Genomic DNA, 115,343 nt, shown 5'->3' on the forward strand with positions numbered 1-115,343 from the left:
ACGCCGGCGGTCAGCCGCACGTCGCGCGGCACCGACCAGTGGCTCATGGACGCCGGGTGCTCGATCAGCGAGCGGACGCCGCCCAGGCTCACCGCCGCCGTGAACAGCTCGGTCCGGCGCATCAACGCCTCCACGTCGCCCGGGTACTCGAACGCGACGATCGAGCCGGGGGCCGACATCTGCCGCGCGGCCACCGCGAACCCCGGGTGCTCCGGCAGACCCGGGTAGTGCACCGCGCCCACCGCGGGCGACGCGGTGAGCACGTCGACCACCGCCCGCGCGTTCGACACCTGCCGCGCGACCCGCAGCGACAACGTCTTCAGCCCCCGGTGCACCAGGTAGCAGTCGAACGCGCCCGGCACGCTGCCGAACGCGGTGCGGTGGCCGACGAGCCGCCGGCGCAACTCCGGGTCGTCCAGCACGAGCGCGCCACCCAGCACGTCGGAGTGACCCGCGATGAACTTCGTGGTGCTGTGCAAGGTGATGTCGGCGCCCTCGGCCAGCGGCTGCTGGAGCGCGGGACCGGTGAACGTGCCGTCCACGACCACCACCGCGCCGTGCCGGTGGGCCGCCTCGGCGACGGCCGCGATGTCCGCGATCTTCATCACCGGGTTGGTCGGCGTCTCCAGCCAGACCAGGTCCACCGGGTCGGTGAGCGCCCCGGCGGCGGCGACCGGGTCGGCCAGGTCCGTCCGGTCGACCCGGACACCTCGGGCGCGGAACAGGTCGAACAACGCGTGCGTGCCGCTGTAGACGTCGTCGGACGCGACGACCCGCCCGCCGGAGGGGACCAACGACAACACCGCCGCGCCGGCCGCCTGCCCGGAGGAGAACGCCACCGCGAAGCTCGCGTCCTCCAACGCCGCCAGGCAGGCCTCCAGGTTCTCCCGCGTCGGGTTCTCGCCGCGGCCGTAGTAGTACCGGGTCGGGTCCTGGGCGAACCGGTCGTAGGTCACCGAGAGGTGGATCGGCGGCACCAGGTCGCCCGTGGCGCCGTGGGTGCGCAGACCCTCGTGCACCAGCTTCGTGTCGAACCGCATCGCCCGCGGCCGGCCGTTCGCGTCACGCCGTTCCACAGCACCGCCTTTCGTCGCCTCTAGCCCTGGGTCGTGCCGTCGCGGCCCCAGCGGGCCAGGACCGTGAGGGGGCCGTCGAGGCCGCGGCCCAGCGGGGTCAGCCGGTACTCCCCGTCCCACTCGACCACCCCGTTGGCGCGCAACCAGTTGAGCCGGTCGCACAGCAGGGCGCGGTCCATGCCGGGGATGCCGTCCAGCAGCGCGTCCTCGTCCGCCGGCGCCACGAGCAGCTCGCGGATCAGCAGCATCGACCACAGGTCGCCCACCACGTCGAGCCCGGCGGCCAGCGCGCAGAACTGGCGGTCGTCATCGGTCACGGGCACCGGCTCCTCGTCGTGCTGATCTGGTTCGTGCGGGCGGGGTCGTTCGGGGCCGGGTCGTGCGGGGCGGGGCCGTGCGGGGCGGGGCCGTGCGGGATCGGGTCACGTCAGCACCTCCGCCGCGTACGGCCTCAGCGCACCGGCCAGCTCGTCCGGGACGCGCACGGGCCGGAGGCCGTCCTCCGTGCGGCGCAGGCACGACACGCTCTGGTCGCCCCGGGCCACCAGCCGCCCGGCCCGGCGGAACTCGTAGTCCATCTCGACCCGGTTGCCGTGCGTGCCGCGCAACGTCATGCCGATCTCGATCTCGTCCAGCGCGAAGGACTCCGCGAAGTACTCCATCGAGCACGACACCGTCACCAGCACCAGTTCGCCGCGGCGCAGTTCGGCCAGCACGCCGGGCGCGTGGTCGGCGAGGAACGACTCGCGGCAGTGGCCCTGCCAGTGCAGGTAGTGGGCGAAGTAGACGTTGCCCACCACGTTGGTCTCGTCGAACGTGACCCGGTGTCGGAAGATGTACTCGCGCACGTCAGACCCCTCCCACGGCGATCGCGACGACGGGATCGCCCAGGCCGGCGACCCGCGGTCGGGCCACCACCAGCGCGGCGCCCGCGCCGGAGAGCACGAGCAGGCCGTCGTCGGTGACCTCGTCCAGTTCCAGCGGCGCCGACGGGTCCCCGCCGAGTCCGGCCAGCGCGGCGCGACCGGCGGCCACCCGGCCCGCGGTCACCTCCACGGCTTCGTCCAGCTTGCCCGCGGCGCACGTGACGACCTCGTCGTCGGCCTTGGTCGCCGGTGCGAGCCCCGGCGTGCCCCACGCGACGCCGACAGGCCGGTCGGCACGGGCGAGCAGGACGTGGTCGTCCAGGGTGGCGGTGGTCCACCCCTCGCCGGGCGGCACGGGCCGGCCCGTTCCCGCGACGACCAGCTCCACGTGCTGCGCCACGTCGAGTTCGATCAGCCGACGGCTGAGCAGTGGTCCGACGAGCGGCACGGGCAGCGGCTCGTCCCACCGGTTGGGGGCGATCGCACGGAGGCGCAGGGCGTCCCAGCGGGCCACCGGCGCGCCCGTCGAGTCCGAGACGTCCACGTCGAACACGTACTCGTCGGCGGTGTGGGCGCGTTCCACCGCGTGCACCCGCAGCACGCCGCTCGGGGCGCGCCACACGGTGAACCGGTCCCCGCCCACCGGTAGCGCGCGTCGGTGCGGCACGCAGGCCAGCAGCACGTGCAGCGCCGCGTCGTGCGCTCCCGGGTCGCCGAGCAGCAGTCGTTGGTGGTGGAACTCGGAGAACCACGTGGTGTCCGGCTCGGCGCGGACGCGGGCCAGCACCTCGAACGCGGACAGCCGGTCGTAGCGGAGCAGTCGGCGGAACCGGCCCCGGTGGAACAGCAGCGGTCCGTAGAACGGGTGCGGGTCGTGCGGCCCGGTGTCGTCGACCGGAGGGAAGCGCTGGTCCCCCGCTTCCCCGTCCCCCGCTTCCGCACCCCCCGCTTCCGCGTCACGCGCTGTGGCGGTGAACCGGTCGGTCCCGAAGCCGTCCGACTCGTCGCGCAGCGCCACCCGCACGCCGTCGCCGCCGTCGTCGTGCAGCGCGAGCACGCGCACCACGCGGGAGCCGCGTTCCCCCACGGTCACCGGGCTGCGCAGGTCGACGTCCTCGAACGCCCACCCGCGCCGGCCGCCCGTCACCGCGTCGGCGGCCTGCGCCATCGCCTCCAGGCCGACCACGGCGGGCAGCACGGGCACGCCCTCGACGCGGTGCTCGTCCAGGTACGGGTCGTCGCCGAGGGACAGCGACGCCTCCACCACGGCCTCCACCCCGGCGATCCGGACCGGCAGGTCCTCGGTGAAGCGCAGCGGCTCCGGCGGCGGACCGGCGGCGGCGAGCGTCGGACCGGCCGGGAAGCGCCCGGTGAGCAGGACGGTGACCGGGGCGTCCCGATCGGCCAGCACGCGCATCAGGGCGAGCGGGCCGTCCTGCGCGGTGATCGGCGTGATGCCGGTCGCGGCGAGGCCGCCCACGACACCCATCCGCTCACCCATGCCGATCCCGGACCACAGCGACCACTCCACCAGGTGGAAGCGGCAGTCAGGCCGGTCCACGGCGGCGCGCTCCACCGCGTCGCGCAGCCAGTCGTTGGCGACGCAGTACTCGGCTTCGCCGAGCAGACCGCGGCGGCCGATGATCGAGCCGAACGCGATGACGAGCCGCAGGGCCGGTGCGGAGTCGAGCAACGTCCGCAGGCCGACGACCTTGGGCGCCAACGCCTGCTCCAAGGTCGTCGGTGTCACCGCGCCCATGCGCTGCGGGGTGTTGACGCCCGCGCCGTGCAGGAGCCCGCGCACGCGGCCGAGGACGCCGGCGGCGGTGACGGCGCGTGCCACGTCCGCCGGGTCGGTGACGTCGGCCTGCACGTAGTGCGCGCGGATGCCCTCGGGGAACGAGGCGAGCGCGGCCGTGACGCGTGGCGCGTTCGGTTCCGAACGGCCGAGCACGACCAGCGTGCAGCCGGTGCGCCGGGCCAGGGCCGCGCCGCACGCGCCGGTGATGCCGTCCGCGCCCCCGGTGACCAGGCAGACGTCGTCCGGGCCGAGCGGGAAGTCGCCGAGAGGGAGGTCGCAGTCGGGGCCGCGGTGGTGCGCGTGGGTGGTGACGTGCTCCGCCCCGTCCTCGGTGACGCGCAGCTCCCGGTACCCGGCGCCTGCGACGAGGCGGGCGTCGAGCGCGTCGCCTTCCACGTCCACGACGGTGACCGCGCAGCCGTCCAGCTCGACGGCGGCGCTGCGGCCCACGGCGGCTGCGGCGGGGTGGCCGCGGTGCGCGACCACGAGCCGGGACGGCCCGGTGGCGGCGACGAGTGCCAGCACCCGGGCCACTTCGCCGGGGTCGTCGCCGTCCAGCCAGACCGCGAGGCCGTGCCCCGGCAGGGCGACGTCGTGCAGCCAGTGGCCGGGCGGGGCGTCCACGGTCCAGTCGCCGGGTGGTGTCGCGACGCCGATGGGCTCGAAGGGCGTCCACCTGTGCTCGAAGGCCCGCACCCACGGCGCGAGCCCGGCGGGTGGTGCGCCGGACGTCTCCTCGGTCGTGGACGGCTGCGACGCCAGCACATCGGCGATGTCGGCGACCGTGCTGTCCACCACGGACAGTGCGGTGCTCGGCGGTGTGCGGCCGAGCAGTCCCGCCATCGCGGCGACGTGCTGGACCACCTGGAGCGAGTTCAGGTGCAGGTCGCCGAGCAGCGTGCTGTCGGGCCGGATGCTGCCGAGCGGCAACTCCAGCACCTGGCTCAGGTGCGCCCGCACGACCTCCAACGGCTCCCCGCTCGCGGGTTCGAGCACCACGGGCTCGGCTCGGTGGCGCACGACCGGTTCGGCCGGCACCTCGACCGCGACCGCCGACATGCCGGGGAGAACGGTCTCGCACGGGTTGGCGAGCAGGTCGATCCCGGCGTCCAGGTCGAGCGGGCGGTGCACCCGACCGGCGAACCACGCGTCCAGGTCGCCGGCGGCGCACGCGGCGAGCGCGGCCGTGGCCATCGCGTGGCGGTGCGGGTGCGTGCCGTCCAACGCGATCACTGGCAGGTCCGGCACGGCGGTGCGGGCGATGTCGGCGAGCGTGGTGCCCGGCCCTGCCTCCACCAGCAGTTCGCAGCGCTCGGCGAGGCGGCGCACGGCCTCGGTGAACCGCACCGGCCGGGTCATCTGGTCGACCAGCAGCGCGGCCAGGTCGGTGGTGGAGGTCAGCGGCCGGCCCGTCACGGTGGAGAACACGGGTCGTGCGAGCTGCGCGAACGGCACCCCGGCCAGTTCCCGGCGCAACGGCTCGACCACGTCGTCCATCGCGGTGCTGTGGAAGCCGTGGGACACGGGCAGCACGGCGGCGGCGATGCCCCGAGCACGCGCACGGGCCACCAGGCGCTCGACGTCCTCGACGGGACCTGCCACCGTGGTCTGCTCGGGGCCGTTGAACCCGGAGACCTCGACGGCCGACCCCTCGGTCAGCGCCTCGACCTCGCCGGGAGCCGCGCCGACGCCCGCCATCGCGGTGCCTCCACGTCCGTGCTCGGCCATCAACCGGCCTCGGACGACGGCGAGACGAAGTCCGGTGGCCGGGTCGAGCGCGCCCGCCCACACCAGGGCGCCGATCTCGCCCAGGCTGTGCCCCACGGCGGCGACCGGCAGGACACCGCACGCGTCGAGCCACGCGAGCCCGGCGAGCGACTGGCGGAGGATCGCGGGCTGGGCGACCGCCGTGTCCCGCGCGCCGTCCACGAGCGTGACGCCGGACGGGGTGGGCACGTCCAGGTCCACCGCCCACGGGCCGAGTTCGGCGCACACGGGCGCGGCCTGGCCGGGCAGGAGCAGGCCGACGCGCGGCGCGGGACCGGACGCGAGCACGACGCCCGCCGACTCGTCCAGCACGAGGCGGCCGTCCCAGCCGGGCAGGTGGTCGCACGCCGCGGTGGCGGCACGGTGCAGCCGGTCGGGTGTGCCGGCGACCAGCGCGCAGCGGACCGCGCCGGGAGCGTGCCGCCCGGCGTGCGCGGTGGCGGCGAGGTCGTGCAGTTCGGCCGCGCTCAGCCGGGGCGCGAGGGCGGCGACCGTGTCCAGGCGTTCCCGCAGGCGGTCGGCGTCGGCGGCGTCGAGGAGCAGGATCTCGTCACGGTGGGGGCGGCGGCTCAGCGCGACGACGCGCGGCGGCAGCGCCTCGACGGGCCGGGCGGGCAGGCCGCGCAGCACCACGTGGGCGTTGACCCCGCCGAAACCCATCGAGGACACCGACGCCAGCGGTGTGGTCGTCCGCCACGGCTCCGGTTCGGCCAGCACCCGCAACGGCGTGCCGGAACGGCGCAGCAACGCGTGCGGCGACTCCACCCCAGTCGTGGGCGGCAGCACCCGGTGGTGCGCGGCGAGCGTGGCTTTGATCAGTCCCGCCACGCCCGCCGCGGCCTTGGTGTGGCCGATGTTGGCCTTCACCGACCCGAGGGCCGCGCGGTGCGCGCCGTCACCCCGGATCTCCGACAACGCGGTCAGCTCCACCTCGTCGCCGACCTTCGTGCCCGTGCCGTGGCCTTCGACCAGCTCGACGTCGTGCGGCTCGATGCCCGCCATCCGGTAGGCGCGGGCCATCGCCAGCGCCTGACCGCGCGACCGGGGTCGGGTGAGCCCGCCCGCGCCGTCCGTGGACGTGCCCCAGCCGGCGAGCACCGCGTAGACGCGCAGGCCGGCGCGTTCGGCGTCCTCGGCGCGCATCAGGGCGACGACGCCGCAGCCCTCACCGGGCAGGAACCCGGTCGGCGACTCGTCGTAGACCCGCATCCGGTCCACCGCGAGGGCGCCCGTGCGGGCGAACCCCACCAGCTCGAACGGGTCCAGGCTGAGGTCGACGCCGCCGGCGAGCGCGAAGTCGAGGTCGCCGTCGAGCAGCGCCCGGCCGGCCGTCATCACGGACAGCAGGCTGGAGGCGCACGCGCCGTCCACGGTGTACCCGGAGCCGTGGAAGTCGAAGTGGTTGCAGATCCGGCCCGCGATGGTGTTCGACAGCGCGCCCGCGAGCGACTCGTCACCGGGGACGGGGAACGGTTCCCGCACCAGGTCGCCGAGCAGGCTGATCGCGTGCTCGGCGCGTCCGGCGTCGACGCCCGCGCCCGCCAGAGCCGCTGCCGCCGCACGCCGGACGAACGGCCACCGCAGGCGCAGTTGGGCGGCGCGGGAGAACTCGCCGGTCATCGTGTTGCCCAGCACCACGCCGACGCGGTCGAGGTCGAGTCCGCGCCCGTCCGGGCAGCCGGCGTCGACCAGGGCGTCGGCCGCGGTCTCCAGGGCGAGCCAGTGCACGTGGTCGACCGCCCGGTGCAGCGGCCCCGGCACGCCGAACCGCTTCCGGTCGAACCGCCAGTCGCGCAGCAGCCCGGCGTGCGTCGAGTAGGTCCGGTCGGGGTCGTCGGCCGGGCCGAGGTACGCCCGCGACAGCCGCTGCTCGGGGAACCTGCGGAAGCCCCGGCGGCGGCCGAGCACGGTCTCCCACAACCGGGTCGGCGAGTCGGCGTCGGGGTAGCGGCACGCCATGCCGACGATCGCGACCCCGGCGGACGGGCTCACGACCGCACCGCGGCGGGCGCCGCCGACGTCCGGGCCGGCCGCTTCGACGCGACGACCAGCACCACGGCCCGCAGGACGCACGTGGCGACCAGGGCGAAGAACAGCCCGAACGAGATCCCGGCGACGACGAGCGCCGCGTAGACCAGCGCCGCGGTCACGCCGAACACCACCTGGTTGCGCGTGACGAACGGCGTGCTGCCCGGATCGGTGATCATGTAGTTGGTGAACAGGATGAACGCCAGGCCCGTCATCGGTGCCAGCGCGCCGAGCAGCGAGTGGTCCAGCAGCAGCCAGCGCAGCACCGCCTGGAGCACGAACGCGCCGAGCCAGGCGAGGATCAGCGGCAGCTTGCCGGTGAGCTTGGCGTTCAGCATGGTGCCCGCCATCAGCACGCCCAGCGGCAGCAGCCAGTCCAGGGCGCCGGTGGTGAAGCTGGTGAAGTGGTAGGGCGGCGCGATGCCGACCCACGGGAACAGCAGGAGCGCCACGACGATGCCCGTGTTGGACGGGTTGAACACGTGCCGGACCTTGCCGTTGACGCTCAGCCGCACCAGGTACTTGCTGGCGTTGCCGACGGTCACGGCGAAGACGTAGGGCCACAGGGATTCGTTGCCCCACAACAGCATCCCGCACGCCAGGCCGGTGATGTGGGCGGGCAGCAGGAACACGACGAGGGCCTTGGCCCCGCCTGCGCACGCCGGTGTGCGCCCGGTGACCCACGCGTCGAGCAGCTCGAACAGCAGCGCGGTCGCGTAGCTGACGAGGACGACGGCGATCGGTGTGATCGGCGCCTGCTCGAAGCCGAGGACGGTGTGCCCGAGGACGTTGAACACGGTGATGGACGTGGCGAACCGGGCGAGCGCCTTGACCCGCCGCTGCTCCGGCGTCAGGACCGGCCGAGCGGGCGGGGCGGGCGGCGTGGTCGACCGCGCGTCGGTGGCCGGTGCGCCGACGAGGTGCACGTCTGGTGGTGTCGAGGTCGTCGTCATCGAACTTCCGCCGTTCCGTCGATGTCGAGCAGGATGGTCGAGCGGCCGGGCCTCACCTCGACCTCCGCCTCGTGTCTCCCGGCGGAGTCGCGCCAGGACACCGTGGCGGGGACGGGGTCGCCACCGGGCAGGGCGAAGTGCAGCTCCGGGGCCGACACCCCGGTGTGCCCGTTGGCGGGGAAGAGCTGCGCCCGCTGCGGTCGGTCCGGGTGGTGCAGCCGCACCTGTGCCCCGATGGCGGGCGTGGTCGCGCCCTCCCGTCCGGCCGGCGCGGGCCGCACGAGGCGCAACCCGGCCGACGGCCCGGTGGCCGAGGTGTTGCGCAGCAGCACGGAGTCCTGCCACTGGTTGGCCACGACGGCGTCCAGCTTGCCGTCGCCGTCCACGTCGCCGAACGCCAGCGCGCGGGTGTTGTCGTCGGACGTGACGCCGGTCCTGCCGGCGACGTCGGTGTAGCGGCCGTCCGGGCCGCGCGCGTAGAACCGGTTGGGCTCGTGGCCGGACAGGTCGTCGCCGGGCCGGAAGTGCGGCCAGAACGCCGGGTCGTGCAGCACGTCGTCGTTGGCCATGGCGAGTTCCTGGAGCAGCGGCCACCGGTTCACGTCGCCCGTGATGAACCCGTTGGCTTGCATGAGCTCGTCCGTGCCGTCGTTGTCGAAATCGCCCGCGCGGACGTCCCAGGCCCAGCCCGACCGGGCCAGGCCGAGCTGCTCGCTGCGGTCCCGGTACGGCAGCCCGCCCGCCTCCAGGTCCGCGGGCGACCCGGTGGGGGTGAACGCGAAGTTGCTCTCGTGCAGCGCGTACGGGGTGGTGATGTTGCTGACCACGATCGTCGGCAGCGGCGCGTCACCGTCGTAGGTGAAGGTCACGCCCATGCCCTTGAACGAGTCGTAACCGAGCGCCATCGACTTGGGCGTGATCAGGTCGCGGTCGCCGCGGACCTCGGTGAACTCGACCCGGCCGGGCGTCGACTCGTTGAGCATCAGCTGGTCCGGGCCGAAGTCGTTGGCCTGGTACAGCTCCGGCCTGCCGTCGCCGGTGAGGTCCTGCAAGCCGGTGGCCAGCGTCCACGACCCCGCCGCCTCACGGCTGAGCGCAGTGCTCGCGTCGGTCATCCGCGGCAGCTCGTCGGGGCGGCCGGTGGGGGTGGTGAGCAGCAGCCGGTTGGCACCGCCGTTGCGGGCGAACGACATGGAGCGCTGCATCTCCATCCGGGTCTCGTCGTCGGCGGTCGGGTCGAGCACCCGCGCGCCGTCCGGGAAGTAGTTGCCCACCAGCAGGTCCAGGTTGCCGTCACCGTCCACGTCGCCGACGTTCAGCGTCTCGCTGTTCCACACCTCCATCGGTGTGACCAGCTCGACCGCGCGGTGGCCGGACGCGGTGGGGACGCCGGGACCGGCGGTGTTGAGGAACACCAGGGGCGAGCGCCCCCAGTAGTGCACGACGTGGTCGGTGTCGCCGTCGACGTCGATGTCCACCGGCACGCAGCCCATCGGCGCCATGGTCGCGTCGTACGGCAGGTCGGCGGGTACCAGCCGGACCGGCGCGTAACCGTCCTCTTCGGACGGTCTGGCCGGGCGCAGCGTCACCGAGTCGTCCCGCGGGTCGACCAGGCAGAGGTCGGCGGCGCGGCCGAGACCGCGCACGTCGGACAGGCCCGCCGCGGCTCCGACGGCGGAGATCCAGGCCCGGATGTCCCGCAGGCCCGGTGCGACGGCGCGTTCGGTCCGAGCGTCCGCCGGCTCCGAGTTCACCGGCTCCGGGGTGAACCGGTAGCGGGCGGCGAGCGCACCGGCCTCCTGCTCGCTGAGCGCCGGCCGGACCACCATCAGGCCCGTCGCCGTGCAGAGCCCCAGGATGACCGCGGTGACGAGCAGCTTCCGTGCTGATGTCTGCATCAGGTTTCGCACTCCCGGTCGAAAATCAGCGCCGTGCGGGGTACGTCGACATTTGCGGTCAACATTGACCGGCGGAGCGAGGACTGAATTCGTAAGTCGTGCGCGCTGGTCCGACACCATCGGATTCACGCACTGCAACCCCCATGATCGGCAGTATCGCGCAAAGGTGGGAACCATGTCCGCAAGGGTTCCCAACCCCGCTCGAACTGTGTCTACCAGCAACTATATGGCGGTTCAACCCGTCCAACCAGTTTCACACGTTTGCCGTAGGCAATCATCGACAACGATCTCCGAGGTGAAATTCAAGCGCACGCGGAATACGACGTCGACCGCGTCGCATTTCTCACGAATGCACGTGACCAGTAGATTGCTGAATTCGGTCGACACGTCGGCCGGCGCACGGGTCAACGCGAGGGCCGGTGACCGCCGGAATGCGGAGTCGGGCCGCCGCGCGTCGTGATCGGCGCGTGGTGCCCCGGTTCGCCGCGCGGGGCGGCGGTCACTCCCCCACCCCCCAACGCGCGACGTGCACGTCGTGCGCCGCGACCATGCGGCTGCGTTCGTCATCGTCCACGAGGCTCGCCAGCAGCGACGTGCGCGCGGTGGCCACCAGGTCCGCGAGGCGGAAGCCGAGACCGGTCGCCGCGGTCCGGTACTCGCCGAGCGTGGACGAGCCGAACAGCAGCGGGTCGTCGGAACCGAGCACCAGCGGCACACCCGCGGTGCGCAGGTCGCGCGCCGGGTGGTCGGCGAGGTCGGCCACCACGCCGGTGCGGAGGTTGCTCGTGGGGCAGATTTCGAGCACGGTGCCGCGCTCCACCAGTTCCGAGACCAGTCCCGGTTCGTCGGCCGCGCGGAAACCGTGCCCCAGGCGAACCGGGTCGAACACCAGCGCGTCGCGGACGCCCTCGGCGCCGACCGCCTCACCGGCGTGCGGCACGAACGGCACACCGCGTTCGCGTGCCCACCGGATCGCCTCGGCGAACAGCGAGGCGTTCCGCCCCGGCTCGAAACCACCGAGCCCCAGCGCCACCACGCCCCGGTCACGGCCGCGCACGCACCACTCCGCCGTCACCGAGCAGTCCTCTGTGGACAGGTCGCGGACGTGGTCCAGGACGAAGCGCACCACGACACCGCTGTCGCGCCTCGCCTCCTCCGCACCTGCCCACAGCCCGTCCACCACCTCGTCCAGCGGGATGCCGCGATCGCGGTGGTGGGTGATCGCGGAGCACGTGACCTCCGCGCGCACCACGCCCTGCGGCGCCAGGTCGGCGGCCAGTTCGACCACCGCACGGGCGAAGTCCTCGGGACCGCGGAACACGTCGGTGCAGGTCGTGTAGAGGTCGGCGAAGTGCCGGAAGTCGCGGAACCGGAAGCGCTCGGCCAGCCACCGCTCGTCCAGGCCGGCGAACTCGCTCCCGTTGCGGCGGGCGAGGTCCAGCAACGTCGCCGGGCGCAACGCACCCTCCAGGTGGACGTGCAGCTCGGCCTTGGGCAGTCCCGCGACGAACGCCTCCAGGTCGGGCGTCCACCTGTCTTCGACGTCGGTCCACGTCACGACCCCATCGTCCACGAGCGTGCGTCCTGTCCGCCACCCCGCATCACTACAGCTTCCTCAACCCCAATGTGCCCCAGAGCACAGCGCGCGTCAACGGACGTGCACCTGTCCGCAGATCCCCCTTCCGCCTTCCACTCCGTTTGCACAAGCTTCATTTTTAAGTAGTATCGAGGAGGTCTTCGAGCTCAGACCGCAGGGAGGGGGCACGGGTGGACGACGCGTTCCTCGCCCTTCCCCTGCGCCGGCTCGCCGACGCCGCACTGGACCGCGCACGGCGGCTCGGTGCCCACCACGCCGCCGTGCAGGTCGTGCGCACCCGCAGCGGCCACCTGACGCTCCGGAACGCGCGGACCGCCACTTCGTCCGACACCACCAGGACCGGGTTGTCCGTGCGGGTGTTCACATCACGGGGCCGGGGCTTCGCGTCCACCGTCGACCTCACCGCGGAAGCGGCCGTCGACGCGGCGGACCGCGCGTGGGAAGTCGCGCGGTCCGGGCTCTCCGACTCCTCGTTCACCGAGGAACCGGTGCACCACGACGCGGTGTGGGTGTCGGCGTACGACGTGAACCCGTTCGACGTGCCCGAATTCGACCGCGCGGCGCTGCTCGCGGACTGGAGCACCACGCTGCTCGCCGCCGCGCCGGTGTCCTCGGTGCTCGCCCTGTGCGTCGCCACTCAGGAGAACCGCTTCTACGCCGACCTCGCCGGCACCACGACGACGCAGCAGCGCGTCCGCGTGCACCCCCAGGTGGTGGTGACCGGAACGCACCCGCGCACCGGCGCGATGCGGACCTTGCGCTCCGTCGGCCCACCGACCGCACGAGGGTGGGAGTACCTGGGCGGCGCCGGCTGGGACTGGGCGGGGGAGGTGGCGGGCATGCCGGGTCGGCTCGCCGCCAAACTCGGCGCGCGGCCCGTGGAGCCCGGCGTCTACGACCTCGTGATCGACTCGTCCAACCTGTGGCTCACGATCCACGAGTCGGTCGGGCACGCCACCGAGCTGGACCGCGCGCTCGGGCACGAGATCAGCTACGCGGGCACCACGTTCGCCACGCCCGACCTGCTGGGCTCGCTGCGCTACGGCTCGGAGCTGATGACCGTGACCGCCGACCGGACCGCGCCGCACGGCATGGCGACCACCGGCTTCGACGACGAGGGCGTCGCCGCGCAGTCGTGGCCGCTGGTGGAGCGGGGCCTGCTGACCGGCTTCCAGTCCGACCGGTCCACCGCCTCGGTGCTGGGCGCGACCAGGTCCACGGGCTGCTCCTACGCCGAGTCCGCCGCGCACGTGCCGCTGCCGCGGATGCCGAACGTCTCGCTCGCGCCGTCCGGTACCCCGTGCTCGACCGACGACCTGATCGGCCGCGTCGAGGACGGCATCTACCTCGCCGGGTCGGACAGCTGGTCGATCGACGCCACCCGGTCGGACTTCCAGTTCACCGCCCAGCGCTGCCACCGCATCCGCGCGGGCCGGCTCGCCGAGCCGCTCGCCGGGGTCGCCTACCACTCGTCCACGACCGAGTTCTGGTCCTCCCTGGCCGGGCTCGGCGACCAGAGCACGGTGACGGCGTTCGGCGCGGACCTCTGCGGCAAGGGTCGGCCCACGCAGGCCTCGGCGGCGAGCCACAGCTGTCCTTCGGCGCTGTTCACCCGCGTGCCGGTGCACTACGTGGGCGACGCGACGTGATCGCGGCCCACGAACTGGTGGAACGGGCGCTCGCCGCCGCACGGCCGGGCGACCAGGTCGTGGTGATCGTGGACGACACGGCGCACGCGCACCTGCGCTGGGCCGGCGAGGTGACGACGAGCGCCGGGCACGTGCTGAACCGGCAGGCGCACATCGCGGTGATCACGTCAGGGCTCACGGCGGGTGTGGTCTCGGCGGGTGGCGCGCTCGACGGGACGGCCGTGCGCGACCTGGTGGACGCCGCATCGACGGCCGCGCGGCGGTCCGGTGCCGAGGCCGAGCCCCTCCCGGCGGTCGACCTACCCCCGGCGCCGGACTGGCACGAGCCTGCCGTCACCGCGCCACCCGGTGCGCTCGGCGGTGTGGCGGCCGACCTCGCACGGGCCGACCGCTTCGACCTGCACTGCTACGCCGAGCAGGAGGTCCGCACGACGCTGCTCGGGACGTCTGCGGGCGTGCGGCTGCGGCACGTGCAGCCTTCCGGCGTGGTGGAGCTGACAGCGCGCGCTGCGACCTCATCCGCGTGGGTCGGGGTGGACGTTCCCGACCTCGCGGACCTGCGTCTGGACCCCGTGCTGGACGACCTGGAGCAGCGCCTCGGCTGGGGCCGCGGGCGCATCGACGTGCCGCCCGGCCGGTACGAGGTGCTGCTCCCGCCGTCCTGCACGGCCGACCTGGTCAAGCACCTGTACCGGTCCGCCGGCGGACGGGACGCGGCGGACTGCCGGACCGCGCTCTCCGCGCCGGACGGCGGCACCCGGCTCGGTGATCGGCTCGCCGCCCTGCCGCTGACGTTGCGCAGCGACCCGGCGCACGAGGGCCTGGAGTGCGACCCGTTCGTGGTCACGCGGGCGTCGGGCGCGGACACGTCCGTGGCGGACAACGGCCTCGCCCTGGGCCCGACGAGCTGGATCACCGACGGCGTCCTGACCGCACTCGTGCACACCAGGGCCTCCGCGCGGTACACCGGTCACCCCGTCACACCTCGCATCGGCAACCTCGTGCTGGAAGGCGCACCCGGTGGGCCGACGCTGCCGGAGATGATCGCCTCCACCCGGCACGGCCTGCTGCTGACCTCGCTGTGGTACCTGCGTGAGGTGGACGCGCGGGCGTTGCGGCTGACCGGGCTGACCAGGGACGGCGTGTACGTGGTGCGCGACGGCGAGGTGATCGGCGCGACCGGCGACTTCCGCTTCAACGAGAGCCCGCTGCACCTGCTGGACCGGATCGCGGAGGTCGGGCCGACGTCGGTCACCCTGCCCCGCGAGCCGGACGACGAGCGGATCCGCACGGCGATGCCCCCGGTGCGGGTCGCCGACTTCACCGCGGTCGCTGCGCGGATGTGACCGGCTAATCGCGCGCCGGGCGTCGGAACAGGGGGTCCGCGTACACCGACGCGACCAGGTACCCCGTCACCATGAACGCCGCCGGCCACATGTGGGTTGGCGACAGCCGGTTCCACCCGAACAGGTACACCCCGACGAAGATCGCCTCCACGAGAACGCGAACCCCTCCAGCACGAACGGGAAGCCGAACACCTCGCCGAAGCGGTCCACCAGACCGGGCCACGGGATGCCCAGCTCCAACGACAGCGACGTGCCCGACACGGCCCCGGCGGCGAACGACGCGCCCATGGCCTTGGCCCACGTGTGCGCCGGCTCGGTGAACACCACGATCGCCGGGAACGCGACGCCGAAGCACGCGAAGACGATGTGCCGGCCCAGCGACAGCGCCATCTGCGTCCGCGCGGGAGCAGGTCGTCCACCGCACCGGCGGCCACGAGATCCAGTGCGGCCACACGACCTCCCATGTGGGCAGAGCAGACTGCCGCCCACCGCGTACCCCGGAGACCCAGCGGGGAACGGGATTCCCCCGGCCTGGACGCAGCGCCGGCGTGGCCCGCGGATCGCCCCGCTCAGGGCGGCGACGGCCGGTCGAGGCGGCGGCTGGACGTCGGATTAGAACTGGACGGCGTCGGGTATGCGGCGAGTGGGCAGCGGCCGACCCTCGGCCGGCCGGGGGTGGTGCGGATGGCATCGGAGTTGTCGCCGGGCGACGAGTTGGCCGCCGTGTTCGTCCGCGTCTCCGGACTGCTGCTGTCACGCGAGACGGTGGACACCGCGTTGAGGCTGATCACGTCGTCGGCGAAGGAGAGCCTCCCGGGCTCTGCCGGTGCCGGCATCACCTTGATGGGCCCGGACGGCGACCGGGTGACGGCGGCGGCGACCGACGCCGTGGTGGAGCGCGCCGACGCCCTCCAGTACGAACTGGGGCAGGGACCGTGCCTGACGGCGTGGGAGCAGCGGACGGTGGTGCTCATCGACGACCTGGAGCGGGAGGACCGGTGGCCGGAGTGGATCCGCGCGGTGGCCGGGGCGGGCTTGCGGTCGACGCTCAGCGCGCCCCTGACCGCGGGCGCGGAGACGTTGGGCGCGTTGAAGGTCTACGGCTCCCGCCCCGGGATCCACGGTGAACGGGAGGAACACCTCTTGACCATGTTCGCCACGCAGGCGGCCATCCTGCTGACCAACCTGCGCACCTCGGAGGACGCGCGGCGGATCAGCGACGACCTCACGGACGCCCTGCGCGGGCGGGACGCGGTCGCGTTCGCCAAGGGCATCCTGATGGGCCGTGACGGCGCCGACGAAAGGGCCGCGTTCCTGATGCTGGCCGACATGGCGCAACGCCGCCGCCGGACCCTGCGCGATGTGGCGGAGGACCTGGTCCGGTCGACGATCCGCCGTCCCCGCTGACCGCCATGACCGACCACCGCGCCGACCACCGCGCCGACCGGCAGCAGGACAGCATCGCATCCGCCCTGCGACACGCCGGGCTGACCATCGAGGAGCTGTGGCTCCGCTACTTCGCCCTGGGCGGCAACGCCGGGTTGGTCGAGATCGACGCGTACGTGCACGGGCTGGGCGAGCTGCCCCCGCTGCAACCGGACGTCCTGGCCCACGCGGTCAACGAGCGGCTGGACGAGTTGACCCCGCCGCACCGCGCCGAGTACAGCCGGCAGACGCGCGAGACCAGTCCGCGCGGCCGATCGCTGTCCGCGCTGGTCGCCCTGCTCGAAGGAGCGGAACTGGCCCCGCCCGACCGGCTGAAGCTGCTGGTCGACGGCGCCGCCCAGGCCTTGGACGTGCGCATCACGATGTACCTGGTCGACTACGAGGAACGCCACCTGCACCGATGGTCGGCCGGCAGCACCCACGACGGCGAGCACGACGGCGAGCACGACGGGGCGCGGCTGGGCGTGGACAGCACGCTGCCCGGACGGGCGTTCCGGCAGGTGCGCATCCTGCCCTCGCGGACCGACGGCCGGCACCGGCTGTGGGTGCCGCTGCTGGACGGCGTGGAGCGGTTGGGCGTGCTGGACGTCCAGGTGGACGACCCGAGCGACCTGCACGACCCGGGCCTGCGCGCCCAGTGCCGGTGGCTGTCCATGCTGCTGGGACACCTGGTCACCCTCCTCACCCAGTACGGGGACGCGGTGGACCTGGTGCGCCTGCCCACCCTGCGGACGGTCAGCGGAGAGCTGATCTGGTCGTTGCTGCCGCCGCTGACCGCCGGGGTGGACAGCTTCGTGGTGACCGGCGTGGTCGAGCCGCGGCACGGCGTGAACGGCGACGTCTTCGACTACTCGCTCTCGGAGACCACCGCCACCCTGCTCGTGCTGGACGCGGTCGGGCACAACCTGCGCAGCGGTCTGATCGCCGCCACCGCCCTGGCCGCCCACCGGCAGGCCCGCCACGCCGGCCAAGACCTCCGCGGGCAGGCCCGCACCATCGACGAGACGATCAGCACGCAGTTCGGCCGCAGCACGTTCGTCACCGCCGTCCTGGCCGAGGTGGACCTGGCCACCGGACGGCTGCGCTACCTCAACGCCGGGCACCCCGAGCCGCTGATCCTGCGCGGCGGCCGGGTGGTGAAGCCGCTGACCGCCGGGCACACGCCACCTCTCGGCCTCGGCCTCGGTCTCGGCGAACGGGCCGTCGCCGAGGAACTCCTCCAGCCGGACGACTGGCTCGTCCTCTACAGCGACGGCATCACCGAGGCCCGGAACGCGCGAGGCGAGTTCTTCGGCGAGACCCGACTGGCTGACTTCCTGCACCGCGAAGCAGCCGCCGGCAATCCTCCGCCCGAGACGGCCCGGCGGCTGATGCAGGCCATCCTCACCCACCAGGGCGGCGTGTTCCAGGACGACGCCAGCGTCGTGCTGGCCCGCTGGACCAACCCGCGAGTGGTGCTCCCCTGACGATCAGGTGGTCCCCACGGGCGAACCGGCGAACCGGCGACACGTCGAGCGGATAAGCTGCACCGGGCTCGCGGAACGGCGGAAGCCCTTCGCACCGGCGCCCCGGTCGAGCTGAGCAGGAGACCCCGCTCCCATGTTCGTCACCACCGTCGTACTGGCCGTCGCACTCGCGCTGGTCCACCTGGCGGCCGGCATCCCCGAGGCCGTCGGCCAGGCCAAGGCGGTCGAGCAGGGCGAGCACGTCGGCGTCGAACCCGGCCCGCACGAGGTCGTCGGCGCGGTCGTCGCCCACGTCCGGGTCAAGGACACCACGCCGGCGATCGCGGTCCCGGCGCTCACCACCGCGTACGCGGTGTTCCGCGTCCGCACCGCCTGACATGGCAGGCCACCCCGTTTCCGTGGTGACCGGCGCCGGCTCGGGAGTGGGGCGCGCGGTCGCCCGAGGGTTCCTCGAAGCCGGTCACCGCGTGGCGCTCGCCGGACGGCGGGCCGACGCGCTGACCGGGACCGCCGTCGGCGCGCCGGCCGGGTCGGTGCTCGTGGTGCCCACCGACGTCACGGTCGAGGCGTCCGTGGACGCGCTGTTCGACGCGGTGCGCGAGCGGTGGGGCCGGGTCGACGTGCTGTTCAACAACGCCGGGACGAACGTGCCCGCCACGCCGCTGGAGGACTTCACCGTCGAGCAGTGGAGGAAGGTCGTGGACACGAACCTGACCGGCTCGTTCCTGTGCGCCCGCGCCGCTTTCCGCCTGATGCGCGAGCAGGCGCCGCAGGGCGGCCGGATCATCAACAACGGCTCGGTGTCCGCCCGGGCGCCGCGACCCGACGCGATCGCGTACAACGCGAGCAAGCACGCGATCACCGGGTTGACGAAGTCGATCTCGCTGGAGGGCCGCCGGCACCGCATCGCCTGCGGGCAGATCGACATCGGCAACGCGGCGACGCCGATGACCGACCGGATGAGCCGGGGCGTGCTCCAGGCGGACGGGTCGACCGCCGCCGAGCCCACGATGGACGTCGCCCACGTCGTCGACGCGGTCCGCTACATGGCCGGGCTGCCGCTGGAAGCCAACGTGCAGTTCATGACGGTCATGGCGACCACGATGCCGCTCGTCGGCCGAGGCTGACCCCGGCTCACCGCGACAAGGCGGCGGCCAGTCCCCTGATCAGCTCCGGCCCGACCCGGCAACAGCCGCCGACGAGCCGTGCGCCGCCGTCCACCCACCCCGCCACCCGCAGCGGGTCGAACGCCGGGGCGCCGATCCAGCCGCGCGCCACGGCGTCCCACCGCTCACCGCTGTTCGGGTACACCACGACCGGTTTGCCGGTGACCCGCCGGGCGATCGCCACCGCGTCGTCCACGTCGGCCGGGTCACAGCAGTTGACGCCGACCGCCACCACCTCGTCCACGCCCCGCACCGCCTCGAACGCCTCGGCCAGCGGCTGACCGGCGCACGTCCGCGTGCCGCGTGCGCTGTAGGAGAACCAGACCGGCACGCCGGACCCGGCGACCACCCCGAGCACCGCCTCCGCCTCCTCGACGTCCGGGATGGTCTCCACCGCCAGCACGTCGGGGCCCGCCTCGGCCAGCACCTCGATCCTGGGGCGGTGGAACGACTCCAGCTCCTGCCGGGTCAACCCGTACCGGCCTCGGTACTCCGAGCCGTCCGCGAGCATCGCGCCGTACGGGCCGACCGACGCCGCCACCCACCGCGGTCCGTCCACTTCGGACGCCGCCTGCCGGGCGACGGTCACGCTGTCCCGCAGCAGGGCGGCCGTCTCGGCCCGGGTGAGCCCGCGATCCGCGAATCCCTCGAACGTGGCCTGGTAGCTGGAGGTGATCACGACCTCGGCCCCGGCCCGGTAGTGGGCGAGGTGGGCGGACCTGATCGCGTCCTGGCCGGTCAGCAGCAGCCGGGCGGACCAGAGCGCGTCGGACAGGTCGTGCCCCGCCTGTTCCAGCGCGGTCGACAGGCCGCCGTCGAGCACGACCACCCGACTGGCCAGCGCGTCGGACAGGGTCATGCGACCGACCGCGCCGCGGCGACGAACTCGCGCATCAGCCCGTGGTCCTTCACACCCCGGCTCGCCTCGATACCGCTCGACACGTCGACGCCCCACGGACGCGCTCGGGCGACGGCCTCGGCGACGTCGTCCACCCCGAGCCCGCCGGCGAGCAGCCAGTCTCCCTCCGGGCGGGCGCCTTCCAGCGCGGTCAGGTCCCACCGGTGCCCGGAGCCCGCCACGGGCGAGTCGAGCAGCAGCATCCGCTCGCCGAAGGCCCCGACGCGCACATCGGTGTCCGCCTTGAGCGCGACCGCCCGGACCAGGGGCACGCCCACGGCCGCCACCTCGTCGAACGCGGCCCGCGGGTAGTCGCCGTGCAACTGGACGGCGCCGATCCCGGAGGCCTCGGCGAGCCGGCGGACGTCCGCCGCCGCGACCCCGCTGAACACGCCGATGGAGAGGACGCCCGGCGGCACCTCCCGCACCAGCCGCCGCGCCGTGTCGACGTCGACCTGCCGGACGCTGGCGCTGAGCACGAACCCGACCGCGTCGGCTCCCGCGTCCACGGCGGCGGCGACGTCGGCCTCGGTCCGCAGCCCGCACAACTTCACGTACATGCGCCGAACAGTAGCGTCATGGCGCTGCGAGCAGCCCTTCGTGCCGCACGGTCCAGCGGTCGGCGGGGAAGCCCGGGCACGGCGGCGAGCCGTCCCAGCCGGCGGCCACGAGCGCGGCGGCGGCGAGCAGGCCACCGTTGCCGGGCAGGTACGCGGGCAACCAGTGGGACTGCCGGTTGTGCCCGTTGGGCAGGTAGTGGTTCTTCGGCGTGTCCAGCAGCAACGCGTCCACGGCCGCGTGGCGTTCACCGAGGCGGGTGGCGGTCATGGCCATCGCCGGGTAGTCCCAGCCCCACGTGCTCGGCCAGTCCCACTCGGCGAGGACGTCGTGGAGGGTCGCACGCATGGTCGCGTGGTCGATGAAACCGGTGTCGGGGACGACCCCGAGCGCGTACAGCACGGACGGGTGGTCGTCGCGGACCGTCCACGGCGGCGTGCCGATCGCCGCGTAGCGACCGTGCCGCACGGCAGGCCGGACCAGGCCGTTCGCCACGTCCGCCCACAGCGGCTCCTCGGCCAGGCCCATCAGTGTCCGCCGGCGTTGCGCGACCCGCAACGCCGGGTTGCAGGTTGGTGCACACCCGGCCGGACAGCGCCTACGTGCGGCGGATCGCGCCGGTGCCGGCCAAGAAGGCGCGGCTCGGCGTGGACGCGTGGCGGGGACGCGTGGCGGGGACGCGTGGCGGGGACGCGTGGCGGGGACGCGTGGCGGGGACGACAGCGGCATCCGGCACGTCCTCGGGCCGCCGACCTCCTGCTCCGGCGTCCGCGGTAGTCAGGCGTCCGCGGCAATCCGGTGTGGCCGAGGTGATCGCCCCGTCGGGCGCGGCGTCGTGGGGACGCCGCGCCCGACGACAGGGGTTCTCGTCGGCGGCTACGTCAGCGACGGGCCGGCAGGTCGAAGCGCCAGCCGTCCGCGCGCAGCCTCGGGATGACCTGCTCGACCGCGTCCACCGTCTGGCCGCGGTCGTGGGGGCCGTCGTGCATCAGCACCACGGCGCCTTCCGTGACGCCTTCCATCACCCGCCGGACGAGCTCGTCGGTGCCCGGCGGCTCCCAGTCGGAGATGACCAGGCGCCAGCCGATCGACGTCATCCCGAGCTCGGCGGCCACCTGGGGCGTCTGGCCCCAGCTGCCGTACGGGGCGCGGAAGTAGCGGATCGGCACGCCCGGCACGGCGCGGCGGATCGCGGCGTTGGTCTCCTCCAGGTCGGCCTTGATCTGCTCCGGCGTCCACGTGCCCATGTTGTCGTGGTGCATCGTGTGGTTGCACAGCTTGTGGCCGCCCGCGACGATCGCGCGCACCAGCTCCGGGTGGGCTTCCACGAAGTCGCCCCAGAGGCAGAACACGGCCTTCACGTGGTGCTTGCGCAACACCTTCAACAGACGCGGCGTGTCGACCGGGTTCGGGCCGTCGTCGAACGTCAACGCGAGGGTGCGGCCACCGTGGCGGGTCGAGTCGACCACCACGGCCCCGCCCTCGTCCGGCTGACCGGCCTGGGCCGGCGCGGCGGCCAGCCCGAGCACCAGGCCCGTCGTCAGGACCACGGTTCTCCACTTCATCGTGAAACCCCTTTCGTCGGACGCCCTGAGGGCGCGGCCAACTATCAGGTCGTGGTTCGGCCGGGTGCCAGCAGTTTCGCGGATGTTTCGAGTCTTGACTGGCGTGTCTCGACTGGTGCGCGCCGACTGGCGCGGCGGCCACGTGCGGGAGTCAGGAGCGGGAGCCGGGAGCGGAGGTCGGACACGGGGGTCAGACGCGGGGGAAGTGCGCGGCGACTTCGGCCAGCGCGTCGAGCGTCGCGGCGTCGACGTGGCCGGTCGCGGTCTCCGCTTCGGCGATGGTGATGGATCTGCCCTTGGTCACGGCCCCGTAGTTCAGGCCGGTGAACGTGATGTCGGCCAGGCCGAGCAACGACGCGCCGAGCGGGCGGATGTCACCGCTGCCCTGCACGTCCTCGATCCGCTCGAACTCCCCCACGTCACGGGCGTTGCGAAAACCGACCCAGACCACCGACACGACCGCGCTGTTGGCGACGTCGTCCGCGACCGCGATCACCATCCGGTCCAGCGAGGTGCAGGGCGTGTGGGTGAAGAACTCCGCGACCTCGCCGTGCGACACCGACAGGCACTCCAGCTGCGTCCGCAGCTTCTCGTCGAGCCGCCGCATCCCCATCCGCTGCCACGCGCCGTCACGGTCGCCCCGCTTCGCCGCCTTCTGCCCCTCCACCTTGCGCGCGGCCACGCTGGACGACCCCGGCGAACCGCCCGGAGCCGACCCGAACAACCCGGCCCCGCCGGCCGCTCCGCCGGACCCGGCCAGGCCGAGCACGACGACCACCGCCGCGACGGCCGCGCCACCTCCGCCCTTCTTGCCGTTGTTCAGCGGTATGCGACGGCCGTTCTTGGTGATGAACCCGGTGGCCACGTCCTACTCCCCCTGATCGGTCTGGATCCCCGACCCGAAAGCTAATGACCAGCACCGACAATTCCGGTCTCTTCACCGGCGGCGTCGCCCGATCGTGCGACCAAGGGACGTCTCGCGTCCAGCACGGCGATCACCACCAGCATGACGGTGGCGATGCCGAGGAGAACCGCCCACGTCCGGGTCTGCGCCGCCTCCGGCAGGGCGGTGGTGGTCGAATCGTCGAGTATGAAGACCTGCACCAGCCCGCGGATCGAGGACACGAAACCGATCAGCAGCGGCCCCAGCACGACAGGGAGCGCACGGTGGTGCGAGGCGAAGGGGGCCACAGCAGTGGCGGTGGCGGTCGCGGCGGCGACGACCAGTGCGATCAGGGGTTCGGCGGGCATGATCAACGGCTCGTTGGTCACCATCTCCATGTACGTCCCGGTCACCTTTCCCATCGTCGCCATCACGAAGCCGAGCCCGGCGCAGGCCAGTGCGGCCAGGACGGCTCGGTGCCGGCTGCGGCCCACCGCCACCCCGACGACGAGTCCGGCGAAGGCCCACGGCCACGCCGTCGTCATCTGGCCGGCGGTGAAGTAGTGGCCCAGGATCAGCGGCGCGGCGACGGCGTACAGGACAAGGCCCGCGGTCGCGGCGCGCAGCACCATGCCCGAGCCCGACAACACCGCCAGTCCACAGGCGCAGAGCAGGGTCAGCACCCCCGCACCGCTGTTCGGCAGGCCCACCACCGGCAGCGCGCCGTACAGCAGGAAACCGGTCACGTTCAACACCGCCGGGAGCAGTGCCGCCACCGTGCCGACGATCGCGGTGCGCACGGTGAGCAAAGGGTGCTCGGGTCGGGCTATCCGGCCGGTGCGCACGGCGTACACAGCCAGGACACCGCCGAGCAGGCCGAGCGCGGCGAAGCTGTAGTTCATCAGGGCGGGACGGTCGGGCCGGTCGAGCCAGTGCAGTCCGAGCAGCACCGTGCCGAACAGCATCGTCCCGACCGCCACGCCCGACAGAGCGGCGCCGTGCCCCTCCCAACCGGCAGAGGCCAACGCGGAGGCGGCGCACAGCACGCCGAGGACGATCAACGCGGTCCCGGCCGCACCCGCAGCCGAGACCACGTAGTACACGCTCGGCCGGTCGCTCAGGAAGTGGTTCTCGGACCTGACCACCTCGGGCACTTTGCCCAACGCGCCCGCGACCAGGAGCCAAGGCCAGTGCCACGACCACCGCCGGACGACCCAGAGGCCGACGATCGTCGCGACCAGGGTGAGCCCCAACTCCGGGACGCTGTACCTCGACAAGGTGATCGAGGTGCGGTACGTCCCCGTCAGGTAAGGGCCGTGGGAGCCGATGTTGAACAGGGCCACCACCGCCAACGCGGTCACGCCCCAGACCCAGCCGAGCTGACGGCGTGCCGCCACGTTGTCCATGGTCGGCAACCTATCGGGGCTACCGGTCGGGTGATCCCGGAATGCGGCAAAGAACCGGGGCCCCGCCGTGCGAGCGGAGCCCCGGTCCATTGTGGAGCGATCAGTGCGGTTCGATCGGGTGGCGCGATCAGCTGGTCGGGAAGTTGTCCGGGGTGTTGATCCGGCTCTTGATGAACGCGCCCGACTCCGTCAGAACGCCGCTACCGGTGTAGGTGCTGCCGTTGCACGTGCCCGCCCGGAGCGCCGCGCTGCTCTCGCTGTGGTCCGAGAACGTCCAGTTCGCGTAGCTGATCTTCAGCCGGTCCAGCAGGTCCATCCAGGCCGTGCTGCTGGCCCGGTCGAACGCGCCGGCGCCGGTGGCGCTCACCGTGCCGAACTCGCTGACGAACAACGGCAGGCGGGACGCGGCCCGGCTCACCGTCGCCCGGTAGTTGTCGTGGTGCGAGGCGGCGTAGAAGTGGAACGTGTACATGATGTTCGTCGCGTTGACCGGGTTGTTGATGACCTCGGTCTCGTTCGAGCCCTCGGAGACGCCCAGCGACGACCACGCACGCGTGCCGACGAGGATGACGGCGTCGGGGTCGGCCGCGCGGATCACCGGGATGACCTGCTCGGCGTAGCTCTTGATCGACGCCCAGCTCACGCCGTTGGGCTCGTTCGCGATCTCGTAGATCACGTTGTTCTTCGCCGAGTTGCGCGTCGCGACCGAGCGGAAGAAGGTCTTGGCCCGCTCCAGGTTGTAGTTCGGGTCGCCCGGCGTGAGGGTGTGGAAGTCGATGACCGCGTACATCCCGCGCGCCTCGGCCATGTCGACCAGGCTGTTCACCTGGTTGGTGAAGCCGCTCGGGTTGGTCTCGTAACCCTGTTCCTGCACGTACATCGCGATCCGGAACAGGTCGGCGTTCCAGTCCGTGGCCAGCGCGTCGAGGGACGCGTTGTTGTAGCACTTGGCGAACCACTGGATGCCGTGGGTGCTCATGCCGCGCAGCTGGATCGGCCGGTTGTACTGGTTGCACAGGTTGACGCCGCAGACGCGGAGCTGACCGTTGATCGCGACCGGGGTGCGACCGACCGGCGGGTTCGAGGTCGTCGTGGTCGTGGTGGTGGACGTGGTCGTGGTGGACGTGGTCGACGTCGTCGAGATCGACCCGGTGCAGGCGACGCCGTTCAGCGTGAACGACGTGGGCGCCGGGTTGCTGCCGGACCACGAGGCGACGAAGCCGAGGTCCGTCGACGCGCCGGTGCCGAGCGTCCGGTTCCAGTCGACGTTGGTGGCGGTGGCCGTGGAGCCGGACTGGGTCCAGGTGGCGTTCCAGCCCTGGGTGACCCGCTGCCCGGCGGTGAACGCCACGCCGAGCGACCAGCCGCTGACCGTGTCACCGAGGTTCGTGATCTTCACGGACCCCTGGAACCCGCCCTGCCACTGGCTGGCGACGGCGTAGTCGACCCGACAACCCTGGGCGGCGGCCATGGCGTGCGGCAGGACTGTCGCCGCACCACCCAGGACCACCGCGCAAGCCGCAATAGCGGCGGTGGAGCGCTTCACTGAGCCCCTCCTCATCTGGACAAACGTCTGGGAGCGCTCCCAGACACGGCGGGACGGTACACCCGGAAACGTGCTCAAGTACAGGGTGCCGACTCGCGGTGGACCGGCGTGGCTTCCCCCGCCGGACGGCCACACCTGCGCTCCGAGCCCCGGACGGATCCCGGGACCACGTCCATGGACTGGAACCCGGCTAACGCCCGTTCTCAGGGCCGGGCCGGGGAATCCCGGTGGCGACCACGCCGCGTCAGCGGCACCCCGGTGCGGATCCCAGGGTGCCGAAGTGCCTGGCGCGAGGGCTGGGAGCACCCCCGCGCCAGGCGTTCGATCAGCCTGCCGAGCAGGTCGGCGACATACCCGCGCCGGATCCCGTGCCCTGGAAGCCGAACTCGGTCGACATGCCGGCCGGGACGTTGCCGTTGTAGCTCACGTTCTTGAACTGGATGGCGCCGCTGTTACCGCTGCGGTCGGCGCTCCACCCGTTGGTCACCGTGGCGCCGGACGGCAGGGTCATGCCGACCGTCCACCCGTTGAGCGCCGACGATCCGGCGGTGACCTTCACCGTGGCGACGAAGCCGCCGTTCCAGGAGTTCAGCGACACCGAAGCGGTGCAGCCACCCGTACCGGGGTTCGAGGTCGTGGTGGTGGTCGTCGTCGTGGTCGTCGTCGAGGTGGACGTCGAGGTGGACGTGGGAGTCGACGTGCTGCCGCTGTTGAGGGCGTTGAGGGTGGAGGTGTAGGCGGGCTTCTTGTTGCCCGAGCTGTCGAACAGCAGCGGCGTGCCCGAGGCGCGCCACGAGTCGCTGTCCCGGATGCCCCACACCGTGATGCCGGTGCAACGCGCCACCGCGAGGCAGGCCTTCACGACACGCTCGTAGTTCTGCGCCTGCGCGCTGCCCGAGCCCTCGATGTCCAACTCGGTGATCTGCACGTCCACACCCAGGTTGGCGAAGTTCTGCAACGTGGTCTGGTAGTTGGCCGGCACCGGGCTCTGGCTGTTGAAGTGCGACTGCAACCCCACGCAGTCGATCGGCACACCACGCTGCTTGAAGTCCTGCACCAACCGGTACACCGCCTGCGTCTTCGCGTGCGTCCAGTCGTCGGTGTTGTAGTCGTTGTAGCAGAGCTTCGCACCCGGATCCGCCGCCCGCGCCGCCCGGAACGCCGCCTCGATCCAGTCGTTGCCGGTGCGCTGGAGGTTCGAGTCACGCCGAGCGCCCGACGAGCCGTCCTGGAACGCCTCGTTCACCACGTCCCACGAATGGATCTTGCCCCGGTAGTACGTCGCCACCTGCGTCACGTGGTTCAGCATCGCGTTGCGCAACGCCGTGCCCGACATGTTCTGCATCCAGCCCGGCTGCTGCGAGTGCCACGCCAACGTGTGCCCGCGCACCTGCATCCCCTGCGCACGCGCGTGGTTCACGATCCGATCCGCGTTCGTGTACGTGAACTGACCCTGCGACGGCTCCAACGCGTCGATCTTCATCTCGTTCTCGGCCGTGACCATCTTGAACTCACGGTTGAGGATGCCCACGTAGGTGGAGTCACCCAGCTTGTTCGCCGCGACCGCCGTCCCGAAGTAACGACCGGTCTCGGCCGCCGAGGCCCCGAGTGTGGTCCCGGCGCTGGCGGTCGACGCCAAGAGCACCGCGGCCCCCGCCGTGGCGGTCACCAACGTCGACACGAGCGCTACCCGTGACACTGACCTCGATGTCAGCTTCATGTTTCGCACCTTCTGAGAGCACCTGCGGTTGAGCGGCAGGTGGGGTGGGTGAATGGGCGATCCGGGCCACCGGGCGGGGCGGTCCGGACCGACGCACATCGCGGAGGAGGTCCGGTGCCACGGATTCCTTCCCCGCCAACGGTTGCCGGCCGGTTGGGCAGGTGAGGTCGTTCGGATCGGCCGACGACCACGTAGGGGTCTGAAACTTTTAGAAGTATTGACCGAAACAGATAGGTCTGGCAAGCACCGATCCAGCCTCATCTTGCGGACTCACGTAGGCCTGAGTGCCGCCAGTGCGCTTCTCGCCGGCCTGTCGACCAGGTCTGGATCGATCGACCCGGACGTCACGGTCGGAGCGAAACCCCTGCTGAGTGGCCTGACGTGCGACTTTCAGCCCAACCGCGCGACGCGGGCAGAACCACCCGAGGGGCACCGCACAAAGTTCGAAACAATTCGAAAGTAACTTCGCAACTCTTCTGCCGAATTACCGCACGGAGGTGCGGCTCAGGACCCGATCGCCCAGTCGGAGTAGGTCTTCCGGGTCAATTCGGCGGTGTCGAAGTACTGCTCCGCAGGACCAAACGGGTGCGGACGAGGCTCGTGCCGGGTTCCACGGGTTCACTGCGCACCTGGCGCAGGACGCGCTCGACGCACCGGCGACCGACCTCGGTGAAGTCCTGGTGCACGGTGGTCAGCGGCGGGACGAAGGAGCCGGAGTCGGGGATGTCGTCGAAGCCGACGACGCTGACGTCCACCGGCACGACCTTGCCCTTCTCGTGGAACGCGCGCAGCAGCCCCAACGCCATCTGGTCGTTGGCCGCGAACACGGCCGTGCAGTCGGGTTCGTCGGCCAGCACCAGACCGGCGCGGTACCCGGACTCGGCGGACCAGTCGCCGCGCGAGAGCGGCGGGACGGGTCGGCCGGACGTTTCGAGTTCCGTCCGCCAGGCCGACGCACGGCGCTCGGACGCGAACGACTCCGCCGGCCCCGCCACGTGCCAGACCGTGTGGTGGCCCAGGTCGAGCAGGTGTCGGACGGCCTGGCGGGCGCCGTCCACCTGGTCGGTGTCCACGACGGTGTAGCGGTCGTCGGCGTCGGAGTCCACGACGACGACCGGCACGCCGGCCGGGAGGTTGACCGTGGCGGCGTCCAGCAGGTGGATCTCCATGATCACGATCACCGCGTCCACCGCCAGCTCACCGAGCCGGGTGAACGCGCCGAGCACGCCGTCCCGGGTGGGCACGGCGACCGGGATCAGCGTGATCGCGTAGCCCTCTTCGGCGGCCTGGTCGACGATCGCTTCGAGGGTCCGGCTGTTGCCGACGGACGACAGCGTGAACAGGATGACGCCGATCGTCCGGAACTGGCCGTACTTCAACGCGCGAGCCGCGCTGTTGGGGCGGTAGCCCAGCTCCCGCATGGCCGCCAGCACCTGTTCCCGGGTCGAGCCGACCACGCTGGGGTGGCCGTTGGACACCCGCGAGACGGTCTGCGCCGACACGCCGGCACGGCGGGCCACGTCCGCCATCGACACCCGACGAGCGGGTCGTCCGGGCGGGTCCGTCGGCCCCTCGGCCGCCGATCTGGTCAGGCTCACGCTCGACTGCTCCTCTCGCGCGCCGAGCCTTGACGCCACGGCACCGCGCTGCCACTATAGCGCGCGATGTTTACGCAAACGTCCCTCGCGACGCCGGTGACCGGGCGCTGACCTCGGTTCTTGCCGACCGGACCGCCGCCTCTTTCCGGTGCACAGGCGGCCGGTGTCGTCGTCGAAGCGGATCTCCGCGGGCACGGTGAGGACGTGACGGCGGAGTGGCCGGGCAGTTCGCCCAGCCACAGCACCGGGTCATAGCTGTCAACGTCCGGGGCGGCTCGGCCTTCAGCTGCCGCTCCCGGTGAAGCGCCCGGCCGGGAGCTTCACCGAGAGCGGTGGCAGCGGTCAGAGGGCGCGTTCGAGGTGGTCGGACAGGAGCTTGACGAAGCGGGACGGGTCGGGGAGGTCGCCGCCCTCGGCGAGCAGGGCCATGCCGTGCAGCAATTCGGCCGATTCGGCCAACGCGGTGTGGTCGTCGGATTCCGCGAACGCCTTGTGCAGCCGGCTGACCAGTGCGTGGCCGGGGTTGAGCTCCAGGATGCGCTTCACCGGCGGCAGTTCCTGGCCCATCGCCCGGTACATCTTCTCCAGGGTCGGGGTCAGGTCGTGGGCGTCGCCGACGACGCACGCGGGCGAGGTGGTGAGGCGTGAGGACAGGCGCACCTCCTTGACCTGGTCGGCGAGCGTGGTCGTCATCCACGTCAGGAAGTCGGCGAAGTCCTTCTGCCGCTCCTCCGCCTGCGCCTTCTCCTCCTCCGTCTCCAGGTCGACCTGTCCCTTGGCGATCGACTGGAACGCCTTGCCCTTGTACCCGGGCACCGCGTCGACCCACATCTCGTCGATCGGGTCGGTGAGGATCAGCACCTCGAAGCCCTTGGCGCGCAGCGCTTCCAGGTGCGGCGAGTTCTCCACGGTGGCCCGCGAGTCACCCGTCATGTAGTAGACGTGCTGCTGGTCGTCCTTCATCCGCTCGACGTACTGCGCCAGCGTGGTCGGCCGCTCGGCGTCGTGGGTCGAGGCGAACGACGCGATGTCGAGGATGGCGTCCTGGTTCTCGGTGTCGCTGAGCAGGCCTTCCTTGACCGCCGCGCCGAACTCCCGCCAGAACGTCTCGTACGACTCGGGCTTGTCCGCCATCAGGGACTTGACGGTCGACAGCACCTTCTTCACCAGCCGCCGGCGCACGCTCTGGATCTGCCGGTCGTGCTGGAGGATCTCCCGCGACACGTTCAGCGACAGGTCGTGCGCGTCCACGACGCCCTTCACGAACCGGAGGTACTCCGGCATCAGCTCTTCGCAGTTCTCCATGATGAAGACCCGCTTGACGTAGAGCTGCACGCCGCGCTTGCGCTCCCGCATGAAGAGGTCGAGCGGCGCCTGGGACGGGATGAACAGCAGCGCCTGGTACTCGAACACCCCCTCGCCGTGCATGCGGATGGTTTCCAGCGGCTTGTTCCAGTCGTGGCTGACGTGCCGGTAGAACTCGGCGTACTCGTCCTCCGTGACGTCCGCGGCCGGACGCGCCCACAGCGCCTTGCGGGAGTTGATCGTGGTGGGCTCGGCGCCGTCCTCGGTCGCCATCCGGATCGGCCACGTGATGAAGTCCGCGTACCGCTTGACGACTTCCTTGATCTTCGCGGTGGACGTGTAGTCGGGGAGGTGGTCCTCGGTGTCCACGGGCTTGAGGTGCAGCGTCACCGAGGTGCCCTGCGGCACGTCGGCGACGTTCTCGATCGTGTAGGTGCCCTCACCGCCGGACTCCCACCGCACGCCCTCCGCCGAGCGCGGGTGCTTCGTCACGAGCGTGACCTTGTCGGCGACCATGAACGACGAGTAGAAGCCGATGCCGAACTGCCCGATCAGGTCCTGCGACGCGGCGGCGTCCTTCGTCTCGCGCAGCTTGTCCAGGAACTCGGCCGTGCCGGACTTGGCGATCGTGCCGATCAGCCCGACCACGTCCTCGCGCGTCATGCCGATGCCGTTGTCCCGGACGGTGAGCGTGCGCGCCTCCCGGTCGACCTCGATGGCGACGTGGAGGTCCGAGGTGTCCGCGACCAGGTCCTTGTCGCGGAACGTCTCCAGCCTCAGCTTGTCCAACGCGTCCGAGGCGTTGGACACCAGTTCGCGCAGGAACGTGTCCTTGTTCGAGTAGACCGAGTGGATCATCAGTCGGAGCAGCTGGCGCGCCTCCGACTGGAACTCGAGCGTTTCCACGTTCGTCCTTTCTGTGCTGCCGTCGTCGACCCGTGATCGTATCCATTCTCCGGCCGACGTGGCACCGGGTCGAAAACCGGTCGTCCGGGCGTGGTCCTGATCTCTAGGGTTCCCCCGAGCCGAGGGGGCGGGAGGGGTCATGCGCACGTCGTACCCGCGCACCCCGCACCTCCCGTGGTCCCCCGGGGTGTCGGCGGACGACGTGCGGATCGCCGACCTGTGGCTCCCTGCGCTGAACCTCCGACATGGCGGTGCCCCGGCCACCTGTGGCCGGGGCACCGCTGCGATCGGGGCACCGCTGTGATCGGACCGCCGGTGCGATCAGCGCACGACGTGGTTCAGGAACGCCGTGAACGCGGCGGCGGAGACGGCCAAGTGCCCACCACCCGGATTCTTCGAGTCCCGCAGCCCGACCCGGTCCCGCGCTGCGGCAGGTCGGGCGACTTCGACACAGTTGTCATCCGGCATCGAACGGGACGACTTCCGCCAGGTCGACGTGACCAGCACAGCTTCCATCCTCTACTCCTTCAAGATCGACTCAACGAGTCGCCGGCTGTCCTCGACGGACAGCGCGATCTTCACCGTCTCGCCGAAGACGTACTTCCACCTGCGCACGTCGGCAGGGCTGTCGCTCAACGTCGCGTCCGCGTGCTCCTGCCGAAACATCGGCGGGTCGTCGACTCCGAACTCCAACAGGGAATACGGCGACGAGTGTCCCACGTACAGTCCGGCGCTGAACGGCACGATCTGGAAGGTGATGTTCGGGGCAGTGCTCACCTCCAGCAGGTGCAGCAGCTGTGCGGACTGGACGTCCCACCCGCCAACCCGGTACCGGACGGCCTCTTCGCCGCAGATGGCGTGGAAGTGGACCTGCGGGTTGTCCAACAAGCGCTGCCGTCGCATCCGCAGTTCCACGGCCCGGTCGAAGTTCTCCGGTCGGGTCTTGGCACCGGGCAGGTCGATGGCAGCCCGTGCCCAGTCGGCGGTCTGGAGCAAGCCCGGCACCCAGCCACTCGAACATGTCTGGATCTCGGAAGCGGACGACTCGTAGCCGATCAGCTTCTGCAACGCCGGTGACGCGATGTCGTCGTACTCGTGCCACCACTCCTTTCGCTTAGCGCGTTCGCGCAACGCCATCAGCGTGGAAACCTCGGCTTCCGTCGCCTCCAGTTTCTGCGCCGCGACCAACAAATGGTCGGCAGACGGCACGGCCACACCGGTCTCGACCTGGCTCCACGTTGGCTGACTCAGGCCTGCGGCCTTGGCGACGTCGGTGACGCGCAGTGTGTCGATCCGGCCCCGCAATTCACGCAGTTTCAGGCCAAGACGCCTTGCTGCAAGCGTTGCGCTGACGCCTTCAAGCTCGTCCACGAATTACCTCCATGGCTACAGACCGTATTCCAATAGTCCGCCTATCGGTGTACTGGACCTTCTTTCAGCGTTCCGTCAATATTGGCGGAGTGTTGAAGCGATGGAAAGGCGTGAGCAGGTGAGCACCCGACCGGGTGTCGAATCAGATCCGGCGGACTGGTGGGCGACCCACGAGACGGGCAACGGCGGCCGACCCAGGCCGACGACGCGCGTGGCGATGGGCGACGGACGAACCGGCACGGTCCAGCCGTACGAGGGCTGCTGGAAGGCGTCGACGTTCCCGGTCCTGATCGACTTCACCGGGCAGACGCTCATGATGCGGACCGCCGACGTGGCCGTGATGACCCCCGGCGGCCACACGACGCCGAGAACGCGTGACAGGTCAGCAGGATGAACCGAGAGAGGAACCGACCAGTGAACCGGATCGGCGATCAGATCGTGACGAGTGTGGGCATGCGACTGCACGACGAGGTGTCGATCACCTTGCGGGGGAGCCTGGAGACGACGGCGTTCCTGACGATCGGCGACAGCATCGAGATCGTCCTGGGCGAGACCCACGTGCGCGCCCTGCGGAGCCAGGCCGAGGCGGCGCTGGGCGACATGGCGATGGTCGACGCGGCGGAGAACGTGCTGAACGACGCCTACCACGCCGGGGCGCAGGCGCGGACGGCCGCAGCACTGGCGCGGCAGCACGCCGAGGCCGCCGAGCGAGCCGGGGCCACGGAGCAGGCCGACCTGGCGAACCGGGCCGCCAGGCGCGCGGCCGAAGCGGCGGAACGAGCACAAGCGGCCACCCACGCGGCTTACGCGGCGATGACCGTGGCCGACGACGCGGCGGAGGAGGCCAGGGCGGCGGCGTTCCGGGCGGCTGGTGCGGCGGGTGCGACACCGCCGGACGCGCCGGCGCTGCTCCCGGCGTGACGGGCCGCACCCGGGATCGCACCCCGGCCGGCAGCACTCCCCCGCCGTGCCCGGCGTGAACGCGACCCAGGCGAAGGACGCCGCGCGAAACCGGCGTTCGTGATGCGCACCGCGCCCTACGTCGAGAACCCGGCCACCGCCAACCTCGGTGCCCTGGCCGATCAGGCCCGCCACCTCGTGCTGGCCCACGGTGACAAGGTGGAGCACTGGCTGATCGGCAAAGAGTGGTGGCTACACCAGGGCGGCGGCAGCGACCGGGCGGTGAACTCCGGCGGTACGCGACCGTGGCGCGGGCCATCACCAACCGCATGAAGGCCGCGAACCCGGGATCAAGGTGTGCGTGCTCGCCAGAGGGCGCGGCTCATGCGATCGCCCTACTACGATCCACCGCATGCCGGAACCTCGCGCGCTGGCGGACCTGCCCTTCGCCTCCTACCTGGAGGACCACGACGAGGAGCACCTCGAACCCCACGGCGACTACAACGTCGTCCGGTTCACCGACCGGGAGTTCCCGGACCAGACGGCGGGCAACGCGAGGTTCAGCGAGTCGGCGCTGTCCACCGTCCGCTTCACCGAAGGATCACTGCGGCGGGCCCGGTTCAACGACGTGTGGCTGCACGGGGTCCAGGTCATCGGCACCGACCTGGCCGAGACCGGGTGGCTCGACGCCGAGATCGTGAACAGCGCGTTCGCCGGGGTGGCGATGTTCGAGTCCTCGCTGAGCCGGGTGGCGTTCTTCGGCTGCAAGCTGGTCTCGATCAACCTCCGCGGCGCGACGCTGCGCGATGTCACGTTCGTGAACAGCATCCTGCGCGACGTCGACTTCACCGGAGCGGACCTGACGAACGTCTCGTTCCCCGGATCCACGCTCGAAGACAACCGGTTCGACCAGGCCAAGCTCAAGGAAGTCGACCTGCGCGAAGCCGCCGAACTGGGCATCCGCAACGGTTTCGACTCGCTCAGGGGCGCGACGATCACCTTCACGCAGGCGCTGGACCTCGCCCCGGTGCTCGCCCACACGCTCGGCATCACGGTGAAGGACTGACCTTCGGCGCGGCACGCATCTCGAAGTGCAGGTACGGCGACCCGTCCGGCAGGTCGTAGAAGACCACGGGCGTCCACGGGTCGTGCTCGTTGCGCCGTGCCGCGAAAAGCCCTTCCTCCACCGGCACCAGGTCCATGTCGAGCGGCGTGCTGACCGCCGCCAGCTCACCGTCGTTCACACCGCGCAGGTGCAGCACCCCGTCCCGCTCGGTCACCGCCACCGTGAAGCCCTCACGCGGGTAGCAGCCGACGTACCGGGCGATGTCCACCGCGGGCGGCTCGGCGGGCGGCGCGAAACGCGGCACCGCGACCCCGGCGCACTCGGTCAGCAACTCGGTGAACAAGCGGGAGTAGACCTTGCCGGAGACGCCGCCGTTCGCGAGCAGCGCCACCGCCACCCCGGCGTCCGGCACCACCCGCAGGACCGCCTTCTGGCCGATCGTCGCGCCGTCGTGGCCGATGACGCGACCGCCCGGCCAGTCGTAGAGGATCCAGCCGAGACCCCAGTCCGCCGGGAGAGCGCGCTTGAACGGCGGTGACACCTGCGGTTCCCGCATCGCGATGACCTGTTCGCGGGGCAGGACCACGGTGCCGTCCGGCGCACGGCCGCCGTCCATGTGCATCCGGGCGAACCGGACGACGTCGGCGGCGGTCGCCGTGATGGTCCCGGCCGGGCCGGCGGACCGGGCCAGGCTCCACACGGGCGCGGGCACCGGGTCTTCACCGGGTTCACCGAGGTGGCCCAGCGCCGCGCGGAACCTCAGCGCCTCCTCGGGCAGCGTCATCGTGCTGTGCGCGCCCAACGGGGTGAGGACGCGTTCCCTCAGCGCCACGTCCCAGAGCTGACCGGTGAGCACCTCCACGATCCGGCCCAGGATGGTGAAACCGCTGTTGCAGTAGGACATCGTGGCACCCGGCGGGTGGTTCTGGCCGAGCCCCGCGCACGCCGCCACGTACACGGCCAAGCAGTCGTCGCCGCGCCCGGTGTCGTGGAAGAAGTCGCCGTCGATGCCGCTGGTGTGCGAGAGCAGCTGCCGGGTCGTGACGGTTTTGGTGGCCACCGGGTCGGCGACCGCGAAACCCGGCAGCACCGTGACGACCGGCGCGTCCAGGTCGAGACTGCCCTCGGCGACCAGCTGCATGATCAGGGTCGCGGTGTACAGCTTGGTGATCGAGCCGATCTGGAACAGCGAGTCCGTGGTCGCCTCGACACCCGTGCCGACGTGCAGCACGCCGGTCGCGCACTCGTGGATCTCGCCGTCGACCAGGACCGCCAGCGAGGCCCCGGGGACCCGGTGCTCCGCGCACAGCTCCGCCAGCCGGCTCTCCCAGTGTCCGATGTCCATCGCCTGCTCCCCCCGGATGGCACCAAAACGTCGTCGTACCAACACGTTAACCGACTTCGTGATCTACGGGAGGGCGCTTTCCTCCGACCAGGTGTAGTCGGGCGGACGGTAGTCGCGGCAGCGCGCGAGCAGCCGGTCCAGGTCGTGGTCCACCAGCAGCATCTGCCGGTACGGCGGCTTGAGGAACCCCTCCTCCACCATGTGGTCGATCATCTTCAGCAGGTGCGCGAAATAGCCGTCGGCGTCCAGCAGTCCGACCGGCTTGGCGTGCAGGCCCAGCTGCGCCCACGTCCAGACCTCGAACATCTCCTCCAACGTGCCCGCGCCGCCGGGGAGCGTGATGAACGCGTCGGCCAATCTCGCCATCAACGCCTTGCGCTCGTGCATCGACTCGACCACGTGCAGCTCGGTGAGGCCTTCGTGCGCCACCTCCCACTCGACCAGGCTGCGCGGGATCACGCCGATCACCGACCCGCCCGCCGCCAGCGCGCCGTCGGCCAACGCGCCCATCGTCCCGACCCGACCGCCCCCGTAGACCACGTCGATGCCGCGTTCGGCCAACGTGCGGCCGACCAGCCCGGCGAACTCGACGTGCCGCACCCGGCCGCCGGATGAACCGCAGAACACGCACACCTTCATGCGCCCACGGTAGGATGGCTGCGGCCGGACGGCCGAGATCACCCGAAGGTGGAGCCAAGTCCGGGCATGAATGGAATCCCCGGATTTGTTGCCGAAAAAGATGTGGTGTGGCGCTCGGCCCCCCGTGCTCACCGTAGCGGGATGGCAGAACGACGGCGGCGGTAGGACGACGGCTGCGGAGGTAGGACGACGGCTGCGGAGCAGCGGGGAAGCCGGCCGGGAACGGTCACCGGCCCAGGCCCGCGCCTCCGTTGACGCCGATGACCTGGCCGGTGATGTGACCCGCTTCCGGCGAGGTCAGGAACGTCACCGTCGCCGCCACGTCGGAGGGCCTGCCGGTGCGGCCGTTGGCGGGCCGGCCGACCAGCTTCTTGCGCCGCTCCTCGGACAGCGTGCCGCCGAAGAACTCGGTCTCCTCGGTGACGCCCGGAGACACCACGTTGACCGTGATGCCGCGACCGCCCAACCCGAACGCCAGGTCCGCGGTCCACGCCTCGATCGCCGCCTTGGCCGCCCCGTAGCTGCCCGAACCACGCCGGGCCGCGATGGAGCCGATCGTGACGACCCGCGCGTCGTCGGCCAGCCGCGGTTCCAGGGCGGTGGTCACCAGCACGGCGCTGAGCACGTTCGACTCGAAGTTGGCCAGCCACAGGTCGCGCACGTCCGCCAACCCGTCCGGCGCGGGACGGCGGCGGGCCGTGTTGCCGCCGGCGTTGTTCACCAGCACGTCCACCCGGTCCGGCAACTCCGCCAGCGCCGCCTGCACCTGCGCCGGGTCGGCCGCGTCGAACACCACCGCCCGTGCGCCGATCTCCGCCGCGGCGGCGGCGAGCACGTCCGCCCGCCGACCGGTCACCACGACGTCCAGACCGTGCTTCACCAACCCGGCCGCCACCGCCTTGCCGATACCCGTGCCGCCACCGGTCACAACCGCTGTTCTCGTCATGCCATGGTCTTATCAGCGCGATTCGACCGGGGCGATCCACTCGTCGGCCCAATAATTCCCGTGATTGTTCACATTTGTGATCACGGCGGCGGTGCGGGAGGACCGTGCGCGGCCGGGTGAAAGGTCGTACCACGTCCGAATGTTCCTTTTCAGTCGAAGGTGGAATTGACGCGCTCACCGCGCGATTGCCGCACTAGCGTCCGGACGGGAAGTGCGTTCCCATGCTCCGGAGGTGTTCGTCGTGCAGGTCCACCCATGGCTGGTTCTCGCGCTCGTAGGCGGTCTTCTGGGCGCCGACCAGGTCCGCTCCGCCGACGCGACGGTGGAGGTCGTGTCGAAGCGGGCGCTCATGTCCGCCCCCGCGGTGCCGGCGGTCGGCGGCGGGTTCGTCACCGGCGGCGATCTCTTCACCCCGGACGGCGCCACCCGCGTCGGCGAAGGCTTTTCGCACTGCGGCGTGGTGGCGGTCTCGGTCGACGTGCCGCCGGCGGTGATCGCGCACTGCACGTCGACGTTCCGGCTGCCGGACGGGGAGATCCACCTCTCCAGCATGCGCAGGTACAAGTCCATCGCGATGGGCTTCACCGACACCCCCATGGCGATCGTGGGCGGCACCGGCGCGTACGCCGCCGCCCGGGGTGAGGCCAAGGCGACGCGGTCGAACTCGGCGGACGTGGGCTACAGGTTCGTCTTCACCCTGGTCGACTAGCGGATCTCCAGTTCACCGGACAGCGGGACGAGCGGTGAGCGGCGGTTGTCCACGACCGCCAGCGACGGTCGCGGGCCGCCCCGCCACTGCCCGCCCGCCAACGGGATCGTCGTCACGCCGGGCGCGGGCCCGCGGGTCCAGTCGAGCACGCCGGCCATCGTCGCCAACCGCGTGGTCGACAGCACCTCGGCCACCGACGCGGTCGTCCCGGCCGCCTCGACCGCGTGCGCCGCGACCTCGAACAACGCGTGCGCGAGCCCGAGCGGTTGCAGCCAGGGCGATCCGGTCGCCTCCTCGTACGCCCGCGCGAGGTCCCGTGGCGTGCGGCCGTTCCCGCCGACGTGCTCGTGCTCCGGCGTCCACGACACGATCGTCGCCACCCTGTCCAAGCCGTGCCGGGCCACGCCGAACGGGTAGGTCAGCCACCGCGAGCAGGTCACCAGCCGGGGCTGCCGGGCGCGCACCACGGCGGCCAGGTCGGCGGCGGTCGCGGCGCTGGTCACCACCTCCACGTCGCCGACGTCGGGCACCACGCCGCTCGACTCCCGGTACGGCAGGTCGACCAGCCGGTGCCCGCGCGCGACTGCGACAGGCCGGAACCACCGCCGCAGCGCGCTCCCCTGCGGCCCGTCGTTCCACACGCAGCCGACCGTCCGCGCCGGACCGACGTGCTCCCACAGGTCGGCGAACACGGACGCGATGTCGTCCAGCCCCCAGCAGAAGTGGAACGCCCAGCCCGGACCCGACCGGCCCGAGCTCGACTGGCCCGAATCAGGCCGGCCCGGATCCGGCCGTCCGGATCGGGACCGGGCGGCGGCGAACACCTGCCACGGCAACGTCGTCGACACGCACGGCACCTCGTGCTCCGCGCAGGCGTCCACCACCGCCGGCAACGTCGTCGTGCCGCCCAACGTCACCACCACCCGCACACCGGCCTCGACCAGCGACCGGGTCGCGGCACGGGCGCCCTCCGGCGTCGACCCGCTGTCCCGCAGGACCACGTCGGCAGGCCAGGGCAGGGCACGGGCGACGAACTCCAGCGGCGCGCCGAGCGGCGCCAGCCTTCCGGTCGTCGCGAGGACGACTCCGATCCCGGGACGCGGCACGGCCGCAACGTACCGACGCGCCCCGTCCACGATCGGGCGATCCCAAGGCCGAAACCGGTCGCATTTCGCCGTGCGCCGAACAATCAGGTCCACGTGGCTGATCATCGAACACATTCGATTCACCGCGTCGAATAGCCGGCCGGATTTCCGTCGAACACATCGACGCGATACCCGGAGTCGGCATCGCCGAACGCCGTTGCCAGTCGATTCCCGTCGAAACCCTTGCGTCACCCATCTGTTACCGCCAACATCATGGCGAGGCAGCGCTGGAACACGCCGTTGCGCCCGGTCGGACGGTCGTGGCGTGCGGGTGCGCCGGGCGGCGACCGGCGCGGCTGGATTCCCACTGCGGTCGGTTCCGCCCTCGGCGCGCGTTCGGTTCCCACCCTTCCCGCTGCCGCATGCGATTACGAGGAGCGTCATGGCCGATATGCGCGGCAAGCTGAGAAGAATTCGTTGGCGGGTTGGCCTGCTGGCGACCGGAATGGTGTCGCTGCTCGCGAGCGTGGGGCTGGTCGCGGTGACCGACGCCCAGGCGGCGGCGGGCTGCAAGGTGGCCTACTCGGTCCCCAGCCAGTGGCAGGGCGGCTTCAGCGGCAACGTGAACATCACCAACCTGGGTGACCCGGTCAACGGGTGGCGGCTCACGTGGACCTTCCCGGCCGGCCAGCAGGTGACCCAGGCGTGGAACGCGTCGGTCACCGCGTCGGGCGCGCAGGTCACCGCGACGAACGTCAGCTACAACCCGACCATCGGCACCAACAGCACGGTGTCGTTCGGCTTCAACGGCTCGTGGACGGGTTCGAACCCGGCTCCGACCTCGTTCGCGCTCAACGGCGTCACGTGCACCGGTGGCACGACCACCACCACCAGCACCACGACCACGACGACCACCACGACGACGACCGGCAACCCGCCGGTCGGCGACGCGATGGCCCAGGTCGCCGCGATGCAGCCCGGCTGGAACCTCGGCAACTCGCTGGACGCCGTCGGCAGCGACGAGACCGCGTGGGGCAACCCCCGGATCACCGAGGCGCTGCTCGACAACGTCCGCGCGCAGGGCTTCAAGAGCATCCGCATCCCGGTGACGTGGAGCGCGCACCAGGGACCGGCCCCCGGCTACACCGTCGACGCGGCGTACCTGAACCGGGTGAAGGAAGTGGTCGGCTGGGCGCTGGCGGACGGCTTCTACGTGATGATCAACGTCCACCACGACTCGTGGCAGTGGATCAACACCATGCCGACCGACCGCACGACCGTGCTGGCCCGCTACAACTCCCTGTGGACGCAGCTGGCGACCGCGTTCCGCGACTCGTCGACCAAGCTGATCATGGAGAGCGTCAACGAGCCGCAGTTCAGCAACAGCTCCGGCGACGCGCAGAACGCGCAGCTGCTGCACGAGCTGAACACGTCGTTCCACAGCATCGTGCGGCGGTCCGGCGGCAACAACGCGAGCCGGCTGCTGGTCCTGCCGACCCTGCACACGTCGTCCGAGCAGGCCCGGGTGGACGAGCTGGTCGCCACCTTCAACTCGCTCAACGACCCGAACCTCATCGCGACCGTGCACTTCTACGGCTACTGGCCGTTCAGCGTGAACGTCGCGGGCGGCACGCGTTTCGACGCCACCGTGCAGAAGGACCTGACCGACTCGTTCGACCGCGTGCACGCCGCGTTCGTCGCGCGGGGCATCCCGGTCATCATCGGCGAGTACGGCCTGCTGGGCTTCGACCGGCACACCGGCACCATCCAGCAGGGCGAGAAGCTGAAGTTCTTCGAGTTCTTCGGCCACTACGCCCGCAGCAAGCAGCTCACCACCCAGTTGTGGGACAACGGCCAGCACTTCGGCCGCACGTCGTTCCAGTGGAGCGACCCGGAGCTGTTCGCGCAGATCAAGTCGAGCTGGACGACGCGGTCGGGCACGGCGTCGTCGGACCAGGTGTTCAGCGCCCGCTCGTCGGCGATCACGAACAAGTCGCTGACGCTCAACCTGAACGGCACCTCGTTCGTGGGTCTGCGCCACGGGACCACCGACCTGGTGCGCGGCACGGACTACACGGTCTCGGGCGACCAGCTGACGATCACGGCCGCCGCGATCACCCGGTTGAGCGGCTCGCGGGCGTACGGGACGAACGCGACGCTGTCGGCCCGGTTCTCGGCGGGCGTGCCGTGGCGGATCAACCTCGTCACGTACGACACGCCGGTGCTGCAGAACGCGACCGGGACGACGGCGGCGTTCTCGATCCCGACGTCGTTCCGCGGTGACCAGTTGGCCACGATGGAGGCGAAGTACGCGGACGGCAGCAACGCCGGGCCGCACAACTGGACGTCCTACAAGGAGTTCGACCAGGCGTTCGCGCCGGACTACACCGCCAACGCGACCGTCCTGAAGCCGGCGTTCTTCGCCGACGTGACGGACGGGGCGAAGGTGACGCTCACGTTCCACTACTGGAGCGGCGCGAAGGTGACCTACTACGTGACCAAGTCCGGCACGTCGGTCACCGGCGGCCTGACCTGATCCGAACCGCACCGATCTGAACTGCCCTGCCGGAAGCCGGCGGCCCGGAGCGCACTGCTCCGGGCCGCCGGCCTTTTCGTCGCGGGAAACCCGGCGAGACCGCATTTATCGGGTCGACGGCCATTCGGCGATTCGGGTGAACCTGACCGGAAGTGCGCCGGTGGACAACTTCGGGACACAAAGCTGACATGAATTCGAGCACTCCGGTGGCGGTTACCACCGCCGCTATGCTGCGTGCACTATTCCAATCGCCCTATTCGCCGTAGGCCGAAGGATCACCCATGCGCACACGGCTCCACTCCGCATTGACTCTGCCGCTCACCACGTTGCTGCTGCTGAGCTGCACCGGAAGCCCGCCGGAGCACGAACCCGAGCAGCCCGGGAGCGCCGGTTTCGTGGTGTCGTACGCGGGCGCGGCCGGGCGGCTGGACGGGCTGGACCCGGTCGAGTCCGCCGCGCAGGTGCGGGACTGGGCGCGCACCGCGCTGGCCGCCCACCTGGAACTGGACAGCGCGAAGCTGCGTGACGCGGCCTACGACACGCTGCCGGTGCGCGACGGTGGGTTCGCCGACCTGTCCCGGCAGGCGACCGGCCCGGGGCGGGCGCTGTTCGACGGCGAGACGCTGCACCTCCTCGTGCCCACCGACGACGAGCACCGCGCCCGGACCATCGCGCACCTGCTCGACCAGCACCGCACCGACTCGGGCGGTGATCCGCGGCAGGTGCGCGTCCACCCGTACGCGGTGCGCGCCGACACGAACACGATCGACATCACGGCCGAGGAACCGGCGTCCGCCGCCGACGTGCGCGAAGCGAACGGGTACGTGTCGATGCGCGTGGACGGCGACAAGGCGGCGCTGACGGAGTTCCTGGCCAAGACGGAGGCGCTGTCCACGCTGGAGAGCCGGGACGGCGGGATCTGGGCGGGCGGCTGGGACTGGCCGGGCGACGGGGCCGGCCTGACGTTGGAGGAGGTGTCGACGCTCCAGCGCGGGTACGCGCGCGGCTCACCGACGCCCGGTTTCTCGCTCGACCCCGGCCCGGAGGAGACCGCCGCGGACCTGCGCGCGGTGCTGCCGGACATCAGCGGCGAGATCATCGACCGGGTGCTGGTCGACGACTGGAGCGGCTCGCCGTTCGCGTCGGCCGACGAGCTCACCGGGTACGTCCAGGACTTCCTGTACTTCGACGCGGTGCCGCCGGCGGACCTGGCGCGGTTCGGCCTGACCGACGACCGGGTCCAGCTGTGGGGCCTGCTCGCCGCCTTGTCCGGCCGGTCGGTGTACAGCCAGGCCCGGTACGACGGCGGGCTGGCCGGCACCACCATCGGCGTCACCCTCTTCTACACCGACTACGTCGCCAAGCACTGGGCGAGCGGCGTGGGCACGGGCGTGCCGGCGAACGCCGTGGCGGGTTTCGTACCCGACCCGGACGCCCGGACGCCGTGGAGCCAGTGCACCACCGGCACGCTCAGCGAGAGCGGCCGGCTGTGGCTGGGGCAGAACGACTCCGCGTTCGCGTTCGACGACAGGTCCATCAGCATCGGCGCCCAGTCCACCCGCCTGTTCTCGCGGTCGGACGGTGACGACGGCGGCGAGGTGGAACCGAGCTACGCGTTCGGCCGCGGCCTGAAGTGGTGGGACCAGAACTACCAGGCGGTGGCCGACTACGAGCCGCAGTACCAGCGGCTGGACCAGATCATGCGGTGGAGCGGCGCGCTGGAGTGGCTGGTCGCCAAGACGTCCTCCCGGCTGCCGCAGTCGGCCGACTCGGAGATCCGGTCCGACATCGGCTTCGCCGAGTGGTACGCGGGGAACGCGGAGCTGCGCGAGCGCGGACCGATCCGGTTCGTCACGCCGCCTTCGGCCACCGAGGAGGCGATCGCGCCCGAGCCGTCGCGGACGTTCGACAGCTGCGGCTACCGGACGATCTACGGCGGTGTGTCGCTCGGCGACGTGATCGCCCGGAAGGGCTCGGAGGCGAAGCGGGCCGACCTGCCGGGGCCGGTGAACCGGGCGGGCGCGGGCGGTGACTCGACCTTCGACCCCGTCACCGGCAGCGGTTCGATCAAGCAGAAGGCGCTGGACGCGGACGGCAAGGTCGTCGACCACCTGGAGCACCGGTTCTCCGCGGAGAACGGCGTCACCACCGTGGAGGCGGTGGGCGGCCCGCGCGAGGTGGTGTCGCTGGGCGGCCTGAAGGTGCTGGTGGACGGCAGCCGCACGGTGACGACACGGATCGACGCGCAGGACGGGAAGGTCTCGCAGCGGTCCGAGCACCTGGGGCACGAGGTGGGCGAGCTGACCGCGGTGAAGGCCGCGGACGTGGTCACGGTCCACTGGCGGCGCGGGGTGCTGGACCGGGTCCGGACCGTGCTCGAATCCGTCCAGCAGCGGTTGACCGCGTCACCGTCCGAGGCGCTGCCGCCGGTGAAGGACGGTGTGCTGCACACGCTCCAGCACCCGTCGGGCCGGGTGGAGCACCGGGTGGACCCCGACTGGTCGGTGTCGATCAGCGGTGACCAGCCGCCGCCGGGTGGCGTGACGTTCAGGCTCGGCGCGCCCAGGCCGGGTGGCGGGGAGCCGCGGTTCCTGTACGGCAAGGTGGAGCGGACGAGCGACCCCGTCGCGGACAGCTGGCTGGACATCACGCCGGCCACCGCCGACCAGGCGGCGACCGCGGTCTTCGCCGAGCGCCCGGCCGCTGACGCGGGGACCGTCACGGTGACCACCAGGTCCGGTCGGACCTCGACCCTGCACGTGGTGGACGGCCACGTCCGCCACCCCGCCGACGACCCGGTGCTCGGCACGGTGGAGGGCATGGCGCTGACCGCCGAGTTCCCGCGCGTGCTGCACGCCAGGAACGAGGCCGTGGCGGCGAACGACGGCCTGTACCGGCCGGTCGCGCTGGGTGACGCCGTGGCGCTGGTCGGCGCGACCGAAATCCGGTTGCTGGGCGTCGGTGACGCGTGGAGCTTCCGGGTGCGCGGTGCGCTCCACGGTGACGGCGCCCGGACGATCCTGGTGCGGCTGGACGGCGACCGGCTCCTGCTGGTCGACCGGGGTCCGCTCGACGTCGGTCAGCGCAAGGACCTGACGTACGGCGAGGTCCTCGACCAGCAGAAGAGCGACCCCTACCTGCACGAGCACTTCCGCGAGTCGATGTCGGCGGAGGACGGGCGGATCGTCACCGCGTCGATCCCGCGGGACACGAAGGTCCGGGTGAGGGAGGCCGTCGTCGTGGGCAAGCCGGTGCTCGACGCCTCCACCCGGCCGGACGCCCGCACGCACGCCGGCGCCGAGTGGTTCCGGGTCGGCCCGCCGCGCGGCGCGACCAGGGTCGACGTCGGCACCAACGCCACCGTGACGGGGTCGCCCGCGCCGACCGCCACGACCGCCGCCGACGGCAGCACCCCGGCGGGTGCGGCGGCGACCGTCCTGCTGGTCTGCCCGGACACCGACGACGAGCCGGCCGGGTGCGATGGCGCGTGACTTCGAGGTCGCCCCGGACAGCCCGGTCGGCCGTGCCCTCGGCGCGGCACGGCGGGCGGTCGAACGGGCCGACGTCCGACGGGCCGACGCCGCCTACGAGACCGTCTTCGAGTTGGCGGGCGGCGGACCGCTCGGCGAGTCGGTCGCGATCGACCACGTGGACGCGCTGCTGGCGTCGGGCGCGGTGACGCGGGCGGCGGAGCGGTGCGAGGAGTACGCCGGGTCGCTGGGTCCGGATCACGTCGAGTTGCTGGTGCTGCGCGCCGAGATCAGCAGCGCGGCCGGTGACCAGGCACGGGCCGGTGACGACGTGAAGGCGGTCCGTGCCGCGCTCGACCGCGGCGCCGTGCTCGGGCCCGAGGAGCACGCGCGGTTGCTGCGGCTGGACGGCCTCGTGGCCGCCGACCGGGGCGAACTCCTGCTCGCGGAGCGGGAGCTCGGGCGGGCGAGGGACGCGTTCGTGGCGCTGGACCACGAGAAGGGCGTGGCCCGCGTCGACGGCGACCTGCTCATGCTCGCCGTGCGGCACGGTGTGGAGTCGGCGGTGTCGGACGTGGTCGCCGGGCCGCCGCCGCGGACCACGGCCGACTACTTGTTGCGCGCCTTGGCCTTCCGCCGTGAGCTGCGGTACGAGGAGGCCTACCGGACGTTGCTGGAGTGCCTGGAGCGGACCGCCGTGGACCCGGCGCTGCGGCTGCCCGTGCTGGAGGACCTCACCGCGCTGCTGTGGTTGATCCGGCGGCCGGAGTTGGCCGAGCGGCTGCGGCCGATGCTGCTCGACGCCGCCGGGCACGCGCCCGACCCGGTCGCGGCACGGCGGGAGGTGGACCGGCTGTCGCCCGGCGGCGTGGCCGATCCCGGCCGGTCGCCCCGGTTCGAGCGGCGGGTCGAGTACGCCCGCCGGCTGCTCGTCGCCGGTCGGCCGGCGGAGTCGGAGCAACTGGTCCTCGAACTCCGCGACCTGGCGTCCGGTGACCGTGACGCGGCGGCGTGGCACCTGACCGCCGGTGAGCTGGAATGGGTCCGGTACGGCGAGTCCGGTGACGCCTCGTCCCTGAGCGAGGCGGCCGGCCACTTCGCCGCGGCGGCCGGGCGGGCGACGTCCACAGCGCTCGCGGAGACGCGGGTGCTGGCGCTGCGGCTGCTCGGCCGGGTGTTGTTCGAGCTGGAGGACGAAGAGCGGGCCGATGCGTGCTGGGTCGAGGCGTACGGGTTGGAAGAGCGGGTGGCCGCGCGGCAGGACAGCGACACCGTGCGGGTGCGGATGCTGCTGTCCGCCTCGAACGAGCACGACGAGCGCATCCGTGCGGCCCACGACGCGGTGACCGTGCGGGGGCAGCAGGCGGTGGCCGGGATCGTCGTGGCGATGGAGCAGGCGCGCGGGGCGACCATCCTCGACGGCCTCGTGCCCGGTGGGGTGCGTTCGCTCCGCGACCTGCCCCGGATCAGCGACCTGGACGCCGCGTGGCGGTGGGTGGGCGAGGTGACCCGCGACCTGCCGAAGTCACAGGTGGTGTGGATGCTGCACGCCACGCCGCACCGGCTGCACCACGTCGTGCTGGGTCGCGGCACGCTGCGCCACTGGACCGCGCCGGTCGGCCGGGAACGCCTCGTCACGGCGGTGACCGGCCTGAAGGCGTTGTGGGGCGAGGACGACCTCGGCATCGGCAGCGGCGGGTTCGAGCGGTGCCTGGCCGAGATCGCCGGCTTGCTCGGCCTCGACCCCCTCCCGCGCGAACTCCCGGCGCACGTCGACCGGATCGCCGTCGTGGCGGGTGGTGCGCTGTCCGACGTGCCGTTCACCGCCCTGGTCCCGCCCGGCGCGGAGCACCGGCTCGGTGAGCGGTTCGCGTTGTCCGACCTGCCGTGCCTGTCGGCGAGGAGTCCGCTGCGACGCCGGTCACGGGCGCGGCGCGGCGACCGGATGCTGCTGGTCAGCGGACCGGACCCGCTGCTCGTCACCGCCGCGGACCGGCCGCGCCGCACGGTGTTGAACGGTGATCGGGCTACCGCGGCCGGACTGCGCGCGGCGCTCGACCGCCGCCGGCACCACCAGATCCGCATCGACAGCCACGGCGTGCACGACCACGACGACTCGACCTGGTCGTGGCTGCAACTCGCGCCGGACGGGCCGGAAGGCCGGCTCCGGTCCGACGACCTGCGGCAGCTCGACCTGAGCGGCTGCGGGACGTTCGTGATGGGCGCCTGCGAGTCCGGCATGGCCAACCGGGTCGGCAAGGACGAGCCGGTCGGCCTGGTGCGTGCCGCGTTGCAGGCGGGCGCGGCGTCGGTCGTCGCGGCCAGGTGGGTGGCGGACGACGACGTGGCCGCCGCCGTGCTCGACCGGTTCGAGCACTACACCCGCTACCTGCCGCGTGACGTCGCGTTGAAGCGGGCCCAGGACGACATCGTGCGCGGTGACGTCCTGGTCTCGTACGACCAGGACCACCCGGCCCTCTGGGCCTGCTGGGCCGTCTACGGCGACCCGGGGTGGCAGACGGCGGCCGGTCCCGTCCGCCGGCTGATCCGCCGGACCATCGACAACTGGAGGCGACGTGCCGCACACCGCTGACCGCCCGCACGTGTTCCTGTCGTTCTCGGGGAACGACCGCGACTCGGCCCGGCTGCTCGCCAAGGAGTTGGGGGCGCGCGGTTTCGAGGCCTTCGTGGACGAGCTGAGCATCGCGCCGGGCGCGGACCTGCTGCTCGCGATCAACCGCGGCATCGACGAGTCGGACTACTTCGTGCTGCTGTGGTCGCGGCACACGCTCGACCGGAAGTGGGTGGCCGCCGAGTGGACCGCCGCGTTGGCCCGCGACCTGGACCAGCGGCGGTGCTTCCTGTTCGTGGTCCGACTGGACGACACCCCGTTGCCGACGCTCCTCGCTCCGCGCAAGTACCTTGACGCGCACGGCGACCTGGTGCCGGTGGCGGACGCGCTGACCGGGGTGTGGCGGCGCGATTCCGACGTGGGGACACCCGTGCTGCCGCCGCCCGGCGTGTCCGCCGCGAACGGCCCGACGATCACGGTCTACGTGCGGAACCGGGCGTTGGAGGTGGCGCACGCGGTGCAGGTCCCCGTCGGGACCACCGGGAGGAGCCTGAAGAACCTGGTGCGGTTGGCGCTCGCGCTGCCCGAGCAGGAGACGAAGTTCGACGGTGCGGTGGGGATCAGGTTCGGCTACGAGCTGCTGCGGGGCGGAACCCCGATCCCGGACGACATGGCGGCGCTGACGGACCTCGCGGACGGCGACACCGTCGACCTGGAGGTGCGGGTGGAGTCGTTCGGGCCGGACGGCACGTTCGCCCAGTCCCGGTTCCGGACGGACCGGACGCGCGGCCGGCGACCGGAGGCGCGACCCAGGGCGGCGTTCGACCACCTCATCCCCCGGCGTCGCCCCAGGTGACGCCGTAGGACAGGTTCGGCTTCAGGTCGGTGAACGCCAGGTGCACCTCACCGGCCCCGTTCGCGGTGACGCGTTCGCGGCTCGACTCCGGGTCGGCCAGCTCGATCGGCAGCGTGTCCTGGAGCCGCCAGATCGCGCCGGGCACCCTGCCGGGACCGAACCGGACGTGCAGGCGGAACGACGCGCAGGGGAAGCGCGGGGTGCACACGTAGTACGGCGCGATGCCGCGTTCGGGCGAGAGCCGGATGCGGAACGAGTACTCGTGCTCCTCGTCGCGCCCCAGCGGTTCCGGCAGGCGCAGCGCGAACCCGATCCGGTTGGTCGACTTCCGGGCCCGGTCGGTGAGCACCCCGCCGTACAGGACGTCCAGGCCCACGTCGTCCAGCGGGCCGCGCCCGGGGTCCGGAGGTTCCAGCGTCACGGACAGCTCGACCTCGGCCAGCCCGTCCTGCTCGGCGACGATCCGCCGGGTCTCGATCACCTCCGGCACCGGCAGGTCGAGCACGACGGCGGCGCTCAGGTCGAGCGTGCGCCAGGGCAGGTCGGTGACGGGCCGGAGGGCGTCCGGGTCGAGCGCGCGTTGGGCGATCCGGAGCAGGGCGTCGTCGATGCGGCGGCGGGCGGTGCGGTCGTCGCGCTCGATCAGCCGCGCCACCGAGCGGACCCGTTCCTGGTAGAGGCGGGCGTCGCCGTCGAGTCCGAACGCCTGGGACACCGCCGTCCTCAAGTCCTCCGGGAGGTCCTTGGCGTGGCCGGTGAGCCAGTCCCGGAGCTGCCGGCGGACGCGCGCCGGGCCGTCGTCGTCGCCGATGCCGACGAGCCGGCGCAGCGGCGGCGTGACCCGGGTGTCGACGTCGGCGCTCTCGATCCCGCGGCCCTTGCGCAGCGACTTCAGTTCGCCGACGAGTTCGGCGACGCCGATCTCCACCCCGCACCTCCCCTGCGTGCCGATGGGCACAGCGTGCCACGTCCGGCGCGGTGCGGGGCGGGCACCGGCGCCGGTGTTCCGGGGTTTCCGATTGTTTCCCCCGGCTGGAAACCACTGTCCGCGCCGAGGTGGGATCGGCATCCTTCCGGGTGTCGGGTATGTCGCTCCCGACACCCGAGAAGTGGAGGTGAGCCCGTCATGCACACTCACGCGATCCTCATGCTGATCCGCGGTTTCCCGTTCGGCTGAGCGAGCACCCGGCGATGCCCGCGCCAGGCCATAATGCGGCGGTGACCTCTCGGGCGACGGAGTTCGGCAGGGAGCTGCGGCGGCGACGTGAGGCGGCCGGGTTGTCGCTGACGGCGTTCACGGCGCGGGTCCACTACAGCAAGAGCCACCTGAGCAAGGTGGAGAACGGCCACGCCACGGCGAACCGGGAGTTCGCGGTGGCGTGCGACTCCGTGCTCCACGCGGGCGGAGCGCTGGCGGCCCTGGTCGCCGTGCCGGAGCCGGTCGGGTTCTCCGGGCTGCCGGCGGTGACGTCGCACTTCACCGGGCGGGACGCGGAACTGCGCCGGATCACCGCGGTGCTGGTCGGCGGATCCGCGTCGGTGTGCGTGCTCGACGGCATGGCGGGCGTGGGCAAGACGACGCTCGCGCTGCGCGCCGCGTGGACCGCCGAGGCGCACTTCCCGGACGGCTGCCTGTTCCTGGACCTGCGCGGCTTCACCCTCGGCGACACCGGGCCGACCGGTGACGACGTGCTCGACCGGCTGCTGCGCATGCTCGGCGTCCCGGCCGAGGACGCGCCGCGCGACGAGGACGGCCGGGCCAACTTCTACCGCGACAGACTGCGGGGCAAGCGGATGCTGTTGGTGTTCGACAACGTCCGCAGCGCCCGGCAGGTCATGCCCCTGCTACCGGCCGAACCGAGGTGCCGAGTGCTGATCACCAGCAGGAACCGCCTGAACGCGTTGGACGACGCGGTGCACGTGTCGGTGGGCATGCTGTCCACCGCGCAGGCCGTGGAGCTGTTCCGCGCGGTGGCGGGTGAACGGGCGCTGCCCGTCGACGACCGGGCGGTGGAGCGCATCGTGGAGCACTGCGGACGGCTGCCGCTGGCCGTCCGGATCGCCGCCGCCCGGTTCCGCGGCAGTCCGATGTGGACGTCGACGGACTTCGTCGCGCGGCTGGCGGACGAGACGGTGCGGCTGGGCACGCTGGACGACGGCGAGCGCAGCGTCACGGCCGCGTTCACGCTGTCGTACCGGGGCCTCCCGGCGGACCAGCGGCGGATGTTCGGCCTGCTGGCCCTGCACCCCGGGCGTGAGGTGGGTGCGCGCAGTGCCGCCGCGCTGGCCGGGGTGGGTGTCGCGGAGGCGGAGCGGCTGCTGGCGCGGTTGTACGACGCGTACCTGGTCACGCAGCGGCCCGGCGGCTACACGGGGTTCCACGACCTGATGCGGGCGTTCGCGCTGGAACACGTCCTGCCCGCGATCCCCGTCGCCGACCGGGACGCCGCCGTGCGCCGGCTGTCCGACCTGGCGCTGGCCACCACGGCGGCGGTGGACGGACTGCTGGTGCCGCAGCGCTACCGGCCCGCGCTGGAGCCGGACGACCCGCCGCCGGTGGTCGAGGGGTTCACCGACGCGGAGTCGGCGCTGGCGTGGCTGGACGTGGAGTGGCCGAACCTGGTCGCGCTGTGCGGCATGGTGTCCGAGCGGGGCTGGCACCGGAAGTGCTGGCAGTTGGCGTTCCTGCTGCGGGACTTCTTCTTCCGCGCCAAGCTGTGGGACGCGTGGATCCACACCCACCGGCTCGCGGCGGCGGCGGCACGGGCGGCGGGTGACACGACCGCGCTGGCCATGACGTTGAACAACCTCGGCATGGCGCACGTGGACCGGGGTGACCTGGAGGCGGCGTCGGCGCACTACGAGGAGGCGTTGGCGCTGTTCCGGGCTTCCTCGGACGAGCACGGCACCACCAGCGCCCTGTCGAACCTCGCCTGGGTGAACCTGTACCTCGGTGACCACCGGAAGGCGTTGCGGGACATGGAGACCGCGCTGGAGTCGTACCGCCGCGCGGGCTCGCGCCGCAACGCCGCCATCACGTTGCGCGGGATGGCGTTGACGGAGACCGAGCTGGGCGCGTTCGAGGATGCCGTGCGCCACGGCGTCGAGGCGCACGACGAGTTCGTCGCCCTGGGGCTGGACCTGGACCTGGCGATGGCCCTGAACTGCCTGGCCTGGACCCACTTCCGCGCCGGGCGGCCCGAGGAAGCCGTGGCCTGGTACGACCGCGCCGCCGAGCAGGCCGCCCGCTGCGGCAGCAGCCACGAGGTCGCGCGCGCCGAGACGGGTCTCGCCAACGCAGCGGCCAGTGCCGGCGACCACGACACTGCCCACCGCCTCTGGACCTCCGCCGCCACCACTCCCCTGGACCCGGTCGTGGTGGGCGAGGAGCGGGTGCGGCGGTCGCTGGTCGAGGGCTGACCCGGCTACTCCGCGCCGATGGCGGCCAGCGCGTCGCGGCACGATCTCGACAACTCCTCGTCGGCGCGGACCTGGTCGCTACTCCACATGTCGTCCCTCACCCCGTGCCGCCGGGGACGCGCCAGTTCGTCCCGCAGCAGCGCCACGGCCACGTGCAGGCGTCGCCAACCGCTGTCGTCCGGGGCGGAGAGCAACGCGCAGCGCGGGGACGTGCGCAGCAGCGGTTTCCCCCAGCCCGGCGATCGCCTCCACGGCCCTGGTGTCGTCCAGGTGGCGCGCCAGGACCGGCAGCACGAGGTCCGAGTGCGCCGAGCGCTTGCATGGCGGACGTGTCCGGCAGCAGATCACGCAGCCGCGCCCGGATGAGGGGCACGAAGTCGGCCGCCAGGGATCCGAGCATGCGGACGACGTGCCCGATGTCCTGCGGCGGTTCGGCGCGTTCGAGCGCCCACCGGACCGGCTCCACCGCCCTCGGGTCGCGCAGCGCGGCCAAGGCGTGCGGGGTCGGCCCGGTGCCGGGCAGGCCATTCGGCCACAGCGTGAGCCACGCCGGCAGCCCGGTGTCCGTGCGCGGCCACCTCGTGGAGGTGCTGCAACGCGGACGCGGCGGCTGCCGGGACGTGCGGTTCCGCGGCGTGGAGTTGTGCCCCGACCAACCGGACCGGCTGCTCGTGGTCGCCCCGCCACCCCTGGATCAGGACGCTCGTGAGCGTGACGGCGTCACGTCGCTGCTTCCAGTCGGGTGACTCCAGCATGGGGACCAGCAGCCGTGGGGCGCACGTCGGCCGGCCGCCCGCGTCTCCGCCTGTTCGCGCAGGGCTCCCAACAAGGTCGGGGTGGAGAACCCGGCGGGTTCCGGGGCCGGGGCGCCGACGGTGCAGACCTCGGCGACCAGCTCCGACGCGACGCCGACCACGTCGCCCGGCAGGGCGTCCGGGGCGAAGCGCGCCAGCTCGGTGAGCGCGGTGATCCGCGGCGTCGGGTCGGTGTGGTCGGCGATCACCTCCGCCGGGCGGACCGCGAGCGACGGGAGTTCCGCCCGCGCGCCGAACGTCCCGAGCGCCGTCACGATGGCGGTCCGCGCCTGAGCGTCGGTTTCGCTCCGCAGCCGGTCGACCACGACGTCCACGACGTGGGCGGTCTCGGCCCGGCACACCGTCAGCGCCTCGCACGCGGCCCTCCGCACCGCCGGGTCCCGGTCGTCCAGCGCGGTCAGGAACAGCGGGAACGCCTCGGCCACCGCGTCGGTCGCCTGCCGTTCGAGGGTTCCCGGAGCGAGATCCCCTCCGGATCGCCGATGCTCGCCGGCAGCTCCACCACGTCGACCCGACCCGGCAGCCCGACCCGACCGGAGATCCGGACCAGGAACGGGATCGCGGCCAGCGTGCTGTCGTAGATGGACCCCTGGTGGTGCACGGCGGCGTACACGCCGTCCAAAGGCGTGTTCCAGCGCGCTCCAGTCGATGTCGTCCAACCCGGCGAAAGATCCACCGGATGAGGCTACCGACGCCGTTGCCACGCGGCGCTGTCCGGCAGGCCCGGTGGAATTCCGACCACGGGGCCGGGGCCGTCGGGCTACGACCGGGCGGGGGTGAGCGCGACGGGCAGCGTGAGGTGGCCGTTGGTGATGAACGACTGGACGGGGCGCAGCGCGTCGGCGGGCACGGCAAGCGCCATGTCGGGGAAGCGGTCGAACAAGGCCCGCAGCGCCGCCTCGGCTTCGATCCGTGCCAGGGGCGCGCCGAGGCAGTAGTGGACGCCGTGGCCGAAGGCGATGTGCGACTTGTCCGCGCGGGTGATGTCGAACTCGTCCGCGGTGGAGCCGTGGTGGGCCGGGTCCCGTCCGGCCGCCGCGTAGTTCACGATGATCGCGTCACCCTGGCGGATGGTCACGCCGTCCACGGTGATGTCCTCGACGGCGTAGCGCAGCGGCAGGTTCGCCACCGGCGCCTGCCACCTCAGCGTCTCGTCGATCACGTCGGCCCACGTGCGCTCGCCCGTGACGACCATGCGGCGTTGGTCGGGGTGGGTGAGCAGCGCGGTGACGGCGTGGTCGAGGAGGTTGACCGTGGTCTCGAACCCGGCGGCGATCACCAGGAGCAGCGTGTTGACCAGCTCGTCCTCGGTGAGCGTCGCGCCGTCCTCCTCGCGGGCGGCGATCAGTCCGCTGGTGAGGTCGTCGCCCGGTTCGGCGCGCTTGGCGGCGACGAGCCCGTTCAGGATCTCGTAGACCCGGTGCTGGTTCTCCGTCGACTGCTCGGGGGTCATCGTCGTGTCGACGATGCCGTCCACGCTCTTGCGCAGGCCGGCGCGGGCGTCGTCGGGGATGCCGAACAGGAGGCAGATGACCTCGATCGGCAGCGGGTACGCGAACTCGGCGCGCAGGTCGACCAGGTTGGGGCCGGCGGCGAGCCCGTCCACCAGGTCGGCCACGATCCGGTCGACCCGAGGCCGCAGCGCCGCGACCCGGCGGGCGGTGAAAGCCTTGGACACCAACGACCTCAGCCTGCGGTGCTCGGGACCGTAGGCGTTGAACATGTCGTTGACCCCGACCCAGATGTTCAGCGGCCAGTCTTCCGGGATGTCGCCGGCGATCCAGGCGCCCCAGTGTCGGCGCGGGTCCTTGGAGACGCGGGGGTCGGAGAGCAGGTGGCGGACCAGGTCCATGCGGCCCACCGACCACGCCGCGACGCCGCCCGGCAGCTCGACCGGTGTCACGGATCCGCGCGCGCGCAACCGCGTCGCCTCAGCGTGGATGTCACTACCGGTCGGGTCGAGCACGTGGGGGCCGGACGTCATGCGGCCATCGTGGCGGTGCTCGTGTCGCAAGTACAGGGTCGGTCGGCGGCCTACTTCGGTGTGACGCCCCCGGACTGATGACCACTTCCGCGTTCGTCGGCCAGGTGAGCGCGGACGAAGCCGACCCACCTGCTGTTCGCGGTCGCGTTGATCGCGGCCGCGGGTGCGGGTGCGCCGAACCTCGACCGTGGCGTGGACCGCCCGGTGTGCCTGGGCTCCGTCAGCTGCCGGCAGTCGGCTGAGCTGCTCGTGGGGTTGGTTCCGGGTCGGCGGCGTTCGCGTTGGGGTCGGCGTTCGCATCGGCGTCGGCGTTCGTGTCGGCGTTCGTGGGATCCGGGTCCGGGGAGATGACGGGTGGGCGGAGGTCGTGGCGGCGGAAGACGGCCAGACCGGCCACCAGGGCTGCCGCCAGCGCGAACGCGGCGGCTACGGTCAGGGCGCGTTGTGGGCCGACGGCGTCCACCACGGCACCGGCGGCGACCATGCCGATCGTGCCCGCGCCCACCGTCACCGCGCCGACCGTCGGGAACACCCGTCCCCGGACCGAGTCCGGTGTCCTGGCCCGCACCAAGGCGTTGAGCGTGACGTTCTGCACCGCGCTGCACGCGCCGGCCACCACCCACGCGACCGCGTTGACCAGGACGTGCGGGATCAAGGCGGGGGCGACGAGGGCCAAGGCCATCACCAGGTTCGCGGTGGCGAAGGCGGCGACCAGCGCCCGCGCGGTGGTGACCTGGCGGCTCGCGGTCGCCCCCAGCAGCAGCCCGGCGGTCCAGCAGGCGAGCATCACGCTGTACGTGAAGTCGTTGCCCCCTAGCGGACCCCGGACCAGGAAGACCTCGTTGACCAGGGCGATGGCCACCGCCACGCCACCGACGACCTGCGCCACCACCCGGCCCACCAGCAACTGGTCACTGCGCAGGAGCACCGAGCCGCTCCACTGGGCGCCCGGCCCCGCGGCGCCCTCGTCACGCCCGGGACCGCGGTCCACCCGGAGCCGCAGCACGAGCACCAGGTGCACGAACGCCGCCACCGCGTTCAGCAGCACCGCCACCTCGATGCCCGGCCCCGCCGCGATCACGCCACCCAGCACGATGCCCACCACGGACCCGGCGTTCCGCGCGGACGACAGCCAGCGCCCCTCGTGGTCCTCGCCGGTCGTCAGCGCGACCAACCCGGACGCGCAGGTCCGGACGACGCCACCCGACAAGCCGAGCAGCACCACCAGCCCGTAGAGCACCGGCAGCCGCGCGTACCCGAACAGCAGTCCGATCAGCAGCAGCACCTGCCCGCACACGGTCACCGCGAGCAGCATCCGGTTGGGGAACCGGTCGACCGCCCGCCCGGCCAGCGTCGCGCCGAGCACCGCGCCGAGAGCGGCGGCCACGAACAGCGCGGCCACCGCGAACGGCCCCGAGCCCGCCAGCACGATCGTGAGCCCGACCAGCGTCAACTGCGTGCCGAGGCTCGACACCCCGGAACCGGCCACCAACACCGCCAGGTCCCGATTCGCCCGCAGACCGCCCAGCACTGCGACCATTCCGCTCCCCTGCTGCGTCACCGGTCGGACCCGGGTCGGATGCCGTCACCGACCCGTCGATCACCTCGCGGTGCCGATCATGCCGCTGTCGGGACCGCGCGGGAAGTCCGCCCCTGGTGACGGGCGTGTCGGGATTCGCGCCGTCCACGGGTCGGGGTTCGCGCCGTCTCGGGCCGGGGGTTCGCGGTCGGTCGGGTTCAGTCGCGCGAGCGCACCACGACCAACGGGCACGGCGACTGGTAGACGAGGGCCTGGCTGGTGGAGCCGAGGAGCATCCCGGCGAACCCACCGCGGCCACGGCTGCCGACGACCAGGAGCTGCGCGTTCCGCGACGCCTCGATCAGCGCCCGCACCGTCCGTTCCCGCACGACGACCCGCTCCACCGCCAGGTCCGGGTACTGCTGCTGCCACCCGGCCAGGCGTTGGGCCAGCAACCCCCGCTGCTGCTCCTCGACCTCGTCCCGGTCCAGCCTCAACCGGGTGGCGTACGGGTTGTCCACCAGGAGGTCCGTCCACGCGATCAGGGCGGTGAGCGTGGCGCCGCGCAGCGAGGCCTCCTCGAACGCGAACCCGATCGCCTCCTCACTGGCCGGCGAACCGTCCACGCCGACCACGACCGGCCCGTTGCCGGGCACCGTGTCGCGGACGACGACCACCGGGCACCTGCCGTGCGTGGTGACCGCCACGGCCACGGAGCCGACCAGCAGCCCGGACACCGCGCCCAGCCCCCGCGACCCGAGCACCACGAGCTGGGCGTGCCGCGACTCGGCGATCATCGCGGCGGCGGGCCGCTCCACCACGACCGACGTCTCCACCTCCGGCACGACGTCCCGCACGCTCCGCGCCGCTTCCTCGACGCGCTCCCTCCCCTGCTGTTCGAACGCCTCCCGCACCTCGTGGCCGGTCACCACCATCTCGGGATAACCCCGGGTCGGCAGCACGTAGGCGTGCACGAGCTTGAGCGGCGCCTGGCGGCGGACGGCTTCCTCCGCCGCCCACCGGACGGCCGTCAACGCCGACTCCGACCCGTCCACTCCGACCACGATCGGGGCACTCATCACAGGTTCCTTCCCGGATCCGATCCACCGGCACGGCCGCACCGGCACACGTCATCATTACCCACCCGCCGACCTCCCGATGCCGGGGAAACGACCGCACGCCGGAAGACCCCGTCGGTGTCGTGGCATGCCAATACGATCGTCGGTGGGGAGCCCACCGACGATCCGCCGGCCTGGGTCCGGCGAGGGCACCGCGCCCACCGTCGCGCCGCAACCTCAGCTGTCGCCGCCCTCTCCTCCGTCCCTTCCGGCTCTGCCGTTGCCGCACGAGCCCGAGTCACCGCCACGACGACCACGGCGAGCGTGCCCGAAGGCGGTGACCCAAGGATCACGCCGACGCTCAAGCGGCTGGAGGACGGCGGCGACCGGATCGAGCTGTTCCGGACGGACCCGAGCGACGGCAACGCGCAGTTCGTGGCGGTGGCGGCGGGTTCGACGTCACACGTGGTGGAGGGCAAGGAGCCGACTGCCGGCCAGTACTGCTTCCAGGTGCCGGCGATCCGGTCGGCCGACCCGGCGACGCAGCGCGGCGCGTCCGCCCGCACATGCGCCGAGCGAAACGGCTAGCCGGCTGACAGGGCTGGTGGCTGACAGGGCTGGTGGCTGACAGGGCTGGTGGCTGACAGGGCTGGTGGCTGACAGGGCTGGTGGCTGACTCCTACCGCCCACAACGGCCGTGGATCGACCACGCGGGACACCCTGCGGTACCGGGGAATCCACCGCCGCAGCCCGCCGCGATGTCCGGCGCGGTCCGATCGCTCGGCGGGGTCCGACCGGCCCACAGCAGCCCGTCGAGCACGTGCGCCCACGCCCCGACCGCGCTGGTCGTCGTTCAGCCAGGTGAGGCCGTCGAACACGTCCACAGCGGTGCGCGCGATGCCGTCGTCCAACGCGACGCCGGCCAACAGCAACAGCCCTGACGCGGCCACCCCCGACACTGCCCGACTCCCGTCGACCCGCACCGACGACGCGACGCGCGATCGCCCCGGCTTCGATCCCACGGGGCGGATGCCGATGGGGCGTCACGACGTTTCCGAGCACGCTCGCGACCCCTGTTCCGCTCGGCCCGCGGCCCGCTGCACCGGGTGCGTCCACATCGGACACGGCCGCCCGTGGGACGTCCGGACGTCACGCTGTCCGGCCTCCGCTCAGCAGCCGGCTCGGCCCGCAGTCGGTCCGGCCGGAAGGCGGCTCGGTCAGAAGTCGGCGAACTCCTCGCGCACCTTCGCGCACTCCACCGTCAGCCCCGCGTCCAGCGCCCGGCTGATCTCGGCCAAGGACTCCAGCTGCTCGGGCGTCAGCACGTCGAACAGGTGCTCCCGCACCGCCGTCACGTGACCGGCCGCCGCCTGCTCCAGCACCCCGAACCCGGTGTCGGTCAGCGCCGCGATCGAGCCGCGCCGGTCCGACGGGCACGCCCGCCGCTCGACCCAGCCCTCCTTCTCCAGCCTGGCCACCGCGTGGGACAGCCGGGACCGGGAGGAGTGGCACACCGACGCCAGCTCGCTCATCCGCAGCGCCCGACCGGGCGCCTCGGACAGCGCGACCAGCATCTCGTAGTAGGCCATCGGCATCCCGGAGTCGCGCTGCAACTGCCGGTCCAAGTGGTCGGTGAACTTGGTCACGGCGGTCATGAAGGCACGCCACACCTGCTGCTCCTCGGCGCTCAGCCACCGAACGTCGCTCATGTCCCACATCATACCGAGCGTTGTTGAACGCTCAACCATCCTTGTCTATATTCGGTTGAGAGTTCAACCAAGCAGCGTTCAAGCCACTCCGAAAGGACCTCCCGATGACCACGCAGACCCTGCAGATCCCCGGCTACCTCGCGGGCACCTGGGCCATCGACCCGGTGCACTCCGACATCTCCTTCGTGGTCCGCCACCTGGGCGTGTCCAAGGTCCGCGGCCACTTCGGCAGCTTCGAGGGCACCATCGTGACCGCCGAGAACCCGCTGGAGTCGACGGTCCACGCCAAGATCGACGCCGGCTCGGTAGAGACCCGCAACGGCCAGCGCGACACCCACGTCAAGGGTGAGGACTTCCTGGACGTCGAGAAGTACCCCGAGCTGACCTTCACCTCCACCGGCGTGCGCGCCAAGGACGAGGGCTTCGTCGTCGACGGCGAGCTGTCGGTGCACGGCGTGACCAAGGCCGTCGAGCTGGAGCTGGAGATCAACGGCTTCGGCGACGGCCTCGACGGCGCGAAGGTCGCGGGCTTCTCCGCCTCCACCGAGATCAACCGCCGCGAGTTCGGCGTGACCGGTGGCGCGGCCGGCGCGGTCGTCGGCGACAAGATCACGATCCTGCTGGAGATCGAGGCCGTGAAGCAGGTCTGAACCACCTCGCGCCGGCCGCGTCCGGCCGCGATCCACGGAGGGGCCCGCCGGAGTGTCGGCGGGCCCTTCGTGCTGCTCGGCCCCTACCCTGCGTAGGAAGATTCACTCGTCCGGGCTAACCAACCCGAAATTCCATTACGGGGCGCATTTCGGTACCTTTCCGGTTCGCCGCCGCAACCGCATGTGAACCGCGCACCGTCTCCAGCCGTAGTACTTCCGTGATCCAAGAGTTCTCTTTCGGTGAACACTGAAGGCTCAGAACTCGAAGCGGACACGGTCCGCTCACGGTCGGTAGACCACGTGGGTGACATCGGACGCACCCATGGCACCATCTGGCGTACACGCGCCGGACGCAGGCGAGGAGGATCGGTGTGAACGCCCAGACCGAACAGGTCGACGACCTTCGACTCGTCGCGCTGCCCACGGCGGTGACCGTCGCCGACATGTTCGTGCGCTTCTCGCTGGGCGAATGGCGGCTGCGGGCCATGCAGGACGAGGCCGCGCAGACGATCCGCCGACTGGTCGGCGCCGCGGTCGACGTGGCCGACCGGACCGCGCCCGGATTCCTCCTGGTGCGCCTCCGGCTGACCGGCGCGTACCTGGTGGTCGAGGTCGAGGGCAACCGCGTCGCGCTGCCGCCGGAGCTGGCCGGCTCCCGCGCGGGCCTGGTCGACCTCACCGCGGGTGGTCGCCTGGCGTGGTGCGAACTGGCCCTGCCGAGCGGCATGAGCGCCTCTTCGGTGCCCCTGCCGCGCCGTGAACCGCGCCGCTCCCCGGCCGCCGAGGCGCTGGGCGACGAGCCGAACGTGGACCCGGAAGTCATCCAGCGCATCCTCTACGGCCTCGGCGGCGGCGCGCACCGCAGCGACTAGTAGTCCGCCGTCGCCGCGCGGGCGGCTACTTCAGGGCGGCGAGCTGGATGAGGTTGCCGCAGGTGTCGTCGAACACGGCGGTGACCGCCGGTCCGAGGTCGGTCGCGTCCTGGGTGAACTCGACGCCCAGCCCCTTGAGCCGCTCGACCTCGGCGTGCACGTCGTCCACGGCGAACTGGGTGAACGGGATGCCGTCCTCGACCAGGGCCTCCTTGAACGGGCGCGCCGCCGGGTGGCTGTCCGGCTCCAGCAGCAGCTCGACGCCGTCGGGGTCGGCGGGCGAGGTGACGGTGAGCCAGCGGTACTCGCCGGCGGGCACGTCGGTCTTCTTGGTGAACCCCAGCTTCTCGGTGTAGAAGGCCAGCGCCTTGGCCTGGTCGTCCACGTACACGCTGGTGATGTTGATCCTGATCATGGGTTCGGTGCCTCTCGGTCGATGGGCCACCGCTCGACGATCGAGCGCAGCGGGCTCGTGTCGATGTGGTGGAACTTGTACCGGCCCTGCCGCCGGGTGTGCACCAAGCCCGCCTGTTCGAGCACCGCGAGGTGCTGCGAGATGGCTTGGCGCGAGGAGGCCAGGCCGTGCTTCATGCTGAGCCTGCCGCAGATCTCGAACAGCGTCTGACCGTCCTTTTCGGTCAGCTCGTCCAAGATGGTGCGTCGCGTCGCGTCGCCGATCGCCTTGAACAGGTCGGGGTCGACGTCCACGCGACCAGTTATAGGCAAGTCACCACTTGCCTGTCAAGCGGACCGGGTCGCAGCGCGCCGGGCCGGCGCCCGTGTCCGGGAGCGCCGGCCCGGCTTGAGCACCCAGGATCACCTGCGGGCGAGCGCCAGCAGGGCGAGTGCCAGCACGCCCATCCCGCACCACGACGCGAACGGCAGGCGTTCGCCCAGGACGACTACGCCCAGCACGGCCGCGACCGCCGGTTCGGCGAGGGTCAAGGTGGTCGCCGCCGCCGCGCTCGTACGCCGGAGCCCACGGCCGAACAGCAGGTACGCCACGAAAGTGGTGAACACCGCCAGGTGCGCGGTCACGGCGAGGCCCGACGGGCTCGCCACCCAGCCGACGCCGAGCAGCAGCAGCACCGGCAGCGTGAGCACCGACGCGCCGCCGAACACCGCGCCCACCACCGCCCCGGACGGGTGCCCGAGACCGATCAGGTGCGCGCAGATCACCGAGTACACGGCGTAGGACAGGCCTGCGACGAGCGCCAGCCCGACCCCGACGAGGTCGACGTGGGACTCGCCGCCGCCCAGCACGAGCGCCGCGCACCCGATGACGGCGGCCGATGTGACGAAAGGCCGGGCGCGCAGGCCCAGCGCGATCGGCGCGGTGGCCAGCGCCACGGTGGTGGCCACCGCCACACCCGTGCGCTCGACCGCCGGGTAGAACGCGAGCGCGTACCCGGCCACGGTCACCGCGCCGAGCGCCAGCAGCCGCCGGTCGGCGGTCCGCAGCACGGCACGGGCGCCGCGCCCGGTCACGAGGAGCAGGAAGCCTCCGAGCACGAGGCCCGCCGCGCCGACGGCCGAGGCCGGCGCCGAGTCGGGGGCCAGCGAGCTGGCGGTGCCGGTGGTGCCCCACAGGACGCACGCGGCCAGGATCGGCAGCGGCCCGTGGGTGAGTCGAGCACGGAGTTGTACGGCAAGGGTCGACACGAGGTCTCCGTTCGCGGGAGGAGAAAGGGACGCGAACGGGCGCACTGCGGCGTCAGGCAGGCGTGCGGAAGTGCACCGGTGACAGCTCAGCGGTGCATCGACGTGTGTGCTTCAGCGAGTGCGCCCGGTCAGGCGCACGGCGGCGGAAGGACAACGTGCCAGTGGGTGTTCACGACCGGCATCCTAGCCGGTCGGCATCCCGGTATCGTGGGGATCATGGACATCGGCGTCGCGGATGACCTGCTGCGGCGGTCCCTGGTGGTGTACAAGTTCGCGGTCGACGAGCTGATGACGAAACTGCGGATCCTCAGCGAGGAGTTCGACCTCGTCCACCGGCACGACCCGATCGAGCACGTCACGCAGCGGGTGAAGCGGCCCGACGCGATCCTGGACAAGCTCAGGCGCAAGGGGCTGCCGGCGGACCTGGCGCTGGCCGCCGAGCACCTGGACGACGTGGCGGGCGTGCGCGTCGTCTGCCCGTTCGTGTCCGATGTGTACCGGGTGCGGGACATGCTGGCGCGGCAGAGCGACGTGGAGATCCTGAAGACCAAGGACTACATCGTCGCGCCGAAGCCCAACGGGTACCGCAGCCTTCACCTGATCGTGCGCATCCCGGTGTTCCTGTCGGACCGGGTGGAGCACGTGAAGGTCGAGGTGCAGCTGCGCACCATCGCGATGGACTTCTGGGCCACGCTGGAGCACAAGCTGTACTACAAGTACGACGACCAGGTGCCCGCCGGCTTCGTGGAGGAGCTGACCGCCACCGCCGCCATCGCGGCCGAGCTGGACGCCCGGATGGAGGCCCTCCACACCGAGGTCCAGCTGGATTGAGTCCCACGGGGACGCCGCTACCGGTGCACGATCACCATAGCGGACCGGGACTGTCCGCAATGGGTGTCAGAGTGGGCCCGGGGACGCCACCACGAACGGAGCAGATCGATGAGCCGCGACATCCAGGTCACCTTCGACGCCCACGACCCGCGGGCGCTGTCGTCGTTCTGGCGCGACGCGCTGGGCTACGTCCACCCCGGCCCGCCTGGGGTGGAGCTGCCCGAGGGCGCCGACCCGCTGGCCGCGTGGGACGACTTCCTCGCCCGGGTCGGCGTGCCGGAGGACCAGCGCAACGCGCGGTCGGCCATCGAGGACCCGGACGGGCGCGGCCCGCGGCTGTTCTTCCAGCAGGTGCCGGAGGACAAGGTCGCCAAGAACCGCGTGCACCTCGACGTCCGCGCCGCTCCGGGCCTGCGGGGCGAGGAGCGGATGGCCGCCCTGGAGGCCGAGTGCGACCGGCTCGTCGCGCTCGGGGCGACGCGGGTGCGCCGCGACGAGCCCGCGCCCCCGATGAGCGCCGGGTACATCGTGATGACCGACCCCGAGGGCAACGAGTTCTGCCTGGACTGAAGCGCCCCACACGCGGGATCGACCACGGGATCGCTCACAACTGGGTCGCGGGCCGGTAGGGCGCCCCCGTGATCCAGCCGCCGATCCGCTCCGGCGCCTCGTCGGTCGGCACCAGCTCGACCCGGTCGCCCGGTCGGATCTCCCCCGGCCTGATCACCCAGCAGCAGGCACAGCTCGTTGCCGAACTCGGTGCGGATGCGGCGGAACACGTCCAGCGGCGAGCCGTCGCCGAGGTCAACAGCGCGGTCACGTGGCCCCAACTCGACCTGCGCGACGGCGAGCTGCACCGCGTCCTCACGACCGGCGCGCCCGCCGCGGCCTCAGCGCTGGCCGGCACCGCCGCCGAGGCCGTCGACCTGCTCACCGGAGCCGGCCGGAGCCTGCTGCGCGCCTGTTACGCGCTGAACTGCGTCGTGTACTTCATGAAGGACCACCCAGACGTGAGTGGTGTTCACCGGGGGCGGTAACCGGGCTCGGGCCGCCCGGCACTACCGGCGAACCTCCGCTACGGCCGAGTAACCTCAAACGACCCAGGTCCGAGGAGGTTACGCAGCTTCACCCGAAATTGCGGGGATCCAGCTGAACGGAGCAGGCCGCACATTTCGGGATTCGCCGCGTGAAGCCCGTGTAGAGTCAGCAGTACGACCACACAGCTGTTGCCACGCGACTGCGAATAACCCTCAGGTACTGCCTGGCATTTACGAGACCACACGGTCCAAACCGGCCGTTCGAGTGAAACGTCGAGGCCTTCCTCATACTTGGGGTTACGGTTCACGGAATTGGGTATTACCCAATTCCGTGAATGCTCCGTTCGGCGGTAGCGACAGTCTCCCGGTGACAGTCAACGTTGTGGCCGCAGCCGCCGTTGTGCTCCCGTGGCTTCATTCTCAAGAGGATCAATCATGGACACCGACCGGATCGTCACCCGATTAACGGCGCTGACGCGTGACCACCTCGTGCCCGGCGCGCAGCTCGCCGTGCACCGCGCCGGGCACACGTGGACGCACGAGGTGGGCCTGCCCGCCGACGCCGCCGTGCCCATCGGCTCGATCACCAAGACCTTCACCGCGACCGTGGCCATGGCGCTCGTCTCCGACGGCGACCTCGACCTGGACGCGCCGCTGTCCGAGCACCTGCCCGCGGTGGCCGACGAACTCACCCTGCGCCACCTGCTCAGCCACACCGGCGGCCTGCCGTCGGACCCGGACGACGTCCGGGCCACCTCCCTGGCCCGCCACGTGCGCCAGGCCCTGCGCGAACTGCACCCGCTGCACCGGCCCGGCGCCGGCTTCTCCTACTCGAACATCGGGTACTGCCTGGTCGGCCACCTGATCGAGGTGGCCACCGGGATGTCCTGGTCGGAAGCGGTGGAAGCGGTCCTGCTCCGCCCGCTCGGCGTGCGCGCCAGGTTCACCACCGGCACCGGGTCGGACATCGTCACCGGCCACGCCGTCAACCCGACCAGCGGCCGGGTCGTCCCGGTGACGCAGTCCCTGGCCCCGGTCGACGCACCGGCCGGCGCCCTGGCCGCCAGCGCGACGGACCTCGTCACGTTCGGCCGCATGCTCGCCGGCGCCGCACCACACCTGATCGACCCGGACGGGCTCTCGCTGATGCGGACACCCGTGCGGCACGCCGAACCGTTCGGGATGGCCGACGGGTGGGGCCTCGGCCTCGCCCTGTTCCACCGCGACGGCGTCCGCTGGGTGGGCCACGACGGCACCGCGGACGGCACGTCCTGCCACCTCCGGGTCAACCCGGCGGACGGCACATCGGTGGCGCTGACCACGAACGGCAGTACCGGTTTCGCATTATGGCGCGAACTGGTTCCGGAATTGGTCGCGGCGGGACTGCCGGTGGCGGATTACGATGGAATGAGTGGCCTGCATCACCGCATCGCGCCGCCGCCGGACTGCGCGGGCAGTTTTCGCAACGGTGACGTCGAATACGCGGTGCGTGCGGTGGACCGGGAACGCCTGGCGCTCACCGTGGACGGCGAGCCGTTCGCGGACCTCTCGTTGTTCGACGGGCTGGTGTTCGCGATGCGTGATTCCGACACCGGCGACACCAACCAGACCGGGCGTTTCCTGCGCGACCCGGGCGACGGCGGCATCCGGTGGATCCAGATCGGCGGGCGGCTCGCCCGCAGGCAAGTCCAGACAATGTCTTGATCGAGGTTTGAACCCCGCGCGCAATGGGTAAGGCGCGCCCTTCGGCCAGAAAGGCACCTCACGCGATGACGCACGCCCGCACCCTGCCGGAATTGATCGCCGCGCAGGCGCTGCGCACACCCGAAGCGCCCGCGGTCATCTCCGCCGACGAGGTGGTGACCTACCGGGAACTCGACCGGCGCGCGAACCGGCTCGCGCACCTGTTGCGCGCCAGGGGAGCACGACGGGAACGGGTGGTGGCCCTGGCCTTGCGGCGCTCGGTGGACAACGTGGTGGCCAGGCTCGCGGTGCTGAAGAGCGGTGCCGCCTACCTGCCGGTCGACCCGGACTACCCGGCCGACCGGATCGCGTTCATGGTCGAGGACGCCCAACCCCTGCTCGTCATCGACGGCCCGCTCGACCGCATCGGTTCGACCGACCTCCCGGACCTGGCCGACCACCCCGCCACCGCACCCGACGTGGCGATCCGGCCGGAAGACCCGGCGTACGTGATCTACACCTCGGGCTCGACCGGCCGCCCCAAGGGCGTGATCGTGCCGCACAGAGGGTTACCCGCGTTCGCCAGAGCCGAGATGGCGCACTTCGACGTGCGCCCCGGCGACCGGGTGCTCCAGTTCTCCTCCCCCAGCTTCGACGCCTCCGTGCTGGAGCTGTGCATGGCCCTGCCCGCCGGCGCGGCGCTCGTGGTGCCGCCCCCCGGGCCGCTGCTCGGCGACCAGCTCTCCCGGGTGATCTCCGACTTCGGCGTCACGCACGCCCTCATCCCACCAATCGCGCTGGCCACCGTGCCGGACGTCGCCCCGCCGGCGTTCCGCACGCTCGTCGTCGGCGGTGACGCCTGCCCGCCCGACCTGGTGGCGAAGTGGGCCCCCGGCCGCCGCATGATCAACGCCTACGGCCCGACCGAGTCCACCGTGGTCACGTCGTGGAGCGAACCGCTGGAACCCGGCGGCACGCCGCCGATCGGCCGGCCAGTCCCGGGCACCGAGGTCCGGGTGCTGGACGACGAGCTGCGCCCGGTCGCCGAGGGTGAGCTGTACGTCACGGGCGCCGGTCTGGCGCGGGGTTACCTGCGCCGCCCGGGCATGACGGCGCAGCGGTTCGTGGCCGACCCGTTCGGCACGCCCGGCGCGCGCATGTACCGCACCGGTGACGTGGTCCGCACCCGTGACGACGGTCAGCTGGAGTTCGTCGGGCGGGCCGACCACCAGGTGAAGATCCGCGGCTTCCGGGTCGAGCCCGGCGAGATCGAAGCGCTGCTGCGCGGGCACCCCGGCGTCGAGCACGCCGTGGTCGTGGCGCGGGACGAGCCGAAGCGGCTGGTGGCCTACGTGGTCGGCGAGACGGCGGGGCTGCGCGAGCACCTGGCCGCGCGGCTGCCGGACTACCTGGTGCCTTCGGCGTTCGTCGCGCTGGAGGCGTTCCCGTTGACACCCAACGGGAAGCTGGACCGGGCCGCGCTGCCCGCGCCGGTCGTCGGCACGGCCGCCGAGGGCTACGTCGAGCCGCGCACGCCCGCCGAACGCCGGGTCGCCGACGTGTGGTCGGACGTGCTGGGCGTGCCGCGGGTGGGTGCGCTGGACGACTTCTTCGCCCTGGGCGGCGACTCGATCCTGGCCGTGCGGGCGTTGTCCCGGCTCGGCGGGCTGCCGGTGCGCGCGATGTTCGACCACCGCACGGTCGCCGCGCTCGCCGAAACCCTGCCGGACGGGAAAGCCCTGCCGGACGGGAAGCCGAAGGCGATCACCCGCGTGCCGGTCGGGATGCCGCTGCCGCTGTCGTCGGCGCAGCGCCGGCTGTTCTCGCTGGACAGCAGCCCCGAGCAGAACACCGCGGTCGGGCTGCGGCTGACCGGGCCGTTGGACGTGCCCCGGCTGGCGAAGGCGCTGGACGCGGTGGCCGCCCGGCACGACGCGCTGCGCACCACGTTCGACGTGCTGGGCGACGAGCCGGTGCAGGTCGTCGCTCCGCACGGCACGATCCCGCTGCGCATCCTCCCCGGCGACGACCCGGCGCTGTTCGGCTTGGACGAGCCGTTCGACCTGCGGCGCGGGCCGCTGACCCGCGCCGTGCTCTGCCCGACGGGGCCGGACGAGCACCTGCTGGTCCTCGTGCAGCACCACATCGTCACCGACGGCTGGTCCGTGCAGGTGCTGCTGGCGGAACTGGCCGAGCTGTACGCGGGCGGGCAGCCGGTGGGGCCCGAGGTGCAGTACCCCGACTTCGCGGTGTGGGACCGGAGCAGAACCGGCGGCGATCCGACCTACTGGCGTGACCGGCTGGACGGCGTCGAGGCGCTGGACCTGCCCACCGACCGCCCCCGGCCACCTCTTCGCACGACCTCCGGCGCGGTGCTGCGGCGGACCCTCCCCGCGGATCTGGTGCGGACGCTGGCGAACATCGGCCGCGCGCACGACGCCAGCCTGTTCATGACCCTCACCGCCGCCGTGCAGGTGCTGCTGTCCGCACGCAGCCGTCAGCGGGACATCGCGGTCGGCACGGTCAGCTCCGGCCGTGACCGCACGGACCTGGAACGCACGGTCGGGTTCTTCGTGCGCACGCTGGTGCTGCGCTCGTGGGTCGACCCGGACCTGCCGTTCACAGGCTTCCTGGACCAGGTGCGGGACACCACCCTCGAAGCGTTCACGCACGACGACGTGCCGTTCGACCGGGTGGTGGAGGCGATCCGCCCCGACCCGGACCCGAGCCGCACCCCCCTCGTCCAGGCCGTGGTCGCGCTGCACCAGCCGCTGCTGCGCGACTCGTCGTTCGGGGACCTGACGGCGGCCGAGCACGACCTGCCGCGTCCGGTGGCCCGGTTCGACCTGGTGGTGGAGTTCTGGCCGCGCGGTGACGACCTGGCGTTGACCGTCGAGTACAACACCGACCTGTTCGACGCCACGACGATCGAGGCGCTGGGCGACGACCTGGACGCGTTGCTGCGCCTGGTGGTGGACGACCCGGACCGCCCGCTGCACGGCATGGCCGACCTGTCCTTCTCGCCCGACGACGACTCGGTCCGCATCCGCGGCGTCCGGGTCGACCTCGGCGAGGTGGAGGAAGCCCTCAAGCGCCACGACGAGGTGACCGACGCGGCCGTGGTCGCGGTGGACCGTCGCCTGGTCGCCTACGTGACGCCCGCCGTCAGCCCGGCCGCCCTGCGCGCGTTCCTGGGCCAGGTGCTGCCCGCGCACGCCGTGCCGACGACGTTCGTCGGCCTGGACCACCTCGATCGCGACGCGCTCCCCGCACCGCCCGACGACCGCGCCGAAGTCCGCTACACGGCACCGCGAACGCCCGTCGAAGCCGTGCTGGCGGACGTGTTCGCCGAAGTGCTCGGCGCGGCCAGGGTCGGCGTCCGGGACAACTTCTTCACCCTCGGCGGCGACTCGATCCTGGGCATCCAGGTCGTCACCCGCGCCCGCCGCGCGGGCCTGGTGCTGACGTCGCGGGACATCTTCGCGCACCAGACCATCGCCGCGATCGCACCGCACGTCACCCGCGACCTGCCGCCGACCGCCGAGCAGGGCATGGTCACCGGCGAAGCGCCGCTCACCCCCATCCAGCGCTGGTTCCTGGAGAGCCACACCGTCCGCCCCGAGCACTTCGACCAGTCGGTGGTCGTGGACCTCGCCGAGGCGGACGGCGTTGAAGCGGACAGCGCTGGACTGGACGGGGCTGGACCGGATGGGGCTGAACTGGACCTGGCCGCCCTCCGCACCGCGCTCATCGCGCTGGTCGACCACCACGACGCGCTGCGCACCCGCTTCGAGGGCGACCACCAGGTGATCGGGCGCGGGCACCACGCGGACCCGCTGGCGGTCGACCGCTTCGACCTCACCACGGGACCGCTGCTGCGGGCGGAAGTCCTCGACGGGCGGTCGGTGCGGCTGACCGCCCACCACCTCGTCGTCGACGGCGTCTCCTGGCGCGTGCTCGTGGAGGACCTGGTCACCGCCTACCGGCAGGCCCGCACCGGCCGTACCGTCCACATCGGACCGAAGACCACGTCGTTCCGGGACTGGGCGATCCGGCTCGCCGAGCACGCCCCGGACGGGTTCACCGACGAGCTGGACCACTGGACGACCGTGGCCGCCACCCCGACCACCATCCCGCTCGACCGGCAGGGCCCGAACACCGTCGCCTCGCAGCGGGAGGTGACCGTGCGGCTCACCGCCGACGAGACCGCCGCGCTGCTCCGCGACGTGCCCGGCGTGTACCGGACGCAGGTCAACGACGTGCTGCTGACCGCCCTCGGCCACGTGCTGGCGGACTGGACCGGCCGCTCGCGCGTGCTGGTGGACCTGGAGGGCCACGGCCGCGAGGAGCTGTTCCCCGACGTGGACCTGTCCCGCACGGTCGGCTGGTTCACCACCGTGTTCCCGGTGGCCCTCGACGTGCACGGCGGTGACTGGGGTACGGCGCTGAAGTCGGTGAAGGAGCAGCTGCGCGCGGTACCCCGGCGCGGCATCGGGTACGGCGCCCTCCGGCACCTCGCCCGCACCGCGCCCGCATGCGACCCGCGGATCAGCTTCAACTACCTGGGCCGGTTCGCCGAGGACCAGCGGGACCTCGCGCTGTCCGCCGACCCGGACTCGCCGCGGCCCCATCTGCTCGACGTGGTGGGCCAGGTGCGCGGCGACCGGCTGGCGTTCACCTTCCACTACAGCGAGAACGCGCACGACCCGGCCACGATCACCCGGTTGGCGGACGGGTTCGCCGCAGCGCTGCGCGGGATCGTGGCGCACTGCGCCGAGCCCGACGCGGGTGGCCGCACGCCGTCCGACTTCCCGCTGGCGGACCTGACCCAGGCGGAGGTGGACCGGATCACCGGCGCCGACGCCTACCCGCTCACCCCGATGCAGGCGGGCATGGTGTTCCACGGCCTGGGCGACCAGGGCGTGTACTTCCAGCAGACCACGTTCGTCGTGGACGGCGTCACCGACTCCGCCGAGTTCGCCCGCGCGTGGCAGCGGGTGGTGGACCGGACGCCCGTGCTGCGCAGCTCGGTGCTGTGGGAAGGCGTGCGCGAGCCGTTGCAGGTCGTGCACGACCACGCCACCGTGCCGTTCACGTTCCTGGACTGGAGCGGTCTGGACGAGCGAGCCCGCGCCGACCGGCTGACCGCGCTGCTGGCCGAGGACCGGGCGGACGGCATCGACCTGGGCGTGCCGCCGCTGATGCGGGTCGCGATCGCCCGCCTCTCCCCCACCAGCGTGCAGGTGCTGTGGACGTTCCACCACGTGCTGCTGGACGGCTGGAGCGTCTTCCACGTGCTGTCCGACGTGCTCAGCGGTGACCCCCCGGAGCGCCGGCCGTTCCGCGACTACGTCGCCTGGCTGACCCGGCAGGACGACCGCGACGAGGCCGAGGCGTACTGGCGCGGGCTGCTCGGCGCGGTCGACGCGCCGACCCCCCTGCCCGCCGACCGCCCCGCGCCGCACGGCAAGTCGTCCGAACGCCTCCCCATGACGCTCACCGAGGCCGAGTCCGGGCGGCTGTACGAGTTCGCCCGCCGGCACCGGCTCACGCCGAGCGCGATCGTGCAGGGCGCGTGGGCGTTGCTGCTGGCCCGTTCCAGCGGCAAGCGCGACGTGTGCTTCGGCGCGACCGTGTCCGGCCGCCCGGCCGACCTGCCGGGCGTGGACTCGATCACCGGCATCTTCATCAACACCCTGCCCGTCCGGGTCGAGGTCGACGGCGCGGCGCCGGTCGCGGACTGGCTGCGCGCGTTGCAGGCCGCCCAGGCGGAGTCGCGGCGGTTCGAGCACGTGCCGCTGACCGACATCCAGGCGTGGAGCGGGGTCGAGCGCGGCACCAACCTGTTCGACAGCGTCGTCGTGTTCGAGAACTACCCGGTCGAGTCGGCCGAGGGCATGGGCCTGCGCGAGCTGTCCGCGATCGAGACCACCAGCTTCCCGCTCAGCGTCACCGCGTACCCGGCGGAACGGCTCGGCGTGCTGCTCGGCTACGAGCCGGCGATGTTCGACCGGGCCACCGTCGAGCGGCTGGGCGAACGGCTGCACCGGCTGCTGGTCGGCCTGGTCGCCGACCCGGACCGGCCGGTGGACGACGTGCCGTGGCTGTCCGACGCGGAGGTCCGCCGGGTGGTCGTCGACTGGAACGACACGGCGGTCGGCGAGCCGGCCACCACGCTCCCCGAGCTGTTCGCCGCGCAGGTGGCGCGCACACCGGGCGCGGTGGCGGTGACGGGTAGCGGGACGAGCCTGACCTACCGGGAGCTGGACGAGACGGCCAACCGGTTGGCCCACCACCTGATCGGGACCGGCGTCGGGCCGGAGTCGGTGGTGGCGTTGCAGCTTCCCCGGTCGGTGGACCTCGTGATCGCGGTGTTGGGGGTGCTGAAGGCAGGGGCGGCCTACCTGCCGGTCGACGCCTCGTACCCGGCGGACCGCATCGCGTACATGATCGCCGATTCCGGGGCAGCGCTCGTCCTGGACGCCCTCCCGGACCTGTCCGGCCTGCCCGCCGACGCACCGGACGTCCCGCTGCGGCACGAGAACGCCGCCTACGTGATCTACACCTCCGGCTCGACCGGCCGCCCCAAGGGCGTGATCGTGACCCACACCGGTCTGGCCACCTTCTCCACCGCCGAGATCGCACACTTCGCCGTGTCACCCGACGACCGCGTCCTCCAGTTCTCCTCACCCAGCTTCGACGCCTCGGTGCTGGAACTGTGCATGACCCTGCCCGCCGGAGCCACCCTCGTCGTGCCACCACCCGGCCCACTGCTCGGCGAACAGCTCGCCCGGTTCGTCACCGACTTCGCCATCACCCACGCCCTGATCCCCCCGGCCGCGCTCGGCACCCTCCCCCACACCGAACTCCCGACCCTGCGAACCCTCGTCGTCGGCGGCGACGCCACCTCGGCCGAACTCGTGCGCCGGTGGGCACCCGACCGACGAATGATCAACGCCTACGGCCCCACGGAATCCACCGTCGTCACCACGTGGAGCGACCCGCTCGAACCCGACGGCACACCCCCGATCGGACGACCCATCCCCGGCACCTCGATCCGCGTACTGGACGACGCGCTCAAGCCCGTCCCGCCCGGCGTCACCGGAGAGCTGTACATCGCGGGCCTCGGCCTGGCACGGGGCTACCTGAACCGACCGGGCCTGACCGCACAGCGGTTCCTGGCCGACCCGTTCGGCGCGCCCGGCGAACGGATGTACCGCACCGGCGACCTGGCCCGCTGGGACGACACCGGCACCCTGCACTACCTGGGCCGCGTCGACCAGCAGGTGAAGATCCGCGGGTTCCGGGTCGAGCTGGGCGAGGTGGAATCGGTCCTCGCGGCGCATCCTGGCGTCGCCCAGGTCGTTGTAGTGCCGAACGAGCACCGCTTGGTGGCGTACTTCGTGCCGGACAAGCCGACTACGGCATCGGAGCTGCGCGACCACACGGCCATGGTCCTGCCCGACCACATGGTCCCAGCGGCGTTCGTCGCACTGGAAAGCATGCCGTTGACCGTCAGCGGCAAGCTCGACCGCGTCGCGCTTCCCGCGCCCGAGCGCGACGCGGTCACGTCCAGGCAGTACGTCGCACCGCGCACCGAGACCGAAGAGGCGATCGCCGCGATCTGGGCGGACGTGCTCGGCGTCGGCGAGGTCGGCGTGGAGGACAGCTTCTTCGCGCTCGGCGGCGACTCGATCCGCGGCCTGCACATCACCTCCCGGACCAAGGCGGCGTTCGGCGTCGACCTCTCCCCCCGCGACGTCCTCACCGCCCGCACCGTCTCCGCCTTGGCCGACCTCGTCGAGGAACTGGTGCTCGCGGACCTCGAAGCTCTCGTTGCCGACACGGAGGCGTGACCCCGCCATGACTACCTCCAAGCACGACCGCATCTCCGCGTTGCCGGAGCACGTGCGCGAACTCCTCCGTGCCCGGCTCGCGGGCAAGGCGGCGAGCCGGCCGCCGCGCGCCGACGTGATCCAGCCCGCGCCGCGGGACGAACCGCTGCCCCTGTCGGCGGGCCAGCAGCGGCTGTGGTTCCTCGCCGAGTTCCAGCCGGAGAGCACCGAGTACACCAGCGCGATGGCGTTGCGGCTCACCGGTTCGCTCGACCTGCCCCGGCTGACCGCGGCGCTGCGCGGGCTGGTCGCCCGGCACGAGTCGCTGCGCACCACGTTCGACCAGGTCGACGGCCGGCCGGTGCAGGTGGTGCACGACGACGTCGACTTCGACGTGACACCCGTCGACGACCTGCAAGCGGAGCTGGACCGGCCGTTCGACCTGCGGCGGGGGCCGTTGTTCCGGGCCTCGCTGTTCCGGCCGGCCGCGTCCACCGGGTCCGAGGACGTGCACGTGCTGCTGCTGACGTCGCACCACATCGTGGTGGACGGCTGGTCGCTCGGCCTGCTGCTGGACGAGCTGGCCGCGCTCTACCGCGGCGAGACCCCGGCCCCGCCGACCCTCCAGTACGCCGACTACGCCGTGTGGCAGCGGGCCCGGCCGGTGGACACCGGCTTCTGGGTCGACCGGCTCGCGGGCGTCGTGCCGCTGGAGCTGCCCACGGACCGGCCCCGCCCGGCGGAGCGCACGTCCGCGGGCGCCACGCACGAGTTCTCGCTCCCCACCCGGCTCGCCGGGGACCTGGCCGAGCTGGCCCGGGTCAACGAGACCACGCTGTTCACCACGCTCACGGCCGCGTGCAAGCTGCTGCTGGCCCGCTACTCCGGGCAGGACGACATCGCGATCGGCACGGTCACCAACGGGCGCGAACGGCCGGAGCTGGCCGAGCTCGTCGGCTTCCTCGTCGGCACCGTCGTGCTGCGGGACACCGTGGACACGTCCCGGTCGTTCGCCGAGTTCCTGGCCCAGGTCAACCGCACCGCGCTGGACGCGTTCGACCACGGCGACGTGCCGTTCGACCGGGTGGTGGAGGCGGTGGGCGCGACCCGCGACCCGAGCCGGACGCCGCTGTTCGACGTGATGGTGGTGCTGCAGAACGCTTCCCGCGCGCTGCCGGAGCTGCCCGGCCTGCGGGTGGAGGAGCACCCGCTCACCCGCGAGTGGGCGAACTTCGACCTGAGCATCGACTTCACCCAGAGCGGCGACGGCATCGACGGCGTGGTCGAGTACAGCACCGAGCTGTTCGACGCGGCCACGATCGACCGGATGACCCGCCACCTGCTGGTGCTGCTGGAGGGCATCACCGCCGACCCGCACCGGCCGATGGCCGAGCTGTCGCTGCTGCTGGGCGACGAGCCGGCGGGCGAGGGTCGCGACCTCGACGTCCCGGCCGCCACGTTCCCGGACCTGTTCGCGGAGCAGGCCCGCCGCACGCCCGACGCCACGGCGCTGGTGTGCGAGGACACCCGGCTCACCTTCGCCGAGGTGAACGCGCGGGCCAACCGGCTTGCCCACCACCTGCTGGACGAGGGTGTCGAGCCCGAGCAGGTCGTCGCGCTGTCGCTGCCGCGCGGTGTCGAGCCGGTGATCGGCATCCTGGGCATCCTCAAGGCCGGCGCGGTCTACCTGCCCGTGGACCCGGGGCTGCCCGACGCCCGCAGGCAGTACCTGCTGGAGGACTCCCGCGCGGTGCGCGTGATCGATGCGCCGATCGACACCTCGGGCCTGCCCGAGACCGACCCGGCGACGCGGCCGCGGCTCGACCACGCGGCGTACGTGATCTACACCTCCGGCTCCACCGGCAGGCCCAAGGGGGTCGTCGTGGAGCACAGACAGCTGGCCAACCTGGTGCGCAACCACCGCGACGAGTTCGCGGGCGAGCACATGCGGGTCGCCCTGTCCGCCGTCTTCTCCTTCGACACGTCGTGGGAAGGCCCGCTGCTCATGGCCAACGGCCACGAGCTGCACGTGCTCACCGACGACGTGCGGCTGGAGCCGACCGAGCTGGTGCGGTACGTGCGGGAGCACCGGATCGACTTCCTCGACCTCACCCCGTCCTACCTGCGGCAGCTCCTCCCGGCCGGTCTGCTCGACGGCGAGCGGCGGCCCAGTGTGCTGATGCTCGGCGGCGAGGCCCTGGGCACGGCGCTCTGGCAGGAGCTGGCGGAGTCCGGCGTCGCCGCGTACAACTTCTACGGCCCCACCGAGGTCACGGTGGACGCGGTGTCGTGCCGGATCACGGGCACGCGCCCGGTCATCGGCCACCCGCTGGCCAACCTCACCGCGCGGGTGCTGGACGAGGACCTGCGGCCGTTGCCGATCGGCGTGCCCGGCGAGCTGTTCATCGCGGGGCCCCAGGTGGCCCGCGGCTACCTCTACCGGCCCGGCCTGACGGCGGACCGCTTCCTCGCCGACCCGTACGGCGAGCCCGGCTCCCGGATGTACCGCACGGGCGACAAGGTGCGGTGGATCGACGTCGGCGACGCCGAGGGCGCGCCGGGGCGGCACGTCCTCGAATACCTGGGCCGGACCGACGAGCAGGTCAAGATCCGCGGTTTCCGGATCGAGCCCGGGGAGGTCGAGGCCGCGCTGCTGAGCCACCCGGCCGTGCGGGAAGCCGCCGTGGTCGCGCGCACGGAGAACGAGCACACCAGGCTGGTCGGGTACGTCGTCACGACCGGCCAGGCGGACCTGCGGGAACACCTGCGGCGGTCGCTGCCGGAGTACTCGGTGCCGTCGGCGTTCGTCGAGCTGGACCACCTCCCGCTGACCGCCAACGGGAAGCTGGACAAGTCCGCGCTGCCCGCGCCGCAGGCGATCGGCGACGGCGAGTTCGTCGCGCCGCGCACACCGGTCGAGGCCGAGCTGTCCCGGATCTGGGCCGAGGTGCTGGGCGCGGACCGGATCGGCGTGGAGGACAACTTCTTCGCGGTGGGCGGCGATTCGATCCTGTCCATCCAGCTGGTGTCCCGCGCCCGGCAGGCCGGGCTGCACCTGACCTCGCGCGACGTGTTCCGGCACCAGACCATCGCCGAGCTGGCGCTGGTGGTGTCGGAGGCCAAGGCGGCCGAGCCCGAGCGCCTGTTCACCGGGCCGGCGCCGCTCACCCCGATCCAGCGGTGGTTCTTCGCCGAGCACGGGCCGTTGCGGCACTACACCATGTCGCTGCTGGTCGAGCTGGAGCCCGGCGTGGACGACGCCCTGCTGCGGGACGCCGTGCGCAAGGTGGTCGAGCACCACGACGCGCTGCGGACGCGGTTCCGCCAGGTCGGCGGGCAGTGGGTCCAGGAGGTCGTGGACACCGGGGTCGACGTGTTCCGGCTGGGCACGGACGTGGAGACCACCACGCGGGAAGCGCAGCGCAGCCTGGACCTGGAGGACGGCCCGTTGCTGCGGGCGGTGTTCTTCCCGGGCGAGCGGCCCGAACTGCTGCTGACCGTGCACCACCTCGTCATGGACGGGGTCTCGTGGCGCATCCTGATGGGCGACCTGGAACAGGCCTACCTGGGCACCCCGCTGGAGCCGGTCGGCACGTCGTTCACGCAGTGGGCGCACCTGCTCGACGAGCACGTGCGGTCCGGCGCGCTGGACGGCGCCCGCGAGCACTGGCGCTCGCTGCCGGAACCCGAGGCGCTGCCGGTGGACAGGGAGGGCGCGAACACGGCCGCGTCGGCGCGCCTGGTGTCGGTGCGGCTGGACCGCGCGACGACGGACGCGCTGCTGACCGCCGTGCCGCCGGTGTACCGGACGCAGGTCAACGACGTGCTGCTGAGCGCGTTGGGGCGCGCGTTGGCGGAGTGGACCGGTCGGGACGCGGTGGGCGTGACGCTGGAGGGCCACGGCCGTGAGGAGTTGGTGCCCGGCACCGACCTGACCCGCACGATCGGCTGGTTCACCACGCAGTTCCCGGTGGTGCTGGAGGTGACCGACGACTGGGACCGCACGCTGAAGTCGGTCAAGGAGTCGCTGCGCGCGGTGCCGCACCGGGGCTTGAGCTTCGGCGCCCTCGACGTCGGCCGGGCGGGCGGCGGGCCGCTGCCGCAGGTGTCGTTCAACTACCACGGTCGGTTCGACGTGGCGGACGGCGGCGGCTTCTACCGGGCCCGCCGGGACGAGGTCGGCGAGGACCTGGCGCCCCGGGAGACGCGCAGCCACCTGCTGGACGTGACCGGGCTGATCGAGCGCGGCGAGCTGGAGCTGAGCTGGCAGTTCTCCGAGAGCGTGCACGACGAGGAGACCGTGCGGCGGCTGGCCGAGCGGACCCTCGACGGGCTGCGGGAGATCGTGGCGCACTGCGCGCAGCCGGGTGTCGGTGGGCGCACGCCGTCCGACTTCCCGCTCGCGCGCCTCACCCAGGAGCAGGTCGACGCCCTCGCGGGACCGGACGTGGAGGACGTCTACCCGCTCACGCCGCTCCAGGCGGGCATGGTGTTCCACAGCCTGGTCGAACCCGGCGCGTACGTGGACCGGATGCGGCTGGTGCTCGACGGCGTCGGCGATCCGGCGGCGTTGCGGCAGGCGTGGCAGCGGGTGGTCGACCGGACGCCGGTGCTGCGGTCCAGCGTGGTCTGGGAGGGCGTGGCCGAGCCGGTGCAGGTCGTGCACCGGCACGTGGAGCTGCCCGCCGGGCCGGTGGACGCGCCGTTCGACCTGGGTGTCGCGCCGCTGCTGCGGGTCGACGTGACGCCGCTCGGCGGTGACCGGGTGGAGCTGGTGTGGTCGTCGCACCACGTGATCCTGGACGGCTGGAGCACGGCGCAGGTCTTCGGCGAGGTGCTGGAGCAGTACCGCGCGATCACCACCGGCACCCCGGCCCGGTTGCCCGCGCGGCGGCCGTTCCGGGACTACCTGGAGTGGTTCGCGGAGCAGGACCAGGCCTCCGCCGAGGCGCACTGGCGCACGGTGCTGTCCGATGTGGACGGACCGACGCCGCTGCCGTACGACCGCACGCCCACCCGGGCGCACCGGTCGGAGGCGTCCGAGTCGGTGCGGTTCTCGCTGGACCCGGGTGACGCCGTGCAGCGCGCGGGCCTGACCGTGAACACGGTCGTGCAGGGCGCGTGGGCCCTGCTGCTGGCCCGTGCGTCCGGTGAGGACGACGTGGTGTTCGGCAGCACGGTGTCCGGTCGCCCGGCCGAGCTGGCGGGCGTCGAGTCCATGGTCGGCATGCTGATCAACACCGTGCCGACCAGGGCGGTCGTGGACGGCGCCGCCGAGGTGGGCACCTGGCTGCGCGAGTTCCAGACCGCGCAGAGCGAATCACGGCGGTTCGAGCACACGTCCCTGTCCGAGATCCAGTCCTGGGCCAGGATCGAGTCGGGCACCGGTGTCCGGCTGTTCGACAGCGTGGTGGTGTTCGAGAACTACCCGTACGACCCGGACGGCGACGGGCCGCGCGTGGTCGAGGTGGAGGGCGTCGACAACACGACCCTGCCGTTGACGCTGAGCGCGTCCCTCACCGACCGCCTGAACATCGACCTGGCCTACGACCCCGAGCTGTTCGACGCCACGACGGCCGAACGGCTGGCCGGGTGGCTGCGGGCGCTGGTGGAGGCGATCGCGGCCGACCCGTCGGCGAGGATCGCGGACCTGCCGTGGCTGTCGGACGCCGAGCGGCACCAGGTCCTGGTGGAGTGGAACCGGACCACGCGCGACATGCCGTCCGCGCTGTACCCGGAGGTGTTCGCCGAGCAGGTCCGCCGGACGCCGGACGCGTCCGCGCTGGTGTTCCGGGAGACCTCGCTGACGTTCGCCGAGCTGGACGCGCGCGCGAACCGGCTGGCGCACCACTTGGCGGCGCACGGGGCCGGCCCCGAACGGACGGTCGCGGTGATGCTGCCGCGCTCGGCGGACTCGATCGTGGCCGTGCTCGCGGTGTTCAAGGCCGGGGCGGTGTACCTGCCGATCGACCCGCGGCTGCCCGCCGAGCGCATCGAGTTCCTCCTGCGCGACGCCGACCCGGCGTTGGTGCTGGACGCGATGCCCGACCTGACCGGACAGCCCGACACCGCGCCAGGGGTCGGGCTGCGCCCGGAGCACGCCGCCTACCTGATCTACACGTCCGGCTCGACCGGCACGCCCAAGGGCGTGGTGGTGGAGCACCGGCAGTTGGCGAACCTGTACTACGCCAACAACGAAGACCTGAAGATGCACGAGCCGACCCGGTTCGCCGTCACCGCCACGTTCTCGTTCGACACGTCGTGGGAAGGCCTGCTGTTCCTGGCCGCCGGCAACGAGCTGCACGTCATCGACGACGAGCTGCGGCTCGACCCCGCCGCGCTGGTCGGGTACCTGGAGCGGCACGGCATCGGGATGGTCGACGTCACCCCGTCCTACGCGCGGCAGCTCGTGCAGGCAGGGCTGCTGGAGTCCGGGTTGCGCCGCGTCATGATCGGCGGCGAGGCGGTGGACGCCGCGCTGTGGCGGCAGATCGCCGAGTCGGCCGTCGAGGGCGTCAACTACTACGGGCCGACCGAGGTCACGGTCGACTCGGTGGGCACGCTGATCGCCGGCGAGCGACCGGTGATCGGCCGTCCGCTGCCCAACCTCACGGCGTACGTGCTGGACGCCGACCTGCGGCCGGTGCCGCCCGGCGTGCCCGGCGAGCTGTTCCTGGGCGGCGCCCAGGTGGCGCGCGGCTACCTGGACCGGCCGGGGTTGACCGCGCAGCGGTTCGTAGCCGACCCGTTCGGCGCGGACCCGCTCGCCGCCGGGTCCGGTTCTGCCGGCGGAGCCCGGATGTACCGCACCGGCGACCGCGTGCGGTGGGTCGACGGTGTGCTGGAGTACCTGGGGCGGACCGACGACCAGGTCAAGCTCCGGGGCTTCCGGATCGAGCCCGGCGAGGTCGAAGCGGCGCTGGCGGACGTGCCCGGCGTGCTCCAGTCGGCCGTGGTGGTCCGCGGGAACCGGTTGATCGGGTACGTGACCGGCACGCCGGAGACCGACCCGCGCGACGCGCTGTCCCGGACGCTGCCGGACTACCTGGTGCCGTCGGCGGTCGTGGTGCTGGACGAGTTCCCCGTGTCCCCCAGCGGGAAGCTCGACCGGCGGGCGCTGCCGGAACCCGACCTGACCGCCGGCGACTTCGTCGCACCGCGCACCGACGCCGAACGCGTCGTCGCCGAGGTGCTGGCCGACGTGCTCGGCCTGGACCGGGTCGGCGCGACGGACGACTTCTTCCGCCTCGGCGGTGACTCGATCCTCAGCATCCGCGTGACCTCGCGGTTGCGCGCGGCGTTCGGCGTGCAGCTGTCGCCGCGCGCGGTGTTCGAGCACCCCACGGTGTCCGGGCTCGCCGCTGCCATCCTCGTGGCGGCGGGCTCCGGCAAGGTGGAGGTGGACGCCATCCCGGTGATCCCGCGTGGTGGCGTCCACCCTCCTTTCACCCACGTCACGGTCGACCAGTCGCCCGCCCAGCGGCGGCTGTGGTTCCTGGACCAGTTCGAGCCGGGCAGCACCGAGTACGTCACGCCGACCGCGTTGCGCCTGCACGGGCCGCTGGACCTGGTCGCGCTGGGACGCGCCCTCGACGGTCTGGTGGCGCGGCACGAGTCGCTGCGCACGACGTTCGACGACGGTGTGCAGATCGTGCACGAGCCTCACGACGTCCTGCTGACGGTCGAGCACGGGTCGTGGGACGAGGTGCTGCTGGAGGAGGTCAGCACCCCGTTCGACCTGCGTGAGGGTCCGCTGTTCCGGACCCGGCTGGTCCGGGTAACGCCCGAGGAGCACGTGCTCGTGCTGACGCTGCACCACATCATCACGGACGGCTGGTCGAGCGGTGTGCTGGCGCGCGACCTCGGGGCCTTGTACGCGGGCGAAGAGCTGCCGCCGCCGGCCGTGCAGTACGTGGACTACACGGCCTGGTTGCCGGAACCCGCGGTCGACTACTGGGCCGAGCGCCTGACCGGTGTGCCGCCGCTGGAGCTGCCGACCGACCGGCCGCGCGCGGCGGTGCGCGGCACGGCGGGCGCGATGCACGAGTTCACCGTGCCCGCGCCGGTCGCGAAGGCCGTGAAGGCGCTGGCCGCCGACCGCGGCGACACCCTGTTCACCGCCCTGCTGGCGGCCACGAAGGTGCTGCTGGCGCGGTACACCGGACAGGACGACATCGCGGTCGGCACGGCGGTGTCCGGGCGCGGGCGGGCCGAGCTGGACGACGTGGTCGGCCTGTTCGTGAACACCGTGGTGCTGCGGTCCTCGGTGGACCTGCGGCGCTCGTTCACCGAGTTCCTGGCCGACGTGCGGACCACCGTCCGGGGCGGTTTCGCGCACCAGGACGTGCCGTTCGAGCGGGTGGTGGAGGCGGTCCGCCCGGACCGCGACCCGAGCCGCAACGCGTTGTTCGACGTCATGGTGCTGATGGAGAACTTCGACACCGGGATGCCCGAGCTGAACGGGCTCCATGTCGAGCAGGTCCGGTTGCCGCTGCTGACCTCGACGTGCGACGTCACGTTCGAGTTCGGCGAGGCCGACGGCGAACTGCGCGGCGCGGTCGAGTACAGCACCGACCTGTTCGACGCGGACACGATCGACCGGATGGCGCGGCACCTGCTGGCGCTGCTGGAGGGCGTCACCGCCGCGCCGGACCGCCCGTTGGGCGAGTTGCCGATGCTGCTCGGCGACGAGCCGGACGGCCGCGGCGTGCGGCTGGAAGTCCCCGACACCACTTTCGCCGAGGTGTTCGAGGAGCAGGCGCGGCGCACGCCCGACGCCGGCGCGCTGGTGTGCGGCGACACCCGCCTCACGTTCGCCGAGGCCGACGCGCGGGCCAACCGGCTCGCGCACCACCTGCTGGCCAACGGCGCGGGCCCGGAGCGGATGGTCGCGGTGTCGTTGCCGCGATCGGCCGACTCCGTGGTGGCGATCCTCGCCGTGCACAAGGCCGGCGCGGTGTACCTGCCGGTCGACCGGGACCTGCCGCGAGAGCGGATCGACCTCCTGCTCCGCGACGCCCGGCCGGCGCTCGTGCTCGACGTGGTGCCGGACCTCTCCGGCTGCCCGGACACCCCGCCGGACGTCGAGGTGCGGCCGGACCAGGCCGCGTACGTGATCTACACGTCCGGCTCGACCGGTGTGCCGAAGGGCGTCGTGGTCGAGCACCGGCAGCTCACGAACCTGATGCACAACCACCACCGGGCGTTCACCGACGAGCGCATGCGGGTCGCCCTGACGGCCGTGTTCTCGTTCGACACCTCGTGGGAGGGCATGCTGTTCATGGCCGCCGGCCACGAGCTGCACGTGCTCGCCGACGACGTCCGGCTGGAGCCGGAGGTGCTGGTCGAGTACGTGCGCGAACAGCGGATCGACCTCCTCGACCTGACGCCGTCGTACGTCCAGCAGCTGCTCCCCTCCGGGCTGCTCGACGGCGACCACGCGCCGAAGCACGTGATGCTGGGCGGCGAGGCGCTGCCGGAGTCGCTGTGGCGGACGCTCGCCGCGTCGAGCGCCACCGCGCACAACTACTACGGCCCGACCGAGGTGGCGGTGGACTCGGTGTCCACCACCGTCACGGGGGACCGCGCGCTGATCGGCCGCCCGCTGACCAACCTCGTCGCCCACGTGCTGGACGAGGGCCTGCGCCCGGTGCCGGTGGGCGTGCCGGGTGAGCTGTTCCTCGGCGGCGCGCAGGTGGCCCGCGGCTACCACGACCGGCCCGGCCTGACCGCGCAGCGGTTCCTGGCCGACCCGTTCGGCGAGCCAGGCGCCCGCATGTACCGCACGGGCGACAAGGTGCGGTGGGTCGGCGACCAGATCGAGTACCTGGGCCGCAACGACGACCAGGTGAAGATCCGCGGCTTCCGCGTCGAGCTCGGCGAGGTCGAGACGGCGCTCCTGCACCACCCGGACGTGACGCAGGCCGCGGTGGTGGCGCGCGAGCACAACGGTCACCAGCGGCTCGTGGCCTACACCGCGGGCACGGCCACCGACCTGGCCGGCTGGCTCAAGCAGCGGCTGCCGGACTACCTGGTGCCGTCCGCGTTCGTGGCGCTGGACGCGCTGCCGATGACGCCGAGCGGCAAGGTGGACCGGAAGGCGCTGCCCGCGCCGACGTTCACCGAAGCCGGCTACGTCGCTCCCGAGCCGGGTGTCCCGGCCACGCTCGCCGACATCTGGGCCGATGTGCTGGGTGTCGAACGGGTGGGCGCGCGGGACAACTTCTTCGCGCTCGGCGGCGACTCGATCCTGAGCATGCAGGTCGTGTCCCGGGCCAGGCAGGCCGGGCTGAAGCTGACGTCCAAGGACGTCTTCCTGCGCCAGACGATCGCGGACCTCGCGCTCGCCGTCACCGAGACCACCGGGCCGACCCACCAGGCCGTGACCGGGCCCGATTCCTCCGGCCAGGCGCCCCTCACCCCGATCCAGCGCTGGTTCTTCGCCGAACAGGGCCCGTTGGCGCACTTCACCATGTCGGCGGTGGTGGAGCTGGGTGACGTCGAGCCCGACGCGGTGCGCGCCGCCGTGCGCGCCGTGGTCGCCCACCACGACGCGTTGCGGCTGCGGTTCCGCCAGGTGGACGGCGTCTGGCAGCAGGAGGTGGCGGACGACGAGTCCGACGTGCTCCACATCGCCGCCACCGCCGACCTCGCCGCCGAGGCCGCACTGGCCCGGGTGGGCCTCGACCTGAGGCGCGGTCCGCTGGTGCGCGCGGTGCTGTTCGCCGACGGCAGGCTGTTCCTCACCGCGCACCACCTGGTGGTCGACGCGGTGTCGTGGCGGATCCTGCTGGCGGACCTGGACACCGTGCTGTCCGGCGGCGACCTCGGTCCGAGGAGCACGGCGTTCACCGACTGGGCGCGCAGGCTCGACCGGCACGTGCTGGACGGCCGGTTCGACCACGCCCTGCCGCACTGGGCCGCCGTGCCGGTGGAGGAACCCGTGCCGACGACGGCCGCCACCGCGCGGAGCGTGTCGGTGAGGTTGAACCGAGCCGAGACGGACGCGCTGCTGCACGCCGTCCCGGACGCCTACCGGACCCAGGTCAACGACGTGCTGCTGACCGCGCTCACGTCGGCGTTCGGCGGACGGGCGCTGATCGCGCTGGAGGGCCACGGCCGCGAGGAGCTGTTCGAGGGCGTGGACCTGTCCCGCACGGTCGGCTGGTTCACCGCGCAGTTCCCGGTGGCGCTCGAACTTCCCGACGGCGACTGGGGAGCCTCGCTCAAGTCGGTGAAGGAGCAGTTGCGGGCCGTTCCCGACAGGGGCCTGAGCTATGAAGCCCTCAAGTACCACGGCCGCGGCCTGACCGGCCCGCTGCCCCGCGTGTGCTTCAACTACCTGGGCCAGTGGGACGGTGGAGCGGCCGGGTCGTCGGAGGCCGAGGCCGACCGCGGCAGCGAGGTGCCGGACGACTCGGTCCGCCCGCACCTGCTGGACATCAACGCCGCCGTGTCGGCGGGCGAGCTCGTGGTGGACTGGGAGTACTCCACCGACGCCCACGACGAGGCCGACGTGCGCGCCATGGCCGACCGGATGGCGGACGCCCTGCGCGGGATCGCGGCGTTCTGCGCCCGACCCGAGGCCTGGGGCCGCACGCCGTCCGACTTCCCGCTGGCGACCCTCACCGCCGAGCAGGTCGACCGGATCGCCGACCGGGACGTCGAGGACATCTACCCGCTCACGCCGTTGCAGGCCGGCATGTTGTTCCACAACCTGGTGGACGACGGCACGGCCTACGTCAACCAACTGCGCGTTCGGCTGTCCGACGTGGACCCGGAACGGCTGGCCCAGGCGTGGCAGCGGGTCGTCGACCGCACACCGATCCTGCGTTCAGACGTGGTGTGGGAGGGCCTGGACGAGCCGGTGCAGGTCGTGCGGCGCGGCGTGACCGTGCCGGTGACCTACGCCCCCGTCACGGAGGAACTGGTCGCGGCGGACGCCGCCGCCGGCTTCGACCTGACCGCGGCGCCGTTGATGCGGTTGACGATCGGGCGGGTCTCCGACTCCGAGGTCGACCTGCTGTGGACGTCGCACCACGTGCTGCTGGACGGCTGGAGCACGGCGCAGGTGTTCGGCGAGGTGCTGAACGAGTGCGCCGGCGGCGCGGCGCCCGTCCGGCGGCCGTTCCGCGACTACCTGGCCTGGCTCGCCGAGCTGGACCAGACCGCCGCCGAGGCGCACTGGCGCGGCGTGCTGGCCGGGTTCGAGACGCCCACTCCCCTGCCGTTCGACCGGGCACCGGCCGAGGCGCACCGGGCCGAGTCGTCCGCCCAGGTGGTGCTCGACCTGCCCGCCGAACGGCTGGACGTCGTCGCCCGCACCCACGGCCTCACGGTGAACACCCTGATCCAGGGCGCGTGGGCGCTGCTGCTGGCCCGCACCTCCGGTCAGCGGGACGTGGTGTTCGGCAGCACGGTCTCCGGCCGCCCGGCCGAGCTGCCCGGCGTGGAGTCGATGGTCGGCATGTTCATCAACACCGTGCCCACCAGGGTGTCCGTGGACCCTGGAGCGCACTTGGTCGACTGGTTGCGGCGGCTGCAGGAGGCGCAGTCCGAGTCCCGGCAGTTCGAGCACATGTCCTTGGCGCAGCTGCAGGGTTTCGCCAAGACCGGGTCGGGCACCGGCACCCGCCTGTTCGACAGCCTGCTGGCGTTCGAGAACTTCCCCGTGGACAAGGACACCCCCGACGACGGGCCGCGGGTCGGCGAGGCGAGCGGTACGGACAACACCACGTTCCCGCTCACCGCGGCCGTGCACGTGGACGACTCCCTGCACGTGGAGCTGACCTACGACCCGAGGCTCTTCGACGCCTCCACCGTGACCACGCTCGCCGACCGGTTGAGCCGGCTGCTGGACGGGATCGGCGCCGACCCGGACCGGCGGTTGTCCGAACTGCCGTGGCTGTCCGACGCGGACCTGGACCGGGTGCTGACGTCGTGGCGTGGCCCGGCGTCCGCGGTCGAGGACACCATCCCGTCGCTGGTCGCCGCACAGGCCGCACGCACACCGGACGCGGTCGCCGTGATCGGTGACGGCACCCGGTTGACGTACCGGGAGCTGGACGAACGCGCGAACCGGCTGGCGCACCACCTGATCGGGACCGGTGTCGGGCCGGAGTCGGTGGTGGCGCTGACGATCCCGCGGTCGCCGGACCTCGTCGTCTCGATCCTGGGCGTGCTCAAGGCGGGCGCGGCCTACCTGCCCGTCGACGCCTCCTACCCGGCGGACCGCATCGCGTACATGATCGCCGATTCCGGGGCAGCGCTCGTCCTGGACGCCCTCCCGGACCTGTCCGGCCTGCCCGCCCACGCACCGGACGTCCCGCTGCGGCACGAGAACGCCGCCTACGTGATCTACACCTCCGGCTCGACCGGCCGCCCCAAGGGCGTGATCGTGACCCACACCGGTCTGGCCACCTTCTCCACCGCCGAGATCGCACACTTCGCCGTGTCACCCGACGACCGCGTCCTCCAGTTCTCCTCACCCAGCTTCGACGCCTCGGTGCTGGAACTGTGCATGACCCTGCCCGCCGGAGCCACCCTCGTCGTGCCACCACCCGGCCCACTGCTCGGCGAACAGCTCGCCGCGTTCATCACCGACTTCGCCATCACCCACGCCCTGATCCCCCCGGCCGCCCTCGGCACCCTCCCCCACACCGAACTCCCGACCCTGCGCACCCTCGTCGTCGGCGGCGACGCCACCTCGGCCGAACTCGTGCGCCGGTGGGCACCCGACCGACGGATGATCAACGCCTACGGCCCCACGGAATCCACCGTCGTCACCACGTGGAGCGACCCGCTCGAACCCGACGGCACACCCCCGATCGGACGACCCATCCCCGGCACCTCGATCCGCGTACTGGACGACGCGCTCAAGCCCGTCCCGCCCGGCGTCACCGGAGAGCTGTACATCGCGGGCCTCGGCCTGGCACGGGGCTACCTGAACCGACCGGGCCTGACCGCACAGCGGTTCCTGGCCGACCCGTTCGGCGCGCCCGGCGAACGGATGTACCGCACCGGCGACCTGGCCCGCATCCGTGACGACGGCCAGGTGGTCTTCCTGGGCCGGGCCGACCAGCAGGTGAAGCTGCGCGGCTTCCGGATCGAGCTGGGCGAGGTCGAGGCCGTGCTGGCCGCGCACGACGCCGTGGCCCAGGTCGCGGTCGTCCTGCGGGAGAACCGCCTGGTCGCCTACTACGTGCCCGCCTGCCCGGTGGACGCGGCCGACCTGCGTGACCACGCCGGGCGGTCGTTGCCGGAGCACATGGTGCCGACCGCGTACGTGGCGCTGGACCGGTTGCCGCTCAACACCAGCGGCAAGCTGGACCGGGCCGCGCTGCCCGCGCCGGAGCGGGAGGCGTCGACGGCGGGAGGGTTCGTCGCGCCGCGCACCGACGCCGAACGACTGGTCGCCGACGTGTGGGCCGACGTGCTGGGGCTGGACGCGGTGGGCGCCGAGGACAACTTCTTCACCCTCGGCGGCGACTCGATCTCCAGCATCCGGGTGGTGTCGCGGCTGCGGTCGTCCTACGACGTCTCGCCGCGCGACCTGTTCGACCACCCGACCGTGGCGGCGCTCGCGGCCCGGCTGTCCGGGTCGACCGCCGACGTCACGGTGATCCCCCGGGTCGAAGGCGACGTGCCGCTGTCGTTCGCCCAGCAGCGGTTGTGGTTCCTCGACCAGTTCTCGCCCGGCGGGACCGAGTACGTGACGCCGCTGGCCGTGCGACTGCGCGGCGCGCTGGACGTGCCCCGGCTGGAACGGGCGCTGACGGGGCTGGTGGCGCGGCACGAGTCGCTGCGCACCACGTTCCCGGCGGTGGACGGGTTGCCGGTGGCGGTGGTGCACCCGCCGGCGGACGTCGTGCTGCCGGTGGTCGACGGGATGCCCGCGGTGGAGCCGTTCGACCTGGCCGAGGGGCCGTTGTTCCGGCCGGTGCTGGTGCGCCTCGGGCCGGACGACCACGTGCTGGCGCTGACCATGCACCACATCGTCACCGACGGCTGGTCCGGCGGGGTGCTGATGGCCGACCTGACCGCGCTGTACGGCGGTGAGGAGCTGCCGCCGCTGCCCATCCGCTACGGCGATTTCGCGGCCTGGCAGCGGGAACGGCCGCTGGACGCGCAGCTGGACTACTGGCGCGCGCAGCTGGCGGACGTGCCCGCGCTGGAGCTGCCGACCGACCGGCCACGGCCGCCGGTGCAGACGACGTCGGGCGCGCAGACCGGGTTCGTGGTCCCCGCGGCGGTCGCCAATCGTTTGCGCGAGCTGGCACGGGCCGTGGACGGCACGTTGTTCATGGCGTTGGTGGCGGCCTGCCAGGTGCTGTTCCACCGGTGGTCCGGGCAGGACGACTTCGCGGTGGGCACGGTGGCGTCGGGGCGGGACCGGCCGGAGACGCAGGACCTGATCGGGTTCTTCGTCAACACGGTGACGTTGCGGACGCGGATCGAGCCCTCGGCGACGTTCCCGGAGTTCCTGGCCCGGACGCGGAACACGGTGCTGGACGCGTTCGCGCACCAGGAGGTGCCGTTCGAACGGGTCGTGGACGCGGTGCAGCCGGACCGCGACACCAGTCGCACGCCGTTGTTCCAGACCGTCGTGGCGCTGCAGAACGCGCCGCAGGCCACCGGTTTCCCGGGCCTGGAGGCGGACGACGTCGAGCAGCCGGTGGTCAGCACCGGGTTCGACGTGACGGTGGAGTTCGCCGAGGAGGACGACGGCGGGCTGCACGGGTCGGTCGAGTACAACACCGACCTGTTCGACGCGGGCACGATCGGGCGGCTGGTCGAGCACCTGGGCGTGCTGCTGGCCGGGATCGCGGCGGACGCCGACCGTCCGCTGTGGTCGCTGCCGGTGCTGCCCGACGACGAGCGGAAGTCGTTGGAGGCGTGGGGTTCGACGGGTCCGGCGATCAGTGGTCCGGGGTTCGTGGAGCTGGTCGGGGCGCAGGTGGCGCGGACGCCGGACGCGTTGGCGCTGACGGGTGCGGTGGACGTGACGTACGCGGAGCTGAACGCGCGGGCGAACAGGGTGGCGCACCACCTGATCGGGCTCGGCGCCGGTCCGGAGCGGGTCGTCGCGCTGCGGCTGCCCCGCTCGGTCGACCTCGTGGTGGCCGAGCTGGCGGTGTTGAAGACCGGCGCCGCGTTCCTGCCGGTCGACCCGGAGTACCCGGCGGAGCGGATCTCGTTCATGCTGGCCGACGCCCGGCCGCTGCTCGTGCTGGACGGCCCGGTCGACGTGTCCGGGCAGCCCGACACCGATCCCGGTGTGGTCGTGCGGCCGGAGCACGCGGCGTACGTGATCTACACGTCCGGGTCGACCGGGCGGCCCAAGGGCGTCGTGGTGACGCACGCCGGTCTGGCCACGTTCTCGGCGGCCGAGATCGCGCACTTGCGGGTGTCGCCGGGCGACCGGGTGCTGGAGTTCTCCTCGCCCAGCTTCGACGCGTCGGTGCTGGAGCTGTGCCTGTCGTTGCCGGCGGGTGCGGCGCTGGTCGTGCCACCGCCGGGGCCGCTGCTCGGCGACCAGCTGGCCGAGGTGGTCGACGCGTTCGGGGTGACCCACGCGTTGATCCCGCCGGTGGCGCTGGCGACCGTGCCGGACGCGGCGCTGCCGACGTTGCGCACGCTGGTCGTGGGCGGTGACGCGTGCTCGGCGGAGCTGGTGCGGCGGTGGGCCCCCGGCCGGCGGATGATCAACGCCTACGGCCCGACCGAGTCCACGGTGGTGACGTCGTGGAGCGAGCCGCTGGAACCCGGCGGTGTGCCGCCGATCGGACGGCCGATCCCGGGAACCTCGGTGCACGTGCTCGACAGCGCGTTGCAGCCCGTCCCGGTCGGTGTGGCCGGCGAGCTGCACGTGTCGGGCGTCGGGCTGGCGCGCGGCTACCTGGACCGACCTGGCCTGACCGCGTCGCGGTTCGTGGCGAACCCGTTCGGGCCGCCCGGGTCGCGGATGTACCGCACGGGTGACGTGGTGCGGTGGAACGCCTCCGGGGTGCTGGAGTTCGTCGGGCGGTCCGACGAGCAGGTGAAGATCCGCGGGTTCCGGATCGAGCTGGGCGAGGTCGAGGCGGCGTTGCTGCGGCACCCGGCCGTGCGCGAGGCGGTCGTGGTGGCGCGGGCCGACGCCCGGGGCCACAAGCGCCTCGTCGCGTACGTGGTGGGCGAGGTGGCCGAGGTCCGGGAGTTCCTGGGCGACTCGCTGCCGGACTACCTGGTGCCGTCGCTGTTCGTGCCGGTGGACGCGTTGCCCATCAGCTCGAACGGCAAGGTCGACCGGGCACGGCTGCCCGAGCCGGACTTCTCGGCGCTGGCCGGCGGCGAGCACGTCGCGCCGTCCGGGCCGGTGGAGGAGGCGTTGGCGGCGGTGTGGGCGGCCGTGCTCGGCGTGCCGCGCGTCGGGGTGGAGGACAACTTCTTCTCGCTCGGCGGTGACTCGATCCTGAGCATGCAGGTGGTGGCGAGGTCGCGGCAGGCCGGGTACCGGTTCGCCACGCGGGACCTGTTCACGCACCAGACCATCGCCTCCCTGGCGCCGCACGTGGCGGTGGAGGTCGTGTCGGCGGCCGACTCGGCGCCGGTGGTGGGCGACGTGCCGTTGACGCCGATCCAGCACTGGTTCCTGCACTCGGGGCGGCGCAACCCGCACCACTTCAACCAGTCGCACATGGTGGAGCTGGACCCGGCGGTGGACGTGGCGGCGTTGCGGCGGGCGTTGGGCGCGCTGGTGGTGCACCACGACGCGTTGCGGCTGCGCTTCACGTCGGTCGACGGCGTGTGGCGGCAGCACAACGACGACGTGCGCGACGTCGACGTGCTGACCGTCGTCGAGGGGATGTCGGAGATGGAAGCCATCGCGGACGAGGTGCACTCCTCGTTCGACCTGGCGTCCGGTCCGCTGTTCCGGGCCGTGCTGTTCCGTGCCGGCGCTCCCGGGACGGCGCCGCCGGTGCTGCTGCTGGTCGCGCACCACCTGGTGGTGGACGGGGTGTCGTGGCGGATCCTGCTGGACGACCTGGAGATCGCGTACCGGGGCGGTGACCTGGGCGCGAAGACGACGTCGTACCAGGAGTGGGCGCGGCAGTTGGAGGCCCACGTGCTCGGCGGCGGGTTGGACGACGAGATCGAGCACTGGAGCAAGCCGTTCCCGCCGTCGCCCACACCCGAGGGCGCGGCGGAGGCCGTCTCCGTGGAGTTGTCGGAGGAGGACACGGAGGCGTTGTTGCGCGGTGCGCCTGCCGCGTACCGGACCCGGATCAACGACGTGCTGCTGACCGCGTTGGCGTGGGCGTTGTCCCGGTGGACCGGGTCGTCGCGGGTCGCGGTGGACCTGGAGGGCCACGGGCGGGAGGACGTGCTGGACGTGGACCTCTCGCGGACCGTCGGCTGGTTCACCACCATGTTCCCGGTGGCGCTGGACCTGCCGGACGGGACCTGGCGCGACGGGACCTGGCGGGACCGGGTGAAGGCGGTGCGGCGGCAGTTGCGGGCCGTGCCGGGGAACGGGTTCGGCTACGGGGCGTTGCGCCGGCACGGCCTGGTGCCCGACGCCGGGCGGCCCGCGGTGTCGTTCAACTACCTGGGCCAGTTCGACGGCGGTTCGGCCGAGTCGACCGGGCTGTACCGGTCGGCGCTGCCGTCCGTCGGGCAGGACCACGACCCGTCGGACATCGCCGACCACGCGATCGACGTGGTCGGCGAGGCCGGCCGGACGCTGGCCTTCACCTGGTACTACCGCCCGTCGGTGAATTCCACCGGGGGGATCGGCACCGGGGGGATCAACGCCGGGGGGATCAACGCCGAGGAGGTCGAGGTCCTGGTCGCCGACTTCGCCGACGCGCTGCGCGCCATCGCCGCGGATTGCCGGGGTGCGGCATGACCACGTCGTTGGCCCGCAATCGGAACTACACGCTGTTGTGGGGCGGTCAGGCGCTGGCCGAGGTGGGGTTCAGCGCCTCGATGCTGGCGCTGCCGCTGCTGGTGCTGATCATGACCGAGTCGCCGGTGCTGTCCGGCCTCGTGCTGACCGTGGACGCCACGGCGCAGCTGCTCGTGGGGCTGCCCGCCGGGGCGCTGGTGGACCGGTGGGACCGCCGCCGGATCATGCTGTGGTGCGAGGCGGTCCAGGTGCTCACCCTGGGCGGGCTGGTGGCGGCGTTGTGGTTCGACGCCGCCACGATCGCGCACATCATGGCGGTGGCGGCGGTGCTGGGCGTGTGCCGGGCGCTGTTCGAGCCGGCGGAGGACGCGTGCCTGCCCCGGCTCGTGCCGGAGTCCCAGCTGGCGACCGCCGTGGCGCTGAACAGCGCGCGGTCGTCGTTGGGGCAGATGTCGGGGACGGCGCTGGGCGGTGTGCTGTTCGCCGTGACGCGGTGGCTGCCGTTCCTGGTGGACATGGTCACGCACGTGGTGGCGTTCGTGGCCCTGCTGTTCCTGCGGGTGCCGTCGTCCCCGCCGGTCGAGTCGCACCCGCACCTGCTGCGGTCGATCGGCCAGGGGCTGCGGTGGGTGTGGGGCCGGCGGGAGATCCGGGTGACGGCGCTGTGCGCGGTGGTGCTCAACCTGTTCTTCACCGCGTTCTTCCTGGTCGTCATCGTGCTGGTGAAGGACCGGGGCGCGTCGGCCGGCGCGATCGGCGTGATGGCGGCGATGCTCGGCGTCGGCGGTGTGCTCGGTGCGCTGGCCGCCCCGTTCCTGCACCGCGTGCTCGGGCCGCACCGGTCGATCGCGTCGGTGTTCTGGGCGCTGTCGGTGCTCGTCCCCTGCGCGTTGCTGGTCGAGTCGGCCTACCTGATCGGGGTGCTGTTCGCGCTGATGGCGTTCCTCGCCCCGACGGCCAACACCACCATCAGCACCCACCAGATGCTCCTCACCCCGGACGAGCTGCGGGGACGGCTGAGCGGGGTGATGGGGGTCGTCGTCGGGACCGCCGGGGCCATCGGGCCCCTGCTGGGCGGCGCGCTGACCGAGGCGCTGTCCGCCCGAACCGCCGTGGTGGTGTGCGCGGTGGGGATTTCGCTGGTCACGGTATTCGTCACGGTCAACCCGACTCTGCGTGAGTACGGGAAAGTACAGGAGGAGAAGGCATGAGGGACGACATCGCTTACCAGGTGCTCGTGAACGACGAAGGCCAGTACTCGCTGTGGCCGGCGCACCAGGACGTGCCCGCCGGGTGGCGGTTCGAGGGCACCAAGGGCACGAAGGACGAGTGCTCGGCCCACGTGGACGAGGTGTGGACCGACATGCGCCCCGCCTCGTTGCGCGCCGCGATGGACTGAGCCGGTGCCGCAGGCCCACGGGCATCCTGCCTGTGGGCCGTGCGGTCCGTGGGCCGTGCGGTCCGCTCAGAACAGCGCGACCACCGCGCCGATGGCGCCGCAGGCCACCAGCGCCGTCACCACGCCCCGGCGCAGCACGAGCAGCCACAGCGCGGCGAGGCCGAGCAGGACGAACTGCCACGGCCGGTCCAGCGACCAGGCCAGCGGCAACGTCGAGCCGGCGATCGCACCGATGGCGGCAGCGCCCGCGCCGGTCAGGAACGCCTGGGCCTTGTCGTTGTCGCGCAGCCGTTCCAGCCTGGGGCCGCCCGCGATGACCATCACGAACGACGGCGCGAAGGCGACGAACGCGGCCAGCAGGCCGCCACCGAGCCCGGCGGCGGCGTACCCGACCACCGCGACGGTCTGCACCACCGGTCCCGGGGTGATCTGACCGAGCGCCACCGCGTTGAGGAACTGCGCGTCGGACATCCACCCGTACGTGTGCACGGCGTCCTCCCGCATCAGCGGGATGATGACGAACCCGCCGCCGTAGGACAGGGCACCGACCTTGGCCGACACCCACGCCAGCGCGCCCAGCCCTCCCCCGACCGCCGGCAGCGCGACGACCACGGGCCACGCGGCGTGCCGGCCGGACGGCGTCCGCACCGCGATCTCCACCAGCCCGGCGGCGATGAGTACCAGCACCAGCCACGGACCCGTCACCGCCGCCGCGACCCCACCGGCCACCAGGTACAGCACCCACCGGACACGTGCCGCGGTCGCCGCGCCGATGCGCTGCCGACTGCCGGGGATCAGCCCCCACGCCGCGTGCACGGCCACCGCCGGCACCGCCGCGCCCGCGCCGGCCGCCGCACCCGTGACCCACGCCGGGGCGTCGTCGGCCAGGAACAGCACCGCCAGCGCGAGGATCAGCAGCAGTCCCGGCACGATGAAGCACACGCCGCCGACCAGCGCTCCCGCCGGGCCCCGCAGCCGCCACGCGCACAGGATCGCGAGCTGCGTCGACGCCGGTCCCGGCAGCAGGTTCGTCACCGCGATGCCGTCCTCGAACTCGCGGTCGGTCAGCCAGCCGCGCCGGGTGACGCACAGGTCCCGCAGCAGCGCGATGTGCGCGGGCGGTCCGCCGAACCCCACGCAGCCGATCCGCCCCCACTCGCGGGCGACGGTCGCCAGGCCGATCCGGGTCATGGTGCGATCCTCACCGGCCCATCCTGCCCGGTCGAACGATCACGTGACTTCAGTACAGCGCTGACTGTATGGTTCGCGTCATGCTGAAGTGCGAGACCCGCGAGAACGCGCTGGCGCGGTTGGGCAAAGCGCTGGCCGACCCGACCCGGTGCCGCATCCTGGTCGGCCTGCTGGACGGGATCAGCTACCCCGCCCAGCTCGCCGACCAGCTCGGGCTGACCCGCTCGAACGTCTCCAACCACCTGTCCTGCCTGCGCGGCTGCGGCCTGGTGGTCGCCGCCTACGAGGGCCGCAAGGTCCGCTACGCCCTGGCCGACGCGCACCTGGCACGGGCGCTGGGCGAGCTGGTCGAGGTGGTGCTCGCCGTCGACACCTCCGAGCCGTGCCTCGACGACGAGCAGCCGGCCCTGACCACGGCGGAGGCGGGCAGATGAGCACCGACCCCAGCCGGGTCGACCTGACCCCGGCCTCGGACGGGTGCGCGGACGGCTGCTGCGCGAGCAAGGCCGCCGGGACCTCGAAACCGGACCCGCCGCGGCGGGCGGCGCTCACCCGGCGGGTGCGGCTGCTGGTCGCCGCCACGATCACCTACAACGTGGTCGAGGCGATCGTGGCGATCACCGCCGGGACCATCGCCTCGTCCACCGCGCTGATCGGCTTCGGCCTGGACTCTGTCATCGAGGTCGCCTCGGCCACGGCCGTGGCCTGGCAGTTCTCCGGCAAGGACCCGGAGGCGCGCGAGCGGGCGGCGTTGAGGGTCATCGCGGTGTCGTTCTTCGCGCTCGCCGCCTACGTCGCGGTCGAGGCGGTGCGCTCCCTGCTGGGCGCGCAGGCCGCCGAGCACTCCACGGTCGGGATCGTGCTGGCGGCGGTGTCGCTGCTCGTCATGCCGATCCTCTCGACCGCCCAACGCCGCGCCGGCCGTGAACTCGGCTCGGCCAGCGCCGTCGCGGACTCCAAGCAGACCCTGCTGTGCACCTACCTGTCCGGCGTGCTGCTGGTGGGCCTGCTGCTGAACTCCCTGTTCGGCTGGTCCTGGGCCGACCCGGTCGTCGCCCTGGTCATCGCCGCCGTCGCGGTGAAGGAGGGCCGGGAAGCGTGGCGCGGCGACCACTGCTGCTGACCTGCCGCCATGGCCTGCCGCCGGCCTAGGTCACCGGCACGATCCGGGCCGCGCGCAGCTCGCCGTCCTCGATGTCGAGCAGCCCGATCGTGCCGTGCGGCTGGCGACGGCGGTCGGTGGGCGAGCCTGGGTTGAACACGCGGACGCCGTCCCCGGTGACGTCCATCGGGATGTGGGAGTGGCCGAACACGACCAGGTCGGCACCGGGGAACCGGCGGCGCATCCGCGCGGTGCGGCCCGTGGCCTGACCGCTGTCGTGGATCATCGCCACGCGCAGCCCGGCGAGGTCCAGCTCGACGGTCTCCGGCGCGCCCCAGGCGACCACGTCCGGGCCGTCGTTGTTGCCGCACACGGCGGTCACCGGCGCGTACTGCGCCAGCTCGTCCAGCACTGGCGCCACGCAGACGTCCCCGGCGTGCAGGATGACGTCCGCCCCGCGCAGCTGCTTCGCCACTTCCGGGGGACACGACTTCCACCGCCGGGGCGCGTGGGTGTCCGACAGCACGACGACCCGCATGGCGCGGACAGCCCCGCCCGGCTCAGGTCGCGGACGGGCCGGCGTCGCCGCTGACGCTCAAGTCGCGCAGGAACTCGTGGCACCGCTTGGCGCGCGCGGAGTCCTCCGCCATCACCTGCCGGAAGAACTCGGCGATCTCCTGCTCGCCCGCGTTCTCCGCGTCCCGGACGTACTGGCCATAGTCGTGACCCGCCTTGAGCGCGTGGTACTGGACGGAGATGAGGTCGTAGGTGACGTCGCCGAAACCGGTCTCTCCGGTGGCCATGGCCCCTCCTCGGTGGTCGGTGGTCGGGTGGTGGTCATCCACTCCATACCCGGCGGTCGCCCCGTCAACCGCACGTCACGGACGAGGTCGCGCTGAGTGGCAGGGACACGGGGTTGCTTGTACGGTGCGAAGTTGGGTTGAGACGACAGCCTGATCCGGCGTCACGCGGCTCTGGCGTGGCGCGGCCTACTTCCGCTTCCGCGGCTGGAGGAACCCATGAGAATCGCAGTCGTTTCCGCCCATGCGAGCCCGCTGCCCGTGCTCGCCGACGCCGAGGAGGGCGGCCAGGACGTCCACGTGGCCGAACTGGCGACGGCCCTGGCCGCGTCCGGGCACGACGTCGTGGTGCACACCCGGCGTGATTCGGTGAGACCGCCCGACGTGGTGCGCGCACGTGGGGGTTTCGACGTCGTCCACGTGCCGGCCGGGCCGCCGACCCCGCTTCACCCGGACGAGCTACTGCCCCACCTGGACGACTTCACCCGGTTCCTGCGCACCCAGTGGCGGACCGACCCGCCGGACGTGGTGCACGCCCACTACTGGACGTCCGGTGTGGCGTCGGTGCTGGCCGCCAACGGCCTCGACGTGCCGGTGGTGCAGACGTTCCACTCGCTGGGCGCGCTGGTCGACGGCGAGGACGTGCCGGAGGCGCGGATGTCCACCGAACGGCTGATCGGCCGGGAGGCGAGCCGGGTCGTGGCCTGCTGCACGGACGAGAAGGCGCAGTTGGTGCGGCTCGGTGTGCCGCGGACGCGGATCGCCGTGGTGCCGCCGGGGGTGGACGTCGAGCGGTTCAAGCCGGACGGGCCGCGGCTCAACCGGCGGGCGCCGCACCGGCTGGTCGCTCCCGCCGCCGGCGCCGAGGACGTGATCACCGCCCTGCGGTCGGTGTGGGACACGGAGCTGGTCGTCGTGGGCGGCAAGCCGGGTCATGTGCGCCGGCTGCGCGAGCACGCCCGCGCCCAGGAGGTCGGTGACCGGGTGCGGCTGGTCGGCCGGGTGCCGCGAGTGGCGATGCCCGCGCTGTTGAGGTCCGCCGACGTGGTGGTGTGCGCCGGGCCGGACGAGGCGACCGGCGTCGCGCCGCTGGAGACCATGGCGTGCGGTGTGCCGGTGGTGGCCGCGACCGTCGGCGCGGCGACCGACACGGTCGTGGACGGCGTCACCGGACTGCTCGTGCCACCGAACGACCCCAAGGCGCTCGCCCGCGCGCTGCGCCCCCTGTTGGCGGACGACGCCCGCCGCGACGCGTACGGCATCGCCGCCGCCGACCGCGTCGACGCCCGGTACAGCACGGCACGGATCGCCGCCGAGACGGTCCGCGTCTACCTCCAGGCGGCAGGCCTCCCGGAGCCCGTCCAGGCATCGGCCCAGGAAGGCTGACCACCCCAGGGGCGACCACCCCGGTCGGCGTCGACCGGCCCCGACGAGCGGCGACCAGCACCGGACACCGGATCAGTGCTGGTCGCCTCGGTCAGGACCGGTCAGCGCCGGTCACCTCGGCACGGCCGGCCGGGTGGCCGGTGCCGGTCAGCCCTGGTCAGCGCTGGTCACCGTGGTCGCGTCGGTGGTCGCGTCGGAAGGCCCCCTCCGGGTACCCGCTGAGCCGGTCCATGAGGTCGTCGGCCGCGCCGTACGCGCGCAGGCGCACCGGCCGGGGGTCGCCGGGGTGGTCACCACGCAGCAGGGCCGCCACGAACGCGGCCACTTCCGCGGTCTCCGGCAGCACGTCACCCCTCAAGTAGGCGATGACGACGGGCGGTTCACCGGAGCAGGTCTCCACCGCGCCCGCCCAGCCGAACTCCTCGTCCCACAGCAACGAGACGTCCTGTCCCGGGAGGGACGGCACGGCCCCCTCCACCGCGAGGTAGGCGGTCGCGGGCGGGCCGGGGTCGGCGGCCGAGCAGTCGCTCACCAGCCCCAACTCCGCCGCGACGGCCCGCACGTACCGCTCGAGGCCGCGGGCCGGTGTGTTGTCGAAGTCGAGGTCGGGATCCACCGCCTCCACCCCCGTTCGTCGTGACGGCGACGTCCAGTCCGACTACCCGGCGGGTGGGTCGGCAAACGACGCCCGACCCCGGCCAGAGGCAAATTCCCCCGGCCGGCGCGCACTCGCCGTGCGGGTGTGGATCAGCGGAGCGTGAGCACCACGTGCGCCGCCACCAGCAGGCCGCACGTGACGGTGTGGGTGATCGGGTTGTGCGTGAGCATGGCGGCGAACTCGCGCAGGAACGCGCTGGGCAGGAAGTACCACGCCGTCGGCGCGCCGATGATCTGCATCCGGAGCCGGAGCCGGCGGGCCAGGACCGCGGCGCGGAACACGTGGAAGCTGTTGGTCACCGCCACCGCACGGCCGGTCCAGCCGCGTTCGGCGAGGAGTTCCGCGCTGTACTCCAGGTTCTCCTCGGTGGTGGTCGCCCGGTCCTCCAGCACGATCAGGTCGTCGGGCACGTCGCGGCGGAGCAGGTAGTCGCGCATGGCCGCCGCCTCGGACACCTCCTCGTCCGGCCCCTGCCCGCCCGAGACGACGAGCAGCGGCGTGCGGCCCGCCTCGACCTCGCGCCGGTACAGGTGGATGCCTCGGTCCAGCCTGCTCGCCAGCAGCGGCGGGACGCGGTCGCCGATCAGTCCCGCCCCCAGCACCACGATCGCGTCGAAGCCCGTGCGGCGGCCGACGCTGCCGTAGACGACCGAGTACAGCAGCAGGCTGACGAACAGGAACGCGACGTAGGCCGCCACGATCAGCAGCGACCCGATCACCACGTCCACCAACGGTCCGGTGTGGGCGGTGGCGAAGCCGAACGCGTAGACGACGCCGAAGATCGCGAGCCCGGCGAGCAGCGACAGCAGGTTCGCCGGCCGGAACCCCTCCCGCCGCACCATCAGCACACCGTTCGCGATCAGTGCGACGGGCAGCACGAACCCCAACCCGAGCAGGACCGCCAGCAGACCGTACCCGACGACGACGGCCGCCCACCCGCCGATCGCCGAAGCGCGGAAGAGCAGCCACAGCAACAAGAACACCAACGTCACACCGAGCCACACCGCGTTCCCGATCCGCCGCCGGTCCCGGATCACACCGACGATGAAGAACAGCGCAGGCACGATGGCCGCGATCCCGAAGATCATGGACAGGAATCTAAGCGGCCCGCCACCCCGTCGCGCGACTCGCGGGGTCAGGTGGGGTCGTCGTCGAGGTCCAGGTCGGGGTTGGTCGCGGCTTCCGCCTCGGCCTCGCGGTCGGGCAGGACGGTGGCGAGGTAGGAGCGGAGGGCGGCGGTGGTGCCCACGTCGCGGCCGGCGTGTTCGGACAGGTACCAGCGGTGGACCAGGACCTCGTGGAACAGCTCCGCCGGGGCCAGCACGCTGAGCAGGTCCGGCGGCACGGCGGCGACCACCGGGTCGTACACCTCGTTGCGCCACAGGTGACCGGCGGTGGTCTCGGGGACCGGCCGGCCGTCGCGCTGCTCCAGGTAGGCTCGGAACGAGCGGAGGTCGTTGAGCAGCCGGCGCGCCTGCCCCTCCTGCACCTCCAAGCCGGTGAGCTTGAACAGCTCGCGCCGGTGCTGCCCGATCTCGGCGACCCGGATGTCGACCCGAAGCCGCGCGCCGCTGTCCGACGTGACCAGCTCCACCTCGCCGACGTCGAAGCCCAGGTCGTTGAGCCGGCGCAGGCGTTCGGCGACCCGGTACCGCTGCTCGTCCAGCCGGAAGAACTCCTCCCGGGTCACCTCGTCCCACAGCGCGGCGTAACGCCGGGGCACGCTGTCGGCCACCTCCACCGGGTCGATGTCGGGCGGCAGCAGACCGCCGGCTTCCAGGTCCATCAGCTCGCCGCCGATGCGTTCCCGCGCCAGGTCCACGTCGTACGTGCGCTGGCCGCTGGACAGCACGGGGTGGCGTTCGACGGTCTCGGCGTCCACCAGGTACGCGGCCAGGTTGCCCGCGTCGAGCCGGAACAGCGTGTTCGACAGCGAGCAGTCGCCCCAGAACGTGCCGGACAGGTGGAGCCGCACGAGCAGTTCGACGAGGGTGTCCACGAGGCGATCGGCCGAGTGCTCGACGCGGGGGCTGGAGAACAGGTACCGGTAGGACATCGAGTGTTCGAGGTAGCGGGTGACCAGGATGGCCTGCTGGTCGTCCGGCCGGTCGACGCACAGCCCGAGCACGGACACCGCGGGCATGCCCTCCCGCTCCATGTCGCCGAGCACCGCGTACTCGTGCCGCGCCAACGATTCGGCGATCTCCTTGAGCGCGTACACCTGGCCTTCGCTGGCCACGAACCGGACGACGTGCCGCGAGATGCCCCGCTGCGGCACGGTCAGCAGCAGCTTGTCGTCCCACTCCTCCAGCGGCTGGGCCCAGGGCAGGGAGAGCAGGCCACCGGCCTCGGCGGCGGGTGGGCGGAAGAGGAATCGCATGAGCTCCCCGTAGCTGGTGCGCGGACGTCCGGAAGCTACCCGTTTCGCGGCTCAGGCATCCACGCGTCCCAAGGAATGGCCTGTTCACCACGATCAAGAGGGCGAACCGGTACCGCGATGCGTGTCACAGGTCACACCCGAGTCGTTCAACGTGGGACGTCCTCCCGAGGGTTTCCCGACCGCAACGGAAACCGACAGCGGCAGAAGGGGGCGACGTGCCGGACGACGACTACGACCAGTTCGTCACCGAACGTCTTGATCGACTCTTGCGCTACGCCACGGCCCTGACGTGCGACAAGCACCTCGCCCAGGACATCGTCCAGGACGTGCTGCTGCGCGCGCGGCAACGGTGGGGCCGGATCGGGGCGATGGCGGCTCCCTACCTCTACGTCAAGCGGATGGTGACCAACGAGTTCCTGTCGTGGCGTCGTCGCAAGGCCACGCGGGACGTGTCGTCCACGCACACCGCGCTGGACGAGGTGGCGCCGGTGGTCGCCGACCACGCGTCGCTGCACGCGGAACGGGACGCGATGCGCGCCCGGATCGCGGTGCTGCCGCGCAAACAGCGGGCGGCGCTCGTGCTGCGGTACTACGAGGACAGCACCGACGCGGAGATCGCCCAGGTCCTGGGCTGCGCGGAAGGCACCGTGCGCAGTCACATCTCCCGGGCGCTCCAGAAGCTGCGGGTCAACGAGAACACCCCGTCGGAGGTGCTGCGATGAACCACCAGGAGAAGCTGATCCGCGAAGCGATCACGGCCGAGGCGGACGAGGCGGTCGACTACCGCACCGTGCTGGCCACCCTGCGCCACAGGAAGTCCCGACGACGGCCGACCGCGTTGTTCGCCGCCATCGGGGTGACCGCCGCCGTCGCCGCCGTCGCGGTGATCGTGCCGCTGAGCACGGACCGGGGCGCGTCGTCCGGGGCGGTCGCCCCGGCCGCACCGCCGTCGGAGCAGGTCGCGACGCCGGCACCCGCGCAGAACGTGCTGCTGATCGGCCTGGACGACGGCGTGAACACCGACTCCGTCGTGCTGGCCCGCCTCGGCCCTGACGGCTCGGCCACCGCCGCGTCGCTGCCGCGCGACTCGTGGGTCGACATCCCCGGCGTGGGCCGGGGCAAGCTGAACTCCGCCTATTCCCGCGCCCACGCGACCGCGCGGGCCGAGGGGCGGGACGGTCACGCGGCGGGTGCGGAGGCGCTCGTGCGGACGGTCGAAATGCTGACGGGCACGCAGGTCGACCACTACGCGTCGGTCGACCTGGCGGGCTTCGGCGCGCTGGCCGACGCGGTCGGCGGGGTGGAGGTCTGCCTCAGGACGGCGGCCCGCGACCAGTTCGCCGGCATCGACCTGCCCGCCGGGCGGCACTCGCTCGACGGCGCGCAGTCGTTGGCGTTCCTGCGGCAGCGCCACGGCCTGCCCCACGGCGATCTCGACCGGATGGTGCGGCAGCAGGCGTTCCTGCGCTCGCTGGTGGGCAAGGTCGTGTCCGGTGACCTGGCGGAGGTGGACGAACTGGTGGACGTGGTGAGCGCCAACGTGCGCACCGATGCCGGGTGGAACCCGATGGACCTCGCCCAGCACCTGAACGGGACGGTGCGGACGGCGATCATCCCCGTCGGCGAGCAGATCGAGACGGAGGCGGGTGCGAGCCTGGCCGTCGACCCGGCGGCGGTGCGGGCGTTCACGGCGGACTTCTTCGCCGACCAGCCCGCCGCCGCGTCCGCCACGCCTCCGGCCGCCGGTCCCACCGTTGGCACGCCCGCCCAGCCCACCGGGCCGGCGCACGACGGCTGCGTGAACTAGACGGCGGAACGGCCGGCTCGGAACGGCTGGTCGATCAGGTCACGGCCGGCGTCGAAGCGTGACTTCGGCGCCGGTCACGGCCGACCGCACCAGCGCTTCGCCGACCCTCGCGGTCCGCGCCGAGTGGGCGGGCGACACCAGCGGCGTGACCTTCTCCCGCACGGCCTCGGCGAACGCGGCGGTCTGGTGTTCGTAGGCGTCGGCGGCGGGCACGACCTCGTCGCGCACGCCGTCCAGCGTGACGACCGTGATCAGCCCGGTCTCGTCGGGGCTGGTCCACGCGTTGCGCACGGAGATCGAGCCGCGGGTGCCCTGGAACTCGTAGGCGGCGCGCGGCCCGTATTCGAGGCTGTAGTCCAGCACCGCCCAGCGGCCGTCGCCGAAGTCGAGCGTGGCCACCGCGCTCAGGTCGACCTCGCGCGAGTGGAACGTGGCCCGCACCCGGAGCGGGTCGGTGTCGAACGCCCACAGCGGCACGTCGAACGCGTAGCAGCCGACGTCCCACGTCGCGCCGCCGCCCAACGCCGGGTCGAACCGGATGTTGCCCTCGGTGGCGGTCGGGTAGGCGAACGCGGACCGCACCACCCGCAGGTCGCCGATCTCACCGGAGGCCAGCAGTTCGGCGGCACGCAGCTGCTGCGGGTGGAAGCGGTACATGTACGCCTCCATGACCACGAGGTCGGCGGCGGCGCGCTCGATCCGGACGCAGTCCTGTTCGGACAGTGCCATCGGCTTCTCGACCAGCACGTGCTTGCCCGCGTCCAGCGAGCGAAGCGTCCACGGCACGTGGTGCGTGTTGGGCAGAGCGAGGTAGACGGCGTCGATGTCGGGATCGGCCAGCAGCTCGTCGTAACCGTCGTGCACCCGTGCACCGAACAGCCGCGCCACCTTCGCCGCCGCCGCCTGCCGACCGGGACGACTGGCCACCGCGGCGACCACGTTGCCGGGCGTCCGGTGGATCGCGGGCAGGACCCGGCCGCTGATGTGGGCGGTAGCTCCGAGGACACCCCAGCGCAGTGGCTTCACAACGAGAGATTAACCGCTTAACCCCGCGAGTCGTACCTCCAGAACGCGCGAGTCCTCCGTTCAGAACGACCGTGTCCTCCGTTCAGGACACTTGAATTCACCGCTCGGAACGCCGGGGCTTCACCGCTCGGAACGCGGGGACCACATCGTGGGCGGACCCCTCACCGAGCGGTTCAGGGGCGATCAGCGAGACTTGAGGGATGAACGACGAGCCCGACGACCGGACCAGCTTCGCCGACCTCGGGTTGCGCCCCGAACTCCTCCGGGCGCTCACCGGCCTCGGCTACGAGGAGCCCACCCCCATCCAACGCGAGGCCATCCCGCCGCTGACCGAAGGCCGTGACCTGCTCGGACAGGCCGCGACCGGCACCGGCAAGACGGCCGCTTTCGCGCTGCCCGTGCTGGAACGCATGGCCGGCGCGGACCGGAACCGGCGGGCGCCGTTCGCGCTCGTGCTGGTGCCGACGCGCGAGTTGGCGGTGCAGGTCTCCGAAGCGGTGCACCGGTACGGCCGCGAGCTGGGCGCGCGGGTGCTGCCGATCTACGGCGGCCAGCCCATCGGGCGGCAGCTGCGGGTGCTGGAGCAGGGTGTGGACGTCGTCGTGGCCACGCCGGGCCGCGCGGTGGACCACCTCAGCCGCGGCACGTTGAAGCTGGAGCAGCTGGAAGTCGTCGTGCTGGACGAGGCCGACGAGATGCTGGACATGGGCTTCGCCGAGGACCTGGACACGATCCTGGCCGAGACGCCGTCCGAGCGGCAGACCGTGCTGTTCTCCGCGACCATGCCGGGCCGCATCGACCGGCTGGCCCGCCAGCACCTGTCCGACCCGGTGCGCATCACGATCGGCCGCGAGCAGGCGGAGCCGGGCGAAGCGCCGAAGGTGCGGCAGAGCGCGTACGTCGTGCCGCGCGCGCACAAGCCGGCCGCCCTGGGCCGCGTGCTGGACGTCGAGGCGCCGGTCGCGGCGATCGTGTTCTGCCGCACGCGGGACGAGGTCGACCAGCTCACCGAGACGTTGAACGGGCGCGGTTACCGGGCGGAGTCGCTGCACGGCGGCATCAGCCAGGAGCAGCGCGACCGGGTGATGGCACGGCTGCGCAACGGCACCGCGGACCTGCTGGTGGCGACGGACGTGGCGGCGCGCGGGCTGGACATCGAGCAGCTGACGCACGTCGTCAACTACAACGTGCCGTCCGCGCCGGAGTCGTACGTGCACCGCATCGGCCGGATCGGTCGGGCGGGCCGCGAGGGTGTGGCGATCACGCTGGCCGAGCCGCGCGAGCACGGCATGCTCAAGACGATCGAGCGCGTCACCAAGCAGCGCATCCACATGGAGAAGGTCCCGACGATCGCCGACCTGCGGGCGCGCAAGTTGGAGCTGACCCGGGCCGCGCTGCACGAGAGCCTGCTGGAGGACGACCTGGAGGGCTTCCGGGTCGTGGTGGAGACGTTGACCGACGAGTTCGACGTGATGGAGGTGGCGCTCGCGGCGGTGAAGCTCGCGCACGAGGCCTCCGGCGCGGCGGCCGACGAGGAGGAGATCCCGGAGTACGTGCCGAGGTCGGGCCCGTCCGGTGAACGCCGTGGGCGCGAGGGCGGCGGCGAACGCCGTGAGCCGCGCAAGCCGCGCCGCCCGTCCGCGGGCATGACGAGGCTGTTCGTCGGCGCGGGCCGCAGCTCGGGCATCCGGCCGCAGGACCTGGTCGGCGCGATCGCGGGTGAGGCGCGGCTGAACGGCCGGGAGATCGGCGCGATCGAGATCGCGGACCGGTTCTCGCTGGTGGAGGTGCCGGAGTCGGCGGCGCAGCAGGTCATCGCATCACTGCGGGGCGCCACGATCAAGGGCCGCAAGGTCACCGTGCGACGGGAGCGCGACGACCCCGCGCGCTGACCTGCGAGCGGACGGCACGCGGGCGCACCGGGCGGTCGACACGGCCCGGTCCCACTCGTCCACGCGGTCGAGCCGCACCACAACGCCGTGGCCGCGGGCGACCGGGGCGGCATGATCCCCAGGCGTTGAGGTGACGGGCTGGACCGGGTGGTCGACGGGCGCTGAGAGATCCACGCCACGCCACGGTTCACGCCTGGCCTCGACCTCGCCCCAGTGCCGCACGCCGGTCCAGCCGGGGTCGCCGGTCGTGCAGATGCCACCCAGGCCCGGAGCATGCGGCGGGACAGCGCGCGCTCGTCGTCACCGGCCGGCCCGCCGATCAGGCTGAACCCGTTCTTCGGGCACGCCCCGTCGAGGTTGCCGGACGAGAACGGCACGTCAGCGGTGTGCCAGGCGGGCGGCCGGGTGAACCGCGCCAGGAACGCCCGGCCGTGCGCCTCGGCCAGCCGGGTGGTGGGCTCGCCGAACACGAAGTCGCCCGCGAGCCGCACCTGCGCGTCCTCGAAGTGCGCGTAGCCGCCACGACGTGGTCCGGGATGTCCCGGGCGCGGCCGAACCCGCGCAGTCCCGGCGACCGAACCGTGCCGACCGCCGAGAACAGCAACGCGGGCAGCCCCGCGGCGACCGGCCCGAACAGCAGGGGGTCGTACGCCAGCGGGCCGGTGCGCTGGGCGGCGGCGAGCGCGTCGGTCGACGCCACGGTGGACCCGGGTGTCGAGGTGTCGATCCACTCAACGACCCGGCGCGCGAAAGCGGGCGTGTAGAACCGGTTCGGCACGCTGTGGGCGATCACCCGCCGCACCGGCTCCCACGCCGCGAGGAACAACGCCGAACCCGCGCCCGCCGACTGGCCGCCCACGGTGTCGTCGTCCGGGTCGCCGCCGAACACCCCGATGTGCTCGCGCACCCACCGCAGCGCCGCCCGCTGGTCGAGCACGGCCAACGCGGCGCCGTCGTGGTCGGGCTGGGCGGACGAGCCGAACGTGCGGGCGCCGCCGTGCACGGAGAACAGCACCGGCCACGGACCGTCCGAAGTGGACGGTGTCCGGGCGTTGGGGGTCAGCACGTCCTCGTCGCCCGGCCGCCACGCCGGTGCGCCGGGCAGCCCCCCGGCGACGAGGCGGGGACGGGCTCGGCGAACCGGCGCGGGCCGAACGACGACTCCGCGTACCCGATGCCCGGGAACGCCTCCACCTCGGCGTCGATCGGCCGGCACCGGAACCGCCCACGTCGTGTCATCGGCGTCTACCCTGCCAGGATGGGTGATCCGCTGAACGCTCGGGAGGACGCCGCCGAGGCGTTGGGGATGGTCGCACGGGCCGCCGGGCCGTACCTGGACGCGCTGCCGCACCTGCCGGTGCGCGACGCCACGCACGCCCACCTGCTCAAGGACCTGGACGGGCCGCTGCCGGAAGCCGGTGACGGCACGATCGCCGCGATCGCGGACCTGCTGCGCATCGGCACGCGGGCGGCGACGCACTCGTCCGGGCCGCGGTTCTTCCACTACGTGGTCGGCGGCGCGACACCGGCGGCGCAGGCGGCGGACTGGGTGACGTCCCTGCTGGACCAGGCCGGCGGCCTGTGGCCGGCGTCGCCGTTCGCCGCGCAGGCCGAGACGGTGGTGCTGCGGTGGCTGAAGGAGATGGTCGGGCTGCCCGCGTCGTACGGCGGGGTGCTGACGCCGAGCGCGACGTTCGCGAACCTCACCGGGCTGGCGTGCGCGCGGTTCTGGTGGGCCGGACAGCACGGCGTGGACGTGACGGCGGACGGTCTGGCGGGCCTGCCGCGGATGCCGGTGTTCTCCAGCGGGTACGTGCACCCGAGCAGCCGGAAGGCGCTGCAGCTGCTGGGCCTGGGGCGTGACAGCGTGCGGACGCTGACGCGTGACGACGCGGGCCGGCTGGACGTGGACGCGCTGGACGAGGCGTTGGCGTCGTCGGGGCCGGCGGTGCTGATCGGCAACGCGGGCGAGGTCAACGGTGGCGACTACGACCCGCTGGACGAACTGGCCGACCTGGCGGAGCGGCACGGCGCGTGGCTGCACGTGGACGGCGCGTTCGGCCTGTTCGCCGCCCTCTCCCCCCGCACGGCGGACCTGGTGCGCGGTGTGGAGCGTGCCGATTCGGTGGCCGCGGACGGGCACAAGTGGCTCAACGTGCCGTACGAGAGCGGTGTCGCGTTCGTCAAGGACCGCTCGTTCCTCGGTCGGGCGTTCGGCGGCTGGGACGCCCCGTACCTGCCGGAGCCGGACGACGAGTTCATCAGCTACAACAACCTGGGCCCCGAGTCGTCACGTCGGGCGCGCGCGATCCCGATCTGGGCGACGCTGCGCGCGTACGGCCGCGAGGGCCACCGGGCGATGGTGGAGCGCCACCAAGACCTGGCGCTGCGCCTCGGCCGGCGCATCACCGAGGCCCCGGACCTGGAACTGCTGGCCCCGATCACCGTGTTCATCGTCTGCTTCCGCTACCGGCCGCCGGGTGTGCCCGAAGAAGCCCTCGACGACCTCAACCGCCGGATCGGCGAGGAGTTGATCGAGGACGGCCGGGTGTACGCGGGCACGACCGTGTACCGGGGCATGGTCGCGCTGCGCCCGGCGATCGTGAACTGGCGGACCACCGACGAGGACGTCGACCTGCTGGCCTCCGTGGTCCGCGAACTCGGCGCCCGCCTGCTCCGGAGCTGACGGGACAACCGTCGCGGAGCCGGCCAGTACCATCGGCGGTGTGCGGAACTCGATCACCGATGTGGGCGGCGTGCTGGTCGGGCACGTCACGCGGATCGGGGACGGGGCGTTGACCGGCACCACGGCGGTGCTGTTCCCGCCCGGCACGGTGTCCACTGTGGACGTTCGCGGTGGGGCTCCGGCGACCCGGGACACGGCGGCGCTCGACGCCCGCTACGGCGACCGTGAGGTGCGCGGCATCGTGTTGACGGGTGGGAGCGCCTACGGGCTGGCGGCAGCGGACGGCGCGGCCCGCGAGCTGGGGTCGTTCGTGCCCGCCGCCGCGCTGTTCGACCTCGGTCGGGGCGGTGACTTCCACACCTTTCCCGGGCCTGACGAGGGCGCGCGGGCGGTGCGGAACGCGGGGGTCGAGGTCGCGCAGGGCAACGTCGGCGCGGGCACGGGCGCGCTGAACGCCACGCTGAAAGGCGGCCTGGGCACGGCGAGCACCACGCTGCCCGGCGGCGTGGTCGTGGGTGCGATCGCGGCCCTGAACGCGGTCGGCCCGTCCGTCGACGTCGACACCGGCCTGCCGTTCGCCACCCACCTCGGCGAACCGGGCGAGTTCCCCACCTACCAGGGCGACGACCTCGACGCCGCCCGGATCGCGGGCCACGTCCAGCCGATCAACGGCCAGCCGTTCAACACGGTGATCGGGGTCGTCGCCACGAACGCCCGCCTGCCGCACCTGTTCGCCCTGGCCACGGCCGCCCAGGACGGCCTGGCGATCGCCGTCCGCCCCGCGCACGGCCTCACCGACGGCGACACCGCCTTCGCCGCCTCGACCGGCACCCACGACGCCGACCCGGACCAGGTGCTCGCGGCGGCACGGGCGGTGTTCGCCCGCGCGCTGGTGCACGGCCTGCTCCGCGCCGAGTCCGTCACCACACCGCGGGGCCACCTCACGGCCTACCGCGAGCTGTACCCGCGCGCCGCAGCCACGTACCGGGGGGCCTGACCATGCACGCGATGCAGTACGAGATCACCCTGCCCGCCGACTACGACATGGACGTCATCCGCACCAGGGTCGCCACCCGCGGCTCCGCGTTGGACGCCTTCCCGGGGCTGGGTCTCAAGGCGTACTGCGTGCGGGAACGCGGAGTCGACGGATCGCCGGTCAACCAGTACGCCCCGCTCTACCTCTGACGCACCGCCGAGGGCATGAACAGCTTCCTCCGGGGGCCGGGCTTCCGGGGCCTGAGCGCCGACTTCGGCCGGCCCGCCGTGCAGCACTGGGTCGGGCTCGCGTTCGAGAAGGGCTCCGCCACCACGACCACCGCCGCGTCCAAGCGCACCTGGCGCCTGCCCGCCGACGCCGACCCCGCCGAGGCGATCGACCAGGCGCTGGACGAGCGGCCCACGGACCACCCCGACGTCCACGCCACCGCGCTGGCGATCGACCCGAGGCGATGGGAACTGCTGCGCTTCACGCTGTGGAGCACCCCGGACGTCGCGCCCGACGAGGAGGTGCGCTACCGCGTGCCGCACCTGTCACGGCCGGAGCTGGACGACCTCACCGCTGGCCGGCACTGGTAGGCCGCGACCGGCCGGCACCGGGGTTGCGGGCGCGTTCGGCGTACGGCACGGACACGTAGCCGACGAGGTCGAGCACGCCGCCGCTGGTGCGGTCCACTTCACGGGCGAACCCGAGGATGCCCGAGTCCGCGCGGTCCATCAGCCAGGCCAGCAGCACGACCACCACGTCCGCGAGCAGACCGACCTGGAACGGCATGTCCTCGCGCTTGCCGGCGGTCACCGCGCTGGCGAAGTCGGTCATGCCGCGTTCGGTGAGCTCCAGCCGACCGGTCTCGATCGCCCGCTTCATCGAGTCCACGACCAGCGGCAGCACCGACGCCCACACCTCGCGCGGCGCGACCTCGCAGATCAGGCCGCCGCACAGGGCCGCCGTCCACAACGCCTCCGGATCGCTCGCACGGACCGCCCCCACCGCGAGGTGCGGCAGCAGTTCCGCGCCGCGCTCCCACGCGCCGGTGGCGACCAGCTTCTCCACCGCGTGCCGGTAGTGCTCCAACGCCCTGGCGTGGTCGCCCCGCGCGCTCAGCACGCCGCCCAGGTCGTCGTGGAACGACGCCACCTCGGCCGCCGCGCCCAGCTGCTCGGCGCGGGCCAGGCCGACGGTGGCGTAGTGCTGCGCGGGCTCCAGGTCGCCCCGGACCCGGTGGCACTCGCCGAGCCGGCGCAGCGCGGCCAGCTCCTGCCGGTCGTCACCGAGCTCGCGGAACAGCTCCACCGCGCGCGAGCCGGCGTCGATCGCGCCGGCCAGGTCGCCGTGCTCCCGGTACCGATCGCACTCGGCGAGGGCGAACGCGGCCTGCCGGACGGGGTCGCCCAGTTCCGCGGCCAGGTCGTGGCCCTCGATGGCGTAGCGGAGCGAGGTCTCGGGGTCCGCGTCGCCCAGGTCGTCGAGCACGGTGATCGAGTCGAGCAGCCCGGGTCTGTTCCCGCGGGCGCGGTGCTCGTCGTGCGCCAGGCGCGCCGCCTGGCCGGCCTCGTCCGTTCTGCCTTCTCGCATCAGCAGCCTCGCCATCCGCAGCAGGACGTCCGCTCGGTCGCGGCACGCGTCGCCCAAGCCCACACACCGTTCGAAGTCCGCCACCGCCGCCGGGTATTCCCCGCGCCGCTCGGCCCGGGTCGCCGTGAGCTCGAACCTGGTCGCCCAGAGGGGCTCGACCTCGTCGTCCGGCAGGTCCAGCTCGGGCAGCAGCGCGTCGATCCGGTCGACCAGCGCGTCGGCGGCGCGGTCGTCGTCCTCCAGGTCCAGCTCGGCCAGCAGCACGCCGGCGAACGCGGGGGTGTCGGCCGCGTCGCCCGTCTCGGCGACCCGGCGCAGCGCCGAGATCTCCCGGTGCAGCACGGCGGACAGCGGGCCCGTGCGGTCGCGCGCGGCGGCGGCCAGCAGCTCGCACGCGGTGAGCGCGGCCTCGGCGTGGGTGGTGGACCGGTCACGCCACTCGTCCAGCCTGCCGTTCACCGTGCCCACATACAGGTAGGACCGCTCGATGCCGCCGGGCGTGCCGGTGTTGACGATGGCGCGCGCGGCGGGCGTCTCCTCGGCGGTGAGCCGCCGCACGACGGTCCGGGCGAACCCGGCGGCCAGGTTCGCCGGGATGGTCCACAGCGTGCCGATGTAGCCGCGCGCCCCGGCCCGGACGAACTCGCGGCCCAGGTCCGTCCACGACCGGCAGGAGTTGTTGAACACGATCGGCCGGTGCCGCAGGGTCACCGGGATGTCCTCGTCCGGCAGCCCGTGGCCGCCCAGCACGATCGCGTCGTCGGCGTCGTGGACGTTGAAGAACACCACCTCGACCGGCAGCTCCGACATCAGGTCCCGCAGCGCGTCGGGGGACGCGTCGGACAGCACGATGGGGTGGGTGTGGTGCCCCAGCGACGCGGTCGACTCCGGGACCTCCAGGAACGCCCCGGAGTCGACCACCAGGCTGAACGCGCCGGGCTCCCGCGCCACGCCCGCGCGGTGCAGCTCGGTGAGGACGACCAGCGCCGGGTCCGCCACGACGTGCCCGATCGGCTTGCGCGCCCAGTTCGCGTCCTCGGTGTGCACGAACGGGTAGGCCAGGCCGGTCGTGAACACCGTCAGCGCCCGGTCACCGACCTCCGCGACCGCCTCGGCCGGCACCTGCGCGGTCACCACGGCCTCGACCGCCGCGTACGGGTCGTGCCCGCCGGTGGACAGGTACCGCCACAGGGCCTCCACGTAGCCGATGCCCTTGACCGCGTCGCCGATCGCGCCCGCCGCCGCGGTGACCCGCTCCTGCTCCTCGGCCACGACGGTGCGCACCTCGGCCAGGTCCGGCTTCGACGTGACCACCAGCCGCGCACCGCGGTGGTGCGCGTAGACGGCGGCGGCCAGGTCGTCCGCCTCACCGGTGCGTTCGACCAGGACGGCCTCGTCACCGTCGTCCGCGTTGTGCTCGGCGAACGGCACGGGCGGCGCGTCGTCGTCCACGCGCAGCGCCGCGCCGGTGCGCAGGGCGGTGAAGAGGGCGGCGACGAAATCGGCGTCCGGTGCGACGTCGAGCGTGCGTTCCGGCTCACCGCCGCCGTGCAGCAGCTCCCACGCCTTGCCGGTCAGGCCCACGGGGTCGTCGCACGTCAGGTGCAGGCGTTCGGGCAGGTCCGGGAACAGCCCGGTGCCGTCCGGTCCAGCGCTCTCGGGCTGGGCGAGGAACACGACCCGGCGCACGCCCATCGCGGTGAGCAGGTCGGCGACCAGCTCGTCGTGCCGGTGCGACGACACGTCCCCCGGCTTCAGCGCGACGACGGGCGTGACGCGGTCCGCCGGCAGGCAGGACACCACGACCGCCGCCTCCCGCACCTGGTCCGGGCGGCACACCACGACCGTGTCGCCGACGTCGAACACCGGCTCGCTGGTCACCGTCACGGTCAGCTCCGACTCGCCCGCCGGCAGCTCCACGGACACGCCGCCGTCCTCGACCGCGCACGGCGACGAGCCGGACACCAGCAGCGTCACCGAGCCGGGAAGGGTGAACACCACCCCGTCCGAGGTCCGCGCGGCGGGTGCGTCGACGGCGAGCCGCCAGCGCGCGGGGTCGGGCAGGTCGAAGCGCTGCCGCAGCACCGCGCGCACGGACCCGTCACGCGTCTCGCCGACGAACAGGTCACGGGCTCCCGCCTCGGCGGTCAGCTCCTCGACCGCGTCGACCTGCGGTTTGCGGTGCACGTCGAGCAGGACGGCACGCAGCAGGCCCGCCTCGAAGCGGAACCGAACTCCGTGCGGGGCACCGAGGTCCACTGGCTCACGACCCTTGCAACCGGATGGTCCACCGTGTCGGTGGTGGCGGGCCAGAAACTACGCCACCAACGGCCTGACCTGTAGCAGTTCCGCCAGGGATGCGCGGTTGTTACACGCCGGGGCGTTCGGAGCGGACCGCCGGCGTCCACGGGGACCGGCGGTGCCTGCCCGCCGACTGCACCTGGTCACGGCCGAGCCGCTTGGCGTCGTACAGCGCCGCGTCGGCCGCCGCGAGCAGGCCTTCCACGGTGTCCTCGGCGACTTCCGGCCACACCGCGATGCCGATGCTGACGGTCAGCCCGCCCACCGTGCCGCCGTTGCCGTCGTCCACGAGGACCCGGTGGACCTCCGTGCGCATCCGCTCGGCGACCACCACCGCCTCCTCGTGCTCCACGCCGGGCAGCAGCACGGCGAACTCCTCGCCGCCGAACCGGCCCACCGCGTCACCGCGCCGGACCGCGGACTCCAGCGCCGCCGCGATGCGCCGCAGCACCAGGTCGCCGGTCTGGTGGCCGTGGGTGTCGTTGATGTCCTTGAAGTGGTCGACGTCGATCATGAACAGGCCGACCCGCGCGCCGGGCGGCTGCTGGCGGGTGCGCTGCAGCTCCAGCGTGGCCTGGAGGTGCCAGGCCTCGGCGTTGAGCAGCCCCGTCTTGGTGTCGGTGCGGGCGGCCAGCTCCAGCTGGTGGATGAGCACGGTGCGGTGCAGGGCGACGGCCGCGACGACCATCGGCACCGCGAACCCGGGCCACCACGCCACGGCGAGGGCGACGAACCCGCCCATCGCGAGCTGGCCGGCTTCGAGCAGGTTGTCCGCGCCGCTGCCGATGGAGTCCTTCACCGAGCGGGGGCGGACCGTCAGCAGGATCACAGCGGCGACGAGGGCGGTGTTCACCAGCCACTGCGCGGCGCCGGCGCCGACCAGTCCGACCAGGTCGAGCGGCCCGTCCGGCTGCCCGGTCCGCAGGTGGTCGCGCAGGCCGGTGACGCCTGCCACGGTGCTCGCGGCGAGCGTGGCCAGCACCATCATGGCCGTGGTGAACACGCACCGGTGGGGCGGGCGGGACGCGTCCCAGCGGCCGACGACCCACCAGCGGTGCGCGTACATGAGCACGACGAGCGCGACGGCGAGCGACGGCGGGAGCACCAGCGCGCCGGCCACGATCCAGATGCTGCACAGGTCGACGTGCGGCAGGTGGCTGTGGTCGCGGCGGATGCGCTCGATCCAGCGCGAGGAGTGCAGGTGCAGCGCGGCGCAGCCGAGCAGCACGGCGAAGACGGT

Annotated in this window: 82 protein-coding genes and 1 pseudogene (2 of these 83 only partly in view); 37 read left to right on the forward strand and 46 right to left on the reverse strand. The window is 72.5% G+C overall.

Annotated elements, in window-relative coordinates:
* From ACRAKI_RS23780 to add, 7 genes are all read right to left on the reverse strand, one after another.
* On the reverse strand, positions 1-1,076 hold the 5' portion of the coding sequence (locus ACRAKI_RS23780) for a trans-sulfuration enzyme family protein (RefSeq protein WP_447002723.1). Its footprint begins 112 nt before the window's first position; 1,076 of the gene's 1,188 nt are visible here — the first part of the coding sequence; it begins with the start codon at positions 1,074-1,076; its stop codon lies beyond the left edge, outside the window.
* Positions 1,077-1,096: 20 nt separating this feature from the next.
* Positions 1,097-1,393: a winged helix-turn-helix transcriptional regulator gene (locus ACRAKI_RS23785; RefSeq protein WP_447002724.1), complete on the reverse strand. Its 297-nt coding sequence runs from the start codon at positions 1,391-1,393 to the stop codon at positions 1,097-1,099.
* Between the two features lie 105 nt (positions 1,394-1,498).
* Complete coding sequence (locus ACRAKI_RS23790) at positions 1,499-1,924, reverse strand: acyl-CoA thioesterase (RefSeq protein WP_447002725.1); 426 nt, start codon at positions 1,922-1,924, stop codon at positions 1,499-1,501.
* 1 nt (position 1,925) lies between these two features.
* A complete protein-coding gene (locus ACRAKI_RS23795) occupies positions 1,926-7,502 on the reverse strand; it encodes an SDR family NAD(P)-dependent oxidoreductase (protein ID WP_447002726.1) in 5,577 nt (1,858 codons plus the stop codon).
* Positions 7,499-8,491, reverse strand: a complete 993-nt coding sequence (locus ACRAKI_RS23800) for an enediyne biosynthesis protein UnbU (RefSeq protein WP_447002727.1) — start codon at positions 8,489-8,491, stop codon at positions 7,499-7,501. Before ACRAKI_RS23800 ends, ACRAKI_RS23795 begins: the two co-directional genes overlap by 4 nt.
* Complete coding sequence (locus ACRAKI_RS23805) at positions 8,488-10,389, reverse strand: CRTAC1 family protein (RefSeq protein ID WP_447002728.1); 1,902 nt, start codon at positions 10,387-10,389, stop codon at positions 8,488-8,490. The genes ACRAKI_RS23800 and ACRAKI_RS23805 overlap by 4 nt, the downstream gene beginning before the upstream one ends.
* Before the next feature lie 499 nt (positions 10,390-10,888).
* Entirely contained in the window at positions 10,889-11,947 is a 1,059-nt protein-coding gene (add, locus tag ACRAKI_RS23810; protein ID WP_447002729.1) for an adenosine deaminase, read from the reverse strand.
* 209 nt (positions 11,948-12,156) lie between these two features.
* Between add and ACRAKI_RS23815 the strand changes: the two genes are divergently transcribed.
* Together ACRAKI_RS23815 and ACRAKI_RS23820 are read left to right on the forward strand one after the other, a co-directional pair.
* Positions 12,157-13,635, forward strand: coding sequence for a TldD/PmbA family protein (locus tag ACRAKI_RS23815; protein WP_447002730.1), 1,479 nt, complete (start codon positions 12,157-12,159; stop codon positions 13,633-13,635).
* Entirely contained in the window at positions 13,632-14,981 is a 1,350-nt protein-coding gene (locus ACRAKI_RS23820; protein ID WP_447002731.1) for a metallopeptidase TldD-related protein, read from the forward strand. The genes ACRAKI_RS23815 and ACRAKI_RS23820 overlap by 4 nt, the downstream gene beginning before the upstream one ends.
* A gap of 66 nt (positions 14,982-15,047) precedes the next feature.
* Here the strand turns inward: ACRAKI_RS23820 and ACRAKI_RS23825 are convergent, their stop codons facing one another.
* Complete coding sequence (locus ACRAKI_RS23825) at positions 15,048-15,371, reverse strand: cytochrome ubiquinol oxidase subunit I (protein ID WP_447002732.1); 324 nt, start codon at positions 15,369-15,371, stop codon at positions 15,048-15,050.
* 294 nt (positions 15,372-15,665) lie between these two features.
* Between ACRAKI_RS23825 and ACRAKI_RS23830 the strand changes: the two genes are divergently transcribed.
* The 4 genes from ACRAKI_RS23830 (at position 15,666) to ACRAKI_RS23845 (ending at position 19,020) form a co-directional block, all read left to right on the forward strand.
* A complete protein-coding gene (locus ACRAKI_RS23830) occupies positions 15,666-16,388 on the forward strand; it encodes a GAF and ANTAR domain-containing protein (protein ID WP_447002733.1) in 723 nt (240 codons plus the stop codon).
* A gap of 5 nt (positions 16,389-16,393) precedes the next feature.
* Positions 16,394-17,893 (forward strand): PP2C family protein-serine/threonine phosphatase, encoded by a 1,500-nt coding sequence (locus tag ACRAKI_RS23835; RefSeq protein WP_447002734.1) that lies wholly within the window; start codon positions 16,394-16,396, stop codon positions 17,891-17,893.
* 133 nt (positions 17,894-18,026) lie between these two features.
* On the forward strand, positions 18,027-18,269 hold the full coding sequence (locus tag ACRAKI_RS23840) for a hypothetical protein (protein ID WP_447002735.1): 243 nt from the start codon (positions 18,027-18,029) through the stop codon (positions 18,267-18,269).
* Between the two features lies 1 nt (position 18,270).
* Positions 18,271-19,020, forward strand: a complete 750-nt coding sequence (locus ACRAKI_RS23845; protein WP_447002736.1) for an SDR family oxidoreductase — start codon at positions 18,271-18,273, stop codon at positions 19,018-19,020.
* A 7-nt stretch (positions 19,021-19,027) separates the two neighbouring features.
* Here the strand turns inward: ACRAKI_RS23845 and mmuM are convergent, their stop codons facing one another.
* The 12 genes from mmuM to ACRAKI_RS23905 form a co-directional block, all read right to left on the reverse strand.
* Positions 19,028-19,918, reverse strand: a complete 891-nt coding sequence (gene mmuM, locus ACRAKI_RS23850) for a homocysteine S-methyltransferase (protein WP_447002737.1) — start codon at positions 19,916-19,918, stop codon at positions 19,028-19,030.
* Positions 19,915-20,517 carry a phosphoribosylanthranilate isomerase gene (locus ACRAKI_RS23855; protein WP_447002738.1) on the reverse strand — a complete coding sequence of 201 codons (603 nt, stop codon included), beginning with the start codon at positions 20,515-20,517 and terminating at the stop codon, positions 19,915-19,917. Before ACRAKI_RS23855 ends, mmuM begins: the two co-directional genes overlap by 4 nt.
* Positions 20,518-20,533: 16 nt before the next feature.
* On the reverse strand, positions 20,534-21,043 hold the full coding sequence (locus ACRAKI_RS23860; protein WP_447002739.1) for a hypothetical protein: 510 nt from the start codon (positions 21,041-21,043) through the stop codon (positions 20,534-20,536).
* A 353-nt stretch (positions 21,044-21,396) separates the two neighbouring features.
* The gene (locus ACRAKI_RS23865) at positions 21,397-22,080 is read right to left on the reverse strand and encodes a polysaccharide deacetylase family protein (RefSeq protein WP_447002740.1); all 684 of its coding nucleotides are present in this window, start codon (positions 22,078-22,080) and stop codon (positions 21,397-21,399) included.
* A gap of 190 nt (positions 22,081-22,270) precedes the next feature.
* Positions 22,271-22,945, reverse strand: coding sequence for a hypothetical protein (locus ACRAKI_RS23870; RefSeq protein ID WP_447002741.1), 675 nt, complete (start codon positions 22,943-22,945; stop codon positions 22,271-22,273).
* Between the two features lie 41 nt (positions 22,946-22,986).
* Positions 22,987-24,369 carry a hypothetical protein gene (locus tag ACRAKI_RS23875; protein WP_447002742.1) on the reverse strand — a complete coding sequence of 461 codons (1,383 nt, stop codon included), beginning with the start codon at positions 24,367-24,369 and terminating at the stop codon, positions 22,987-22,989.
* 127 nt (positions 24,370-24,496) lie between these two features.
* Entirely contained in the window at positions 24,497-25,915 is a 1,419-nt protein-coding gene (locus tag ACRAKI_RS23880) for a cellulase family glycosylhydrolase (RefSeq protein WP_447002743.1), read from the reverse strand.
* Between the two features lie 325 nt (positions 25,916-26,240).
* Positions 26,241-27,635, reverse strand: a complete 1,395-nt coding sequence (locus ACRAKI_RS23885; RefSeq protein ID WP_447002744.1) for an endo-1,4-beta-xylanase — start codon at positions 27,633-27,635, stop codon at positions 26,241-26,243.
* A gap of 542 nt (positions 27,636-28,177) precedes the next feature.
* Entirely contained in the window at positions 28,178-29,233 is a 1,056-nt protein-coding gene (locus ACRAKI_RS23890; protein ID WP_447002745.1) for a LacI family DNA-binding transcriptional regulator, read from the reverse strand.
* Between the two features lie 342 nt (positions 29,234-29,575).
* Complete coding sequence (htpG, locus tag ACRAKI_RS23895; protein ID WP_447008493.1) at positions 29,576-31,396, reverse strand: molecular chaperone HtpG; 1,821 nt, start codon at positions 31,394-31,396, stop codon at positions 29,576-29,578.
* Positions 31,397-31,765: 369 nt separating this feature from the next.
* Positions 31,766-31,960 (reverse strand): DUF397 domain-containing protein, encoded by a 195-nt coding sequence (locus tag ACRAKI_RS23900; protein ID WP_447002746.1) that lies wholly within the window; start codon positions 31,958-31,960, stop codon positions 31,766-31,768.
* Positions 31,961-31,963: 3 nt separating this feature from the next.
* The gene (locus ACRAKI_RS23905) at positions 31,964-32,815 is read right to left on the reverse strand and encodes a helix-turn-helix domain-containing protein (RefSeq protein WP_447002747.1); all 852 of its coding nucleotides are present in this window, start codon (positions 32,813-32,815) and stop codon (positions 31,964-31,966) included.
* A gap of 100 nt (positions 32,816-32,915) precedes the next feature.
* On the opposite strand from ACRAKI_RS23905, the gene ACRAKI_RS23910 reads away from it, so the two are divergent.
* The 4 genes from ACRAKI_RS23910 to ACRAKI_RS23925 all read left to right on the forward strand — a co-directional run bounded on the left by ACRAKI_RS23910 (position 32,916) and on the right by ACRAKI_RS23925 (position 34,781).
* A complete protein-coding gene (locus tag ACRAKI_RS23910; protein ID WP_447002748.1) occupies positions 32,916-33,209 on the forward strand; it encodes a hypothetical protein in 294 nt (97 codons plus the stop codon).
* A gap of 59 nt (positions 33,210-33,268) precedes the next feature.
* Positions 33,269-33,736, forward strand: coding sequence for a hypothetical protein (locus tag ACRAKI_RS23915; RefSeq protein ID WP_447002749.1), 468 nt, complete (start codon positions 33,269-33,271; stop codon positions 33,734-33,736).
* A 99-nt stretch (positions 33,737-33,835) separates the two neighbouring features.
* Positions 33,836-34,048 (forward strand): hypothetical protein, encoded by a 213-nt coding sequence (locus tag ACRAKI_RS23920; protein WP_447002750.1) that lies wholly within the window; start codon positions 33,836-33,838, stop codon positions 34,046-34,048.
* A 79-nt stretch (positions 34,049-34,127) separates the two neighbouring features.
* On the forward strand, positions 34,128-34,781 hold the full coding sequence (locus tag ACRAKI_RS23925) for a pentapeptide repeat-containing protein (protein ID WP_447002751.1): 654 nt from the start codon (positions 34,128-34,130) through the stop codon (positions 34,779-34,781).
* Here the strand turns inward: ACRAKI_RS23925 and ACRAKI_RS23930 are convergent.
* The 3 genes from ACRAKI_RS23930 to ACRAKI_RS23940 all read right to left on the reverse strand — a co-directional run bounded on the left by ACRAKI_RS23930 (position 34,765) and on the right by ACRAKI_RS23940 (position 37,711).
* On the reverse strand, positions 34,765-36,126 hold the full coding sequence (locus tag ACRAKI_RS23930; protein WP_447002752.1) for a serine hydrolase domain-containing protein: 1,362 nt from the start codon (positions 36,124-36,126) through the stop codon (positions 34,765-34,767). The genes ACRAKI_RS23925 and ACRAKI_RS23930 overlap by 17 nt on opposite strands.
* A gap of 63 nt (positions 36,127-36,189) precedes the next feature.
* Positions 36,190-36,765 carry an LOG family protein gene (locus ACRAKI_RS23935; protein ID WP_447002753.1) on the reverse strand — a complete coding sequence of 192 codons (576 nt, stop codon included), beginning with the start codon at positions 36,763-36,765 and terminating at the stop codon, positions 36,190-36,192.
* Between the two features lie 226 nt (positions 36,766-36,991).
* The gene (locus ACRAKI_RS23940; protein ID WP_447002754.1) at positions 36,992-37,711 is read right to left on the reverse strand and encodes an SDR family NAD(P)-dependent oxidoreductase; all 720 of its coding nucleotides are present in this window, start codon (positions 37,709-37,711) and stop codon (positions 36,992-36,994) included.
* A gap of 241 nt (positions 37,712-37,952) precedes the next feature.
* Between ACRAKI_RS23940 and ACRAKI_RS23945 the strand changes: the two genes are divergently transcribed.
* The gene (locus tag ACRAKI_RS23945; RefSeq protein ID WP_447002755.1) at positions 37,953-38,420 is read left to right on the forward strand and encodes an allene oxide cyclase barrel-like domain-containing protein; all 468 of its coding nucleotides are present in this window, start codon (positions 37,953-37,955) and stop codon (positions 38,418-38,420) included.
* On the opposite strand, the gene ACRAKI_RS23950 is transcribed toward ACRAKI_RS23945, so the two are convergent.
* Positions 38,417-39,526: an ABC transporter substrate-binding protein gene (locus ACRAKI_RS23950; protein ID WP_447002756.1), complete on the reverse strand. Its 1,110-nt coding sequence runs from the start codon at positions 39,524-39,526 to the stop codon at positions 38,417-38,419. The genes ACRAKI_RS23945 and ACRAKI_RS23950 overlap by 4 nt on opposite strands.
* Before the next feature lie 421 nt (positions 39,527-39,947).
* On the opposite strand from ACRAKI_RS23950, the gene ACRAKI_RS23955 reads away from it, so the two are divergent.
* The 4 genes from ACRAKI_RS23955 to ACRAKI_RS23970 all read left to right on the forward strand — a co-directional run bounded on the left by ACRAKI_RS23955 (position 39,948) and on the right by ACRAKI_RS23970 (position 48,939).
* Positions 39,948-42,041: a cellulase family glycosylhydrolase gene (locus ACRAKI_RS23955; RefSeq protein ID WP_447002757.1), complete on the forward strand. Its 2,094-nt coding sequence runs from the start codon at positions 39,948-39,950 to the stop codon at positions 42,039-42,041.
* 281 nt (positions 42,042-42,322) lie between these two features.
* Positions 42,323-45,532 (forward strand): hypothetical protein, encoded by a 3,210-nt coding sequence (locus ACRAKI_RS23960; protein ID WP_447002758.1) that lies wholly within the window; start codon positions 42,323-42,325, stop codon positions 45,530-45,532.
* Positions 45,522-48,104 (forward strand): CHAT domain-containing protein, encoded by a 2,583-nt coding sequence (locus tag ACRAKI_RS23965; RefSeq protein ID WP_447002759.1) that lies wholly within the window; start codon positions 45,522-45,524, stop codon positions 48,102-48,104. Before ACRAKI_RS23960 ends, ACRAKI_RS23965 begins: the two co-directional genes overlap by 11 nt.
* Positions 48,088-48,939 (forward strand): toll/interleukin-1 receptor domain-containing protein, encoded by an 852-nt coding sequence (locus ACRAKI_RS23970; RefSeq protein ID WP_447002760.1) that lies wholly within the window; start codon positions 48,088-48,090, stop codon positions 48,937-48,939. The genes ACRAKI_RS23965 and ACRAKI_RS23970 overlap by 17 nt, the downstream gene beginning before the upstream one ends.
* On the opposite strand, the gene ACRAKI_RS23975 is transcribed toward ACRAKI_RS23970, so the two are convergent.
* A complete protein-coding gene (locus tag ACRAKI_RS23975) occupies positions 48,914-49,867 on the reverse strand; it encodes a hypothetical protein (RefSeq protein WP_447002761.1) in 954 nt (317 codons plus the stop codon). The two genes, ACRAKI_RS23970 and ACRAKI_RS23975, sit on opposite strands and share 26 nt — an antisense overlap.
* A gap of 290 nt (positions 49,868-50,157) precedes the next feature.
* Here ACRAKI_RS23975 and ACRAKI_RS23980 point away from each other — a divergent pair, with 290 nt between their 5' ends.
* Complete coding sequence (locus ACRAKI_RS23980) at positions 50,158-52,359, forward strand: ATP-binding protein (protein WP_447002762.1); 2,202 nt, start codon at positions 50,158-50,160, stop codon at positions 52,357-52,359.
* A 5-nt stretch (positions 52,360-52,364) separates the two neighbouring features.
* Here the strand turns inward: ACRAKI_RS23980 and ACRAKI_RS23985 are convergent, their stop codons facing one another.
* A complete protein-coding gene (locus ACRAKI_RS23985; protein ID WP_447002763.1) occupies positions 52,365-52,553 on the reverse strand; it encodes a hypothetical protein in 189 nt (62 codons plus the stop codon).
* Positions 52,554-52,757: 204 nt separating this feature from the next.
* Here ACRAKI_RS23985 and ACRAKI_RS23990 point away from each other — a divergent pair, with 204 nt between their 5' ends.
* Entirely contained in the window at positions 52,758-53,105 is a 348-nt protein-coding gene (locus ACRAKI_RS23990; protein WP_447002764.1) for a hypothetical protein, read from the forward strand.
* Here the strand turns inward: ACRAKI_RS23990 and ACRAKI_RS23995 are convergent.
* From ACRAKI_RS23995 to ACRAKI_RS24015, 5 genes are all read right to left on the reverse strand, one after another.
* Positions 53,054-53,599 carry a HEAT repeat domain-containing protein gene (locus tag ACRAKI_RS23995; protein ID WP_447002765.1) on the reverse strand — a complete coding sequence of 182 codons (546 nt, stop codon included), beginning with the start codon at positions 53,597-53,599 and terminating at the stop codon, positions 53,054-53,056. The two genes, ACRAKI_RS23990 and ACRAKI_RS23995, sit on opposite strands and share 52 nt — an antisense overlap.
* Entirely contained in the window at positions 53,572-53,850 is a 279-nt protein-coding gene (locus ACRAKI_RS24000) for a hypothetical protein (protein ID WP_447002766.1), read from the reverse strand. The genes ACRAKI_RS23995 and ACRAKI_RS24000 overlap by 28 nt, the downstream gene beginning before the upstream one ends.
* Positions 53,851-53,934: 84 nt before the next feature.
* Positions 53,935-55,158, reverse strand: a complete 1,224-nt coding sequence (locus ACRAKI_RS24005; RefSeq protein ID WP_447002767.1) for a cytochrome P450 family protein — start codon at positions 55,156-55,158, stop codon at positions 53,935-53,937.
* Between the two features lie 220 nt (positions 55,159-55,378).
* The gene (locus tag ACRAKI_RS24010; RefSeq protein ID WP_447002768.1) at positions 55,379-56,698 is read right to left on the reverse strand and encodes an MFS transporter; all 1,320 of its coding nucleotides are present in this window, start codon (positions 56,696-56,698) and stop codon (positions 55,379-55,381) included.
* Between the two features lie 197 nt (positions 56,699-56,895).
* Positions 56,896-57,756, reverse strand: coding sequence for a universal stress protein (locus ACRAKI_RS24015; RefSeq protein WP_447002769.1), 861 nt, complete (start codon positions 57,754-57,756; stop codon positions 56,896-56,898).
* A gap of 303 nt (positions 57,757-58,059) precedes the next feature.
* Here ACRAKI_RS24015 and ACRAKI_RS24020 point away from each other — a divergent pair, with 303 nt between their 5' ends.
* Entirely contained in the window at positions 58,060-58,323 is a 264-nt protein-coding gene (locus ACRAKI_RS24020) for a hypothetical protein (protein WP_447002770.1), read from the forward strand.
* A gap of 629 nt (positions 58,324-58,952) precedes the next feature.
* Here the strand turns inward: ACRAKI_RS24020 and ACRAKI_RS24025 are convergent.
* Positions 58,953-59,444, reverse strand: a complete 492-nt coding sequence (locus tag ACRAKI_RS24025) for a MarR family winged helix-turn-helix transcriptional regulator (protein ID WP_447002771.1) — start codon at positions 59,442-59,444, stop codon at positions 58,953-58,955.
* A gap of 104 nt (positions 59,445-59,548) precedes the next feature.
* Between ACRAKI_RS24025 and ACRAKI_RS24030 the strand changes: the two genes are divergently transcribed.
* Positions 59,549-60,094 (forward strand): YceI family protein, encoded by a 546-nt coding sequence (locus ACRAKI_RS24030; protein WP_447002772.1) that lies wholly within the window; start codon positions 59,549-59,551, stop codon positions 60,092-60,094.
* A 371-nt stretch (positions 60,095-60,465) separates the two neighbouring features.
* On the forward strand, positions 60,466-60,966 hold the full coding sequence (locus tag ACRAKI_RS24035) for an ATP-binding protein (RefSeq protein WP_447002773.1): 501 nt from the start codon (positions 60,466-60,468) through the stop codon (positions 60,964-60,966).
* A 25-nt stretch (positions 60,967-60,991) separates the two neighbouring features.
* Here the strand turns inward: ACRAKI_RS24035 and ACRAKI_RS24040 are convergent, their stop codons facing one another.
* From ACRAKI_RS24040 to ACRAKI_RS24050, 3 genes are all read right to left on the reverse strand, one after another.
* Positions 60,992-61,381 carry a VOC family protein gene (locus tag ACRAKI_RS24040; protein WP_447002774.1) on the reverse strand — a complete coding sequence of 130 codons (390 nt, stop codon included), beginning with the start codon at positions 61,379-61,381 and terminating at the stop codon, positions 60,992-60,994.
* Positions 61,378-61,674, reverse strand: coding sequence for an ArsR/SmtB family transcription factor (locus tag ACRAKI_RS24045; protein ID WP_447002775.1), 297 nt, complete (start codon positions 61,672-61,674; stop codon positions 61,378-61,380). The genes ACRAKI_RS24040 and ACRAKI_RS24045 overlap by 4 nt, the downstream gene beginning before the upstream one ends.
* A gap of 108 nt (positions 61,675-61,782) precedes the next feature.
* Positions 61,783-62,628, reverse strand: coding sequence for an EamA family transporter (locus ACRAKI_RS24050; RefSeq protein WP_447002776.1), 846 nt, complete (start codon positions 62,626-62,628; stop codon positions 61,783-61,785).
* A 216-nt stretch (positions 62,629-62,844) separates the two neighbouring features.
* Between ACRAKI_RS24050 and ACRAKI_RS24055 the strand changes: the two genes are divergently transcribed.
* The 8 genes from ACRAKI_RS24055 (at position 62,845) to ACRAKI_RS24090 (ending at position 94,302) form a co-directional block, all read left to right on the forward strand.
* On the forward strand, positions 62,845-63,459 hold the full coding sequence (locus tag ACRAKI_RS24055) for a GTP pyrophosphokinase (RefSeq protein WP_447002777.1): 615 nt from the start codon (positions 62,845-62,847) through the stop codon (positions 63,457-63,459).
* A gap of 108 nt (positions 63,460-63,567) precedes the next feature.
* Positions 63,568-64,029, forward strand: coding sequence for a VOC family protein (locus ACRAKI_RS24060; protein WP_447002778.1), 462 nt, complete (start codon positions 63,568-63,570; stop codon positions 64,027-64,029).
* Positions 64,030-64,097: 68 nt separating this feature from the next.
* Positions 64,098-64,496 (forward strand): hypothetical protein, encoded by a 399-nt coding sequence (locus ACRAKI_RS24065; protein ID WP_447002779.1) that lies wholly within the window; start codon positions 64,098-64,100, stop codon positions 64,494-64,496.
* 435 nt (positions 64,497-64,931) lie between these two features.
* Positions 64,932-66,200, forward strand: coding sequence for a serine hydrolase domain-containing protein (locus ACRAKI_RS24070; RefSeq protein WP_447002780.1), 1,269 nt, complete (start codon positions 64,932-64,934; stop codon positions 66,198-66,200).
* 23 nt (positions 66,201-66,223) lie between these two features.
* Complete coding sequence (locus ACRAKI_RS24075; protein WP_447002781.1) at positions 66,224-74,035, forward strand: amino acid adenylation domain-containing protein; 7,812 nt, start codon at positions 66,224-66,226, stop codon at positions 74,033-74,035.
* Positions 74,036-74,042: 7 nt separating this feature from the next.
* On the forward strand, positions 74,043-92,903 hold the full coding sequence (locus ACRAKI_RS24080) for a non-ribosomal peptide synthase/polyketide synthase (RefSeq protein ID WP_447002782.1): 18,861 nt from the start codon (positions 74,043-74,045) through the stop codon (positions 92,901-92,903).
* A complete protein-coding gene (locus ACRAKI_RS24085) occupies positions 92,900-94,114 on the forward strand; it encodes an MFS transporter (protein WP_447002783.1) in 1,215 nt (404 codons plus the stop codon). Before ACRAKI_RS24080 ends, ACRAKI_RS24085 begins: the two co-directional genes overlap by 4 nt.
* Positions 94,111-94,302, forward strand: a complete 192-nt coding sequence (locus ACRAKI_RS24090) for an MbtH family protein (protein WP_447002784.1) — start codon at positions 94,111-94,113, stop codon at positions 94,300-94,302. Before ACRAKI_RS24085 ends, ACRAKI_RS24090 begins: the two co-directional genes overlap by 4 nt.
* Positions 94,303-94,368: 66 nt before the next feature.
* Here the strand turns inward: ACRAKI_RS24090 and chrA are convergent, their stop codons facing one another.
* Positions 94,369-95,493 carry a chromate efflux transporter gene (chrA, locus tag ACRAKI_RS24095; protein WP_447002785.1) on the reverse strand — a complete coding sequence of 375 codons (1,125 nt, stop codon included), beginning with the start codon at positions 95,491-95,493 and terminating at the stop codon, positions 94,369-94,371.
* An 80-nt stretch (positions 95,494-95,573) separates the two neighbouring features.
* Between chrA and cmtR the strand changes: the two genes are divergently transcribed.
* Together cmtR and ACRAKI_RS24105 are read left to right on the forward strand one after the other, a co-directional pair.
* On the forward strand, positions 95,574-95,927 hold the full coding sequence (gene cmtR / locus ACRAKI_RS24100) for a Cd(II)/Pb(II)-sensing metalloregulatory transcriptional regulator CmtR (protein ID WP_447002786.1): 354 nt from the start codon (positions 95,574-95,576) through the stop codon (positions 95,925-95,927).
* The gene (locus ACRAKI_RS24105; RefSeq protein WP_447002787.1) at positions 95,924-96,616 is read left to right on the forward strand and encodes a cation transporter; all 693 of its coding nucleotides are present in this window, start codon (positions 95,924-95,926) and stop codon (positions 96,614-96,616) included. Before cmtR ends, ACRAKI_RS24105 begins: the two co-directional genes overlap by 4 nt.
* 25 nt (positions 96,617-96,641) lie before the next feature.
* On the opposite strand, the gene ACRAKI_RS24110 is transcribed toward ACRAKI_RS24105, so the two are convergent.
* Both ACRAKI_RS24110 and ACRAKI_RS24115 read right to left on the reverse strand, forming a co-directional pair.
* Positions 96,642-97,133, reverse strand: a complete 492-nt coding sequence (locus ACRAKI_RS24110; protein ID WP_447002788.1) for a metallophosphoesterase family protein — start codon at positions 97,131-97,133, stop codon at positions 96,642-96,644.
* A 22-nt stretch (positions 97,134-97,155) separates the two neighbouring features.
* Positions 97,156-97,398 carry an acyl carrier protein gene (locus tag ACRAKI_RS24115; RefSeq protein ID WP_447002789.1) on the reverse strand — a complete coding sequence of 81 codons (243 nt, stop codon included), beginning with the start codon at positions 97,396-97,398 and terminating at the stop codon, positions 97,156-97,158.
* Positions 97,399-97,614: 216 nt separating this feature from the next.
* Here ACRAKI_RS24115 and ACRAKI_RS24120 point away from each other — a divergent pair, with 216 nt between their 5' ends.
* Positions 97,615-98,781 carry a glycosyltransferase gene (locus ACRAKI_RS24120; RefSeq protein ID WP_447002790.1) on the forward strand — a complete coding sequence of 389 codons (1,167 nt, stop codon included), beginning with the start codon at positions 97,615-97,617 and terminating at the stop codon, positions 98,779-98,781.
* A 157-nt stretch (positions 98,782-98,938) separates the two neighbouring features.
* Here the strand turns inward: ACRAKI_RS24120 and ACRAKI_RS24125 are convergent, their stop codons facing one another.
* The 3 genes from ACRAKI_RS24125 to ACRAKI_RS24135 all read right to left on the reverse strand — a co-directional run bounded on the left by ACRAKI_RS24125 (position 98,939) and on the right by ACRAKI_RS24135 (position 101,819).
* On the reverse strand, positions 98,939-99,397 hold the full coding sequence (locus ACRAKI_RS24125; RefSeq protein ID WP_447002791.1) for a DUF6292 family protein: 459 nt from the start codon (positions 99,395-99,397) through the stop codon (positions 98,939-98,941).
* Between the two features lie 131 nt (positions 99,398-99,528).
* Complete coding sequence (locus tag ACRAKI_RS24130) at positions 99,529-100,527, reverse strand: YdcF family protein (protein WP_447002792.1); 999 nt, start codon at positions 100,525-100,527, stop codon at positions 99,529-99,531.
* Positions 100,528-100,574: 47 nt separating this feature from the next.
* Complete coding sequence (locus tag ACRAKI_RS24135) at positions 100,575-101,819, reverse strand: DUF4032 domain-containing protein (RefSeq protein WP_447002793.1); 1,245 nt, start codon at positions 101,817-101,819, stop codon at positions 100,575-100,577.
* A 215-nt stretch (positions 101,820-102,034) separates the two neighbouring features.
* On the opposite strand from ACRAKI_RS24135, the gene ACRAKI_RS24140 reads away from it, so the two are divergent.
* Together ACRAKI_RS24140 and ACRAKI_RS24145 are read left to right on the forward strand one after the other, a co-directional pair.
* Complete coding sequence (locus ACRAKI_RS24140; RefSeq protein ID WP_447002794.1) at positions 102,035-102,541, forward strand: SigE family RNA polymerase sigma factor; 507 nt, start codon at positions 102,035-102,037, stop codon at positions 102,539-102,541.
* Positions 102,538-103,626, forward strand: a complete 1,089-nt coding sequence (locus ACRAKI_RS24145) for an LCP family protein (RefSeq protein ID WP_447002795.1) — start codon at positions 102,538-102,540, stop codon at positions 103,624-103,626. Before ACRAKI_RS24140 ends, ACRAKI_RS24145 begins: the two co-directional genes overlap by 4 nt.
* Before the next feature lie 39 nt (positions 103,627-103,665).
* On the opposite strand, the gene ACRAKI_RS24150 is transcribed toward ACRAKI_RS24145, so the two are convergent.
* The gene (locus tag ACRAKI_RS24150) at positions 103,666-104,652 is read right to left on the reverse strand and encodes a Gfo/Idh/MocA family protein (protein WP_447002796.1); all 987 of its coding nucleotides are present in this window, start codon (positions 104,650-104,652) and stop codon (positions 103,666-103,668) included.
* 200 nt (positions 104,653-104,852) lie between these two features.
* On the opposite strand from ACRAKI_RS24150, the gene ACRAKI_RS24155 reads away from it, so the two are divergent.
* Positions 104,853-106,544: a DEAD/DEAH box helicase gene (locus ACRAKI_RS24155; protein WP_447002797.1), complete on the forward strand. Its 1,692-nt coding sequence runs from the start codon at positions 104,853-104,855 to the stop codon at positions 106,542-106,544.
* Between the two features lie 319 nt (positions 106,545-106,863).
* Here ACRAKI_RS24155 and ACRAKI_RS24160 read toward each other — a convergent pair whose 3' ends face one another.
* On the reverse strand, positions 106,864-107,610 hold the full coding sequence (locus tag ACRAKI_RS24160; protein ID WP_447002798.1) for a carboxylesterase family protein: 747 nt from the start codon (positions 107,608-107,610) through the stop codon (positions 106,864-106,866).
* Complete coding sequence (locus tag ACRAKI_RS24165) at positions 107,604-107,783, reverse strand: hypothetical protein (protein ID WP_447002799.1); 180 nt, start codon at positions 107,781-107,783, stop codon at positions 107,604-107,606. The genes ACRAKI_RS24160 and ACRAKI_RS24165 overlap by 7 nt, the downstream gene beginning before the upstream one ends.
* A gap of 19 nt (positions 107,784-107,802) precedes the next feature.
* Between ACRAKI_RS24165 and ACRAKI_RS24170 the strand changes: the two genes are divergently transcribed.
* The 3 genes and pseudogenes from ACRAKI_RS24170 to ACRAKI_RS24180 all read left to right on the forward strand — a co-directional run bounded on the left by ACRAKI_RS24170 (position 107,803) and on the right by ACRAKI_RS24180 (position 110,805).
* Positions 107,803-109,230: a pyridoxal phosphate-dependent decarboxylase family protein gene (locus tag ACRAKI_RS24170; RefSeq protein WP_447002800.1), complete on the forward strand. Its 1,428-nt coding sequence runs from the start codon at positions 107,803-107,805 to the stop codon at positions 109,228-109,230.
* Positions 109,231-109,270: 40 nt separating this feature from the next.
* Complete coding sequence (locus tag ACRAKI_RS24175; RefSeq protein ID WP_447002801.1) at positions 109,271-110,227, forward strand: P1 family peptidase; 957 nt, start codon at positions 109,271-109,273, stop codon at positions 110,225-110,227.
* Between the two features lie 11 nt (positions 110,228-110,238).
* Positions 110,239-110,805: pseudogene (locus ACRAKI_RS24180) on the forward strand (DUF4865 family protein).
* On the opposite strand, the gene ACRAKI_RS24185 reads toward ACRAKI_RS24180, so the two are convergent.
* On the reverse strand, positions 110,783-114,061 hold the full coding sequence (locus ACRAKI_RS24185; RefSeq protein ID WP_447002802.1) for a hypothetical protein: 3,279 nt from the start codon (positions 114,059-114,061) through the stop codon (positions 110,783-110,785). The pseudogene ACRAKI_RS24180 and the gene ACRAKI_RS24185 overlap by 23 nt on opposite strands.
* Before the next feature lie 109 nt (positions 114,062-114,170).
* On the reverse strand, positions 114,171-115,343 hold the 3' portion of the coding sequence (locus tag ACRAKI_RS24190) for a diguanylate cyclase (protein ID WP_447002803.1). Its footprint extends 153 nt past the window's final position; 1,173 of the gene's 1,326 nt are visible here — the last part of the coding sequence; the start codon falls outside the window, past its right edge; the stop codon is at positions 114,171-114,173.

It is taken from the genome of Saccharothrix isguenensis, from assembly GCF_052936305.1.

Bases quoted from the DNA above. Each gene is read 5' to 3' on its own strand.
- ACRAKI_RS23800 (WP_447002727.1), bottom strand. From the start codon at position 8,491: ATGACGACGACCTCGACACCACCAGACGTGCACCTCGTCGGCGCACCG.
- ACRAKI_RS23805 (WP_447002728.1), bottom strand. From the start codon at position 10,389: ATGCAGACATCAGCACGGAAGCTGCTCGTCACCGCGGTCATCCTGGGG.
- ACRAKI_RS23825 (WP_447002732.1), bottom strand. From the start codon at position 15,371: ATGGCGCTGTCGCTGGGCCGGCACATCGTCTTCGCGTGCTTCGGCGTC.
- ACRAKI_RS23830 (WP_447002733.1), top strand. From the start codon at position 15,666: ATGGCATCGGAGTTGTCGCCGGGCGACGAGTTGGCCGCCGTGTTCGTC.
- ACRAKI_RS23835 (WP_447002734.1), top strand. From the start codon at position 16,394: ATGACCGACCACCGCGCCGACCACCGCGCCGACCGGCAGCAGGACAGC.
- ACRAKI_RS23840 (WP_447002735.1), top strand. From the start codon at position 18,027: ATGTTCGTCACCACCGTCGTACTGGCCGTCGCACTCGCGCTGGTCCAC.
- ACRAKI_RS23845 (WP_447002736.1), top strand. From the start codon at position 18,271: ATGGCAGGCCACCCCGTTTCCGTGGTGACCGGCGCCGGCTCGGGAGTG.
- mmuM (WP_447002737.1), bottom strand. From the start codon at position 19,918: ATGACCCTGTCCGACGCGCTGGCCAGTCGGGTGGTCGTGCTCGACGGC.
- ACRAKI_RS23855 (WP_447002738.1), bottom strand. From the start codon at position 20,517: ATGTACGTGAAGTTGTGCGGGCTGCGGACCGAGGCCGACGTCGCCGCC.
- ACRAKI_RS23860 (WP_447002739.1), bottom strand. From the start codon at position 21,043: ATGGGCCTGGCCGAGGAGCCGCTGTGGGCGGACGTGGCGAACGGCCTG.
- ACRAKI_RS23865 (WP_447002740.1), bottom strand. From the start codon at position 22,080: ATGAAGTGGAGAACCGTGGTCCTGACGACGGGCCTGGTGCTCGGGCTG.
- ACRAKI_RS23875 (WP_447002742.1), bottom strand. From the start codon at position 24,369: ATGGACAACGTGGCGGCACGCCGTCAGCTCGGCTGGGTCTGGGGCGTG.
- ACRAKI_RS23885 (WP_447002744.1), bottom strand. From the start codon at position 27,635: ATGAAGCTGACATCGAGGTCAGTGTCACGGGTAGCGCTCGTGTCGACG.
- htpG (WP_447008493.1), bottom strand. From the start codon at position 31,396: ATGATCCACTCGGTCTACTCGAACAAGGACACGTTCCTGCGCGAACTG.
- ACRAKI_RS23900 (WP_447002746.1), bottom strand. From the start codon at position 31,960: ATGGAAGCTGTGCTGGTCACGTCGACCTGGCGGAAGTCGTCCCGTTCG.
- ACRAKI_RS23910 (WP_447002748.1), top strand. From the start codon at position 32,916: ATGGAAAGGCGTGAGCAGGTGAGCACCCGACCGGGTGTCGAATCAGAT.
- ACRAKI_RS23915 (WP_447002749.1), top strand. From the start codon at position 33,269: ATGCGACTGCACGACGAGGTGTCGATCACCTTGCGGGGGAGCCTGGAG.
- ACRAKI_RS23925 (WP_447002751.1), top strand. From the start codon at position 34,128: ATGCCGGAACCTCGCGCGCTGGCGGACCTGCCCTTCGCCTCCTACCTG.
- ACRAKI_RS23930 (WP_447002752.1), bottom strand. From the start codon at position 36,126: ATGGACATCGGACACTGGGAGAGCCGGCTGGCGGAGCTGTGCGCGGAG.
- ACRAKI_RS23935 (WP_447002753.1), bottom strand. From the start codon at position 36,765: ATGAAGGTGTGCGTGTTCTGCGGTTCATCCGGCGGCCGGGTGCGGCAC.
- ACRAKI_RS23940 (WP_447002754.1), bottom strand. From the start codon at position 37,711: ATGACGAGAACAGCGGTTGTGACCGGTGGCGGCACGGGTATCGGCAAG.
- ACRAKI_RS23955 (WP_447002757.1), top strand. From the start codon at position 39,948: ATGGCCGATATGCGCGGCAAGCTGAGAAGAATTCGTTGGCGGGTTGGC.
- ACRAKI_RS23960 (WP_447002758.1), top strand. From the start codon at position 42,323: ATGCGCACACGGCTCCACTCCGCATTGACTCTGCCGCTCACCACGTTG.
- ACRAKI_RS23965 (WP_447002759.1), top strand. From the start codon at position 45,522: ATGGCGCGTGACTTCGAGGTCGCCCCGGACAGCCCGGTCGGCCGTGCC.
- ACRAKI_RS23990 (WP_447002764.1), top strand. From the start codon at position 52,758: ATGCGGACGACGTGCCCGATGTCCTGCGGCGGTTCGGCGCGTTCGAGC.
- ACRAKI_RS24005 (WP_447002767.1), bottom strand. From the start codon at position 55,158: ATGACGTCCGGCCCCCACGTGCTCGACCCGACCGGTAGTGACATCCAC.
- ACRAKI_RS24010 (WP_447002768.1), bottom strand. From the start codon at position 56,698: ATGGTCGCAGTGCTGGGCGGTCTGCGGGCGAATCGGGACCTGGCGGTG.
- ACRAKI_RS24015 (WP_447002769.1), bottom strand. From the start codon at position 57,756: ATGAGTGCCCCGATCGTGGTCGGAGTGGACGGGTCGGAGTCGGCGTTG.
- ACRAKI_RS24025 (WP_447002771.1), bottom strand. From the start codon at position 59,444: ATGAGCGACGTTCGGTGGCTGAGCGCCGAGGAGCAGCAGGTGTGGCGT.
- ACRAKI_RS24030 (WP_447002772.1), top strand. From the start codon at position 59,549: ATGACCACGCAGACCCTGCAGATCCCCGGCTACCTCGCGGGCACCTGG.
- ACRAKI_RS24040 (WP_447002774.1), bottom strand. From the start codon at position 61,381: ATGATCAGGATCAACATCACCAGCGTGTACGTGGACGACCAGGCCAAG.
- ACRAKI_RS24055 (WP_447002777.1), top strand. From the start codon at position 62,845: ATGGACATCGGCGTCGCGGATGACCTGCTGCGGCGGTCCCTGGTGGTG.
- ACRAKI_RS24060 (WP_447002778.1), top strand. From the start codon at position 63,568: ATGAGCCGCGACATCCAGGTCACCTTCGACGCCCACGACCCGCGGGCG.
- ACRAKI_RS24070 (WP_447002780.1), top strand. From the start codon at position 64,932: ATGGACACCGACCGGATCGTCACCCGATTAACGGCGCTGACGCGTGAC.
- ACRAKI_RS24075 (WP_447002781.1), top strand. From the start codon at position 66,224: ATGGGTAAGGCGCGCCCTTCGGCCAGAAAGGCACCTCACGCGATGACG.
- ACRAKI_RS24080 (WP_447002782.1), top strand. From the start codon at position 74,043: ATGACTACCTCCAAGCACGACCGCATCTCCGCGTTGCCGGAGCACGTG.
- ACRAKI_RS24085 (WP_447002783.1), top strand. From the start codon at position 92,900: ATGACCACGTCGTTGGCCCGCAATCGGAACTACACGCTGTTGTGGGGC.
- ACRAKI_RS24090 (WP_447002784.1), top strand. From the start codon at position 94,111: ATGAGGGACGACATCGCTTACCAGGTGCTCGTGAACGACGAAGGCCAG.
- chrA (WP_447002785.1), bottom strand. From the start codon at position 95,493: ATGACCCGGATCGGCCTGGCGACCGTCGCCCGCGAGTGGGGGCGGATC.
- cmtR (WP_447002786.1), top strand. From the start codon at position 95,574: ATGCTGAAGTGCGAGACCCGCGAGAACGCGCTGGCGCGGTTGGGCAAA.
- ACRAKI_RS24105 (WP_447002787.1), top strand. From the start codon at position 95,924: ATGAGCACCGACCCCAGCCGGGTCGACCTGACCCCGGCCTCGGACGGG.
- ACRAKI_RS24110 (WP_447002788.1), bottom strand. From the start codon at position 97,133: ATGCGGGTCGTCGTGCTGTCGGACACCCACGCGCCCCGGCGGTGGAAG.
- ACRAKI_RS24115 (WP_447002789.1), bottom strand. From the start codon at position 97,398: ATGGCCACCGGAGAGACCGGTTTCGGCGACGTCACCTACGACCTCATC.
- ACRAKI_RS24120 (WP_447002790.1), top strand. From the start codon at position 97,615: ATGAGAATCGCAGTCGTTTCCGCCCATGCGAGCCCGCTGCCCGTGCTC.
- ACRAKI_RS24130 (WP_447002792.1), bottom strand. From the start codon at position 100,527: ATGATCTTCGGGATCGCGGCCATCGTGCCTGCGCTGTTCTTCATCGTC.
- ACRAKI_RS24135 (WP_447002793.1), bottom strand. From the start codon at position 101,819: ATGCGATTCCTCTTCCGCCCACCCGCCGCCGAGGCCGGTGGCCTGCTC.
- ACRAKI_RS24145 (WP_447002795.1), top strand. From the start codon at position 102,538: ATGAACCACCAGGAGAAGCTGATCCGCGAAGCGATCACGGCCGAGGCG.
- ACRAKI_RS24155 (WP_447002797.1), top strand. From the start codon at position 104,853: ATGAACGACGAGCCCGACGACCGGACCAGCTTCGCCGACCTCGGGTTG.
- ACRAKI_RS24165 (WP_447002799.1), bottom strand. From the start codon at position 107,783: ATGACACGACGTGGGCGGTTCCGGTGCCGGCCGATCGACGCCGAGGTG.
- ACRAKI_RS24170 (WP_447002800.1), top strand. From the start codon at position 107,803: ATGGGTGATCCGCTGAACGCTCGGGAGGACGCCGCCGAGGCGTTGGGG.